Below are 101,378 nucleotides of genomic sequence, written 5' to 3'. Positions count from 1 at the left end.
CCCCCCCCCCCCCCCCCCCCCCCCCCCCCCCCCCCCCCGACCGGGTGATCAGGGGTCAGCGACGGTTGTAGCGGTACATGGTCAGCGTGCCGAAGACGATTACGAACCCGGCGCTCCATACGAGCAACCACATCACGCTCGACGGGTCCGACGAGCCGGACATCGACGCGCGGACCGCGGCCACGAGCTGCGTCACCGGGTTGACGTTCACGAACGCCTGGAGCCAGCCGGGCATGGTGCTCGGCTCGACGAAGACGTTGCTCAGGAACGTCAGCGGGAACAGCACCATCATGCTGACGCCCATGACCGACTTCTCGCTGCGCAGGATCAGCCCGAAGAACGTCCACACCCAGGAGAACGCGAACGAGAAGACCACCAGCAGCCCGATCCCTGCGGCGACGCCGGCCACCCCACCGTCGGGGCGGAAGCCGAGCGCCAGCCCGACGCCGAGGATGACCAGGGCGGCGAGGATGTAGCGCAGCACGTCGCCGAAGATCATGCCGACCAGGGCGGCCGGCCGCCAGACGGGCAGCGTCCGGAACCGGTCGAAGATGCCCTTCTCGATGTCGGTGTTGAGGCCGATGCCGGTGTACATGGTGATCATCACGACGCTGGTCACCATGATGCCGGGCAGGAAGAACTGCAGGTAGTCACGTGGGCTGTCGGCGAGCGCGCCGCCGAACAGGTAGGTGAACATCAGCACCATGATGATCGGGAAGGCGGTCACGTCGAAGAGCTGCTCCGGCACGTGCTTGATCTTCAGCATGGCCCGCCAGCCGAAGGTGAGTGACGCCCCCAGCGCGCTCGGTCGGGGCGGTCGCGCACCGGGCGCGAGCACGGTCGACAGCGCCTCGGCGGACGGGACGTAGACGGACGGCGCCCGTTCGGTCGTCGTGGTGGTGGTGTCGCTCATCGGGCTGCCTCCAGCTGGTCGTCGCGCTCGTCCGCCGGCACGGCGGGGTGGTCGGTCAGGGCCAGGAAGACCTCGTCCAGGCTGGGCTGGCCGAGGGAGAAGTCGTCGACGACGATGCCGGCGCGGGCCAGGTCGCCGAGCGCGCGGGCGGCCTGCGCGCTGGCGTCGAGGTTGCTGCCGGCCTCGCCGACGCGGGCGAGCAACGCGACCGGGTCGGGTTCGAGCTGCACCGGTACGCCGAGTGCCGCCTGGAGCACCTTCTCCGCCTCGGGCCGCTGCCCGGGGTCGCGCAGTCGCAGGTGGACGGTGCCGGAGCCGACCGACGACTTCAGCTCACCCGGGGTGCCCTCCGCGATCACCCGGCCGTGGTCGACGACCGCGATCCGTCCGGCGAGCTGGTCGGCCTCGTCCAGGTACTGCGTGGTCAGCAGCACGGTCGTGCCGTGTGACACGACCGCACGGATGATCTCCCACACCTGGTTGCGGCTGCGTGGGTCGAGTCCGGTGGTCGGCTCGTCGAGGAACAGCAGATCCGGGGTGTTGAGGATGCTGGCCGCGATGTCGATGCGCCGCCGCATCCCACCCGAGTACTTCTTCACCTGACGGTCGCTCGCCTCGGTGAGGCCGAACGCGGCGAGCAGGGCCGCCGCGCGCTCCCGGGCGGCCGGCTTGCGCAGGCCGAGCAGGCGGGCGAGGAGCACCAGGTTCTCCGTGCCGGTCAGGTCCTCGTCGACGGAGGCGTACTGGCCGGTGAGACTGACCCGGCCGCGGACGGCGTCGGCCTCGGTGACCACGTCGTGGCCGAAGATACGGGCCCGGCCGCCGTCGGGTCGCAGCAGCGTCGCGAGCACGCGCACGGCGGTGGTCTTGCCGGCCCCGTTGGGGCCGAGCAGGCCGTAGACGGTGCCGGCGGGCACCTGCAGGTCGATGCCGGCCAGGGCCTTGGTGTCCCCGAACGAGCGGGTGAGCCCTTCGGCCTCGATGGCCAGGCCGGTGGTGCGTCTACTCATCGTTCTTACCTTTCGTCGGACGTTCTCAGGAGGCGTAGGGCCGGGCGGCGCGGGCGTCGCGCAGCGCCAGACCCCACCAGCGGAGCTGGTCGAGCAGGGCGCGGGTGTCGCGGCGCAGCTCGTCGGTGCAGTGCGGTGTCGGCTCACCGGCCAGCAGGTCGATGCCGACGACGTCGCGCACCGTCATCGCGTGCAGTGCGGTGAAGACGGTGCGCAACTGGTCGACCGCGTGCATGCCGGTGGAACGGCAGCCGTACGACACGAAGCCGACCGGTTTGGCCTGCCACTCGTCATACGCGTAGTCGATCGCCTGTTTCAAGGGTGCCGGGAAGCTGTGGTTGTACTCGGGGGTGACCACGACGAACGCGTCCGCCCGCCCGACCTCGCGGACGAACGCCCGGATGGACGCGGTCGGCGCGGCTGGGTAGCTGGCCGGGAAGTCGTACTCGGTGAGGTCAACGACCGTCACCGTGAGGTCGTCGTGCCGTTCGGCCTGGTCGACGAACCAGCGGGCGACCCCGTCGCCGGCCCGCCCCTCCCGGGTGCTGCCGATGATCACGGCGATCCTGAGCGGCGTCATCGTTCCCCCTCCCGGCTCGTGGTCTCAACCGTGAGGCGCGAGAGCGCGGCCGGCGGCCCGCTAGATCCGGTCTAGCGGCCCGCGATGTCGGTGGGGTCGGCTTGAATGGGGTCGACGAACAGAGGGCGGGATGACGCAGGTACGCATCGAGCCGTGGCACGAGGGCGACCTCGACCTGCTGCGGCAGCTCAACTCACCGGAGACGCGCAAGCACACCGGCGGCCCGGAGACCGACGAGCAGGTGCTCGCCCGGCATGACCGCTACGTGCACTTCGCCGAGGGCGGCCAGGGGTGCATGTTCACCCTGGTGCTGCCCGACGGCGCGCGGGCGGGCAGCGTCGGCTACTGGACCCGCGAGTGGCGCGACCAACCGGTGTACGAGATGGGCTGGGCGGTGCTGCCCGCGTACCGGGGGCAGGGCCTGGCCACGGCGGCGGTGCGTGCGGTCGTCGACGTGGCGCGCGCCCGGCGGACCCACCGCTACGCGCACGCCTACCCGTCGGTCGACAATCCCGCCTCGAACGCGGTCTGCCGCAAGGCCGGCTTCACGCTGCTGGGCGAGACGGGCTTCGAGTACCCGCCGGGGCACCTGATGCGCGCCAACGACTGGCAGCTCGACCTGACCGCCCCACCGGCCGAGGGCTGACGCCGGCGGGGCGATCATCGAGAGGGTGCTCGGTCACCAGGTGGTGTCGAGGCGGTGCCGCTGCTCGTCGGTCAGCTCGAGGTCCACCGCCGCCAGGCTCTCCTCGAGCTGGGCCACCGAGGAGGCGCCCACCAGCGGGATCGTCGGCAGGTCGCCGCCGAGCAACCAGGCGAGCACGACCTGGTTGACCGTTGCCCCGGTCTGTCCGGCCACCTCCCGCAGCGCGGCCAGCCGGCGTGGCGCGCTCGGCAGGTCGTACTCCGCGCCGAGCGGCTTGTCCGCCCGGGTGAACGCCCCCTTGAGCAGCGGGGAGTACGCCACCAGGGTCAGCTGGGGCTCGACGCGCAGGTAGCTGAGCAGGTCGGGGCCGACCGAGCCCGGGTCGCCGTCCGGGTCCAGTGCGTTGGCCATGTCGGACCGCCGGGCCAGGTAGGTGTGGTGGTACTGGAGCACCTCGTACCCCGGCAGGCCGGCGGCGGCGGCCAGCGCCCGGGCCCGCTCGACCCGCCAGGCCCGGTGGTTGCTCGCCCCCAGCAACCCCACCGTGCCCTCGGCGACCAGCTCGGCGAAGCCCTCCACGGTCTCCGCCAGCGACACCGCCCGGTCCTCGATGTGCGCGTAGAGCAGGTCCAGCCGCTCCACGCCGAGCCGGTCCCGGCTGCGCTGCGCCGACTCGGGGATCACCTTCGCCGACAGGCCCTCGGCGTTGTCGAGGTAGCTGGTCCCCGGGGCCAGCGGGCGGGCACCCAGCTTGGTGGCGATGACGATCTCGGCGCCGACGCCCCGGCTGCGCCGCCAGCGCCCGAGCAGCTCCTCGCTCTGCCCACCCTGGCCGCCATCCACCCAGAAGGCGTAGTTGTCCGACGTGTCGATGAAGGTGCCGCCGGCCTCGACGTACCGGTCGAGGATCGCGTACGAGGTGGCCTCGTCGGTGGCGCTGCCGAAGAGCATCGCGCCGAGGCTGAGCACGCTGACCTCGCGCCGGGTCGCCGGGTCGGCGCCGATCGTGCGGTACCGCATGAGGATCTCCTCTCGTGCGCCCTACCGGTGGGCGCCCGCACACCACCCTGCCGGCTGGAGCGCACTCGAGGTCAAGCGTTCACCAGGGCAGCACCCCGTATCCGCCGCCGGCGTCCATCTGGAAGCCCCACAGCAGCCCGCTCGGCCCGTCCGCCGGGAGCGTCGCCAAGTGCACGCTCACCTCGGCGCCCTGCTCAGGGGTCCGGAAGCCGCTGTTGCCGTTGAAGTCGGTGGCGCAGTAACCCGGGTTCGCGGCGTTCACCTTGATCGGGGTGTCCCGCAGCTCCTTGGCGTACATGGCGGTGAGCATGTTCAGCGCCGCCTTCGACGACGGGTACGGCACCGAGGTCAGCGCGAACAGCGCACCCGCCGGGTCGGTCATCACCGTGATGGAGCCGACCTCGCTGGAGACGTTGACGATCCGCGCGGCCGGCGCTCGGCGCAGCAGCGGCAGCATCGCGTTGGTCACCGCCGCCACCCCGAACACGTTCGTCTCGAACACGCGGCGCAGCGTCGCCACGGTGGTGTCGCTGGGCAGTGCCCGCTGCCCGTCGCCGAGCACGATGCCGGCGTTGTTGACCAGCACGTCCAGCCGGCCGTGGTCCTGCTCGACCAGCTTCGCGGCGGCCGCCACCGATTCGGCGTCGGTGACATCCAGTGGCACGAACCGGGCGTCCGCCCCGCCGTCGCGCAGTTCCCGCTCCGCTGCCTGGCCTCGCTCGGCGTCCCGGGCGCCGACGAGCACGGTCATGCCCCGCGCGCCGAGCTGCCGGGCGGTGGCCAGGCCGATTCCCTTGTTGGCCCCGGTGATCAGGGCGATCATGTTCGTCATGCCCCGAGGCTGCCCACCCGGCCGAGCCGGCGGGAGAGACCGGCTGAGGCTGGGACCGGTGGTACCACCCTCACCGGCGGTGGCTGAGGCAAGCTTGAGGACATGACCCGCCCCTGCCTGCGACGCGACGAGCTGGCGGCGTTCCTGCGCAGCCGTCGCGCGCGACTGCGCCCCGCCGAGGTCGGCCTTCCCGACGGGGTACGGCGCCGCACCCCCGGGCTGCGCAGGCAGGAGGTGGCCCAACTGGCTGGCATGTCGGTCGACTACTACATCCGCATCGAGCAGGGTCGAGGGCCGCACCCGTCCCGGCAGGTGCTGTCCGCGCTGGCCCGGGCACTGCTGCTCAGCCGGGACGAGCGGGAGTACCTGTTCCGGGTGGCGGGGGAGAGCCCACCACCGGCCGCCGGGCCGAGCCGGGAGCTGACCCCGGGCCTGCGGCACCTCATCGACGCGATGACCGAGACCCCCGCGTACGTGGTCGACGCCAGCTACGACGTGCTGGCCTGGAACCGGCTGGCCACGTACTTCGTCGGGGACCTGGCGAGCGTGCCCGCCACGGACCGCAACATGATCCGCTGGATGTTCCGCCGGCCCGCCGACGACAGCCACTGGACCGACCCCGACCTGATGCGGTTCGTCCGCACCTCGGTCGCCGACCTGCGCGCCGCCTACGGCCGCTACCCCGGTGACCGGCAGGTTCAGCAGCTGGTCACCGAACTGCTCGGCACCTCGCCCCGGTTCGCCCAGCTCTGGGCCGAGCACGACGTGGCCGAACGTCGGCCGGTCGTCAAACGGGTGCCACACCCCGAGCTGGGGCCGTTGGAGTTCGAGTGCCGGGTGCTGTACGTGCCGGAGACCGACCAGAAGATGATCGTCTACGTACCGGAGCCGGGCTCGCCCACCCAGGCGGCGTTCCGCCGGCTCGCCGAGCGCGTCGCTTCCTGACCGGGCCGGCGGCCGACCAGCCCGTCCCCGTGGGCGGATCGCCGGTAGAGCACGCTGTGCCGCTCCCGGCTGCGTGCCACGAGGCCGGAGCGCAGCAGCACGCCCAGGTGGTAGGAGACCGTGGCCGGGGCCAACTGGTGCCGCTCGCTGAGCTGCGCGGTGGAGCGGGGCACGTCCAGGTCCGCCAGGATCGCCGCCCGGCTCGCGCCGAGCAGGTCGTCCAGCCGGCCCGCCCGGCGCTGCTCCGCCCGCCCCACTCCGAGCGGATAGACCAGCACCGCGTTGCCCTCGTCGCAGAGCTGGGTGGACACCTGCGGCCAGGCCAGCGCGGACGGCGCGAGCACCAGCTCCGCACCGGTCAGGGCAGTGGTGATCCGGTACGAGCTGTCGATGGTCAGCGACCCGCCGGTCCAGCCGACCTTCGGGTGCAGGTTGTTCAGCATGCTGCCCACACCGACGGTGGCCATGGCGGTGGCCCGGACGGCCAGCTCGGCCTCCAGCGTGGCCCGCACCGCCGGCCACTGCTCGGCGAGCGCGGCCCGCCAGAAGTGCAGCAACCCGTCGGTGACCCGCCGGGCCAGGGTGCCGTCCTCAACCGCCGCGCGGACCCGCGCCGGCATCCCGCCCGCCCGGAACCGCTCGTTCACCTGCGTCGCCACCTCGTCGTCCGGTGTCGCCGCCATGGCCGCCAACTGCTGGTCGAAGACCGTGTCGAGCGGGCCCAGCGGCGGTTTCGGCGTGAGCAGGTCCGGCGTGTAGCCGACCCGGCCGGGCGGGGTCACCAGCTCCGCGACCAGGGCCACGTCGGGGTGCCGCAGCGCGGCGCGGGCGGCCGGGCCGGGATCGCCGTGCACCGGATGCCCGAACCGCGAGAGCGCGGCCCGCAGCCAGGACGTCACCTCCCAGGCCGGCGAGATCGCCAACCGGAGCCGGGCGAGGCTCGGGCCGTCCAGATGCGCGACCATCACAGCGCGGATCGTACAAGCGGTGGCGTCGACGCGCGCTCCGCATTCGAGCTGGTTCGAATCACTACCCGGTGGCGCGGCGGGTCGGGTTGGCTGCGACGGCAGAGCCACTCGAACCGAGGAGAACCCGATGCGCCCACCTGCCTCCGCCCGTCCCGCCGGCCGGCTCGGCCGCACGATCGCCCTGATCGGGCTCACCGCCGGCCTGCTGGCCGCGGCTCCCGCAGCGGTGTCGGCCGCCACCCCCGGCGCGGATGACACACCAACCGGTGACGCGGCGGCCCGGGGCTGCGAGCGCGCCTTCGACCGTGCCGTCCGGGCGTACGTGGACACCACGGCCCGGCGTGACCTGGACGGTTTCGCCGCGCTGCTGCATCCCGACGTCACCAGCGTCTTCGCCTCCGACGGGGAGGTGCTGGACGGCAAGCGGGCCACCGTCGACTGGCTGCGGGAATTCTTCGCCGACGACTCCTGGACGCAGTCGTTCAGCGTGGCCAAGCAGACCGTGGTGGGGTGCCAGACCGGCTTCGTGTTGTTCGACTCCGTCTACGCGGTGCCGGCCACCGGCACCAGGGTGCCGCTGCTGATCGGGGTGAGCTACACCTACCAGCACGGCCGGTGGCTGGTGCTGCAGAACCAGGACTCCGTGGGCCGGATCTGACCACGGAGGCTGGCGTGGGGCCGCCAGCCGGGGGAGGGGCGGGCGCGGCAGCCGCGGCGTCCGCCCCGCGGCGGCGTTCAGGCGATCTTCTCCATGGCGGCAACCGCGAGCGGCGCGATCTTCGCGATCAGTGCCGTGCCGGCCGCCAGGTCACCGTCGCTCGCCGAGGCGTCGACCTCCATGACGAAGTTGCCACGCACCAGGACCAGCGTGCACTGGTGGCGGGTCGTCTTGCCCTTCAACCGCTCGCAGAAGGTGATCACGTCGGGGCCGTTGGGCACCGGCGGGGGCGAGGGCCGCAGGACCGTCGACGTACGCCCGTCGTCGGGCACCTCGTACTCCTTGCACGTGGCGAGGACGGAGCGCAGTTCGTCGGCGAGCTTGCGGCCGGGCACCTTCAGGTAGCCGACGACGTACTGCCGGATCCACACGCTCTCGCCGTCCCAGGTCCGCTCCCGGTGCGCGGTGCGTTTGATGTCCGACGGCAGGCTCGCTTTGCACAGGGAGATCAGCTTCCACGCGTCGGTGTTCTCGTCGGTGTACTGGGCGGTCTCCGGGTGGAACTCCGCGTTCAGGTCCAGCATGGCTTTGCCCACCAGGCTGCGTACCTCGGCCGTGGAGGTCGGCGCGGGACGCGGCTCCGGTGGGGCCGACGTGGCCGGCGCGGACCAGCGGGGGGTCTCGGCGGCCTGGCTCGGCGCGCAGGCCGCGGGCACGAGCAGGAGCAACGACAGCAGAGCCGGGGTGGTACGGCGGAGCGACATCGCCGGGGGCGGTCCTTTCACACGGAAAGGGGGCCCGGTCAGGCCCCCTTTCTGTGTGCGCCGTCGCCGCCCGTCGCGTTACTCCGGCAGGTAGGCGAACGTGTCCGGGTTCGGGCCCTGCCGGCCGGCCTCGCCCTTGTCCAGCGCGGTGATCCGCTCCATCGCGGTGTCGTCCAACTCGAAGTCGAAGATCCGGGTGTTCTCCTCGATCCGCTCCGGGGTCGTGGACTTCGGGAAGATGATGTCGCCGCGTTGCACGTGCCAGCGGAGCACCACCTGCGCCGGGGTCCGGCCGAGCTGCTCGGCGATGTCCACCACCGTCGGGTCGCCCAGCACCTTGCCCTGCGCGATCGGCGACCACGCCTCGGTGAGGATGTTGTGCTGGCGGCCGTAGGCGCGGACCTCCTCGTTCCCGAAGTACGGGTGCGCCTCGATCTGGTTCACCGCCGGCACCACGTCCGCCTCGGCGGCCAGCCGCTGCAGGTGCGACACCTGGAAGTTCGACACGCCGATCGAGCGGGCCCGGCCGTCGCGCTGGAACTCCTCCAGCACCTTCCAGGTGGAGACGAAGTCGCCGTCGTAGAGGGTCGGCAGCGGCCAGTGGATGAGGAACAGGTCGATGTAGTCCATCTTCAGCGCCGCCAGCGTCGAGTCGAACGCCTTGCGGGCGTCGTCGGGGCGGTGGAAGGCGTTGTTCAGCTTGCTGGTCACGTAGACCGTGTCCCGGTCCAGGCCGGACACGCGTACGGCCTCGCCCACCTCGGCCTCGTTGCCGTACATCTCGGCGGTGTCGATGTGCCGGTAGCCCACCTCCAGCGCCTTGGTCACCGCCGCGACGGTGTCCTTCGGCTCGATCTGGAACACCCCGAAGCCGAGCTGCGGAATGGTCGTGCCGTCGTTCAGGCTGATGTCGGGAATCGTGTTGGCCACTGCGGCTCCTTCGCGTCTTCGTCCGAGGCACCCAGGCGTGCGATCACGTCCACGCGTGCCACCTGTTATCCCTACCCGAGCGGGAGGTGGATTCACCGCCGTTCTCAGGGTGACGAGCGCAACGTGGACCCGCTCACCCGGTCGTGTCGAAGAGCACCGGCCAGGGTCGCGCCGCCGGCACCGACGGTGGCCCGCCCGGCGTGGGCGGTGCGGGCTCGGCGGCGGCCAGCACCTCGGCGGCGAGCTGCCCGAACATCGGTGCCGCCGGGTGCGCCGAGCGGTCCGGCCAGGCCGCCGAGGTGCGCTTGGTCAGGGGCGCGTCGGCGATGGGCCGCCACGCGATCCGGGGCTCCCGACGGGCCACCGTCGCTGGCTCCACGGCCACCGCGCCACCGGCCAGCACCAGCCCGAAGAGGAACTCCGGGTTGCGCGCCGGGCGGACCCGGGCCGGCCGGTAGCCGTGCCGCCGGCACACCGCCAGCAGGTGGTCGTGCCAGCCCGGTGCGGTGGCCCGGGGCGCGGCCACCAGGTCCAGGCCGGCCAGCGCGGCGAGCGTCACCTCCCGGCCGCGCGCCAGCGGCGAGGTTCGCGGCAGCAGCACCCCCAGGGGTACGTCGACCGGGGCGCCGAAGCGCAGTCCGTCCGCCGTCACCGGGTGGTGTACCAGCCCCACGTCCAGGTTCCGTTCGGTGAGCATCCGCACCTGCTCGCCGGTGGTCAGCTCGTGCAGCTCCACGTCCAGCCCGGGTGCCCGGCTGGCGAGCTCGTCCAGCAGCGCCCGCAGGGTCACCGCGGGTGTCTCCGGTGGCACACCGGCCCGCAGGACGCCCAGCTCGCCCGCGCGGACCTGCCCCATGAGGTTGCGCAGCCGACCCTCACCGGCGAGCAGTTCCTCCGCCTCGCCGAGCAGCAGCTCACCGGCGGTGGTGAGCCGCACCTGGCGGCGGGACCGGTCGAACAGCTCGACGGTCAGCTCCCGTTCCAGCCGTTGGATCGACTGGCTCAGCGGCGGCTGGGCCATGCCGAGCTGCTCGGCCGCCCGCCCGAAGTGCAGCTCGTGGGCGACCACCACGAAGTGCCGCAGGTGCCGGAGCAGGTCCACGGCCGGACCCTACGCCAGCGGCGGCATCGCGCTGCTGGATACCGTGCCGGGGTGGACGTGGGGGAACGCATCGAGGCCATCTTCGCCGGAGCGGGTGTGACGGCCAGCCTGCACGCCGTCGACCTGGACGCCGTGGACCTGACCGACGGTCCGGTCGACGGGTTGATCGACGGCCGGTGGGAGGTCGGGTTGCGCGCCGACGAGCAGGTGGTGATCGCCTCGATCTTCAAGATCCTGCTGGTGCTGGAGTTCGCCCGGCAGGTCGTCGCCGGTCAGCTGGACCCGACCGAGCGGATCCTGGTCACCGCCAACGACCGGCTCGGCGGGTGGGGGCTGGCCGGCTGCACCGACGACGCCGAGGTGTCGCTGCGCGACCTGGCGTACTTCGCCATGTCGGTGAGCGACAACACCGCCGCCGACCTGCTGCTGCGCCGGGTCGGCCCGGACCTGCTGCCGATGCTCGCCGCCGAGTTGGGGCTGACCCGCACCCGGGTTCTCGGCGGCCCCCGGGACCTGGTCGAGGCGATGCTCGCCGATGTGGGCGCGCGGACCGAGGCGGAGTTCGCCCGGGTCTTCCCCACCCTGCCGGAGGACCGGGTCTGGGCCATGCGGGTGTTCGACCCGTCGCGCACCACGTCCAGCACCGCCCGGGAGATCACCCGGCTGCTCGCCCTCATCTGGCGCGACGAGGCGGGGCCGGCGGCGGCCTGCGCGATGGTCCGCACCTGGATGGCCGGGCAGATCTTCTGGACCCGGCTGGCCGCCGGGTTCCCGCCCGGTGTGCGGGTGTCCGGCAAGACCGGCACCCTGCCCGGGCTGCACCTGGAGGCCGGGGTCGCCGAGTATCCCGACGGCGGCCGGTACGCCATAGCCATCTTCGCCCGCGCGGACCGGCTCGCCCCGCGCCGGATCGACGTGGACATGGCGATGGGGTACGCGGCCCGGACGGCCGTCGAGGCGCTGCGCGGCGACTGATTTTCCGAGCGCCGGAGCTTCGGGCACCACCGCTGAGCTGGCCCGATATGCGCGGGCGTATCGGAGCCGACGGTGATGGATCTTGGACCTGGGCCGGGTGACGCTGATTGGCTCGTGTCGACCAATCGCCCGACCACGGGGAGCAGAACCGTCATGCCCAGTCTCGACCGCCGTCGCTTCCTCCGCGACGCCGCAGCCACCACCGCCCTCGTCTCCGCCGGCGGTCTCGCCGCCACCTCCGCCGCCCCGGCCCAGGCCGCGCCGCCGGCCGCCGCCCCCGCACCGACCAGCGGCCGCCGGGGCGCGGTCAGCTTCCGCTGGTGGGGCACGGCCGGCTGGCGCATCGACATCGGAAGCCGGACCGTGCTGGTCGACCCGTACCTCAGCCGGATCGACACCGGCCTGTTCACCGGCGCGTTCAACCAGGCGACCGCGCTGACCGTGCGGACCGACGTGATCGACCCGCGCGTCGACCGGGCCACGACGGTGCTGGTCACGCACACCCACTGGGACCACTTCATGGACGTGCCGTACATCGCCGGGCGAACCGGCGCGCGGGTGTTCGGCACGCTGACCGCGTACCACCTGGGGTTGGCCTACGGGATGCCATCGACGCAGCTCAGCCCGGTGAAGGGCGGGGAGGTGCTGGACTTCGGCGATCACACCGTCGAGGTGGTCGGCTCGCTGCACAGCCGCAACCCCTCGTACTCGGTGGCGTTCCCCGGGGTGCGGGTGAGCCAGCCGGCGCTGCCGGCGACCATCGCCGACCTGCCCGAGGGGGACACGCTGAGTTACCTGCTGCGGGTCGACGGTGGGCCGTCGGTCTACTTCACGGGGGCCAGCGACGTCGCCGAGCGGAACCTCACCGGTCTGGCACCGGACGTCGCCATGGTGGCCATGCAGAGCGCCACCACCACCGGCGACTACCTGCCCCGGCTGCTGGCCGGTCTGGACTACCCGAAGGTCGTGGTGCCGGTGCACTGGGACAACTTCGAGACCAGGTTGCAGAACCCGCCGGTCGTCGCACCGGCCGACCGCCCCCGACTGGACGACATGATCGCGGCGGTGCGCCGGATCTCGCCGCGCAGCCGGGTGCTGCTGCCGGAGTACGAGACCGCGTACCACTTCTGACCGGCCCGGCTGGGTGGTCGCGGCCGGTCCGTCGCGGCCACCTGCCGGCTCAGCCGGCCGCCAGCTCCGCGAGGGCGCGCACCGACTTCCAGTTGCGGGTGGTGGCCACCACGCCGAGCTTCTTCTCCAGGTACGCGTTGGTGAACTTCGACCGCCCGTAGCCGCCGTCCGGGAAGTGCAGGTAGACCTCCCGGCCGGTCACCGTGAACGCCACGTTCTCACCGCCCGGCACGGTCAGCGCGCCCACCGCCGACTGCTTCGGGGCCGTGGCGAGGAAGGCCACCAGCAGCCTCGTCGGGTCGTCCTCCCGTTCGGCGTACGGGTTGCCGCCGGCCACCGCCGCCAACTCGCGGGTGCTGCGGACCAGCACCGGCACGGTCAGCCCCAGCTCGTCGGCGAGCGCCCGCTCGATCCCACCGGCGAGTTTCCCGGCGTCGCGGACGCTGCTGCCGAACACCACGTTGCCGCTCTGCAGGTACGTCTGCACGTCGTCGTGCCCGAGGTCGGTGACCAGCCGGCGCAGGTCGGCCATCGCGAGCCGGGTGGAGCCGACGTTGACCCCGCGCAACAGGGCGACGTAGCGGGTCATGTGCTCCTCCTCAGCGCGCCGGGCCGACCCGCTCAGCCTAGGCCGCCCGGCCCGACCAGGCCCGTCTCGTAGGCGACGATGACGAGCTGCGCCCGGTCGCGTACCGCCAGCTTGGTCAGCAGCCGTCCGACGTGCGTCTTCACCGTGGCCAGGCTGAGGTTGAGGTGCGCGGCCAGCTCCGCGTTGGACAGGCCACGGGCGATCAGCGCGAGCACCTCCCGCTCGCGCTCGGTCACCCCGTCCAGCCGTCGCGGCAGCGGCCGGGCCGGCTCGGGCCGTCGGGCGAACTCGTCGATCAGCCGGCGGGTCACCGTCGGCGCGAGCAAACCCTCGCCGGCGGCGACCACCCGGATGCCGGCCAGCAGGTCCGCCGGTGGGGTGTCCTTGAGCAGGAAGCCGCTGGCCCCGGCGCGCAGCGCACCGTAGACGTACTCGTCCAGGTCGAACGTGGTCAGGATGAGCACCCGGGTGCCCGCCGTCGCCGGATCCGCGCAGATCCGCCGGGTCGCCTCGATGCCGTCCATCTCCGGCATCCGGACGTCCATCAGCACCACGTCCGGGCGGTGCTGGCCGGCCAGCGCGACGGCCTGGACGCCGGTGCCCGCCTCGCCGACGGTCGTGCAGTCCGGGGTGAGGTCGACCAGCAGCCGGAAACTGCCGCGCAGCAGTGCCTGGTCGTCGGCGATCAGCACCCGGATCACGCGGCCACCCGGTACGGCAGCCGCGCCCGCACCGCGAAACCTCCGCCGGCCTGCGGCCCGGCACGGAGGTCCCCGCCGTGCAACGCCACCCGCTCCCGCATGCCGGTCAGACCGTGCCCGTCCCCTCCCGGCAGGACCGGGCGCCGGCCGTCGTCGGTCACCTCCACCCGCACCTCGCCGGGCGTCACGGTCACCGTCGCCCGACAGGACGCCGGGGCTGCGTGCTTCACGACGTTGGTCACCGCCTCCTGCACGATCCGGTACACCGCGAGGCCCACCGACTCCGGCACCGCGCCGTCCGTCTCCTCGCGTCGGACGTCGAGCCGGACGTCGACGCCACCGATCGCCGCCTGCTCGGCGAGGCCGGGCAACTCGTCCAGCCCGGGTGCCGGCGCGTACGGGGTGCCCTCGCGCAGCACGCCGAGCACCCGGCGGATGTCGGTCAGCGCGTTGCGGCCGGTCTCCTCGATCACCCGCAACGCGGCTCCCGCCTCACGCGGGTCGGCCTCGGCGACGTGGTTGGCGACGGCCGCCTTCACCACGATGAGGCTCATCGTGTGTGCCACCACGTCGTGCAGCTCCCGGGCCACCCGCAGCCGTTCCTCGGTGGCGGCCTGACGGACCAGGTGCTCGCCCTGCCGGGCGGCGAGCGCGCGTCGCTCCCGGATCAACCAGCCGGTCAGCCAGGCCGGCGTGATCATGACGGCGGCGTAGACGACCCCACCGGTCCGCGACCAGAGGTCGCCCGCTGTCAGCACCAGGGCGACGCTCACCAGAGCGAGACAACCGGCCGCGCAGAGCATCGACCGGCGGGTGGCCGTCGACACGGCCACGGTGTAGAAGGACAGGCCGATGGCGAGCGCCGGCGCGGCAGCGGCGTAGTTGGGAATCACGCCGGTGACCAGTGCCCCGGTGGTGCTGCCGCTGATCACGACGGCGACGGCGATCGGCCACCGCCGCCGAACGGCCAACGGCAGCCCGAGGGCCATCCCGACGAGCACGGACACCCAGAGCGGCTCGCGTACGCCGCCGTGCAGCGGCGACTCCAGCGCCGCGTACGGGCAGAGCAGCCCGCCGACCGCCACGGCCAGCACGGCGTCCACGATGTACAGATCCACCGGCCGCAGCCGCCGGGTCAGCAGGAGAGCGGTCACCTGTCAGACGGTATCGGCCGGCCGGGCTGGCCGCGTCCACCTGCGGGTGGTCATTCCCGAGGACGAGGTGCCGGCGCTTGCGGGCCTCCGACTCCACCCGTGGGATGGCCGGAAAATGTCCGCGTCGGCACGACGCGCGGCACCCGCCCGAGCCGGCACCGTGGCGGTCATGACCACTGACACGGTGACCCTCACGGGGCTGCGCGCGGTGTACGGCACCGGAACCCGGCGGGTGACGGCGCTCGACCGCGTGACGACCAGCTTCGCCAGCGGCACGTTCACGGCGGTGATGGGCCCCTCGGGCTCGGGGAAGTCCACTCTGCTGCACTGCGCGGCGGGGCTGGACAGGCCGGCCGAGGGGACCGTCACGATCGACGGCACCAGCCTGAACGATCTGGGCGAGGACGCGCTGACCCGGCTGCGGCGCGACCGCATCGGCTTCGTGTTCCAGGCGTTCAACCTGGTGTCCACGCTGACCGCGGCGCAGAACGTCGAGTTACCGTTGCGCCTGGCCGGACGCCGCCCGCCGGCCCGGGACGTCGAAGCCGCGCTCGACGCGGTGGGACTGGCCGACCGGGCCCGGCACCGGCCGAGCGAACTGTCCGGCGGCGAGCAGCAGCGCGTCGCCGTGGCACGGGCGTTGATCACCCGTCCGGCGGTCGTCTTCGCCGACGAACCGACCGGGGCGTTGGACAGCGCCGCGTCCCGGCAGGTCCTGCGGCTGCTGCGAGGGCTCGTCGACGACCACGGGCAGACGGTCGTCATGGTGACCCACGATCCCGCCGCCGCCGCGTACGCCGACCGGGTCCTCCTGCTCGCCGACGGCCGCCTCGCCGACGAACTGACCGGCGGCATCACCGCCGCGGTCGTCGCCGCACGGATCGCCGAGCGGGACACCGATCCGACGGGTACGTCGCGTCCGGCGGCCCACACGGCCGTGGAGCCGTCGTGCTGAGCGTCCGGCGGTCCGCTGGCGCGTTCGTGGCCGTCGCCATCGGGGTCGCGCTGGTCACGGCGGCCACCCTGCTGCTCGCCTCCGGACGACCACAGGTGCCGGACCGGCTGGCGCGGGCGGCGGTCGTCGTGCAGAGCCCCGAGGCGGGTAGGGCCGACTCGTTCGCGCCGACCCGCCCCTGGTCCGCCGCGAGGGCGACGGAACTCGCCGGACGGCTGGCCGGCCTGCCCGGCGTCGCGGCGGCGATCCCCGACCGGACCTTCTACGCCCAGCCGCTCGTCGACGGCCGGCCCCCGGCCACCGACGGCCAGCGGGAGGACGCCCACCAGGGGCATGGCTGGTCCAGTGCCCGGCTGGGTGGACTGCGTCTGACGGCCGGCGAGCCGCCCCGCCGGCCCGGCGAGGTCGTCGTCGACCGTGCGCTCGGGCTGCGGCCCGGCACGCCGGTCACCCTGCTGACCGCGGCCGGTCCGGAGCCGTACACGGTCACCGGTCTCCTCGACGCGCCGGGCGTCCACGTCGCGGACGACGTCGCCGCCACCCTCGCACCCGGCGTCCGGGCCATCGGGCTGATGCTGGCGGCGGGCGCCGACCCGGAACGGGTCGGGGCCGAGGCACGCGGAGTCGTCGGCGGTGACGGACGAGTGCTCACCGGCGACCGGCGCGGCGCGCTGGAGCCGCGTGGTGATGCCCGGACCCGCTGGATCGGGATGCAGGTCCTGACCGCAACGGCGGCCCTCGCCGGCTTCGTCACGGTCTTCGTGGCCGCCTCCACCTTCGCGTTCACCGTCGCGCAGCGCCGCCGCGAGCTGGGCCTGCTGCGTGCCGTCGGCGCCACACCCCGCCAGATCCGTCGAATGGTGCACAGCGAGGCGCTCACCGTCGGCGGTGCCGCCGGGCTCGCCGGCCTCCTGGTCGGAGCGGCGCTCACCCCCGCGCTGGGCCGGGTGCTGGTCGACGTCGGCCTGGAGCCGGCGACCTTCCGGGTCCGGTACGTCCTGTGGCCGCTCGCGGCCTCGCTCGCCGTCGGGCCGGTCGTGGCGCTGCTCGCCGGGTGGTCGGCGGCGCGCCGGGCAGCGCGGATCCCCCCGTTGGAGGCGTTGCGCGAGGCGGCGGTGGAGCAGCGACCCATCGGGCGGCTGCGTGTCGCCGCCGGGGCGCTTCTCCTGGCGACCGGGGCCGCCCTCAGCCTCGGTACCGCCACCTCCGACGACGCCCGCGACGGTGCCACCTACGCCCTGTACGCGGTGATGGCCCTGGTCACCGGATCCACCGTGCTCGCACCGGCGATCGTCGGGCCGGTGGTGCGGCTGCTGCGTTCCCCGGTGCGGCGGCGCGGCGGCGCGATCGGGCTGCTGGTCCGGGCCGGGGCGCTGACCGCGACCCGACGGACCGCGTCGACCGCCGCGCCGGTGCTGCTCACGGTCGCCTTCGCGGTGCTGGTGTCCGGGATGGTGCTCACCACGACCGCGGCGTACACGGCGGGCCGGGCGGACAATGTGAACGCCGGCTGGATCATCGCGCCCGACCGGGCACCCGGCCTGTCGGACCGTGCCGTCGCCGCCACCGGCGGCGCCGCGCTCCTGCCGACCACGGTGTTCGTCACCGAACCCGAACCGTCAACGGGGATCCGGCCGCTGAACGCGCTCGGCGTGGACCCGGCCGGCTTCGCCGAGGCGAACCGGGTGCTCGACGTCGTCGCCGGCTCGCTCGACGACCTGCGCGGCGACGACACGGTGGCGCTCACCGCCTCGGCGGCGCCGGCGCCCGGTCTGCCGCCGGAGCCGTACCCGGTGGTCTTCGCGGACGGGGAGCGGGTGCCGCTGCGCGTCGTCGCCGTGGTCACCGACAACTCGATCCCCGGGGACCTCCTCCTGACCCGGGCCGTCGTGCGGGCACACGACCCTTCCGCGCTGACCTCCACGGTGTACGTCCGGGACCGGGTCGAACCTCCGCTCGGGGCGCGGATCATCGACGTCCCCGCCTGGGCCGCGGAGGCGGACCGCGCCGAGGACCGCCTCGTCTGGCTGTGCACCCTGCTGCTGATCGGTGTGTCGGCCGGCTACGGCGCCATCGCGGTGGCCAACACGCTGCTGTTGGCAGCCGCCGGCCGGGCAGCCGACCTGCGGCTGATCCGGCTGGCCGGGGCCACCCGCCGACAGGTCCTCTGGCTGGTCACGGCGGAGTCCGCCCTGGTGGTGCTGATCGGCGCGGTGCTCGGCGGCGCCGTCGCGTTCGCCGGCCTGCTGAGCATCCGCGCCGGCCTGGCCGAACAGGTCGGCGCCACGGTCGACCTGGTGGTGCCGTGGCCGGTGATCGGCGCGGTGGTGGGGCTCTGCCTGCTGCTCGCGGTGCTGGCGAGCGTGCTGCCGACGTGGCGGCTGCTGCGCCACCGCCCGGCCCGATCGGCGATCGGCATCGTCGCCGGGTGACCCGCATGTACGGCCCGACCGCCTCCCGAGGGCCGACGAGGGGGCGATCGGGCCGCTACCGTCCACGCATGCGATCCGCGCGCCCGGTCGGGCTGCTCATCTCCGCCACCGCCGTGCTGCTCTGGGCGATCGGCATGACCGTGCTGCAACCGCTGACCGAGCCGATCGGCCCGTGGTCGGAGCGGCTGCCCGGCAACAACACCTACTGGGCGCGGGATCTGCGGTTCGCGGCGATCGTCGCGGTGGTCCTCGGGCTGGTGCTGGCCGGCCGTGGGCACCTGAGGTGGAGCGGCCCGGCGGTGCTGCTCGGCGGTCTCTGGGTCGCCGCCGACGTGGCGATCGACCGGGCCGACCCGAGCGGTGCCGAGGCGACCGTGCTGCTCGCCGCTGGCGGCTGCGCGGTGCTCAGCGCGGTGGCGGCGGTCCTGCTCTCCCGGGATCGGCGCGTACGGCCAGCCGCGGCGGACCGGTGGGCGCTGACCGGCGCGGCCTGCGTGGCGGGGGTGCTGGCGATGGTGGCCGCTGGCATCGAGTCACCAACCGACCGGGAGCCGGAGCTGAATCCGGCCGCCTCCGCCACCGGCGCGCTGCTGGTCGTTCTGACCGTCGGGGCGGCCCTGGCGGCGGCCCCGGCCCGCAGCCGGACCCGCTGGCTGCTGGCGGCGGGGCTCGGCGTGGCGGCGGTGTCCGGCGTCGGACTGGTCCGGGCCATCCCGCCCGGCCCGCGATCCCTGCCGCAGCTCGCCCTCGGGGCGGTGCTGCTCACCGGGGTCACCCTGCTGGCGTGGGACTGGCCGGGTGGTCGGCCCGCCTGGCGACACCACGCCCTGGCCGCCCTCGCCGCGCTGGTCGGCCCGGCGGCGATGCTGCTGGTCGTGGGCATCACCATGATGGTGCTGGTGCCGATCGGCGCGACGTTCACGGCGCTGGCCGGCAACAGCCCGATCAACGCGGCCGACTCCGACCTGCTGGTCTCCCTGGGCGGGGTGCTCGCCGGGCTCGGGATGGCGCTGCTGCTGGCCTGGCCGCCCGCGCTCGGCTACCGCCCCGATCCGCCGTCCCCGTCCGGGCCGGACGGGCCGGACGGGCCGGACGGGGTCGCCGGTGGGCGGCCGGCCAGCGCCGAGCGCCGGTAACCGTAGAAGGCGTAGATCAGCGCGCCGATCAGGAACCAGACGGCGAAGCGCAGCCAGGTCTCCGGTGCCAGGTAGGTGATCAGCCACAGCGAGAAGAGCGCGCCGACCGCCGGCACCACCGGCATCCCCGGCAGCCGGAACGTCCGCGCCGCGTCCGGGCGGCGGTAGCGCAGCACGATCACCGCGACGCAGACCACCACGAAGGCGAGCAGGATGCCGATGTTGGTCAGCTCCGCCGCCTCCCGGATCGGCAGGAAGCCGGCGATCAGCGCGGAGGCCACCCCGACGATCCAGGTGACCCGGGTGGGCACCCGGCGGACCGGGTGGAGCTTGCCGAACCAGGCCGGCAGCAGCCCGTCGCGGCTCATCGAGAACCAGACCCGCGTCACGCCCAGCATGAAGGTGAACATGACGGTCAGGATCCCGATGATGGCACCGACCGCGATCACGCTGGCCAGCCCGGACAGGCCCACCGACTCGAACGCCGAGGAGAAGCCGCTCTCCGCGTCGATGTTGCGGTAGTTCTGCATCCCGGTCAGCACCAGGGTGGCCAGCACGTACAGCACCATCGAGATGACCAGCGACCAGATGATCGCCTTCGGCATGTGCCGGCGGGCGTCCCGGGACTCCTCCGCGGCGGTGCTCATCGCGTCGTAGCCGAAGACGGCGAAGAAGACGGTGGCCGCGCCGGTGAATGCCCCGCTCAGCCCGAACGGGAAGAACGGCGAGTAGTTGGCCGTCCGGATGTGGAAGAAGCCGACCACGATCACCAGCAGCACGACCGCCACCTTCAGCCCGACCACGAAGGTCTCGAACCGGGCGGCGGTCTTGATGCCCTGATTGAGCAGGTACGCGATGAGCAGGCAGAGCACCACCGCGAAGAGGTCCACGACGTGCCCCTCACCGGTGCCCGGGGCGCCGAGCATCCAGGCCGGCAGTTCCGCGCCCAGCTCGCCGACGAGGAAGCCGAAGTAGCCGGAGATGCCGATCGCCACCACCGCGACGATCGCGGTGTACTCCAGCAGCAGGTCCCAGCCGATGAACCAGCCGACCGCCTCGCCGAGCACCGCGTACCCGTAGGTGTAGGCCGAGCCGGCCTTGGGGATCATGCCGGCGAACTCGGCGTAGGACAGCGCGGCGGCGGCACTTGCCAGGCCGGCGATCAGGAACGACACCAGCACGGCCGGGCCGGCGGTCTCGTTGGCCACCGCGCCCGCCAGCGCGAAGATCCCGGCGCCGATGATGCCGCCCACCCCGATGGCGGTGAGCTGCCACAGACCGAGGGAGCGGGACAGGCCCTCCTCGCTCTCGTCCGCGATCTCCTCGACCGGTTTGCGGCGGAACACCCCGCTGCCACCGGGACTGGCGCCCGTGGAGGTCATCGTCGTCCCCCCTCTCGACCGCGCCCCGCGCGCGGTGCGTACCGCCACTGTTACCCATGCAGCGACAGAGGTAAATACCTCCGCCGGCTCACTCCACCACCGGCAGCACGACCTCGTTGCGGCGCAGGAACCACGGCTTCCACGGGGGGTCGAACCGGGCGTACCGGATCGCGCCGGTGGGTTGCAGCCCGGCGGCCGTGACCGACCGGCCGAGCGCGGTGGCCCGCTGCCCGAACGCCTTCTCCGTCCACCGGCCGGAGAAACGCATCGCCGCCGCGAGCTGGGCCGGGATCTCCCGGATCCGCACCCGCGCGTCGACCGGCTCGGGGAGGGTGGCGGCGGTGGAGCCGGCGGGCATGACGAACTGCACCAGGTACGCGCCCGGCCGTTCACCCTCCTCCTGGACCACCGGCGCGGTCATCGGGATCTTCGTCGTGCCGGTGGCGTCCGGCGTCGCCGGTCCGGCCCCGATCGGGTGCCGCACCCGGTTGGCGCCCCCGACGTACGCGGCCAGCGGCCGGAACGCCTCCAGCGGTGCCCGGGTGAACGACGCCTGGACCTGCACCTCGGCCACCAGGTGGGCCGGGTACCGGCGCAACTCGAAGCCGGGGTGTCGGGACACCACCCGGTACGGCTGCCGCTCAGTCATCGCCCGCTCCCAGGGTCTCTGGGACAGACGCTACCGCCCGTCGGGCCCCCGCTCGGCCGAAGTCGGCTCCTGCTGCCCGGGCGTGACGGCGCGCCCGTTCAGCCGCCAGTACTGCCGCTTCTCCTCGTCGCGCAGCACCACCCCGAGCCGGCCCAACTCCCGGCGCAGTTCCCGGGCGTCGTCGCGGCGATCCTTCTGGACGGCCCGCTCCCGGGCGCGCAGCAGCGCGTCCGCACCGGCGGGCAGCCCGGGCAGGTCGGGCACCCAGAGCCGGTACGACGACCGGTGCGGGTCGCCGTCCGCCCAGCCCCAGCCGTGTGTCCGGAACGCCGCCGCCAGCCGGTCGGCCGGCAGGTCCGTCGGTTCCCGGGTCAGCTCGGCGTCGTCGGCGTCGAGCAGCACCAGGTGCCCGTCGTCGACGAAGACCACCCGCGTCTCGGCCCGGCTGACGTGCCGGTCCTTGCCGGCGCGGCGCAGGCGGACCTGCGCCGCGTCGACGGTGACGATCAGCCGTTCGGCGGTGCCGATACCGGCCACCACCAGCCCGGCCAGTGCGCCCACCCCCGCCGTGCCGGCGGTGGCCTGCGGCTGGGGCAGCCGGTCCAGCAGCTCGAACAGCCCCTGCAGGGGCGCCCAGGGCAGACCGGCGACCCAGCCCGCCGCCAGCGCGAGCAGACCGCCGGCGGCGGCGCCGAGCAGTGGGAAGCCGCCCCACATGACCGCCAGCTCCACGGGGCCGCCGCTGACCACGGTGAGCGGGCGGCTGCCGGCGACGTCCATGGTCAGGACACCTCGCGGCGGAGCGTCCGGACCAGGCCGGCGGCCAGGGGGAGGACCATCCAGACCAGCAGGGACACCGCCATCCGCCCCCACTGCTCGCCGGTGACGGCGTCGCTGCTGAACAGCGGTTCCATGGTCTTGCTGGTGTCCAGCCACTCGGACGGGCCGCGCAGGGGTCGGACCATCTCGCCGAGCACTCCCCACAGGGTGGGCAGCAGCAGATAACCGACGATCGCCAGCGGCGGGTTGAGCAGCAGCAGACCGAAGGCGGCGCCCATCAGCACGCTGGTGACCTGGAGGATCACCGCGTTCACGATCAACGACGCGTCCATCCCCCACGTGCCCGCGCCGCCGGTGGCGGACGCCACCAGCGTCCCGACGGCGGCGACGGCGAGGCTGGCCAGCACCGAGGCGAGCGCGGTCAGCATCACGGCGATCAGCTTCGCCGCGACCACCCGCTCCCGGCGGGGCACCAGCGCGTACGTGGTGAGGGCAGTCCGCTGCGACCACTCGCTGGTGATCGACAGGATGCCGAGCACCGGCAGCAGCACCCCGACCGGCAGCAGCGAGGGGACGAAGAAGTTGACGAACGTCTGCTCGACGTCCTTCGCGTAGATCAACTGAAGGGTGACGATCACGGCGGCGACCAGTCCGATGGTGATCAGCAGCCAGCGGCCGGCTCGGGTGTCGACGAGCTTGCGCAACTCCACGACGGTGAGGCGGAGCATCGACGGGCGGCGTACCGGGGCGTGTTGCCGGGGCGCGACGGCGCCGGCGGTGGGTGCGGTGGCGGTGGTCATCGGACGGCCTCCTTGGTGGATTCGCCGGCGGTCAGGGTGAGGAAGAGCTGTTCCAGGCCACCGCCACCGGCGGGGCGTAGCTCGGCCAACGCGACACCGGCGTCCGCGGCGGCCTGGCCGACCGCTTCGGCGTCGGCCTGCACCAGCAGGCCCTCGGAGCTGTCGGCGGCGCTCAGGCCGGCCGCCTCCAGGGCCCGGCGCAGCGCCGCGCCGTCCCGCGCCCGGACCACCGTGCCGTCGCCGGCCAGCAACTCGTTCTTGTTGCCCTGGGCCACGATCCGGCCGCCCCCGATCACCACCAGCCGGTCCGCGACCGCCTCCACCTCGCGCAGCAGGTGGGAGGAGAGCAGCACGGTGCCGCCCCGGTCGGCGAAGTCGCGCAGCAGGCCGCGCATCCAGAAGATCCCCTCCGGATCCAGGCCGTTGGCCGGCTCGTCGAGGATCAGCACGCGAGGGTCGCCGAGCAGCGCGTGCGCCAGCCCGAGCCGCTGGCGCATGCCCAACGAGTACGCCCGCACCCGTCGCTTCGCGGCCACCGCGTTCAACCCGACCAGGTCGAGCTTCGCGGCGACCTCGCGCCGGTCCAACCCCATGGTGTACGCGGACAGCGTCAACGCCTCGCGGCCGGTGCGCCCGGCGTGCTGGGCGGAGGCGTCCAGCAGCACCCCGACCTCCCGCCCCGGGTTGGGCAGCTCCCGGTAGGCGCGCCCGGAGACGGTGGCGCGACCGGCGGTCGGGGCGGTGAGCCCGCAGATCATGCGCATGGTGGTGGACTTGCCGGCGCCGTTGGGGCCGAGGAAGCCGGTGACGGTCCCCGGCTCGCACTGGAACGACACGTCGTCCACCGCCGGGTGCGGTCCGTACCGCTTGGTGAGGTTCTCCACGGTGATCATGTCGATGAGCGTGCCCGCGCCGCCCGGCCATCCGCTGCGGCCACCGGTCGGTGCCGCACCGACCTTGGTCGACTGGCGGGTCTCGACTTTGGTAGCTGGTCGCGGCGCCCGTCGGCTGCCTAGCATGGCGTCGTGACCAGCCTCGCCGTGCCCGAACACCCCTGGCTTCTGCCCGGGGCGCTGGCCGGCGCCATCAGCCCGGACGCGGTGGCCCGGCGGCCGCGCCGCACCACCCGGGACTGGGCGGTCGACACCCTGGCCTTCCTGCTCTCCCTGCTCTGGGTGCTGTTCGTCACCGCGGACGCCCTGTCGCCCGACCCGGCGATCACGACCCCGTTGCCGCACGACTGGATGACCGGGGTCGACGCGCTGCTCGGGCTGGCCTGCTGCGGGTTGCTCTGGCTACGGCGGCGGTGGCCGCTCGGGCTGGCGCTGGCCACCGCGCCGCTCACGCTGTTCTCGATGGCCTCGGCCATCCCGCTGGTGATCCTCTACTTCACCGTGGTGGTTCACCGGCGTACCGCCGTGGCGGTGGCGGTGACCGGCCTGGGTCTGGTCACGAACATGGTCTTCAGTTGGCTACGTCCGGACCCGAACATGCCGTACTGGGCCACGGCGGCCTGGGGCGTGGTGATCAGCTTCGCCGTGCTGGCCTGGGGGATGTTCGTGCGGGCCCGCCGGCAGTTGATCGTGTCGTTGCGGGATCGGGCCGAGCGGGCCGAGGCGGAGCAGCAACTGCGCGTCGCCCAGGCCCGGCACCTCGAACGCACCCGGATCGCCCGGGAGATGCACGACGTGCTGGCCCACCGGATCTCCCTGCTCAGCCTGCACGCCGGAGCGCTGGAGTTCCGCCCGGACGCACCGCCGGACGAGGTGGCCCGCGCCGCCGGGGTGATCCGGGGCAGCGCGCACGCCGCACTGCAGGACCTGCGGGAGGTGATCGGCGTGCTCCGGGCCGACGGCGACGGCGACGCCCCCGAGCCCCCGCAGCCCACCCTCGCCGACCTGCCGGCCCTGATCGACGAGTCGCGTACGGCCGGGGTGCGGGTGAACGTCAGCGACAGCGTCGCCACGCCGGGGGAGGTGCCTGCGGCGCTGGGGCGGGCCGCGTACCGGATCGTGCAGGAGGGGCTCACCAACGCCCGCAAACACGCGGCCGGCGCGGCGGTCACCGTGGACGTGTCGGGCGGGCCGGGCACCGGCCTGACCGTGGCGATCGGCAACCGGTGGCCGGTCGGCACCCCGGCCGGGGGCGGGTTGCCGGGTGCCGGCACGGGCCTGGTCGGCATCACCGAGCGGGTCACGCTGGCCGGCGGCCGGCTGGCGTACGGCCGGGACGACGCGGGCGACTTCCGGCTCGCCGCCTGGCTGCCGTGGCCGGCGTGACCGGTCCGGCTGGTCCGGCTGGTGCCGGTCCGGCCCCGGTCCGGGTGCTGATCGTGGACGACGACGCGCTGGTCCGGGCCGGGCTCTCGATGATCCTGGGCGGCCTGCCCGACCTGACCGTGGTGGGCGAGGCGGCCGACGGCGCCGAGGTGCCCACGGCGGTCGCCGCGTACTCCCCGGATGTGGTCCTGATGGACATCCGGATGCCCCGGGTGGACGGGCTGACCGCCACGGAGGCGCTGCGCGCCCAGCCGCACCCACCGGAGGTGCTGGTCCTGACCACCTTCGACGCCGACGAGCAGGTGCTGCGGGCGTTGCGCGCCGGGGCGGCCGGCTTCCTGCTCAAGGACACCCCGCCGGCGGAGATCGTGCACGCGGTGCGCCGGGTGGCGGCCGGCGAGGCGACCCTCTCCCCGACGGTGACCCGGACGCTGATCGCCCACGTGACCGCCGCCGCCCCGGGTCCGGCCGGCCCCGATCCCCGCCGCGAGCGGGCGCTGCGGCTGCTCGCCGGGCTCAGTGAGCGGGAGCGGCAGGTGGCGGTCTCGCTGGGCAGGGGATGCACGAACGCGGAGATCGCGGGGGAGCTGTTCATGAGCGTGGCCACGGTGAAGGCGTACGTCTCGCGGCTGCTGACCCGCCTCGACCTCAACAACCGGGTCCAGGTGGCCCTGCTGGTCCACGACGCCGGCCTGGTCTGAGCCCTTCCCGGTTAGGGGCCCGATTAGGGGCAGGGGATTGAACTTTCGTCCGGTGCGGGCCGTACCAATGCCCGAGGATGTCGATGCGGCGGGTCCGCCGTGTCGCTGCCGAGCTGCGGGAGGCCTACCGTGCGAGTTGGTGAGCAGTCGACGGATCCCATCGATCAGGTGCTGGGTGAGGTGCCCATGCCGGCACCGCTGACCCCTGAGGATGTCCGGCTCGCGGTCCGGGCGGTGGTGGTGCACACCGCCGAGGAGTGGCCCACCGGGCCGTTGTGCCGCAACGACGGGGCGTCGTACCCCTGCCGCCTGCACCGCTGGGGGCGGCGGGTCCTGGAGACACACGGGCTCAACGACCGACAGATCGAGGCGCTGATCCGGCACGGCAACCCGTTCGTGCACGTGCCCTTCCCGTTCACGGCCACGGGGCCGTCGTCCGCGCGCCCCGCCGCGACCCGAACGGGAACGGCGACCGCCGGGTATCCGACCCCGGCCGGGCGTACCGGCGGGCTCCCGGCGCGGCACCAGGCCGCACGGGTCGTCCCTCCCGGGGTACGCCCCACCGCTGCTGGCCGGCCGGTGACTCCCCCCGTCACCGCGCCGCGCTGGCCCCGGGCGAGCTGAGCGGAGCTACCCCCGCCCCCCGCCCGACCCGGGGCGACACGACGTCGGCCCGACGCGGTATTTCCCCACCCGCGCCGGGCCGACGTCGTGCTGTCCGTACCGGGTCAGTCGTTGCCGGCCCCGATCCCGCAGTCCGGCGCGGACCAGCTCGTCGTGTTCGAGCTGTTGTCGCTGTTGTTCTCCCGCCGCGAGTCGACGTGCACGTGGTCGTCGTGGTCGGGGTAGCCCGGGCCGTAGATTCCGCTGAAGCCGTTGTTGCGGGCGCCGCGGGCCACCTGGCAGAGCGACGACGTCCGTGAGGTGACGTCGGCCGCGTTGCCGTACAGGTGCTGGCTGTCCGACGCGCCGTTGACCTGGTTGTTGCAGGCCCGGCTGCGGAATCCGCTCGACACGTTGAGCGGCTTGTCGCCGAGGCTCCTGCGCAGCGCCTCCAACTTCCACATGGTGCGCAGCGCGTTCTGGCGGGTCTGGGCCGCCGACAGGGGGCCGCCGGTCCATCCGCCCCGACCACACCCGTCGTCCAGCTCGTTGTAGCTGAAGTGGGCGGGCGTGCAGTCGTTGTCCTGGAGCTGGTACAGCTTGGCGTAGGTCTGCGGGCCGGCGATCCCGTCGGCGCGCAGCCCGTACGCCTGCTGGAACCGCTTGACCGCGGCGGCGGTCTTGGGTCCGTAGCGGCCGTCGTTCTCCACGATGTCGCGGTACCCGGCCCAGCCGGCGACCCGGATCTGCAACTGGCGGACGTCGTCGCCCGAGCGCCCCTGGGTCAGGGTCCGGTTCCAGGTGTAGCAGGCGTCCGCGTGTGCCGCTGGCGCGGCGACCACCGCGGCGATTGCTGCCCCGGGCAACGCCAGGGCGAATGCGACGGCAGCTCGCTTCAAGGTGTTTACGCGCACAGAAGTCCTCCCGATAGGAGAGCGAATGGGGTGGGCTTCGGGACATCGACCGGGACGTCCCGTGATTTCCACCCTCGCACTGATCAGTGCGGTTGGCGGCAATAACGAGAATTGTCCTCATGATTCGCTGTACCTGGGTCTTGGCTGTGAATTCGGCTGATTTGCGAAACAGCCATTCACCCCCGATCAACCCGAGGACGGCCAACCGCACCGAACGTCGCAATCGACCACACCCAGGGTGATGTTCCCTGCCGAACCGGGGCCGGTAACGTCAGCCCCGGGCGGCGGACTGGCGGAGGTGCACGTGGCACGCGGTGGCGTCTTCTGTGTCGAGGGTCAGTGGCACCGCGACCTCAACGAGCGGGGTTCCGTGCTGCCCACGCTGGAGTTGCTGGAGCGCCTGGGCAAGATCCGCTTTATCCACAAGGACGCGGCGACCCGCGACGAGTTGTTCTACTTCCTGGACCGCTGGCTGCTCAAGCAGTACGCCGACCACCGGGTCGGCTTCTTCGCCATGCACGGCGAACCGAGCCGGCTCTGCCTCACCGACTGGCAGTCGGTGGAGTTGAACGAGGTGGCCGAGCTGATGGCCGGCCGGTGCGAGGGGCGCCGACTCTATTTCGGCAGCTGTTCGGTGCTGCGCGCCTCGGACGCGGTGCTGCGCGAGTTCCTGGAGGTCACCGGAGCCGCTCTGATCTGCGGTTTCACCCGGGAAGTCGACTGGGTCGAATCGGCGGCCTTCGAAACCGTCCTGCTCGACGTGCTGGCCAACGGCCAGCGACACAATGCCGCCGAGCTGCGGATGGGCTCGGCGCACTGGGCGCCGCTCGCCTCGTACCTCGGCTTCCGGGTGATCTACGCCAACGGCCGGGCCTGGCGCCCGACCGGCCGGCCCCGGGTGCCCGCCCAGGCGGTGCACCGCGCCGCCACCCGGCCCAGCTGACCCACCGCCACCCTGGTAGGAAAGAGTGATGGCGCGCAGCATCGCGAAGAACACCCGGGTCGACCGGGACTCCCTGCTCGACTTCCTCCGGCCGCGACACCGCGTCGTGCTGATGACCACCCGGGCCGACGGTCGCCCGCAGTCCTCCCCGGTCTCCGCCGGCATCGACGGCGAGGGTCGGCTGGTCGTCTCCACCTACCCCGAGCGGGCCAAGGTCACCAACATCCGCCGCGACCCCCGGGTGTCGGCCTGCGTGCTCTCCGACGACTGGAACGGGCCCTGGGTACAGCTCGACGGCACCGCCGAGGTGCTGGACCTGCCCGAGGCGCTGGAGCCGCTGGTGGAGTACTTCCGCAGCATCTCCGGCGAGCACCCCGACTGGGACGACTACCGTGCGGCCATGGTGCGCCAGGGCAAGTCGCTGATCCGGGTCACCATCGACGCGTGGGGTCCGATCGCCACCGGTGGCTTCCCGGCCCGGCTCGCCGACTGACCGCGACCGGCCGGCCCCCGGGTCAGTACGCGGCGGTGAAGCGCGCGTTCTGGTGCCGGGGCTGCTCGATCTCGTCGACGATCGCCACCGCAAGGTCCTCGTAGGTCAGCACCGAGCGGCCCTGCTCATCGGTGACCGGCTGGTCGGTGCCGGTGCGGTAGTGCCCGGTGCGCTCGCCGGGATGGAACTCCAGCGGCGGCGGCGAGACGTAGGTCCAGCTCACCCCGTCGGCCGAGGTGCGGTAGTAGTCCAGGGCGTCGGCCTGCCCCAGCGCGGAGTCCCGGTACTCCGCCGGGAAGTCCGGCTCGTCCAGGATGCGGGTGCCGCGCGGGGTGAGCAGGGTCGACCCGCCACCCAGATGGATGATCCGTGGGGCGGCCGGCATCCCCCGCAGCGTCGTCACCAGGGTCTCCGCCGCGTTCCGCCACAGCTCGCGTTCGCCGCCGCCGATCGCCACCACCAGCGCGTCCGCGTCCGGCGCCACGTCCCGCACGCTCCGCTCGCTGGTGGCGTCCCCGGTCACCACCCGGACCCCGGCCGGCAGGTAGGAGGTGGCCTCCGGGCGGCGGACCGCGGCGATCACCCGGTGCCCCCGGTCGACCGCCTCGGCGGCGACCCGCGACCCGGCGGTGCCGCCCGCGCCAAACACGACAATGGTGCTCACCAGCCCAGGCTAGGGACCGGGCGCGTCGCCCGTCGGTGGAACGGCGATCCCCGTCAGGCGACCAGGGCGGAGTAGACCAACTGGCGCAGCTGGGAGCGCAGCGGGTACGTGCTCGACGGCATCAGCTGGGTGAAGAGGAGCGCGGTGATCTCCTCGGCCGGGTCCACCCAGAACGCGGTGCTTGCCACGCCACCCCAGTAGTACTCGCCGACGCTGCTCGGCACCCGGCTCGGGATCGGGTCGTCGACCACCGCGAAGCCGAGGCCGAAGCCGATCCCGTCGAGGGTGGTCTCGGCGAAGCCGCCGGTGGACAGGGTGCCCAGGTCCTGGCCTTCGGGCAGGTGGTTGCGGGTCATGAAACGCACCGTGCGCGGCCCGAGCAGGCGCGCGCCGTCCAGCTCGCCGCCGCGCAGCAGCATCTGGGTGAAGCGGTGGTAGTCGGCCGCGCTGGAGATCAGGCCACCGCCGCCGGAGAGCAGCACCGGCTTGTTGTACGCGAGCGAGCCGAGCCTGTCGTAGCGGACCGCCTGGCCGCTGCGCGGGTCCGGTACGTAGAGCGCGGCCAGTCGCTCGGCCTCGTCACCCTCGACCCACCACCGCGTGTCGGTCATGCCCAGCGGGCCGAAGATCCGGTCGGCGAAGAACGCGTCGAGGCTCTGCCCGGAGACCACCTCGACCAGCCGGCCGAGCACGTCGGTGGCGACGGAGTAGCCCCAGGCGGTGCCGGGCTGGAACAGCAGCGGCAGTTCACCGAAGGCGGTGCAGGCCCCGGCCAGGTCGACATCGGCCGGCGGGTACAGGTCGTAGCCGGCGGCCCGGTAGAGCCCGTCGACCACCGAGGTCTGCATGAAGCCGTACGTCAGGCCGGCGGTGTGGGTGAGCAGGTGCCACACCCGGATGGGCTCGATCGCCGGCACCGTGTACGGCTTGAGCGTCGACCCCTTCGAGTAGACCCGCAGGTCGGCGAACTCGGGCAGCCAGCGGCTGATCTCGTCGGTCAGCTCGAACCGGCCCTCCTCCCACAGCATCATCGCCGCGACCGAGGTGACCGGCTTGGTCATCGAGTAGATCCGCCAGAGCGTGTCGGTCTCGACGGGGGCGCCCGCCTCCCGGTCCCGCAGCCCGTACGTCGAGGAGTGCGCCACCTCGCCGCGGCGGGTGACCACCACCTGCCAGCCTGCGAGCCGGCCGTCGTCGACGTACCTGCCGAAGTGTTCGTCGATCCGCGCCAGCCGCGCCGGGTCGAAGCCGATCTGGTCGGGGTCCTTGCTCCGCGCCACACTCACGTCGCCGAAACTACTAGTCGGTACGCCGGTATCGGAAGGGGTGTCCCGGGCCGGCCGGTCCGGCTGTCGGTGGCCGACACTAACCTGGCCGGATGCCGGAGCTGACCGAGGACGTGACCTTCCGCCACGAGGACTGGTACGGCGAGGAGCTGGTCGACCGGCACTTCGTGGGCTGCGAGTTCTTCCACGTGGACCTGACCGAGGCGGTGAGCCGCGGCGCGGTCTTCACCGGCTGCACGTTCGGCAACGTGCTGTTCAACGCATCCCGGCACGTCGACTCCGCCTTCACCCGCTGCGTCTTCAAGCGGTGCAACTTCTTCGAGGCCGAGTTCACCGGCTGCAAGATGGTGGGCAGCACCTTCAGCCAGTGCGACCTGCGTCCGCTGACGGTGGCCGGCGGTGACTGGTCGTTCGTGGCGCTGCCCGGCGCCGACCTGCGCGGTGTCCGGCTGACCGACGTGCGGATGCGCGAGGTCGACCTGACCGGGGCCAACCTCACCGACGCCACGGTGACGGGCGTCGACCTGTCCGGGGCGCAGCTGCACAGCTCCCGGCTGGGCGGCGCCGACCTGCGGGGCAGCGACCTGACCGCGCTCGACCCGACGGTCGTCGAGCGGGCCGACGCCATCGTCGACGCCGAGCAGGCCGTGGTCATCGCGCAGGCGCTGGGCTTCCGGATCGGTTGACGCGAGAGGCGTCGCGGTCGAGGTCAAACCCGTCCGACCGTGTCCGGTCGTCCCATATCGTCCGGTAGCGGACTGGACACGCCTACCCGTCCGGATCTAGCGTGTCGACCACGCTCGCGCATACGTGAGACGGCCCACAGTGGACGGTGCGATCCGCGGCGGTCGATGGCGGCCGGGCGGTGGAGTTGGAGGGGTCGGTGGCGGACGAAGACCGCACGCGGGCGGATTCGCGGTCGGGGGACAGGTCGTCCGACCTGCCGACGCACAGGGCAGCCGCCGACATCACGGGGCAGACGCGCAGCACACTTCGCCGGCTCGCCCGCGCCCGGCGGCGTCGGCGCTGGGTGGTCGAGGGCGTCGTCGTGCTCGCCTGCCTGGTGGCCCTGGTCTCGTACCTCGGCACGCGATCCGAGCCGGAGACCCCCGACGACCAGGCGACTCGCCCGGGTGGCGTTCCCGCCGGGGTCACCCGCCCCACCGCCTTCCCCAACGCGGAGGGCCGCGCCAGCGAGACCGGGCCGGCGTCACCCGGCCTGCGTCCCCGGCAGCGTCCGCCCTCGCCCGACCCGACGCCCTCGGTCAGCGCCTCGGTCCCCCCGCCGGCGGCGGGGCCGGCGCTGTCGGTGAGCCAGGCGGAGGTGCCCGCCGAGGTCAACCTCACCGCCGTCGGCACCCGCGACTGGATGCACTGGGGGCTGCGCGGCGGCAGCTCGACGGCCCGCAAGCGCGGCGGCTCCGGGGAGATCATCGACGGGGACGGCCCCGGCAGGCGGGTCGCCTGGGACGGCAACCAGGAGACCGTCAGATGGTCCGACGGGACGCCGGAACGGTCGGCGAGCGGCAGCCCGAACGGCGTCTACACCTGTGGCGCCGGCAACGGGTTCAGCCTCGCCGTCGCCGGCAGCGGCGAGCCGCGCACCGTCCAGCTCTACGCCGGGACCTGGATGGCCCGTGGCCGGCTGGAGGCGCGACTGTCCACCGGGGGTCCGACCAGCACGATGCGGCTGGAGGACCCGTACACCAGCCGGAGCGCGGTGTTCACGATCCGGTTCCGGCTGCCGAAGGGTGCCCGGCTGGTGCTGACCTGGACCGTCGAGAAGGTCTTCACGGAGCACTGCGGCAACGTCGGCCTGCAGGCTGTGGCGGTGCGCTGACCGCCCGCCGTCACCGTGCTGTTCGACCTGCCGGTGGCTCGTGGCGGCAGTAGCCTGGGCGCGAGTGCCATCGATCGGTGAGGAGCGCCCATGACGGCCGGTGAACAGGTGGTGGACAGCCCCCAGGGCTGGGTCGCCGAGCACATCCAGCGGTACGTCGAGACCGACGGCGCCGAGGGGCACGAGTGGCGGCCCGGCGTCTACACACTGCTGCTGACCACCCGGGGCCGGCAGAGCGGCAAGCTGCGGCGCACCGCGCTGATCTACGGTCGGGACGGTGACGACTACCTGGTCGTCGCGTCGCAGGGCGGTGCGCCGAAGCACCCCGCCTGGTTCCTCAACCTGCTGGCGGAGCCGCGGGTCGAGGTGCAGGTCGCCGGGGACACCTTCACGGCGCGGGCACGCACCGCGACCCCCGAGGAGAAGCCGCGGATGTGGTCCACGATGACCGCCATCTGGCCGGCGTACGACGACTACCAGACCAAGACCGACCGGGAGATTCCGGTGGTGGTGCTGGAGCGGCTCTGACCTGCGCCCACCTCGGTGCGGTCACCCCAGCGGGACAGTTTGTCCGTCGCACACGGTCGGGAGGGACGTAACTTTCTGCTGTCCCCGTCCGACCATCCAGTGTGGAGGCAGCGCAGATGAGCACCAGTACCGCCCACCGCGTCCGTCCCGTCGCCTCGTCCGGCGCCGGTGAAGCGTCCGGGGAGGTGCTCCGCGACATCCCCCTGCCGCCGTACGTGACGGGTGAGGATGCCCAGTTCGCGGTGCGGGCGGTGGTGGTGCACGCGCCCCGGCGGTGGTCCGGCGGGGTGGTCTGCCGCAACGACGCCAGCCCGCACCCGTGCCGGCTGCACCGCTGGGGCACCCGGGTGCTGGCTCTGCGCGGCCTGCGGGCCGCCGAGATCGCCGCGCTCATCGAGCGCGGTGACCCGACGGCGGTGGTCCCCCCACCCGACCGTCCGGCCTGACGAGCAGCCGGGGGCGCGCCGCGCCCCCGGCTGCCGGTCAGCAGGTGATCGGCTTGACCCAGGAGCACTCCACACCCTCGGGGGTCCGTGGCGTCTCCGGCACCGTCGGTGCTGCCACCCGCGCCGCGGTCGTGCTCTCGCGGTACCCGGCCAGCGCCACGGCGATCTGGTCCTCCAGCGGCTTGACCGACGCCGTCAGATAGTTGTTCAACAGGATGGAGAACGCCAGCAGGCGGCCGTCGGCACTGGTGACGTAGCCGGACAGGCCGGAGACCCCGGTCAGGCTGCCGGTCTTGGCGTGCACGTTGCCGGCGGCCGGAGTGCCGGCCATCCGGCTGCGCAGGGTGCCGCCGACGAAACGCTCGGGTTGCCCGGCGATCGGCAACGCCGCGTACCAGGTGGTGAACCAGGGTTCGGCCCGGACGGTGGCCAGCAGGTCGACGAACTCCGTGGCCGGCACCAGATTGCGCCGGGACAACCCGGACCCGTCGCGCTGGCGGAGCTTTCCGGTGTCCATCCCGGTGTCGGCGACGTACTCGCTGATCGCCGTGAGGCCCGCCGACCAGGTGCCGGAACCGGAGAGCACCCGGCCGATCTCCTTGGTCAACACCTCGGCGTGCCCGTTGTTGGAGAGCTTGAGGAACGGCGTCATCAGCTCACCCAGGCTCATCGAGTCGTGCCGGGCCACCGGGTGTGCCGTCTCGGGGGTGGGCTGGCCGAGCACGGTCCGGCCGAGCACCCGGACGCCGTGCCGGTGCAGCGCCGCCCGGAACACCTCGGCCGCGTAGCCGGTGGGCTCCCAGACGGTCACCCAGTCGCTGGCCGGCGCGTCGCCGACCGCGATCTGCCCGCTCACCACGATGGTGTTGCCGCCGTGTTCGCGCTCGATCGAGATCGAGGTCTCGCCCTCGGTGACCGTCTCGGCGCGGTTGTCGATCCGGACGTACCCCGTGCGCGGGGTGGTGGTGACCACGGGCGGGGCGCCGGCCTTGTCGGCGGGGGCGGCGTGCACGATCACGGTGCCCGCGTCGTAGTCGGTGTCCGGCGCGACCGTCAGCGCGGAGACCTGCGCGGCGTAGTAGTAGGGCTCGTCGTCCCAGGTCCAGTCGGGGCCGAGCCGGGTGCGGTCGTATCGGGTGTCGTCGGCGATCAGGTTGCCGGTCACCACCCGGACGCCGTCGGCGGCGACCTGCGCGGCGAGCGCGTCGTAGTCGGCCGCGAGCATCGTCGGGTCGCCTCCACCGCGCAGGTAGAGGTTGCCGGAGAGCAACCCGGCGCGACGCTTGCCGGTGGTGCGTACGTCGGTGGTGAGGCGGTGCCCCGGGCCGAGCAGCTCCAGTGCGGCGGTCGAGGTCAGCAGTTTGGTGTTGGACGCCGGGATCAGCCGGCGGTCGCCGTTGCGGTCGTAGAGGGTCTGTCCGGTGCTGGTGTCGACGACCACCACCGACGCCTGCGCGCCGGCCAGGCGCGGGTCGGCGAGGATCGTGTCGATGGTGGCGTTCAGTCGGGTCGTCGCGGGGGTGGGCGACTCGGCGGTGGCGCCGGGCGCGCCGGCGGTGGCCGCGGTGGCGACCAGCGCGAGCAGCGCGAGGGCCCGGGGAAAGAGACGACGATGCATGCGCTGATGCTGCCACGAAGATAATCGCCGGTGAAGAGCTTCAAGCGAAGGTTATTGCCACTCGTGTTCCGCCCCGGCAGGCTCGACGGACGTCCGCCGTCCGCCTGGTGGTGGACAATTCGGGCAGGTGGGTCCGAAAGAGTGACCTGTGACCGGCGCGACGGCCTGTCCGGGCAGAGCGGCGGCGTCGGTGATGTTGCACCCCACGTGGACACCCACTCCGCCGATGTCGTGGTCATCGGAGCCGGCCAGGCCGGGCTGAGCGCCGGCTACCACCTGCGTCGCACCGGCTTCGCCCCCGGCGGCGGCTTCGTCATCCTCGACGGCGACGACGGCCCCGGCGGAGCCTGGCAGCACCGCTGGCCGACACTGCTGCTCGACCGGGTCCACGGCTTCCACGACCTGCCCGGGCTGCCCTTCCCGCCGGCCGACCCGCGGCAGCCGGCCGCCCCGCAGGTCAGCGCCTACTTCGCCGCGTACGAGCAGGCGTTCGACCTGCCGGTCCGGCGCCCGGTGCGGGTGCGCTCGGTGCACTCCCTCCCGGACGGCCGGCTGGACGTGCGCACCGACGGCGACCGGTGGACCGCTCGGGCCCTCATCAACGCGACCGGCACGTGGACGCGGCCGTTCTGGCCGCACTACCCGGGCCGGTCGTCCTTCCGGGGTAAGCAGCTGCACACCGCCGACTACCGGGGGCCGGCGGAGTTCGCCGGCCGCCGGGTCGTGGTGGTCGGTGGCGGCACCTCGGCCGTGCAGCTGCTCGGCGAGGTCTCCACCGTCGCGGCGACCACCACCTGGGTGACCCGCCGGCCGCCCCACTTCCGTGACGAGGAGTTCGGCACCGAGCTGGGCCGGGCCGCCGTGGCCCGCGTGGACGCGGCGGTCCGCGCCGGGCGCCCGCCGGGCAGCGTCGTCGGCGTGACCGGTCTGCCGGTCACCCCGGAGGTACGCCGGCTGCGCGAGCGCGGCGTCCTCGACCGGCTACCCGTCTTCGACCGGATCACGCCCGACGGGGTGGTCTGGGCGGACGGGCGGTTCGTGCCGGCGGACGTGATCCTCTGGTGCACCGGTTTCCGGGCCGCGCTCGACCATCTCGCCCCGCTGGGGCTGCGCGGACCGGGTGGCGGTATCACGATGGACGGCACCCGGGTGGTCGCCGACGAGCGGATTCACCTGGTCGGGTACGGCCCTTCCGCGAGCACGATCGGAGCCAACCGGGCCGGCCGCGCGGCGGTCAACGAGATTCGCGCGTTGCTCGCTCCCGTCCCCGTTCTCGACTGATCCGGCTCTATTTGACGGATCGCCCGGCAGCGGGCACCGTAGGCAGTGACGGGGCCCGTCAGCTGCCCCGATGCGCGACGGCGACGACCGTTCGCCTCACCTGTCGCCTCCCACGTGTGCTCGTACGCGGACCGACTGTCCGGTCTGCGCGGTAAACCGACCGCGAGCCGAGAATCCACGAGGAGTTCCGCCAATGCTCACCATGACCGACAATGCCGTGCTCGTCATTCGTGACCTCGCCAACCAGCAGGACGTGGCCGAGGACGGTGGGGTGCGGATCGCCGCCGACGCCGAGGCCGGGTCGCTCACCGTGGAACTGGTGCCCGAGCCGGAGCAGGGCGACCGTGTGGTCGACAACCAGGGTGCCCGGATCTTCCTCGACGAGGACGCCGCGGAGCTGCTCGGCGACGCCTCGGTGGACGCGACCGTCGACGACGAGGGCATCATCCAGTTCGGCTTCACCGAGAAGCAGTAGGCCCGGCTCAACCGGCCCGGCGGGTCTCGCCGCCGCGCGGCTGCCGCAGCGACCGCCCTCGCTGCGGCCGGTCCGGCGTGGGTCGCCACCCTCCGGCGCTGTCGTTGCCCCGGTGCGCGCTGTCGTTGCCGGGGCGCAGCAGGGCGGTCAGCACGTGGGCCAGGTGGTGCGAGGTGCTCCACGCCGCCCAGTTGGCGGCCGATCCGGCGCCGGCGCCCCGCCGGGCCCGGCGCAGCAACTCGTGGTCACCCCAGGAGAAGGCCGCGCCGGCGCTCGGCCAGTGCGGCGCGGACACGAGCGTGCGGCACAGGTCGGCGAACCGGTCGTCGCCCCGCCCGCCCCGCCGCGACCAGCGGTAGACCCACCAGTCGCCGTCGGCGGTGTACCGCACGGTGGGCAGCCGGTCCCCGGGGTCACCCGAGCCGGGCACGGCCGGGCCGACGCCGTAGTCGCCGTAGTCGACCCCGACGTCGCCGAGCCGCTGCCAGAGCTGCCAGTCCCAGCGGTCCAGCCGGACCGGCTCGTCGGTGGGCAGCCGGGACAGCGTCGGCGGCATCCCGCCCGCCGCCACGGTCACCGACCGCCACGCGTGCCGGCGGGCCCAGTCGAGCAGCCGGCGTACCCGGGGCTCGGCCTGCCGGACATCGGCCGGGCAGCACACGTCCCCCGCGTCCACCAGCAGGTCGCACTCCTCGGGCGCCAGCCCGGTGAGCCGCCAGATCCGTTCGACGGCGGTGGTGCCCGCTGCCGGCCCGGTCCGGTCCTGGCCGGCGCGCAGCCGGATCAGCGCCCGTCGGGCGTACGCCCGCGCCGCCGCGCCGTGCGCGACCAGCCGCCGGTCGCTCTCCGCGAGCCCGACGACCGGCACCAGCGGTACGCCCCAGGCCGCGAGTTCCGTGTCGGGGGTGTCCGGAAGGCCGGTGACGTCGACGTACGGCAGAAGACCGGCCGGCAACCGGCGGAGAATGTCCATCGTGGAGCGGTCGACCGCACCGACCTCCAGGATCGGGGCGAGCAACGGAGCGGCCGCGGGGTCGAGGTGGCTCAACGCTTCCAACTCGCCGCGCCGGCTGGCGAGGATGGGGCGGTAGACCGGTTCCGCCGCCCGGCCCCCGTGCGCGGGCACCATGCGTCAAATCTAGCCAGGCATGCGCATGTGTCACAGGCCGTGCAGTCGTGAATCGGCTGGTCGGCTGTCGGCTCGACGACTACGCTCGCCCGATGCTCGCGCCGACCCACCGTTACCGATCCGACGACGAGGACAGCGCACGCTGGACCGGTTTCCCGTTCCGGGCCGGCGACATCGTGATCAGCACCCGGTCCAAGAGCGGCACCACCTGGATGCAGATGATCTGCGCCCTGCTGGTGCTGGGCACCCCGGAGCTTCCGGCGCCGCTGACCGAGCTGTCGCCCTGGCTGGACTGGCTGGTCGAGCCGAAGGACGAGGTGTACCACCGGTTGGCCGCACAGCCGCACCGCCGGTTCGTCAAGACGCACACCCCGCTCGACGGCGTACCGCTCGACCCTCGAGTGCACTACGTGGTGGTGGCCCGGCATCCGCTGGACATGGCGGTCTCCCTCTACCACCAGGCCGGCAACCTCGACCGGGTGCGGCTCGCGGAGCTGACCGGTCAACCCGCGCCGGCCGGGCCGCCGCGCACACGGACGCCGGTGCGGGAGTGGTTGCCGAGCTGGGTCGACCGGGCGGCGGACCCGCGTACCGAGCTGGACTCGCTGCCCGGGGTGCTGTGGCACCTGAGCGACGCCTGGGCCCGCCGGCACGAGCCGAACGTCGAGCTGGTGCACTACGACGACCTGCGGGCCGACCTGGGCGGCCAGATGCGCCGGCTCGCCGACCGCTGGGGCCTCACGATCCCCGCCGAGCGCTGGCCGGAGCTGGTCGAGGCGGCCACCTTCGGCCGGATGCGGGAGCGTGCCGACCAGCTCGCCCCGGACACGCTCGGCGTGCTGCGGGACCGCCGGGCCTTCTTCCGCAACGGTGGCTCCGGGCAGGGGCGGGACCTGCTGGACCCGGACGGGCAGGCGCGCTACCGGGCGCGAGCGGCGGCGCTCGCGCCCCCGGACCTGCTGGCCTGGCTGCACCGCGACGGCTGACCGCACGGCACCGCCGAGACACCGGTTGACGCGTGGACGAGCGCACGGCGCCGCTTCGACCGTGGTCGGAACGTCGCCGCGCTCTGGCCGTCTCCCACCACCGCAGCCGTTCGGCGGTACGACAGCGGGGACCTGGCTCGACCGGCCGTCTGCACCGGTCAGCGTTGACGATCCCCGTCCGGCAGGGATCCAAACCTGCCCCGCGTGGGGAATTCCACCATCTGCGAGTCCCGGCGTGGCGTGCCGTCGAACCGGGTATGAGGGCGGCATGGAGCATTTCACGATCGCGACCGTCGCCGAGAAGAGCCCGGACTTCCGCCGCGTCCTGTGGACCGGGGAGCACACCCAGCTGGTCATCATGACCATCCCGCCGGGTGGGGAGATCGGCGAGGAGGTGCACGAGGGCATCGACCAGATCCTGACCTTCGTCAGCGGCACCGGCGAAGCGCGGGTGGCCGGCGAGAAGCGGGAGGTCGTCGCGGGCGACCTCGTCGTGGTGCCGGCCGGCACGAAGCACAACTTCGTCAACTCCGGCCCCAACCCGCTGGTGCTCTACACCGTCTACGGCCCGCCGGAGCACGCCGACCAGGCCGTGCACCACACCAAGGAGGAGGCCGACGCCGCCGAGGAGGCCGGCGAGGACGAGCCGCCGACCGCCTGACGCGGCCTGCGGCCGTCTGATCCGGGCCGATCCGGGTACCCCCGGCGGGTGGAGCAGCAGCCGGCGATCTCCGACTACGGATTCCTCTCGGACTCCCGCTCCGGTGCGCTGGTGAGCAGGGACGGTTCGATCGACTGGTGGTGCCCGGCCCGGTTCGACGGCCCGTCCGTGTTCGGGCGGCTGCTCGACCCGAGCGCCGGGCACTTCCGGCTGGCGCCGGTCGGCGCCGGCCGGCACGGGCACCGGGTGGAGCGCGCGTACCGGCCGGACACGCTGGTGCTGCGCACCGTGCACCACACGCCGGACGGGAGCGTCGCGGTCACCGACGCGCTCGCCGCCGAGATCGGTGCCCGCGCCCACGAACTGGGCATGAACTCACCGGCCGTGCTGATCAGAGTGGTCGAGGGCCTGTCCGGGCGAGTCCGCATGGCACTGGACTTCGCGCCACGGCCGGAGTACGGCCTGCTCACGCCGTACCTGCACGAGCAGGCCGATGGCACGGTGCTGGCCGACGCCGGTCCGGCGGTGCTGGTGCTGCGCGCCGGTGGCCTGCCGTTGCGCGCCGGCCGGGACCGGGTGACCCACGAGTTCGAGGTCTCCGCCGGCCAGGTCGTCGGGATGGACGTGGCGTTCGGCGAGTCCTACGGGGCCCCGCCGGCCCGGCTGGACCCGGTTGCCGCGCTCGCCGAGACGACGCAGGCGTGGGAGGCGTACCGGGAGACACACGGGTACGAGGGCCGGTACCCCGAGCTGGTCCGGCACAGCGCGACGGTCCTGACCGGCCTCACGTACGCCCGCAGCGGCGCGGTCGCCGCGGCGTTGACCACGTCGCTGCCGGAGCGCCTGGGTGGCGACCGCAACTACGACTACCGGTACTCCTGGCTGCGGGACTTCTCGATGACCCTGCGCGCCCTCTGGGTGGCGGCCTGCCCCACCGAGGCGTCGCGGCTGTTCGCCTGGGTAGCGCGCTCGATCGGCCGGATCGGCGACGAGCCGGTGCCGGTGCTGTTCGGGCTGCAGGGGGAGCGCGACCTCAGCGAGCACAACTGCACGCACCTGCGCGGCTACGCCGGAAGCGGGCCGGTCCGGATCGGCAACGACGCCTGGCGGCAGCGGCAGCTCGACGTGCCGGGGGAGGTGATGTCGGCGGTCTGGCGGTTGCGCCACTACCTCGGCACGTCGTTCGACATGGAGTTGCGGGAGATGGTGCTCGGCCTGACCGAGCAGGTGGCGAGCACCTGGCACCTGCCCGACCGGGGCATGTGGGAGACCCGCGACCGGGAACGGCACTACCTCTCCTCGAAGGTGCTCTGCTGGCTGACGATGGACCGGGCGGTGCGGCTCGCCCCCCGGCTCGGCGAGCGGGCCGACCCGCACCGCTGGGCCGCGATCCGCGACGAGATCCGCGGTGAGGTGCTCCGGCAGGGGTGGAACGACCGGATCGGTGCGTTCACCGGCGCGTTCGGCTCGGCCGAGCTGGACGCCTCGGCACTCTTCCTGCCGGTGGCGCACTTCCTGCCGGCCACCGACCCCAGGATGCGCTCCACCATCGCCGTGGTGGAGCGGGAGCTCGGAACCGAGGACGGGCTGGTCCGGCGCTGGACGAGCGACCCCGCCGGGTTCCTGCTGTGCTCGTTCTGGCTGGTGGAGTGCCTGGTGATGCTCGGCGAGCAGCGGCGGGCCGAAGAGCTGTTCGAGCGGGTGGTCGGGCACGCCAACGACGTGGGTCTGTTCAGCGAGCAGATCGACCTGGTCACCGGTGCGCAGCTCGGCAACACCCCGCAGGCGCTGTCGCACATCGGCCTGATCAACGCGGCCTGGCGGCTGACGAAACCGGAGAGCTACTGACCCGGGCGTCGGCCGCGTGCCACCCCGCCACCGGTGAATCCTGCAACAGACCTGCAAGCGCCAGGCATTGACGCTGATGCGTACGCGGACCTAGCCTCGAAGTGACGGGAAAGCCCTTTCCCCAGGGTTTTGATCCCGCTTCACCCCGCTCCGGAGACCGGGCATCCGACGGGGCGCACCGATCCCAGGTCGTGGCAGCGCGCCGTGCCGGCACGTCCCCGTACGGACGGCCATGGGATCGCCACCACATGCGTCAAGGAGGACAACTGTGCAGAAGAGACGACTCCCCGGCCGACGACCACTGCTGCTCGCGGTGGGTGCCGGGGCGACCGTGGCGGCCCTCGCGGCCGGCATGACCTCGGCCTTCGCGGCCACCGTGTTCACCGACAACTTCAACGACGGCAACGCCTCCGGCTGGTCAAAGTCCGGCGGCACGTGGACGGTCGTCACCGACGGCTCGGGCGTGCTCAACCAGTCCAACGCCGGCAGTGAGCTGGCCCGGCAGTTCGCCGGCCAGACCGGCTGGGCCGACTACTCCGTGCAGGCCCGGGTCAAGCCGGTGAGCTTCGGCTCGTCCAGCGCCCTGGTCGGCCTGGCCGCGCGCTCCAGCAGCAGCACCAAGATGTACCGGTTGGCCCTGCTCGGCTCCGGCCGGGCCGAACTCCAGGCCGTCAACGGCAGCAGCATCACCGCGATCGGCTCCGCGTCGCTCGGCGTCAGCACCGGCACCTGGTACACCCTGCGCATCGAGACCAGCGGCAGCACCATCCGGGGCTTCGTCAACGGCACCCAGATCGCCGCCGGCAGCAACAGCCTGGCCGCCGCCGGCCGGATCGGCCTGGTCACCGCGTACGCCAGCGGCAGCTTCGACGACGTCGCGGTCGACTCGTCCGGCGGCGGCAACCCGACCACGCCGCCGCCGACCACCCCGCCGCCGACCACGCCACCACCCACCACCCCGCCGCCCGCGGGTTGGCCGACGCCCACCGGCAGCCAGAAGGTGGACGCGACGATCCCGGTCTCCGGCACGTTCGACGGCGGGCTCAAGCGCTACTACGGCATCGGCGACGGCGGGCAGAGCGAGAGCCAGGACCCGATGTTCGAGCTGGCCGCCGGAGCCACCCTGCGCAATGTGATCATCGGTGCGCCGGCCGGTGACGGCGTGCACTGCGAAGGCAACTGCACCCTGATCAACGTCTGGTGGGAGGACGTGGGCGAGGACGCCGCCACCTTCCGCGGCGGCACCACGTACACCGTCGACGGCGGCGGCGCCCGCTCCGCCAGCGACAAGGTCTTCCAGCACAACGGATCGGGCACCGTCTACATCAGGAACTTCCGGGTGGAGAACGCCGGCAAGCTCTACCGGGCCTGCGGCAACTGCTCCACGTCGTACCAGCGGCACGTGGTGATCGACAACGTGGTCGTCCGGGACACCGACGCGATCGCGGGCATCAACACCAACTGGGGCGACACCGCCCGGTTCAGCCGGATCACCATCGTCGACGACCCGGACCGGGAGACCTCGATCTGCGTCAAGTACCGCGGCGTACCGAAGGGCGACGAGCCGACCGAGATCGGCGAGGGCGCCGACGGCGTCAACTGCTTCTACACACCGTCCGACATCACCTACCAGTAGGCCGGCGCGACGGCGCCCCGCGGACCGCACGGCCCGCGGGGCGCCCGCCGTCTCAGGCCAGCACGGGTACGCCGGAAACGTCGACCGTCTCCGGATACTTCAACCCGGCGCCGGTGTTGAGCACCACCACCCGCTCACCGGCCCGGATCCACCCGCCGGCGCGCAGTTGCCGCGCGGCGGTCAGACAGGCGGCGCCCTCCGGGCAGAGCAGCAGCCCCTCCCGGGCGGCGAAGTCCCGCAGGTCGGCCAGGATGTCCGCGTCGTCGACGGCGACCGCGGTGCCGGCCGACGCCCGCAGCGCGGCCAGGATCAGCTCGTCACCCAGCGGCGACGGCACGGTGATGCCGAACGCCACCGTGCGCGCGTCCTCCCACGGCTGCGCCCGGTCCTCACCCGCGGCGAAGGCCCGCACGATCGGCGCGCAGCCCGTCGACTGCACCGCCACCAGCCGGGGCAACTTGTCGCCGATCCAACCCAGCTCGCGCATCTCGTGCAAAGCCTTGTGGATGCCGATCAGCCCGACCCCGCCGCCCGTCGGGTAGATGATCACGTCGGGCGCCTGCCAACCGAGCTGCTCGACGATCTCGTACCCCATGGTCTTCTTGCCCTCCAGCCGGTAGGGCTCGCGCAGCGTGCCGGCGTCGAAGACCGTCCCGCCGGACTCCGCGACCAGCTCGGCCACCCGCCGGCCGGCGTCGCTGATCAGCCCGTCGACCAGGCGCAGGTCGGCCCCGGCGGCCACGCACTCGCTCCGGCAGATGACCGGCGCTCCCAACGGCATGACGATGGTCGCCCCCATCCCGGCCCGCGCCGCGTACGTCGCCCACGCCGATCCGGCGTTGCCGTTGGTGGGCATCGCGATCCGCTCGACGCCCAGCTCACGGGCCCGGCTCACACCCACCGCCGCGCCGCGCGCCTTGAACGAGCCGGTCGGGATCAACCCCTCGTCCTTGACCATCAGGTCCGCGATGCCGATCTCCGCGCCGTACGCGGGGACGCGCAGCAGCGGCGTCCAGCCCTCGCCGAGCGTGGTGATGTGCCGCGGGTCGGCGACCGGCAGCAGCTCCCGGTAGCGCCACAGGTCGGCCGGGCGCAGCGGGAAGCGCTCCGGGGTGACCGCCTTCGCCACCGCCGGCAGGTCGTACTGGGCCAGCAGCGGCGAGCCGCACTCGCAGAGGTTCCGCACCTCGTCGGCGGCGTACTCCCGGCCGCAGCGGGGGCAGTCCAGGTGGGTCAGGTACACGTCGCTCCTCGCCGTCAGACCGCGTCGATGCTCACCCAGTGCCGGCTGCGCTGCCCCGGTTCGTAGACCGAGTCCAGCCGCTTGGCGACAATGCCCGGCAGGCCCTGCTCCCGACCGGTGCGCAGCGCCTCGTCGCCGGTGCCGGGGAACCACGGCGGAGTCTGCCAGTGCGTACCGGTCAACGCCAGCCCATCGAGCAGCTCGCGGCGTTGCGCGTACGGCACGTCGACGCTGCTCACGCCCTCCAGCCACAGCAGGTCGACGAGCAGGAACTGGGCGCCCGCCGGGACCCGGTTGCCGCTGGCCGGGCGCACCGGGCGGACCCGGCCGGCGCCGTCGATGCGGACCAGCACACCGTCGAACACCGCCTCGGTCGGCGCCAGCGCCTCGGCCAGCGCCCGCAACCACGGGTACCCGCCGGTGATCTCCTCGTCGGTCTCGGAGAGCAGCCGCAGCCGCCCGCCGGAGACGTACGCCATCGCCCGGACCCCGTCCCAGCGCAGCTCGTACCCCCACTTGGCGCGGTCGCGGGGGAGCCCTGCGGCGGGCGTGGCGTGCATCGGGCGGACCAGTTCGGGCATCGGCGTCCAGCCCGGCGGCGCCGGGTCGGTGCGCCGGATCATCCAGTCCTTGCCGCCGGTGGCGAAGAGGACGTACCGACCCTCGGTCCGTTCACCCGCGAGCGTCACGATCACCTCGTCGTCGCGCCACTTCTCGGTGCGGTAGGTGCCCTGGTCGTGGATGACCATCCGGCCACCGCCGTACTCGCCGGCGGGTATCTCGCCGGAGAAGTCGAGGTACTCCATCGGGTGGTCCTCGGTGTGCACGGCGAGGTGGTTGCGGCCGGGGTCGCGGGGCAGGCCGCGCGGCACCGCCCACGAGGCGAGGACTCCCTCGTGCTCCAGGCGCAGGTCCCAGTGCAGGCTGCGGGCGTGGTGCTGCTGGATGACGAAGCGCGAGGCACCGTCGGAGCCGGCAGGTGCCTGGCTGCGGTCCGGCACCGGTTCTGGCGTACGGGTCGCATCCCGTCGGCGCCGATACTCCTCCAGCCGGTCCGTCACATCCCGCATTCTCCGGCAAACCGGGCCGTCGCGCTGGACGCCCGAGTGTCCGGTTCGCTCGGCGGGACGGGTCCCGGCGGGGTAGAACGGTCCTCATGGACCTCACCGACCAGCCCACCGTCCTGCTCCCCGGAGACGTGCGGATGCCTCTGCTCGGCTTCGGCACGTGGCAGGCCACCGGCCAGGCGGGCTACGACGCCGTGCTGGCCGCGCTCGACACCGGCTACCGGCACCTCGACACGGCCACCCTCTACGGCAACGAGCGGGAGGTCGGCCGCGCATTGAAGGAGAGCGGGCTGCGCCGGGAGGACGTCTTCATCACCACCAAGGTCCCGCCGGACCGGGTGGGCCGCGAGCGCGAGACCCTGGAGGCCAGCCTGGAGGCGCTCGGCGTCGAGCAGGTGGACCTCTGGTTGATCCACTGGCCGCCGTCCGCCACGGACAGCATCCCGATGTGGCGGGAGTTGCTGGTCGCCCGCGACGAGAACCTCGCCCGGGCCGTCGGGGTGAGCAACTACAGCACCGCCCAGATGGACGAGCTCATCCAGTCGACCGAGGAGAACCCGGCGGTCAACCAGATCCGGTGGGGGCCGGCGCTGTACGACCGGCAGCGGCACGCCGAACACCGGGACCGGGGCGTGGTGCTGGAGGGGTACAGCCCGTTCAAGACCACCGATCTCAGTGACCCGGTGCTGACCCGGATCGCCGGCGCACACGGCGTGTCGCCGGCGCAGGTGGTGCTGCGCTGGCACATCGACCACGAGATCGTGGTGATCCCGAAGTCGGTGACCCCGGAGCGGATCACCGCCAACTTCGACGTCTTCCACTTCTCGTTGACGGCGGAGGAGATGCGCGACATCGACGCGCTCGGCGCCGCCTGACGGCGCTCCGGCTGCCAATTTCCTTCAGCGCGAGGCTCGCCGATGAAGGGTATCGACATCGACGCTCGTGACGGTATACCGTGCCCGTCATCACGTTCGTCGATGTGTCACGAACCCGTCGTCGCTGGAGGATCGCCATGGCCCGGTCACCATCCATCCGTCTGCGCCGCCGAGGGATGCTCGGCATCCCCGCCCTGGTGGCCGTCGCACTGACCACCGTCGTCCGGCCCACCCCGGCGAGCGCCGCGCCCAAGGCCGAGTGCCTGGCCGACCTGCTCGGGGAGTCCTGATGGCGACCATCCCCTGGCTCGTGGACGTGCTGCGCGCCGCCGGGGTCCAGGTCGTCGTCGAGGGCGACTGGCTCAACCGGATGCGGCCCGGTTCCTTCGACCCGATCGGGGTGCTCTGGCACCACACGGCCTCGACCTCCAGCGCCAGCAACCCGCACCCCGCGCTCGGCATCTGCATCAACGGCCGGTCCGACCTGCCCGGTCCGCTCTGCCAGGCGCTCGTCGACTACAACGGCGTCTTCCACGTCATCTCCGCCGGCCGGTGCAACCACGCCGGGGTCAGCGGTGGCAGCGGACCGATCCCGGCCGGAGACGGCAACACCCTGATGATCGGGTGGGAGATCGACTACAACGGCGTCAACCAGGAGATGACCGCCGCGCAGTACAACGCCTCGATCGCCGCCACCGCCGCCGTCCTCACCCGCCTCGGCAGGGACAGCAGCTACGCCCGGGGGCACCGGGAGACCAGCACCACCGGCAAGATCGACCCGTCCTTCATCGACCTGAACGTGATGCGCGCCGACGTGGCGGCGAAGATGGCCGGTGGCGGCACGGCCTGGTCCTCCACGGTGGACAACACCACTGCCGGGCGGTTCACGGCCAGCGCCAACTGGGGCGTGTCGACGTACTCCAGCCAGCGGCACGGCACCGACTACCGCTACGCGGAGCCGGTCGCGGCCAGTGACGTCGCCTGGTACCGGTTCAACGTCCCGGCCACCGCCAACTACCGCGTCGACGCCTGGTGGCCGGCGAACGCCGGCTACAACAGCGCCGCCCCTTACATCGTCTCCACCACCACGGGCAACCGGACGGTCATCGTCGACCAGCGCGTGACCGGTGGTCAGTGGCGGATCCTCGGTACGTTCACGCTGCCGGCGGGAGACGCCAACCGGGTCGGCGTGAGCCGCTGGAGCAACGGCGCCGGCCTGGTCATCGCCGACGCCGTACGCCTCACCCGGGTCTGACCGGCTCTTGGCTTGATCGACTCGCTTTCGGTGAAGTCGGGGTGTCCCAGGCGCGAGGATGCCCCGACTTCCCGGATCCCGAGTGGATCGACACGGTAGTCGTGTGTTCAGCCTCGGCCGGTAGCACTCTTTCCCGCTTATCCGGGGAGTGCGGGATGTGCGTCCGCTATCCGGATATGCGGCGGTCGGCCTGCGGTGACTACGGACCATCCTGGCAGGTGGGGATGGCTGGAACCGCCATTTCTGGATGTTCTGGGGCAGCTGATTTCGGCCAGGATCCGATCGGCGCCCGGCTGCTTTTCGCCACCGCCGTCGTCGTGTTTACCGGTGGGTCGGTCAGGACCACCCAGTGTCGAGTCGCCTCCACTGCGGTTGATGCATTTCTGCTGTCTGCGCCGCCATTTCCGGTGCCCGAATCCCTGACTCAGTGTGCCTGGCCGAGGGTTGGTGAGGCATTCCGGGCGCATCCGCTCTGAGCAGGGAAGACTCCACGGAGTGATCGTCGTCGACGAAATACCTCTATTGTCGCTTTCCTCCTCACTGTTTGTAACAGTACTTGTGCGTAGAGCAGGCTCCTCCCTACAGTCCCGATCGATATTTGAAGACACACGGGGGAGGGTTCGTGGCACGTCGGAAGACTGCCACCGTTCGTTCATGCCTTGCGGCAGGTGTTGCCGTGCTGACGGCGGTCGCATTGGCTGGCATATCGGGCGAACCGGCGGAGTACTTCGCCGCAGGGCCCGATGGCGTAACGGGTGGCGCAGAGAACAGGTCGGACGAGGCGGTGTCCCTACGGGCCGCCCGCGAAACCGGCAAACCGGTGCAGGTCAAGAGCCTCACCTCAGAGACCACCGAGGTGTTCGCCCTACCCGACGGGCAGTTCCGGGCGGAACTGTCGCTCGGGCCGACCCGGGTCCGCCGCGGTGACGGCTGGGTCCCGGTCGACCTGACCCTTCACCGGAACGCCGACGGCAGCCTCCGTCCGGCGGCACATCCCCACGACCTGTCGATCTCCGGCCCGCAACCGGACGGCACCCACGAGCTGGCAGCCGTGGGCAAGGGCGACGACCGGGTGGCCGTCAACTGGGCTGGCGCGTTGCCCGAGCCGCAACTGCGCGAGGACCGGGCGACCTACGTGAACGCCCTGCCCGACGTCGACCTCGTCGTACGGGCGAGCCGGAACGGCCTCGAAACCCTGTTCGTGGTCAAGAGCCCCGCCGCCCTGAGCCGGGTCGCGACGCTGACGCTGCCGCTGACCGGCCGCAATGTCGCGGACACCCAACGCGGCATGGGCGGTGACACCGTCATCAGGGACGCGACGGGCCGCGCCATCGCGACGACCCCGGCCCTGCTGATGTGGGACGCGCGGGTCGACGCCCAGGGCGCGCCCGTCAACAAGGTGCCGGTCACCTCCACCGTCGCGAAGGTCGCCAAGACCGCTGCGGGCAGTGGCATCGCATTGACCCTCACTCCGGACCAGAAGTGGCTCAAGGCGCCGGAGCGGCAGTACCCCATCACCATCGACCCGCAGATCAATCCGCTCTCCACCACCTACGACACGTTCGTGCAGGCCAACGAGAGCGTCGACCGCGGCAGCGAACCAGACCTACGGCTCGGAAAGCTCGGCCCGACCGGCCCGATCACCCGGACGTTCGCCCGCTGGGACACCACCGCGCTGGTCGGCAAGCAGATCAACACGGCGACCATCTCGCTGTGGAACTGGTGGTCGGTGCAGTGCGCCGGGCGGTCCTGGGAACTCTGGACGACAGGCTCGATCTCCGACGGCATCGTGTGGAGCAACCAACCCGCCTGGAACTACCAGGAGAAGGTGACCACGGCGTCGGCCGGCTTCGACTCGTCGTGTGACGACAACTGGGTCGGCGTCGCCGCCACCAGCTTCTTCCAGCGGGCGGCCAACGCGGGCGACACCCGCGCGGACATGGGTCTGCGAGCGACCGACGAGACCGACTCGACGTCGTTCAAGCAGTTCCGGTCCCGCAACTACTCCGGCACCACCGAAGTGCCGAAGGCAAGCGTCACCTACAACTCGTACCCGACGGTGACCGCGAGGGCGACAGTGCCGGCAACCAGCTGCGTGACCGGCTCCACTCGACCCACTGTCAACACGGTGACGCCGCAGCTCAAGGCCACCGTCTCCGACGCGGATGCGACAGCCATGACGGTCGCGTTCGAGTGGTGGGCGATGAACTCCGACACGCCGATCGGGTCGGCCGTCTACACCAACGTCGCCAACGGGGCCACCGCCGCGGCCACGGTACCGGCTGGCGCCTTCGTCGACGGTGGCATCTACCGCTGGCGCGTCAAGGCGTCCGACGGTGTGAGCGGCAGCGACACCTGGTCCTCGTTCTGCGAGATGCAGGTCTATACCACTGTTGCGCCAGTGGCCGGCTGCATCGGCGGCACGGAGAGCGACTTCAACGGCGACGGTGTCGCGGATGTCGCGATCGCCGACCCCGAGGCCCTGGTGAACGGCCAAACCCGTGCCGGGCAGTTGCACGTCAGCTACGGCGGCAGCTCCACGGCCGACACCCTGTACGAGGGTGTCGCCAAGGTACCCGGCGCGCCCGAGCCCGGTGACCGCTTCGGCACCTCGATCTCCTCGTACGACGCCAACAACGACGGATGCACCGACCTCGCGGTCGGTATCCCCAACCAGGATGTCTCCGGCCTGCAGGATGCCGGGGTCGTGCTCGTCCTGCTGGGCTCACGAGCGGGGCTGGCCAAGGGGCCGGACTCCCTGATCTACCACCAGGACGTCACCAACGTGCCGGACGCCGCCGAAGCCTTCGACTGGTTCGGCTACGCGGTCGCCGGCAGCCAGACGGCCAGTGGCCAGCCGTATCTGGTCATCGGTGCACCCGGTGAGTCGCTCGCCTCCCCGGTCACCGGCATCGTCCACTACATCCGGGGCACCGTGAACCTGGCGCTCAGCCAGGGTGCCGGCATCCCCGGAGCAGCCGAGATCGACGACCGCACCGGGTACGCGGTGGCGGCATCCAAGTACCACTGGGCCGTCGGCTCGCCGGGTGAGGCGATCGGCACCGAGGTGTTCGCCGGCGCGGTGAACGTCTTCAGTCACGTGCTGACCAGTGGGCTGCCGACGCTCGCCGCCGAGCTGAACCAGGACGCGGTGTCGGGTCCGGAGCGGGATAAGGCCGAAGCCAACGACAACTTCGGTAAGTCGATCGCCATCGCGCCGTATCGGCCGGTCGGGTCGGCCCAGGGCACCCAGGACTCGTTGGTGGTCGTGGGGGCGCCCGGTGAGGATGACCTCGGGGGCGTCCGACCGACCTTCCCGAGACCGACTGACGTCGGCACGGCGCACGTCTTCCATGTCACCGCGACCAACACCGTTACGCAGGTGAATTCGGTCTTGGACAACGGACGCCAGTTGAACTCGAGCAGCGGCGACTACCTCGGCGAGAAGGTCGCGGTGGTCAACACCAACCCCGCGGTCGAGGGCACCAATTCGACGATGTTCATCGCGGTGGGCATCCCGGGCAGGGACAGTTACGCCCCAACCGAGGACGGTGGCGTCAACACCAGTGACGTCGGTCAGGTATGGGTCCTTCCCGCGCTCGGCTCGGCGAACGCGCCGGTGAAGATCGAGCGAAACGGGACGAGCCTTCCGGGCAACCCCCGAATGAGTGAGATCGCCGGTACCTCGCTCGGTGTCACCTCGAAGCGGCTGCTGGTGGCCACCCCGTACGGCACCGATGCCGTCTACGGCTTCAGTTGGTCGAGCCTGGCCGGCGGCACGACGACGCCCACCGAGACCTGGCAGCCCGGCGTGAACGGCTTCCCGGCCAACGTGAGCACGTTCGGGGCGGCGGTCAACTGATGAAGAACTTGAATTGGCGCAGTTCAACGGGGGAGGACCTGACGGTGGCCCGTCGTACGAGAAAGCGGGGTCGGCTCTTCACGCTCGGCCTCATGGTGGGCCTCGCCGGCCTGTTGTCCGGCACTGCCTACGTGGACAGTCCGGAAGCAACGCCGGCGACCGCCCCGGTCGCCGCGGTCGAGGTGGATCCCGTCCGGGACACCGAGGACGAGGCAGTGCTCGCGGCCGAGTCTCTCAATCAGCCGGTCGAGGTACTCGCCTTCCGCACGGAATACCGTGACGTGTTCGCGCAGCCGGACGGCTCACTGATCGCCAACGAGCACAACCAGCCGGTGCGAGTCGTCAGGGGTGACGCCTGGGTGGCCACCGACGCCACGCTGACGCGGAACGCCGACGGGACCATCACCCCGAAGGCGGCACTCATCGACATGCGGATCTCCGTTGGTGGTACCGATCCGCTGCTGGTGGTCCGCAATGACAGCCAGGTGATGACCCTCACCTGGCCGTACACGCTGCCAGCCCCGGTGCTCAACGGGGACCAGGGCGTCTACCCAAACGTCTTCCCGGACGTTGACCTGGTGGTGAACATGGCGGTCGAGGGCTTCTCGCACGTCATCGTGCTGAAGACGCCCGAGGCGGCGAACACTCCTGAGCTGCAGGGCCTGAAGCTCGGTGTCACCGGCCAGAACCTGACCATCCAAGAGACGCCGGAGGGCGGCGTCGTCGCTCTCGACCCCGCGACCGGCAACCCGGTCCTGGAGGCCGACGCGCCGACGATGTGGGACAACGGCACGCCGACGGGCGACGGCGACGCCACCGCCTCTGCCCCCACCTCGGCGAAGACGGCGCCGGGATCCCCGGGCGCCGAGTCGACGTCCGACACGACTACCAGCGGTGAGACCGACCTGGAGACGGCACGCGGCCCGGAGGACAACTCGACGGTCGCTCCGATGGGTCTCGACTACTCCAACGGCTCGCTGACTCTCACTCCGGACGCGGCGATGCTGGCCGACCCGAACACCAACTGGCCTGTCTACCTGGACCCGGTGTGGCAGGCGACCACGAACAGCTCCTGGGCGATGGTCGACAGCGGCTACCCCAGCGAGGAGTACTGGAAGTTCGACGGCAAACGGCACGAGCGGATCGGTCTCTGCCCGGAGTCCTGCAACAGCTCGAAGGTGAAGCGGGTCATCTACACCCTGGCCACGCCGTACTCCGGTAAGACGATCCTCAGCGCCGAGTTCCGGGTGACCATGCAGCACGCCTGGAACTCGACGGCCCGGGACGCCCAGCTCTACCTGCTGCCAAAGGGAATCAGCTCCTCGACCAACTGGGGCAACCAACCGGGTGGGTCGAGCTGGAGCAGTGGTGCCAACTGGTTGGACACGAAGGCCCCGACCAGCACTCAATCGACGTGTACCACGACCAACCAGAACGCCAGCTGGAACGCCAAGGAGGCGGTGCAGCTCGCCGCCACCAACGGCTGGAGCAATGTCACCCTCGGACTCAAGGCCGAGGACGAGGGCAACTATCAGCACAGCAAGCGCTTCTGCGACAACGCGGTGCTCTCGGTGCGGTACAACCGGGCGCCGGTGATCGCCAACCAGTCGGAGCTCACCTCCGACCCTGGCGGCGCCTGCGTCTTCGGTTCCGGCGCGCCGTTCGTGTGGAAGATTCCCAAGCTCTCCGCGGTGCTCCGGGACCCCGATCACTCGTCGGCCCACACTGAGCAGGTCAAGGCCCAGTTCCGGGTCAGCTGGCGCGCGGCCGGCAGCAGCACCGACACGGTGAGGACCTGGGACAGCCTGCTCAAGGCCAGCGGATCCATCTTCACCTACACAGCGCCCTCGGACATTCCGCAGAACACCCTCATCTCCTGGGACGTCCGGGCGTCCGACAACACCAGTTGGGGCGCATGGAGCTCAGACGGCGCCCGGAACCCGTGCCAGTTCACCTACGACGCGTCGGTCCCCGCTCCACCGGACGTCGACTCGCCAGACTTCCTGCCGCTGGACGCCACCGATGGTGGGTCGCCTGACTGCCTGACCGATGCAGAGTGGCACGAGAAGCTCGGCATCCAAACCAGCTTCACCTTCGACTCGGCGGCCAGCGACGTGGTCGAGTACCGATGGGGTTTCAACACCAACCCGTCCCCCACGAACAGCCTGAGGCCGGCCACCGCCGGTGGGCCGGTGTCCCTCCAATGGACCCCGACCAAGGAAGGTCCATTCACGCTCAACGTCATGGCGGTCGACAAGGCCGGCCTGGGCAGTTCCATCGCCTCGTGTACGTTCCGGGTCGGCAAGCGCCCGCCGGTGGCCCAGTGGTCGCTGTCGGAGGTTGCCGGATGGAAGCTCGCGGAGGACGCGTTCAGTGGTCACAACGCGACGCCCGGCAGCGGTGCCACCTTCGGCGTCGCCGGTCCCGGTGGTCAGTACGACACCGCAGCGTCGCTCGACGGCACGAGCAACGGCTACTTCGCGACCGCGGACACCGCCATCCTCAACACCTCCCGCAGCTTCACGGTGAGCGCGTGGGTGCGAACGTCGGATCCCAGTCGTCGTCAGGTCGCCGTCAGCCAGGACGGCACTGGTGAGCCCGGTTTCAGCTTGGGCACCGAAGGCGGTTCCTGGGTGTTCAGAATTCCTGTGAACGACGTGATTGCGCTCGGTGAGTGGAAGGTCTCCTCGACCGGCTCTGCGCCCACCCCGGTGACCACCGCGTGGACCCACCTGACGGCGTCCTACGACGACGCCACCAAGAAGATCTCCCTTCTGGTGAACGGGACCAGCCTGTATACCGCAGACCGGCGATCACAGACGAACTCCCGGGGCGCGGTCCAGCTGGGCAGGCGGATGGTTAAGGGCGGCTACGCCGACAACTGGGTCGGCGGCCTGGCCGACGTCGCCCTGTTTGACCGTTCGATCCTCCCCTCGGAGGCCGTCGGGCTCAAGCAAACCGCACTCGACCGCACGGCATACTGGCAGCTCAATGCCGTCTCGGGCACGGACAGCCCGGAGTACACCAGAAAGGCGCCCATGACCCTCGGGTCGAAGGCGTCGATCTACCAGAGCAACTTCCCGCCCACGGCGGCGATGCTCGGTACTGGTCACCTGGCTCTGTCTGGGGAAACGACCAGCTACGCCAGCACAACGACCAACGCCAACATGGCGGGGAGCTTCACCATCACCGCCCGCGCCAAGCTGACCAGCAGCTGTAAGGGCCGTGCAATGACCCTCTTCTCCCAGAAGGGCGTCCACAACAGCTCGGTCATCGTCCGATGCAACGTGTCCGACGGTGTGTGGGAACTTGCGGTGCCGGGCACCGACGGGGTGAAACCCGCCGTCGGTGAGTACCCGACGGAATCGGCGCCGAAGATCATGACCAAGGGTGACCTCGTCGCCCTCGTCTACAACGGCTACACGCATGAGTTCCTGCTCTACGTGAACGCCCAGGTTGTCGGGTCCGCGCAGCTGACCACGCCCTTCAACGCGACGGGCGGGCTGCAGCTCGGCCGGGCCTTCATCGACGACGACTACCGGGAGCATCTCTCCGGGGCAATCGACGATGTCCGCGTCTACAACGGCGTGGCCGACAAGAACCTGCTCCAGCGGCTCAACCTCACCGTCAAGGAACAGCCGAACCTCTGATCGCGCCGGCAGTCGGGCCGCCCGTAGCGGGCGGCCCGACGGCCCCTGCCGATTTCCCCGACCACCCGTGGAGGGTTGATGTTCCCCCGCCAGTTGGTCGCGCCCGGCGTGCTGCAACGCCGGATCAAGCGACCGGTTTCCTGGGCGATGGCCAGCGTGATGAGTTTGACTTTCATCCAGGTTGCCACTGCCCCCGCCGCTACCGCCGAAGGGCGTACCCGCCCGAAGGCTGCCGATTCCGGCAAAGTCCTGCCGAAGCGGGATTCGCCGCCGGCCAAGCCGAAGAAGCCCGACGCCGCCGAGGCTGCGGCCACCACTGAGCCGGCCCAAGTCACCTGGCCGGCGGCGGGTGCCACCGAGATCATCGTGGCTCCACTGCCGTCGGCCGTACCTTCCGTCGCCGATCGGGCGGCCGCCGCCGGTCCGGCAACCACCGCGAAGGCCGGCGGGCTGACCGTCTCAGTTTTCGCGCCTGCCGCGCCGGTGGCCCCCGGCGGCAAGGCCGCGGCGCCGGGGGCTCCGGCCGTCCCGACCGGTCCCACCGCCACGCCGCCAGTACCTGGCAAGGTGCGGGTAGAGGTCCTTGACCGGAAAGCCGCCGAGAAGGCCCGGGTGGACGGGCCTGTCGTCCGGGTCGCGCGCACGGATGGGCAGCTCACCCCCGGTGACGTCCAGCTTGCCGTCGGATACGAAGGGCTCGCAGGTGCCTTCGGCGGTGACTTCGGCAGCCGACTGCGGTTGTCCCGGCTCCCGGAGTGCGCCCTCAGCACCCCCGACCGCAAGGACTGCGCCGCCCAGCCGCTGCCGACCGTGAACAATGGCGAGGCGCGCACCGTCTCGGCAAAGGTGAGCGCGACCGCGAGTACCGGCACCCTGCTTGCACTGACCGCCGGTGACTCCTCCTCGCAGGGTGACTACTCGGCGAGCAAGCTGTCCCCGTCGTCCAAGTGGTCGGTCGCCCCGTCCACCGGCGGCTTCTCCTGGTCGTACCCCCTGCAGACGCCGCCGGTTCCCGGCGGCGGAGGGCCGGGGATCACCTTGGGCTACTCGTCGCAGTCGGTCGATGGCCGAACCTCGACCACCAACAATCAGGGTTCGTGGATTGGTGAAGGCTTCAGCTACGAGCCGGGCCACATCGAACGGCGCTACAAGCCGTGCGCTGACGACGGCCACAAGGAGGTCGCCGACCAGTGTTGGGCGTACGAGAACGCCACCATCCTGCTGAACGGCAAGTCGACCGAACTGATCAAGACCGCCGGTGGCTGGAAGTTCAGCTCCGACGACGGTTCCAAGGTCGAGAAGCTGTCGGGTGCCAACAACGGTGACAACGACGGCGAGTACTGGCGGGTCACCACCACCGGTGGCACCGAGTACTACTTCGGGCTGAACCGCCTACCGGGCTGGACCACCGGCAAGGAGGAGACGGCGTCGACGTGGACCGTTCCGATCTTCGGCGACGATGCTAACGAGCCCTGCAACAAGGCGGCCTTCGCCGACTCGTACTGCGACCAGGCGTGGCGTTGGAGCCTCGACTATGCCAAGGACCGCCACGGCAACGTCTCGTCCTACTACTACGGTCGCGAGAGCAACTGGTACGCCCGCGGCAACCGCACCGACCTCAACGGGATCGAGTACCACCGCGCTGGATGGCTGAAGCGGATCGACTACGGCCAGAAGGACGGTCAGGTCTACAGCACCAACGCTCCCGCACGAGTTCGCTTCGACACCGCCGAGCGCTGCCTGGCGAGCGGCACGATCGACTGTGACCCGCAGGACCTCAACGCGACCACCGCTCCGTACTGGCCGGACGTGCCCTGGGACCGCAACTGCGTCAAGGACACCAAGTGCAAGACCGACCAGATCACCCCGACCTTCTGGACGCGTAAGCGCCTGGTCGGGATCACCACGGAGATCCGAGGCGCGAGCGGCTGGACGGGGGTCGACAACTGGAAGCTCGACCACCTGCTCACCGACAACGGTGACGGCAGCCGCACCCTCTGGCTCAACAAGATCACGCACGCCGGCCTGGTGAACGGCACCGCCGCCATGCCGTCGGTGGAACTCGCCGGCCTCCAGCTGCCAAACCGGATCGACAGGACGGGCGATTTCATCGCACCTCTGATCCGATTCCGACTTGCCAAGGTCTACACCGATTCTGGCGCCGAGATCGACGTCAACTACGCGACGCCGGACTGCGCCGAGGGCAACCTGCCAACCGAGGGCAAGAGCACCCGCCGCTGCTACCCGGTCAAATGGAACCCGCTGGGCAGCGGCGACTCAATCACGGACTGGTTCCACAAGTACGTGGTCAGCGCGGTCATCGAGACCGACCGGACGGCACGCTCCCCGGACTCGGTCACCAAGTACGACTACCTCGACGGGGCCGCGTGGCGGCACGCCGCCGAGGACGGCATCAGCGACCCGAAGGAGCTGACCTGGAGCGACTGGCGCGGCTACGGTCGGGTTCAGGTGACCCAGGGAGATGGTCAGACGCAGACCACCAAGGCGGAGTACCGCTACCTGCGGGGCATGCACGGGGACGACGATCCGGACAGCACCAACCCGCGGTCGGTCACGATCACCGACTCCACGGGCGGCACCTATACCGACCACGACGAGCTCTCCGGTTTCCAGTACGAGAGCAAGACGTTCGACGGCGCCACGGAGATCAGTAAGACGATCAAGACTCCTTGGCGGTACAACACCGGCAGCGAGTCGCACAGCTGGGGCAACAGCGGATCGTACTTCGTCAACACCGCCTCCACCCGGGACTACACCGCTCTCGCGGCCGGCGGATGGCGGCAGACGAAGACCAGCACCAGCTACGACACGACGTACGGCCGGGCTTACCAGACCGAAAACGAGGGCGATGTCGACGTCACCGGTGACGAGGCGTGCAGCCGTACCAGCTATGTCACCGACGCCACCACCTACGGCACCAACCTGCCCTTCTACCTGAAGGACCTGGTCTCCCGGGTTGAGTCGGTCTCGGTCAAGTGCGCGACCACCCCGAACCGGGCCACCCAGGTCATCACGGATGACCGCACATACTACGACGGGCAGGCTTTCGGCAAGTCGAAGAGTTCCGGCAACCCGACGCGGACCGAGCGACTGGCCACGCACGACGGCACCACTGCCACCTACGCCCGGGTCGCCGAGGGCACGTTCGACAGCTACGGTCGGCCACTGACCGCAACCGACGCGGTCGGTGCTGTGACCACGACCAGCTACGTCGAGACCAACGGCCTGACCACCCAGGTCAAGGAGAAGAGCCCTCTCCTGCACGAGACGGTCACCAACTACGCCCCAGCCTGGGGCAGCCCGATCCAGCAGGTCGACCCCAACGGGCTGAAGAGCGTCCTGGAGTACGACCCGTTGGGCCGGCTCTCCAAGGTGTGGATGCCGGACAGCACGGGTGTCAGCGGACTACCGCCGAACACCAAGTACACGTACCTGGTCCGCGCCGACAAGCCAACGGCGGTCAAGACCGAGAAGCGGCAGAACGACGGCAGCTACAGCGTGGAGTACCAGCTCTACGACAGTCTGCTGCGTCCCCGGCAGATCCAGACCGAGGGCCCGGACGGCACCCGCATGGTTGCGGACACGTTCTACACCCCGACCGGCAAGGTGGAGCGGACATACGCCACCTATCAGGCCGCGGGTGCGCCCACTGACACGATCTATCCGGCCGTTCCCGCCGACACCAACGCCCAGACGGCCTATGTCTATGACGGGGCCGACCGAGTGACCGCCCAGATCTTCCTGGACGGCACCACCGAGAAGTGGCGGACCACCACCACCTACGGGGGTGACCGGGTGTCGGTCGACCCGCCCCAGGGCGAGACGCCGCGCACCACGATCACCAACGCGCTGGGGCAGGCCACCCAGCTGCTCCAGTACAAGGGCACCGGGCCCAGCGGCGCCTACGACAAGACCGAGTACACGTACACCTCTTCAGGTCAGCTGGCGACGGTGAAGGACCCGCTGGGCAACCTGTGGGAGAACAAGTACGACCAGCGTGGTCGCAAGACCGAATCGATCGATCCGGACGCCGGTCACTCGTACTTCAAGTACGACGACCTGGACCGGCCGACCGTCAGCACCAACGGGGTCGGCGCTTCGGTGAGCTACCGGTACGACGCGATCGGTCGGAAGACCGCGGTGTACAAGGGCGCGGATCCGAATACCGGGCAGTTGCTGAGTGAGTGGACCTACGACCTGGAGATGCTCGGCCAGCTCTCCGCCACCACCCGGCACGCCGTCGACGGCGGTCAGTACGTCACCTACTACGGCGCCTACGACGAGTTCTACCGCCCGCACGAGACCTACTACCAGGTGCCGGAGCAGGCGGGCGCCGAGCTCGCCGGTCTCTACAGCTTCGGCACCGAGTACAACTTCGACGGCACGGTACAGACGGTCGGTATGTCGGACGGTGGCGGGCTACCGTTCGAGTCGATCGCATACACCTACGACGCGCTGGAGCGGCTGAAAGCCAGCATCGGCGACGCGTCATACGTCACCGACGTCTCCTATGCGGCGACCGGCGAGGTGCTCCAGTCGGAGGTGCAGCTCGGCACGAAGAAGGCTTGGTCGACGTACGGGTATGAGCGGGCCTCGAAGCGGCTGAGCCACGTCCAGCTCGAACGCGCCGGCGCGCCGGTCATCGACATCGACGCCCGGTACAGCTACGACGACGCCGGCAACATCACTCGCATCGCGGACACCCCGACCGGGACCCGCGACGTGCAGTGCTTCACCTACGACTACCTCCGGCGGATGGACCGGGCCTGGACGTCGGCCAGCACCGCCACCGACCCGTGCGCTGGCGGTCCGTCCGCCACAGGCGTCGGCGGTATCGCGCCGTACCACCACGCCTACACCTACGACGAGGTCGGCAACCGCAAGTCCGAGATCCAGTACGCGACGAATGGCACCCCGCTGCTGGAACGCAGCTTTGAGCAACCTCTCCCGGGCCAGGCAAAGCCGCACACCGTGAGCAAGATGACGGAGAAGACCCCGTCCGGGGACCGGCTCTACACCTACGGGTACGACAACGCCGGCAACACCACGAAGCGCACCAAGGTGGGCGAGGACCAGACCCTGGTCTGGGACGCCGAGGGCAACCTCGAATCAGCGACGGCCAACGGCAAGAAGACCAGCTTCCTGTACGACGTCGACGGCTCCCGGATGCTCCGCAAGGAGCCGGGAACGACGACGCTCTACCTGCCGGGCATGGAGATCCGGCTCAACACCAACACCCACGCCACCGACGGCACCCGTTACTACTCCGTGCCCGGCGGCGGCACGATCGTCCGGAAGCTGGACGGGGTGCGCTACATCGCGCCGGACCACCACGGCACCGGCCAGGCTGTCGTGGACGAGACGGGCGGCATCGTCCACCGCCGGAGCACTCCGTTCGGTGAGTCGCGGGGTGCCCCGCCTTCGCCGGGTCAGTGGCCCACGGAGAAGGGCTTCGTCAACGGCAATCAGGACAGCAGCACCGGTCTGGTGAACATCGGTGCCCGCGAGTACGACACGGTGATCGGTCGGTTCATCTCGATCGACCCGATCATCGACGTCAACGACCCACAGCAGATGCACGGGTACGCGTACGCGAACAACAACCCAATTTCGTTCTCGGATCCGGATGGACTGAAGGCCTGTTCGGACGACGCCTGCGGGCCTGGGGCGGACTACGAGGACATGTACGGCAACTACCACGACGTCCCGGGTCACAACGACGGTTGCCACGGTTGCTCCGGGTCGTACGACCCGCACGCCCCACAGGAGAACCACCCACGCGCCAAGGACGGTGGCGGGGGCGGCGACGGCGGGGCGGCTGCCGCCGCGGAGCGCGCCCGTCAGCAGCGCATCGCCAAGGCCAAGGCCGTCCTCCTCGAGGCCGGCAAGGCACTCGCCAAGATCGCCATGGACGAGCTGGGTATAACGGACGCGCTCGACTGCTTCATGAAGGGCGACATCGGGGGTTGCGTCAACACCGCAATCACCGTTGCCAGCTCGTTCGTGGGCGGCATGCTGGGCAAGCTGGCCATGAAATACGGCAGTCCGTTCAAGTGGAAAAAGGGCTACGAACTCGGCGTCCGGGTCAAGGACCTGCTCGGCAAGCTGATCACCGGTGTCAAGGACTTCCTCAAGGCAGGAAAGAAGGCCTGCCACAGCTTCGCCCCAGGCACGCTCGTGCTCCTCGCCGATGGATCCACCAAGCCGATTGAGCAGGTCGAGCTGGGTGACCGTGTCGTCGCGACAGACCCGGAGACCGGTGGGTCAGTTCCAGAGGAAGTCGTGGCGACCCATGTCAATGTCGACGTCGACCTGACGGATCTGACTCTCACGATTGCCGGTCGTGACGTGATGGTCCAGACGACTCAGCATCACCCAGTGTGGAGCGCGGACCGGCTCGAATGGGTGTACGCCGGCGATCTCCGCGTGGGTGAACATCTCTATGCGCTCGATGGCGCCGCCGTAGCGGTCAGGAGCGTCAAGTCGTACATCCGTAGCAGGGTCATGCACGACCTGACTGTCGACTCTCTGCACACGTACTACGTGGTCAGTGGGGGATCTCCGGTTCTTGTTCATAATCGCGATATTTCCATGGACGAGGCGCTAGACCGCGCTGCGGTCCATGTCGGCGACAACCCGATGTCGCGCGAGTCGGGCAGCAGAGCTGTGCAGTTCGAAAATGGATATATCGACGAAAACGGCAACAAGGTGCGCAAGATCGCACGATTCGATGTAAATCCTAATGTTCCACACGTCCAGCAGGAGGGTCCCCACCTCAACCTGGAGACGCAGATCAACGGGCGAACGGTCAATAGTGGGCCGCTAAGGGATCCCCATACCGCGATTGACCCGTCTACGATCAGGCCTGGCGACTATTGCTGATGTTACGGATGTGAAGGGTTGATATGAAGGTTCGTTATGCCGAGAGCGCCAACGAGTTGGAACTTTCTGGTACGGGCACAGAATTGCGGACTCTCGCAACTTCTCTCCGCTCGATTCGAGGAAGCGTTTCCCTGAATGTTGACGGGGATCCATGGCCCTACGACAAGGCGCTGTCGTCAATCGAATATGAACGTACCTCAGGGCATATCGTAATCTCCTTCGTGTCGGATCGGTCGGCTTTGCACATAAGGGGTGGCGCAGAAGAGTTGGAGACCTTTGCGTCCATGCTGGAAGAGTTCGGGGAGGAAGGTGACATTGGCGCTCATATCCACATCGAACCTCGGCCTGATCATGAATTCTTTGCTCCGGATACCCAGCCTCTGATAATCGCACTGGTGAATTGACTCGCCTTGTCGCTGCAACTCACGCGACCTGGCGGGCGAAAGTTCGCCGAGCATGGACTCGCTCTATCGCCCTACGTGAGCGAGTGAGGTTGTCGAACAGCGCAGGGGGTGTGACTCGTCGAGTCACACCCCCTTTGCCGCTGTCAGTGGCAATACTGGTCAGGTCCTTGAGCAGGTGGCGCCGTTGAGCGAGAAGCTGGTCGGTGACGAGTACGACCCGCTCAGCGTCCCCTGATACCCGAAGCTGGCCGTGCCGCCGGGCGGGACGGACCCGTTGTGGCCGGTGTTCCGCGCGGTCACCGCGGACCCGCTCTGCGTCACCGTGGCGTTCCAGGCGTTGGTGACCTGCTGCCCGCTGGGCAGGTTGTAGGTCAGCGTCCAGCCGTTCAGCGCGCTCGACCCCGTGTTGGTGATCTGCACGTCGGCCGTGAAGCCGTTGTTCCACGAGTTCGCCGTGTACTTCACCGCGCATCCCGCACCACCCGGCGGCGGGGTCGTCGGCGGCGGCGTGGTGGGCGGAGTGCCACCACCGTTGACGGCGGCGGAGAACGACGTCACCGCCAGGCCGGCGCCGCCCTGCCAGGGCTCGAAGCCGGCCTGGATGCTGGTCAGGTACCAGCTGTTGGTGATCGCGCCCCGGTTGCGGACGTCGTTGATGAAGTCCAGCACGCTGAGGTTCAGGCTGGTGATCGGCGACGGCGCGACGTAGGAGATGACGTTGTTGGAGCCGTTGCTGCCCCGCCAGACCTCCCAGGTGCGGCCGGCCAGATTCGTCGTGCCGACCACCGAGCCGATGGGTTGGATCGAGCCCTGCCGGTTGAGCCAGATCATGATCTCCATCTGGTTCACCCCGTCCCGCTTGGGCGAGGGGTCCAGCCAGATGTCGTACGACGCGTTGTAGATGGCGCCGCTGACGTACCGGTAGTTGATGCTGCTGGTGGCGCTGCTGATCTGGCTCACCTGGATCGGCAGGTTCGTGCCGGGGGAGCAGTTGGTGTAGTGACAACCGAAGAACGCCGAGGGGTACGCGGTGGGCGCGCCGTTGGTGGGGTTGCTGCCGTTCTGGGTGGTGATCTCGAAGCCGGTGTCGGTGACGTTGATGCACTGCTGGGCGGTGGTGCCCCAGCGGTTGTTCTGCACCACGTAGCGGCCCTGGATGACGGTCGAGCCGTACTGCTCGCAGATCTGCGTGTCGGCGGAGGCGTTGCCGCCGAGTGCCACGGCGACGATCGAGCCGCCGAGCAGCAGGCCGGTGGCGACCAATGCCCGAAGTGGACGTTTCATGACGCTCCTTGACTGCGGCGCGTGCCGGGCGCCGGACTGGGTCGGGGCAGGTGCGGGAGCGCTCCCACGCTCAATGACACATTTACATGTCTGAAACTCGTGCGCAACCGTGCGCGTCAAACTGGTGAAATGTGAGGATTGCCACGCCCGCGCCGGACGGCTGCCGGGCGACGTCCAGCTACGCGACGCGTACCGCCGACGAGCGGCTCCGGGCGGGCCGATCGGACTCTGGCGTGCACCGATAGCGCCGAGTAGCGTGTTGCCTCCAACGCGTGCCGCATCCCCTCCGGAGGCGTACACCACCATGGGTGGCTCCCCCCTGCGCATCCTCGTCGTCGGCGCGGGCATTGCCGGCCTGGCCGTAGCCCGGGCGCTACGCCTGGCGGGTTTCCGGCCCGACGTCACGGACAAGCTGCCACCGGGGGAGTCCACCGAGACCGGGCTCTACCTGCCGGGCAACGCCGCCCGCGCGCTGCGCCGGCTGGACCTGCACGACCCGGTCCGCCCGCTCGGCCAGGTCATCCGTCGGCAACGCTTCTTCGATGCCGCGGGCGCGCCGCTCTGCGAGGTCGACCTCGACACCCTCTGGGCCGGCGTCGGCGAATGCCGGGCGCTGCCCCGGGCGGACCTGCACCGGGTGCTGCTCAGCGGCGCCGGCGGCGCCGTCCGGCACGGCGCCGAGGTCCGCACCCTGGACCTGCTCCCGGGCGGGGTCGGGGTCACCTTCACCGACGGCACCAGCACCGAGTACGACCTGGTCATCGGCGCCGACGGGCCGCGCTCCTCGGTCCGCGCGCTGGCGTCCCTCGGCGGTCCGCCCCGCCCCGTCGGGCAGGTGGTCTACCGGGCCGTGCTGCGCGACGGCCCGCCCGTCACCGAGTGGACCGCCCTGCTCGGCCAGCGCTCCGGGTTCCTGATGGTGCCGATCGGCGCCGGTCGGCTGCACTGCTACGCCGACGAGGCCGGCACCGATGCCCCCGCCGACCCGCTGGCCCGGTTGCGCGAACTCTTCGCCGACTACCGAGGCCCGGTGCCCGAGGTGCTCGCGGCACTCGACGGGGTGCACGTCGGCATCACCGACGAGGTGGAGCTGGGCCGCTGGTACCGGGGGCGGGTGCTGCTGGTCGGCGACGCCGCGCACGCCACCGCGCCGACGTTGTCCCAGGGCGCGGCCATGGCGCTGGAGGACGCGGTGGTGCTGGCCGAGTCGCTACGGGCCGCCGGCAGCGTGGAGGCGGCCCTGGTCGCGTACGAGAGTCGCCGGCGTCCGCGTACCCGCTGGGTGCGGGACCGGACCCGGGACCGCAACCGGACCAGGGACGTGCCGCCGGCGCTGCGCGACCCGCTGCTGCGCGGACGTGGCGGCCGGATCTTCGGAGAGCACTACCGGTTGCTGGTGGGCCCGCTGTAGATCGTGTCCCGCCACCCCACGCGGCGCTCCGACCTGCCGGGGACTATTCTTCCTGCGGATGACGGCCCGCCGATAACCAGCGTGTGCCGAGCGGGACAACCGAGAACCGGAGGCCACTCGTGACCACCGTCGCACCCAAGCCGGTCGTGACCCGGCCCTGGCCGGTCCGGGAGCCGGTCAAGGGGTCGGCCATCGCGCGGCTGCTGCGTACCACGGACGCGAAGCAAATCGGGATCATGTACATGGTCACCGCGTTCGTGTTCTTCATGATCGGTGGCCTGATGGCCCTGGTCATGCGGGCTGAGCTGGCCCGCCCCGGGCTGCAGTTCCTGTCGCCCGAGCAGTACAACCAGCTCTTCACGATGCACGGCACGATCATGCTGCTGTTCTTCGCGACGCCGATCGTGTTCGCGTTCGCGAACTACATCGTGCCGATCCAGATCGGCGCGCCCGACGTTTCCTTCCCGCGGCTGAACAGCTTCGCCTACTGGCTGTACCTGTTCGGCGGCACGATGGCGACCGCCGGCTTCATCACCCCCGGTGGCGCCGCCGACTTCGGCTGGTTCGCGTACGCGCCGTTGAGCAGCGTCGAGCACTCGCCCGGCGTCGGCGCCAACATGTGGATCATGGGTCTGGCCATCTCCGGTCTGGGCACCATCCTCGGCGCCGTGAACATGATCACCACCGTGCTGACGCTCCGCGCGCCCGGCATGACCATGTTCCGGATGCCGATCTTCACCTGGAACATCCTGGTCACCAGCCTGCTGGTGATCCTGGTCTTCCCGCTGCTGGCCGCCGCGCTCTTCGCGCTGGCCGCGGACCGCATCCTCGGCGCCCACGTGTACGACCCGGCGACCGGCGGGCCGATGCTCTGGCAGCACCTGTTCTGGTTCTTCGGGCACCCTGAGGTCTACATCGTCGCGCTGCCGTTCTTCGGCATCATCAGCGAGGTCATCCCGGTCTTCTCCCGCAAGCCGATCTTCGGCTACAAGGGTCTGGTCGCCGCGACCGTCGCGATCGCCGCGCTCTCGATGAGCGTCTGGGCGCACCACATGTTCGCCACCGGCCAGGTGCTGCTGCCGTTCTTCAGCTTCCTGAGCTACCTGATCGCCGTGCCGACCGGTATGAAGTTCTTCAACTGGATCGGCACCATGTGGCGGGGCCAGATCAGCTTCGAGACGCCCATGCTCTGGGCGGTCGGCTTCCTGGTCACCTTCCTCTTCGGTGGTCTCACCGGTGTGCTGCTGGCCAGCCCGCCGATCGACTTCCACGTGTCGGACTCGTACTTCGTGGTGGCGCACTTCCACTACGTGCTCTTCGGCACCATCGTGTTCGCGGTCTTCGCCGGCATCTACTTCTGGTTCCCGAAGATGTTCGGTCGGATGCTCGACGAGCGCCTGGGCAAGGTGCACTTCTGGCTCACCATGATCGGCTTCCACACCACCTTCCTGGTGCAGCACTGGCTCGGCAACGAGGGCATGCCCCGCCGGTACGCCGACTACCTGCCCAGCGACGGCTTCACCACGCTGAACATGATCTCCACGGTCGGCGCGTTCATCACCGGTATCTCCACGCTGCCGTTCATCTACAACTGCTGGAAGTCGTACAAGACCGGCCCGGTGGTCGAGGTGAACGACCCCTGGGGTCACGGCAACTCGCTGGAGTGGGCGACCAGCAGCCCGCCCCCGCTGCGCAACTTCGACCGGATGCCCCGGATCCGCTCCGAGCGGCCGGCGTTCGACGCGAAGTTCCCGGAGCTGGCCGCCGGCGGCCAGAGCCTGGCCGGCCCGCCGGAGGGTGGCGCCAAGCCGCTCACCAGCCAGTCGGACGGCGGGGCCAGCTACCGCGAGGACACCGCCAGCGACATCGACCGGCACTGACGCTCACCGCAGCAGCCGTACGACGGGCGCCGCCCCCGGGACCACCCGGGAGCGGCGCCCGTCGCCATGTCCGGTACCGCGCTCGTCCCGCCCCTGGTTCGTCGGGCATCTCTTCCTGATGAGCGTGATACCTGTGAGTCATAAATATGCCTCAGAGGTATCACGCTCATTTGCGCATGCGGCTCCGACGGTCGCCGCCATGGCCGTGGGGGCCACCAAGAGACGGTCGCCGCCACGGCGGCGCGGGCCACCAGGAACAGCGACGGTCAGCAAGGCCAGTCGCGACGGCCGCCGTCTTTGGCGGGCGAAGTCGCCTGCCGGCCGGGCACGGTCCGGTCGGTGACGGCGGCGGTGAGCCGGCCGTCAGCGGGTGGCGGAGGTGAAGTCGGCCTCGACGGGCGGTACCAGAGCGGCCGCGTCGGCGTTCCGGCGGCGGCGTAGCTCGATCGGGAGTACCACCAGGGTGACGAGCGCGCCCAGGGCGCCGGTCACGACGAAGCCCCAGAGCGGCGCGCTGGCGTCGATCACCGCGCCGGCGAGTGGCGCGCCGATGGCGATGCCGACGGTGACCGCCGAGCCGTGCAGGCCCATCGCCTCACCGCGCACCTCGGGCGGGGCCAGCCGGCTGACCGCGTCCGAGGAGGCCGCGATGGTCGGCGCGCAGAGGGCGCCCGCCGGGATCAGCGCCAGGGAGAGCAGCCACCAGTGCGAGCCGCCCAGCCCGACCGGGATGGTGCAGAGGCCGAGCGCAGCGGCCAGCGCCAGCGGGGAGAGCGACCGGTGCACGGCGCCGTAGGCGAACCCGCCGACCAGCGAGGCGACCGCCCACATGGCCAGCACGGCGCCGGTCCAACCGACCTCGCCGCTGGCCCGCAGCACGGCCACCACGGCCACGTCGGTGCCACCGAGCACCAGCGTGGCGGCGGCGCTGACGGCCAGCACGGCGAGCAGTCGGGGAGTCAACCACTCCCGGCGGGGCACCCGACGCCGTGGGCCGGTCGGCTCGGCGGCACTGCGGGTCGGCGGGTTGAGCAGCCACAGACCGATGCCGGCGGCGACGATGCCGGCGCCGACCAGGTACAGGGTCGTCCGGGCGGAGATCGCCGTGACCAGCGCCACCGCCAGCGCCGGGCCGATCATGAAGGACAGCTCCACCGACATCGAGTCCAGCGCGTACGCCGGGCGGCGCCGGTCCTCCGGGACCAGCGCGGCGATCGACTGGCGGACCACCGAGAAGATGGGCAGGGCGAGCGAGCCGGCCACGAAGGCGGCCGGCAGCAGCAGCTGGTACGACAGCGAGGGCGCCGTGGTCCAGAAGAGCCCCTCGGCGATCGCGGTGAGCACCAGGACCGGGCGCAGGCCACGCCGGTCCACCAGCCGGCCGAGCAGCGGGCCGCCGATCGCCGCGCCGACCGTGACGGCCGCTCCGACCAGACCGGCCGCCCCGTAGCCCCGGTCGAGGTCGAGCACCACGTAGAAGGTCAGCGTCACGCCGGTCGCGGTGAGCGGGATGCGGGCGAGGACGGCGAGCAGCAGCAGCGACCGCAGGCCGGGTATGGCGAGCGCATCCCGGTAAGGCTTCATGTTCACGTGGGTCCGTACCTCCGGCGACATCCTCGACCGGAGGCGGGCGGATGACCAGCCAATTACCGCTTCATGCGGCCCTGATCACAGGTTGACCGTGCAGGGTCACCCCTTCGCCCTCCATCGCCCGCAGCGCCACGTCGGTGGTCGCCGGGGCCACGGCGGCGGTCAGTTCGAGCAGCACGGTGGTGGCGAAGCCCTCCCGGGCGGCGTCCAGAGCGGTCGCCCGGACGCAGTGGTCCGTGGCGATGCCGACCACGTCGACCCGGTCCACGTCGTGTCGGCGCAGCCAGTCGGCCAGGCACTCGCCGTCGTCGGCATGCCCCTCGAAGCCGGAGTACGCCGCCGCGTGCTCGCCCTTGTGGAAGATCGCCTCGACCCGCCCGGTCTCCAGGTCGGGGTGGAACTCCGAGCCGCTGGTGCCGACCACGCAGTGCCGGGGCCAGGACTCCACGAAGTCCGGCGGATCGCCGAAGTGCGCGCCGGGGTCGATGTGGTAGTCCTTCGTCGCGACCACGTGTGCCCAGCGGTCGGGCTCGGCGGCGAGCAGCCGCGAGATGCCGGCGGCCACGCCGGCGCCGCCCCCGACGGCCAGCGAGCCGCCCTCGCAGAAGTCGTTCTGCACGTCGACGATGATCAGCGCGTTGGCCATCGGGATCTTCCTCTCCTCGCGATCGGGTCTGTGGTGACGGTCCTGGGCGAGGCTCAGTCGGCGGGTACGACGGTGACCGGCACGGCCGGGTCGCCGGCGGAGAGCTTCAGCCCCTCCCACGGGATCGAGATCAGGCATTCGCGCAGGTGCTCCCGCGACTCGTCCAGGGAGGGCAGCGCCACCGTCTCGCCCTCGACCACGTACGAGCGCTGGAGCATCCGATCGTTGGGCTGCCGGTCCGGCACACCCTGGGGCACGATGACCTCCTCGGTGGCGGTGCCCGTCGGCTTGTGTCGGCGGACGGCCACCTTCCGGCCACCGATGGTCGCCTTGTGCTCGGAGCGCTTCACCACCGGCCGTCCCTCGACCTCGACGAGCTTGTAGACCAGCCCGGCGGTCGGCGCGCCGGAGCCGGTGACCACGGCCGTGCCCGCGCCGTACATGTCCACCGGCTCGGCGGCCAGCGAGGCGATGGAGTACTCGTCCAGGTCGCCGGAGACGATGATCTTCGTTTCGGTGGCGCCCAGCGAATCCAGCAGCTCCCGGGACTGCTGAGCGATCACCGCCAGGTCGCCGGAGTCGATCCGTACCGCCCGCAGCTCCGGCCCGGCCACCGCGATCGCGTTGCGGATGCCCTGGCTGATGTCGTACGTGTCGACCAGCAGCGTCGTGTCCTTGCCCAGCGTGGCGACCTGCGAGGCGAAGGCCGCCCGCTCGTCGTCGTGCAGCAGCGTGAACGCGTGCGCCGCCGTACCGGCGGTGGGGATGCCGTAGCGCGCGCCGGCGGCGAGGTTGGAGGTGAACCGGAACCCGGCCAGGTACGCGGCCCGCGCCGCGGCCACCGCGGCCTCCTCGTGCGCCCGGCGTGAGCCCATCTCGATCAGAGCCCGACCGCGCGCCGCGGTCACCATCCGGGCGGCGGCGGCCGCCACCGCGCTGTCGTGGTTGAGCACGGAGAGCACCAGGGTCTCCAGCACGACGCATTCGGCGAAGCCGCCGGAGACGGTGAGGATCGGCGAACCGGGGAAGAACAGCTCACCCTCGGCGTACCCGTCGATGTCGCCTGTGAAGCGGTAGTCGGCGAGCCAGGCGGCCGCCGCCTCGTCGACCACCCCGGTCCTCCGCAGGAAGTCGATCTCCTTCGGGTCGAAGCGGAAGTCGCGGACCAGGTCGATCAGCCGGCCGGTGCCGGCGACGACGCCGTAGCGGCGGCCGGTGGGTAGCCGGCGGCTGAACACCTCGAAGACGCAGCGGCGGTCGGCGGTGCCGTCCTTCAGGGCCGCGCTGACCATCGTCAGCTCGTAGTGGTCGGTCAGCAGCGCGGGGCGGAGGGTGCTCACCGCCCCAGCCTAAGGTTCAGCCCGCGTCGCCGCCCTCGTGGCCCGGGATCGACCGCAGCGCGGCCCACAGTTCGGCCCGGCCGGTCACGCCGAGCTTGGTGTAGATCCGCTGGAGGTGGTTTTCCACCGTGCGGGCGGAGAGGTAGAGACGCTCCGCGATGGCCTTGCTGGTCGCGCCGTGGGCGGCGAGGCGAGCCACCTGCCACTCACGTTCGGTCAGCACCGGCGCCCCGGCGTGCAGCGCGGGCGTGCGGATCAGGTCGCAGCGGCCGAGCAGCCCGGCCAGGCGCTCCCGGGCCTCACCGGCCGCCGGCGAGTGCTGCTGCCGCAGCCGGTGCAGGGCCTGGGCGGTGGCCTCGGCGGCGTACACGTGCAGCTCCAGCGCGGAGTAGTCGTCGGCGACGGCGAGCAGGTCCGGGGCGGAGTCGGTGACCGCGGCCCGGGCGTGCCGGGCGAGCAGGGGTGGGAGCACCCCGTCGACCTGCTCGGAGAGCTCCGCGAGGCGCTGGGCGACGGTGCGCCGGCCGCCGTCGGAGCAGGTGGGGCCGACCGGGGCGCCCGCCTGGTCCAGCCGGACCAGGTCGTGCAGGACGTGCACCTCGTGCCCGGCGAAGCCGTCCGCGCGCAGCCGGTCCACCAGATCGCTGAGCTGCTTGGCCGCGCCGGGCAGGTCGCCCGACGCCGCGAGGACCGCGCCTCGGGCCTGCTCCAGCCAGGGGTAGAGCACCGCCATGCCCGGCGCGTGGGTCCGGTCGGCCTCGGCCATCGCCTCCGCGGCCTGCGCCGCGTCGCCGCGCAGCGCCGCCGCCTGGGCGCGTTCGGCCTGAGCCAGACCGGCATAAACCCGACTGGTGGCCAGCACCGCGCAGGCGCCCAGTGAGGTACGCATCGCCGCGTCGCTCTGCCCGCGCAGGCGGGCCGCGTACGCCTGGAGGATGGCCAGGTAGCCGGTGCCGAGCCGGAAGTCACCGGCACCGGCGAGGTCGGCGAACTCGTCGGCGACGATCGCGTCGATCCCGACCAGGTCGCCGGTGAGCATGAGCCGGGTGCCCCGGGCCAGCTCCAGGGCCAGTTGCAGGTACGGCATGTCGGTGCGCCAACTGGCCGCCGCGGAGTGCACCTGGGCGATCGCCGTACCGCTGCGGGCGAGCTGGCCCTGCGCGGCCTGGACGTACGCGATGGTGCTGCGGGCCAGCTCGCGGGCGGCGACGCTGGCCGCAGGCCGGTCCAGCACCCGCTGGCTGAGCCGGACGGCGGTGGCCGTGTCCAGCCGGTGCAGTCGCATGATCGCCTCGAAGGCGTGCACCCGGGCCCGGTCGGCGGAGTCGCTGAGCTGCTCGACGCGGCTCGCGATCTCCTCCACCGTGGACTCCCGGCTCAGCCCCCAGTAGCTGACCATCCCCCGCACGGTCAGCCACCGGCAGAGCCGCCGCTCGTCGCCCGGGTCGGGGGTCACCGCGTCGAGGACGTCGATCGCCTCGTCCGGCCGGTCGGCGAACATCAAAATGGTGGCCAGCAGTTCGGCGGCGTCCGAGCCGCCGTCGGCGTTCAGCGCGGCGCGGGCCAGCCTCGTCGCCAGCGGCACGTCGTAGCGGGTGAACGCCTGCACGGCCGCGTCGACCAGCAGGGCGGGGTCCTGCGCGGTGCCCGAGTCGAGCCGCCACACCGCGACCCGCAGGAGGTCGTCGCGGCGGCGCTTGCCGACCTGCTCCAGCAGCTCCGCGAGGTGCGCCTGGAGCCGGCGGGTGCGGCTGACCGGGCAGCGGCGTCGCATCACCTCGCCGTAGAGCGGGTGGGCCAGCCGGACGTTGGTCCGGCGGTCGCTCTGCACGACGCTGATCAGCCCGCGTTCCTCGGCCATCTCCACGTCGGCCGACTCGGCGGCCAGGTTGAGCAGGTGCAGACCCAGCGGTTCGCCGAAGGCGACCAGCTCGACGACCGCGCGGACGCCGTCGGTGAGCTGCCCGACCCGGGTGTCGATCAGATCGGTCAGGTTGGGTGCCAACTCCAGGCGCCCGGTCCACTTCCAGATGCCGTAGGTGCGCTTCAGCTCCGCGCTGCCGTTGGCGGCGTGCACCAGCTCCCGCAGCAGAAGTGGGTTGCCGGCCGACAGCCGGCCGAGCCGGTCGGCGGAGCCGGCGTCGACCGGGCCACCCAGGATCGCCGCCAGCAGACCGGCGGTCTCGGCCTGCGGCATCGGGGTCAGCTCGACGTGCTCGACCAGATCGTCGGTCCAGAGTGCCCGGATCGGCAGCGGGATCTGCTCGCCGTCGCGCAGGGTGCCGATCACCGTGGCGTTCTCCGCCCGGGCGACAAGGTGCACCAGCGCCGCCGACGGCGGGTCGAGCAGGTGCGCGTCGTCGATGGCGAGCACGATCCGCCGACCGGCGGCCTGCTGTTGCAGGACGCCCAGTGCCCAGCGCAGAATGCCTGCGGGGGACAGCCCCTGCGGTTGCTCGGCGGGAAGGACCTGCACCAGCCCGCCGAACGGCAGCGCGGCGGTGGTGGCGCTGGCCGCGATGGACCAGATCGCGTAGCGGTCGGTGGGCAGGGTGCTCACGCCCTCGCGCAGCAGCCGGCTCTTGCCGATGCCCGCGCTGCCGCTGAAGAAGAGCCCCCGGCCGGCCTCGCCGGTCACCGCCGCCAGCAGGCGGTTGAGCTCCTCGGTTCGGCCGACGAACTTCCATCGACTCATCCGGGCAGCATATCCATCGAAACCTGTCCGCGCGCGTACCGTCACGCACCGAAGTTGAGTAATCTCGCGATTACTGGTGAGTATCCGAAGTGTTCGGCCCGGTCACCGGTCCGCACGTACTGTTCCGACATCCGGGTTCTGTCACCGGATTTTCTCCACGCGACCGGCGCGCCGGTCGCCCGCCACGGGAGGCCACCTGATGAAGCAGGGCCCTCTCCCCTCGGTCGACTCGCCGGACGACATGGCCGGCCCGACCGACCTGCCGCGCTGCGGCCCGCTGCCCACCCGGGTCGGCGTGACCGGTCCCGGTTCGGAGGAGCCGCTCGGCGTGGTCGCCGTCGGCCCGGCCGGCGCCGAGCGTCGTGCGGTGCTCGCCACCCTGCTCGGGCTCGACCCGGTCATGCTCACCGTGCCGGCGGGCAGTTGGCTGGTGGTACGGCACGCGAAGGTGCCCAGCCGGGCGGCGTACGTGCCGGGCTACCGCCAGCCGCACTCCTACGGCGCCGACCGGCATGCCGCCGGTCCGGCGCTGGCCCGCCCGCCCCGGCGGGTCGAGCTGAGCGTGCCCGAGCCGCTGCTGCGGCACTTCACCCTGATCGACACACCCGACAGCGGCACCCTCGGCGTGGCCGGCGGCCGGGTGCTGCTCGACGCGGTCGGCCGGGCCGGCGCGCTGCTCTTCGTGATCGCGGCCGACCAGGCGTTCACCGCCGCTGAGCTGAACCTGCTCGCCGAGGTCGCCTCGGCCCCGGTGCGGGTCGTCTTCGCGGTCACCCCGGGCGCGGCGACGACGGAGGACGCGGGGGCGTCCGTCCCGCCGGCCGGCGGTGTGACCGGCGAGGTCGACCCGGTCGCGGTGACCGTGGCGGCGCACCGGGCGGCGTTGCTGGCCGCCGTGCCGGCGCTGGCCGGTGCGCGGTGGTTCCCGATCTCCGACGCCGACTCCGCGGCCGACCTGCGCCGGGCGCTGGTGGGTTGGGCGGCCGACGAGGGGTTGCACCGGGCCAGCGTGGATCCGCCGGTGTTCCCGGGCCAGCACGACCGGGTGGCCGTGGTCGCCGACCCGGGGGACTGGTCCGAGCAGCTCGACCGGCAGACCCGCTCCTGCGCCCAGCGGATCCGCCAGCACCTCGCCCTGGAGTTGGCGAACGCCCACCTGCGGGTGGTTCAGGAGATCGTCTTCGGGGTCGGCTGCGCCGGCCTGCCGGAGCTGCTGGACCGGGAGATGGCGGCGTTGTCGCTGCTCGCGACCGCCCAGTGCGATCACGCGGTGCGGGGCATCATCGCCGATGCCGCGACCCGGGTGCTCGGGGCGCCGCCAGCGGAGGGCGTACGCCGCCGGATCGCCACCGCCGTTCAGTACGGCCTGGCCGATCACCGGTCCGGCCGGGACCTGGACCGGGTGTTGCTGATCACCAGTACGGCCGGGGTGGCCGGGCTGACCGGCCCGGACGCGATCGACGCGCTCGCCGGCTACCCGACCGCGGCCCGCGACGAGGTGCTCCCGCCGGTCGCGGTGGCGCTCTCCGGCGGGTGCTGGCAGACCTGGCGTACCCCTGGCAACGACGACCACAACGCGGCGCGGGCGTGGTCCCAGCGTGCGCTGCGGGAGGTCGAGCTGGGGTTGTCCCGGGAGATCTCCCGACGGTTCGAGGTGATCCGCCTCTCGCTGGGCGCGGTGCTCTCCGATGCAGTCGACCACGGCATCCTGCTCGCCTGACCGCGTGGCCGCCCACCGACCCGGGTCCGCACCGCACCGTGCCTCGGACGACGCCCAGGGCGGGTCCGGCGCGGCCGGGCTGGGTGATCCTCGCCGGGCCGGCGTTCCGGTTCCTCGGTTCCGGGAAACCGGTGGCACGATGGGGGGCATGGCGGCTCCGCAGGTTGCACCGGTCGAGACGCCGGCCACTGACGAGGTGCCGGCGTCCGACCGGCAGTGGGTGACGATCGTGTGGGACGACCCGGTCAACCTGATGACCTACGTGACCTGGGTCTTCCAGAAGCTTTTCGGCTACAGCCGGGAGAGGGCCGAGCAGCTCATGCTGGACGTGCACCACAAGGGCCGGGCGGTGGTCTCCACCGGCGCCCGGGAACGCATGGAGCACGACGCGTCGCAGCTGCACGCGTACGGGCTGTGGGCGACGGTGGACCGCTCGTGAGCATGTTCCGCCGCCAGGCCGGCCGCTACGTCGCCACCTTCGCCGTCGACGAGGTCCGGGTGCTGCGCAAGGTCGCCACCGAGGTGGTCGGTCTGCTCACCGATGGCTTCGACCACACCGACCCGGTCGTCGGCCGGCTCTTCCCGGAGGTCTACCCGGAGGACGCGGCCGGCTCGGCCGAGTTCCGCCGCTACACCGAGGGCGACCTGAAGACCGCGAAGATCGACCAGGCCGGTGCGATCCTGGCGGCGCTGCCCGACGAGGCCGGCGGCGAGGTACGGCTGGACGCCGAGGCGGCGGAGGCGTGGCTGCGGGCGTTGAACGACGCCCGGCTGGCGATGGGCGTCCGGCTGGAGATCAAGGACGGCACGGACCTGGGCGAGGAGTTGGACGACGCGGTGGCCGAGGATCCGGCGTCCAGCCGGGTGTTCCAGTTGTCGGTCTACGCATATCTCGGATATCTGCAGGAGTCGCTGCTCAACGCCTTGATCGACTAGTGGTGACCCGCGCCACTTCGGCCCGCGCCCCGGCAGGCGTTAGGCTGGAGCACGTGCTGAGCATCGACCGGTCGATCATCGACGCGATCGTCGCCCACGCGCGCCGGGACCACCCCGACGAGGCGTGCGGCGTGGTCGCCGGTCCCGTCGGCAGCGACACCCCGACCCGGCACATTCCGATGGACAATGCCGCGCGGTCGATGACCTTCTACGAGTTCGACTCGATGGAGCACCTGCGGGTGTGGCGCGAGATGGACGACCGGGACGAGGAGCCCGTCGTCATCTACCACTCGCACACCGCCACCGAGGCGTACCCGTCGCGGACGGATGTCTCCTTCGCCGGTGAGCCGGGCGCGCACTACCTGCTCGTCTCGACGCGCGAGCCCGACTCGGAGGAGATCCGGTCGTTCCGGATCGTCGACGGCGTGGTCGCCGAGGAGCCGGTCCAGGTCGTGGAGGCCGGGGTGGATCCGCACGCCGTCCAGTCCTACATGTTCGGGCAGAGCCCGGCGACGGTCGACTACGAGTGTTCCGGCCGCTGACCCGTCAGCGTCCGCACCCGGTTCGTCCCGTCACCGTAGGCACACCCGAACGAGGAGCACGACATCATGGCCATTGAGGTTCGCATCCCCACCATCCTGCGCAGCTACACCGGCGGCGCCAAGGTCGTCGAGGGCACCGGCGACACCCTGAGCGACCTGCTCGCCGACCTGGACTCCCGGCACGGCGGGCTGCGCGGCCGCCTGGTCACCGAGACCGGCACGCTGCACCGCTTCGTCAACGTCTACGTCAACGACGAGGACGTCCGCTTCCTCGGCGCGCTGGACGCCAAGCTCTCCGACGGCGACAGCGTCACCATCCTGCCGGCCGTGGCCGGCGGCGCGTTCGGCTTCGCCGCGGCAGCGGCGATCAGCCAGCACGCTGTCGCCGTCCGCTGAGGGCGGTCGTCATGGCGCGGTACGACAGCCTGCTCGACGCGTGCGGGGGTACGCCGCTGGTCGGCCTGCCCCGGCTCTCCCCGACGGTGCCGGACGGCGCTCCACCGGTGCGGCTCTGGGCCAAGCTGGAGGATCGGAACCCGACCGGCAGCATCAAGGACCGGGCGGCGCTGTTCATGGTCCGCGCCGCCGAGGAGGCCGGGCGGCTCCGGACGGGTGACACCATCCTGGAGCCGACCAGCGGCAACACCGGCATCTCGCTGGCGATGGTGGCCAAGCTGCGCGGCTACCGCCTGGTCTGTGTGATGCCGGAGAACGTCTCCACCGAGCGGGTCCAACTGCTCCGTATGTACGGCGCTGAGATCATCTTCTCGCCGGCGGCGGGTGGCTCCAACCAGGCCGTCGCCACCGCGAAGCAGATCGCCGCCGAGCATCCGGACTGGGTGATGCTGTACCAGTACGGCAACGAGGCGAATGCCCGGGCGCACTACGAGACGACCGGGCCGGAGTTGCTGCACGACCTGCCCACCATCACGCATTTCGTGGCCGGGCTGGGCACCACCGGCACCCTGATGGGCACCGGGCGGTACCTGCGGGAGAAGGTAGACGGCATCCAGGTCGTCGCGGCCGAGCCGCGCTACGGCGAGGTGGTCTACGGCCTGCGCAACATCGACGAGGGGTACGTGCCGGAGCTGTACGACGCCTCGGTGCTCTCCCGGCGGTTCTCGGTCGGCACCCGGGACGCGGTGCTGCGTACCCGGCAGCTCGTGGACGTGGAGGGCATCTTCGCCGGCTTCTCCACCGGTGCCATCCTGCACGCCGCGCTCGCGGTGGCGCACGAGGCGGTCCGCGACGGCCGCCGTGCCGACGTGGCCTTCGTGGTCTGCGACGGCGGCTGGAAGTACCTGTCCACCGGCGCGTACGGCGGCACGCTCGCCGACGCCGAGGAGGCCCTGGACGGCCAGCTCTGGGCCTGACCGCCGTGGTCCCTGTCGTACGGGCCGTCGACGCACGCGTCGATGGCCCGTACGCTGCCCGGAGTGTCGTGAACGGGTGTCACGTTCGTGACAACTTCCAGCGGATGATTCTTGCCGCCGGGTACCCCGGCGTAGGCTGCGCAGCGTGGCGTACGCGTCGGTAGAGATCATGGCCGGGACGTTGGCCGGCTCGCATGCTACTGACAGTGACAGCGAGACAACCCGATGCGACTGACGGTCCTGGGTTGTGCCGGCAGCTTCCCCGGTCCCGAGTCGCCGTGCTCGGCCTACCTGGTCGAGGCCGACGGCTTCCGGCTCCTGGTCGACTTCGGCTCGGGTTCGCTGTCCAGCCTCCAGCGGTACGCGGGGCTGCACGCCCCGGACGCGATCCTGCTGACCCACCTGCACTGCGACCACATCCTCGACGCCGTGTCGTACGTGGTGGTCCGCCGGTACGCCCCGGACGGGCCCTACCCGGCGCTGCCGGTGTACGCGCCCGCTGGGGCACCGGACCGGCTCAGCGCCGCGTACGGCGACGACGGCACCGTGGAGGACGTCTACCAGTTCTACGCCCTCCAACCGGGCACCTTCCCGATCGGGCCGTTCACGGTCACCGTCGACCGGGTCAACCACCCCGTCGAGACGTACGGGGTGCGGCTGGAGCACGACGGCCGGTCGCTCTGCTACTCGTCGGACACCGCGCCCTGCGACGCGCTGCTGCGGCTGGCCCAGAACGCCGACGTCTTCCTCTGCGAGGCCAGCTACCTCGACGGCGCGGACAACCCGCCGGATCTGCACCTCACCGGCCGGGAGGCGGGTGAGACGGCGACCAAGGCGGTGGTGGGCCGCCTGCTGCTCACCCACCTGGTGGCCGCCTGGGGCAGTGAGGCGCACACGCTGGAGTCGGCCGCCGCCGCGTACACCGGGCCGCTCGAGGTGGTCCGGGCCGGCGCCAGCTACGACGTCTGACCCGCCGCGTCCCGGTCCCGCGGGGCGGCCAGCGGTCTTGTGCCGTACTGTTCGCCGGCCGGTCAGCGGACGGTCGTCTGGCGCACCGGTGACACCCGCACGGTGTGGACATGCGGATCGCCATCGTCACCGAGTCGTTCCCGCCAGACGTGAACGGCGTCGCGCACTCCGTGGTGCGGACGGCGGAACACCTCGTCGCCCGGGGCCACGAGCCGGTCGTCATCGCTCCCGCCCCGCACGGGGCGAGCCGGCAGGACACCGACGGGTTGCCGTACCCGGTGGTGCGCATCCCCAGCGTGCCGTTGCCCCGCTATCAGGGCTTCCGGCTGGGCGTGCCCACCACGACCCGGCTGGCGGGGGCGCTGCTGTCGGCGGCACCGGACGTGGTGCACCTGGCCAGCCCGTTCGTTCTCGGCGGCCGTGCGGCCACGCTGGCCAGCCGGTACGGGCTGCCCACGGTGGCGGTCTACCAGACCGACGTCGCGGCCTACGCCCGGGCCTACCGGGTCAGCTGGGGTGAGGCGGCGGCCTGGCGGCGACTGCGGGAGATCCACAACTCGGCACAGCGCACCCTCGCCCCGTCCACCCGCGCCGCAGCCGACCTGATCGCGAACGGGGTGCAGCGGATCTGGCTGTGGCGTCGCGGCGTGGACGCCGTCCGGTTCGACCCGGCCAAGCGGTGCGCGGCGCTGCGGCACCGGCTGGCCCCCGGCGGTGAGCTGCTCGTCGGTTATGTCGGCCGGCTGGCCCCGGAGAAGCGGGTGGAGCTGCTGGCGGCGACCTCCCGGCTGCCCGGTGTGCGGGTGGTGGTGGCCGGCGACGGACCGGCCCGCCGCCACCTGGAGCGGGCGCTGCCCGGCGTGACCTTCCTGGGGGTGCAGCACGGCGAGGACCTGGCCCGGCTCTACGCCAGCCTGGACCTGTTCGTGCACACCGGACCGCACGAGACCTTCGGCCAGACCCTCCAGGAGGCGCTGGCCTCCGGAGTGCCGGTGGTGGCGCCGGCCAGCGGTGGACCGGTCGACCTGGTCGACACGGGGGTGACCGGGCTGCTGGTGCCGCCGAACGACGGGGACGCGCTGGCCGCCGCCGTGGCCGAGCTCGGCGGCGACGCCGAGCGGCGGCGGGCGTACGGGCTGGCCGCCCGGGCCGCGGTCAGCCGGCGGAGCTGGACGGCGGTCGGCGACGAGCTGATCGGCCACTACCACGCCGTACGGGCCGTGGCCTCCTCCGTCGGCCTGCCAGCCGCGTCGTGAGCGGGACGGCCGGCGGGCTGCGGATCGTGCGGCTCGCCAACTTCGTGACCGCGCGTTCCGGTGGACTGAGCACCGCCCTGCGGCACCTCGGCGAGGGCTACCGGGCGGCCGGGCACGACCCGGTGCTGGTGATACCGGGCCGACGGGCCGCCGACGAGAGGCACCCGTGGGGTCGGCTGGTCACCCTGCCCGGGCCGGAGCTGCCCGGCAGCGGCGGCTACCGGGTGCTCGCGGGCCGGCGCCGGCTGGCAGGGGTGCTCGCCGGATTGGCGCCGGACCGGTTGGAGGTCTCCGACCGGTCGTCGCTGCGCTGGACGGGACGCTGGGCGAAGGCGAACGGGGTGCCGTCGGTGATGGTCTCGCACGAGTCGCTGACCGGGCTGCTCGGTCAGTGGGGCGTGCCGGACGCGCTGCGCCGGCCGACCGCCGATCGGCTCAACCGGGCGAGCAGCCGGGCGTACGACCGGGTCGTGTGCACCACCCGGTGGGCGGCCGAGGAGTTCCACCGCATCGGCGCGGACAACGTGGACCTGGTGCCGCTCGGGGTCGACCTGGACACCTTCCACCCGGACCGGGCGGACCCGCGGCTGCGCGAGCGTTACGCCGATGCGAGGGAACTGTTGCTGGTGCACTGCGCCCGACTCTCCCCGGAGAAGCGCCCGGAGCTGGCCGTACGGGCACTCGCCGAGCTGCGCCGGGCCGGCGTGCCGGCGGTCCTGGTGATGGCCGGGGACGGCCCGCTGCGCGCCGCGCTGACCCGCCGCGCCGCCGGTCTGCCGGTCACGTTCACGGGGTTCCTGCCCGACCGCGCCACGGTGGCCGCGCTGCTCGCCAGCGCCGACGTGGTGCTGGCACCCGGCCCGGTGGAGACCTTCGGTTTGGCCGGGCTGGAGGCGCTCGCCTGTGGCACGCCGGTGGTGGTGAACGCGGCCAGCGCCCTGCCCGAGGTGGTCGGCGCCGCGGGGCTGGCGGCGTACGGCTCGGCGGCGTCGATGGCGGCTGCGGTGACCCGGCTGGTGGCCCGCCCGGAGGTGGAGCGGCGGCGGGCCGCCCGGGCACGGGCCGAGGAGTTCAGCTGGCCGGCCGCCGTCACCGGATTCCTCCGGGTGCACGACGCGGAACCCGGTCGGGGCACCGCGGGGCGGGGAGATCACGGCACCGCATAGGGTGCAGGCATGGCGCGACCTGACGGGCGAGAGCCCGATCAACTTCGACCGGTGACCCTGACCCGAGGCTGGAGCACGCACCCGGAGGGTTCGGTGCTCGTCGAGTTCGGCGGCACCCGGGTGCTCTGCACGGCCAGCGTCACCGAGGGGGTGCCCCGCTGGCGCAAGGGCTCCGGGCTCGGCTGGGTGACCGCCGAGTACGCGATGCTGCCCCGGGCGACCAACACCCGCTCCGACCGGGAGAGCGTCAAGGGCCGGGTCGGTGGGCGGACCCACGAGATCTCCCGGCTGATCGGCCGCAGCCTGCGCGCCAGCATCGACCTGAAGGCGCTCGGCGAAAATTCGGTGGTCCTCGACTGCGACGTGCTCCAGGCCGACGGCGGCACCCGCACCGCCGCGATCACCGGCGCGTACGTGGCGCTGCACGACGCGGTGGGCTGGCTGCACGCCCGCAAGGCGCTGGCCGGGAAGCCGGAGAAGGTGATGCACCGGTCGGTGGCCGCGGTCAGCGTGGGGATCATCGCCGGCGAGGCGCGGCTCGACCTCTGCTACGAGGAGGACGTGGCCGCCGAGGTGGACATGAACGTGGTCTGCACCGGCGCGGGCGACTTCGTCGAGGTGCAGGGCACCGGCGAGGCGGGCGTGTTCGCCCGGGAGCAGCTCGACGCCCTGCTCGACCTGGCCGTCGCCGGTTGTGCGGACCTGGCCGATGCTCAGCGGAAGGCGCTCTCATGAACAAGGTCCTGCTCGCGACCCGCAACCGTAAGAAGCTGGTGGAACTCCAGCGGATCCTGGACGGCGCGCTGGGCGCGCACAAGATCGCCCTGCTCGGGCTCGACGACGTCGAGCAGTACGAGGAGCTGCCGGAGACCGGCCTGACGTTCGGCGAGAACGCGCTGATCAAGGCGCGGGAGGGTTTCCGCCGTACCGGGCTGCCGACCATCGCCGACGATTCCGGGCTGGCGGTGGACGCGCTCAACGGGATGCCGGGTGTGTTCAGCGCCCGCTGGTCCGGCCGGCATGGCGACGACCGGGCCAACCTCCAGCTCGTGTTGGACCAGATCGCCGACGTGCCCGACGAGCAGCGGGCCGCGTCGTTCGTCTGCACGGTGGCGCTGGTGCTGCCCGGCGGCAAGGAGCACCTGGTCGACGGCCGGCAGTCGGGGCAGGTGCTGCGCGCGCCGCGCGGCGACGGCGGGTTCGGCTACGACCCGATCTTCCTGGGCGACGGGCAGGACCGGACCAACGCCGAGTTGACCCCGGCGGAGAAGGACGCGATCAGCCACCGCGGCAAGGCGCTGCGCGAGCTGGCCAAGCTGGTCGCCAAGGTGCTGCCGCCCGCCGCCTGACCCGCGGCGGACGACAGCGACCCCGCGGAGGTCAGCCCAGCGGGCCGATCTCCCGTTCGATGGCGGTGCGCAGCTCCGGGCCGGCCAGCACCGCGCGGGCCGCCTCCATCACCGGGGCGAGGAACACGTCCGGGCCCGGCTCACCGGCCGCCGCGCCGAGCGCGGCGACCGCGGCGCGGCCGGCCGGCGACGGCTCCAGCGGGGCGCGCAGCTGAAGACCGCGTACGCCGGCCAGCAGTTCCACCGCGAGCAGGCTGGTCAGGTTGTCCAGCACCGTGCGCAGCTTCTTGGCCGCCGCCCAGCCCATCGAGACGTGGTCCTCCTGCATGCCGCTGGTGGGCAGCGAGTCCACCGACGCCGGGGTGGCGAGCCGCCGGTTCTCCGCGACGATGCCCGCCGCCGTGTACTGGGCGATCATCAGACCGGAGTTGACGCCGGCGTCGGGGGAGAGGAACGCCGGCAGCTCCCGGGAGCGGGTGACGTCGAGCAGCCGGTCCACCCGCCGTTCGGCGATCGCGCCCACCTCGGAGGCGGCGATGGCGAGGAAGTCCGCGGCGAAGCCCAGCGGCGCGCCGTGGAAGTTGCCGGTCGACTCGACCCGGCCGTCCGGCAGCACGACCGGGTTGTCCACGACGGACACCAGCTCCCGGCCCGCGACCGTGCGGACGAAGTCCAGGGTGTCCCGGGCGGCGCCGGCCACCTGCGGGGCGCAGCGCATCGAGTACGCGTCCTGCACGGCGTGCGCCAGGTCGTCGCGGTGCGAGTCCATCACCCGGGAGTCCTGGAGCAGCCGGTGGATGTTCGCCGCCGACGTCGCCTGGCCGGGGTGCGGCCGGATCGCGTGCAGCTCGGGCAGGAACGGCCGCTCCGAGCCGAGCATCGCCTCGATGGCCAGCGCGGCGGTCACGTCGGCCATGGCGAACAGGTGCGCCGCGTCGTGGATGGCCAGCAGCAGCATGCCGAGCATGCCGTCGGTGCCGTTGATCAGCGCCAGCCCCTCCTTGGCGGCCAGCTCGATCGGCTTGAGCCCGGCGGCGGCCAGCGCGTCCGCCGCGTCCTGCCGGTCACCGGCGGGGCCGAGCACCCAGCCCTCGCCGAGCAGGACCAGCGCGCAGTGCGCGAGCGGCGCCAGGTCGCCGGAGGCGCCCAGCGAGCCGTGCTCCGGCACCCACGGGGTGATGTCGTGGTTGAGCAGGTCGACCAGCGCCTCGGCGACCAGCGGGCGGACCCCGGAGCGGCCCAGGGCGAGCGACCGGACCCGCAGCAGCATCATCGCCCGGACCACCTCGCGCGGCATCGGGGCGCCCACGCCGGCGGCGTGCGAGCGGATCAGCGCGTGTTGCAGCTCGGCCCGGCGCTCCGGGGCGACGAAGGTGTTGGCCAGCGCCCCGAACCCGGTCGAGACGCCGTACACGGGCCGCCCGGCGGCCTCGATGCCGTCCACGATCGCGCGGCTGGTCGCCATCGCCTCTCGGGTGGTCGGGTCGAGGACCACCGTGGCGGTGCCGCGGGCGACCGCGAGCACGTCGTCGGCGGAGATTCCGGTGGGCTGGATGGTCACGTTCGTCATTGCGGAACTCCGTTGAGCAGAACCTTGCGGATCAGTGGGACACCGGGCCGGTAGGCCAGGTGCAGGTACGAGGGGGCGTCCAGGACGACCAGGTTGGCCCGGGCGCCGGGGGTGAGCACGCCGATGTCGTCGCGGCGCAGCGCCCGCGCGCCGCCCAGCGTCGCGGCCCGGACCGCCTCCGCCGGGGTCATCCGCATCTCGCGGACGGCGAGGGCCACACAGAACGGCATCGACGAGGTGTACGACGAGCCGGGGTTGCAGTCGGTCGCGAGCGCGACGGTGACGCCTGCGTCGAGCAGCCGGCGGGCGTCCGGGTAGGGCGAGCGGGTGGAGAACTCGGCGCCGGGCAGCAGGGTCGCCACAGTGCGGCTCCCCGACCCGTCGCTGCTGATGGTGCCGGCCAGGGCGTCCACGTCGGCGTCGCTGAGGTGGGTGCAGTGGTCGACGCTGGCGGCGTCGAGCTCCACGCCGAGCTGGACGCCGGGGCCGGGGCCGAGCTGGTTGGCGTGCACCCGCACGCCCAGCCCGGCGGCCTGCCCGCAGGCGAGGATGGCGCGGGCGTGGTCGACGTCGAAGGCGCCCCGCTCGCAGAACACGTCGATCCACTTCGCGTGCGGTGCGGCGGCGGCCAGCATCGGCCCGCACACCAGTCCGACGTAGTCGTCGGGGCGGTCGGCGTACTCGGCGGGCACCACGTGCGCGCCGAGGAAGGTGGTCTCGGCGCTGGTCTCGGCGGCGATCCGCAGCGAGCGGGCCTCGTCGGCGACGGTCAGCCCGTACCCGCTCTTGATCTCCATGGTGGTGGTGCCCTGGAACAGCGCCTCCCCGCGCAGCCGGCGCACGGTGGCCCGCAGTTCGTCGTCGGTGGCGGCCCGGGTCGCGCCGACCGTGGTCCGGATGCCGCCGCCGGTGTACGGCTGGCCGGCCATGCGGGCGGCGAACTCGGCGGCCCGGTCGCCGGCGAAGACCAGGTGCGCGTGGCTGTCCACGAAGCCGGGCAGCACGGCGGCGCCGTCGGCGTCGACCCGCCGGTCGGCGGCGGGCGCGTACGCCGCCGGCCCGACCCAGGCCACCCGGCCCTCCTCGACGAGCACGGCCGCGTCGCGGCGGATGCCCAGCGGGCCTTCTCCGGCGCCGTTGGTGACCAGCTCCCCGATGTTGTCCACCAGCAGGCTGCTCATGAGGGCGTCACCGCCTCGATGGCGGCCGACAGCTCGGCCGGCACGTCCACGGTCAGGTGGCGGCCCTCGGCCACCACCACCCGGCCGTCCACCACGACCTGCTGGACGTCGGCGGCCCCGGCGGCGAAGAACGCGCCCACCGGCGGCACCCCGGCGGTGCGGGCGCTGTCCAGCCGTACCGTGACCAGGTCGGCGCGGGCGCCGGCGGCGATCCGCCCGGCGTCGGTCCAGCCCAGCGCGGCGTGCCCGGCGGCGCTGGCGGCGGTGAGCAGGTCGACCGGGGCGAAGTGGCCGCGCCGCCGCGTGCGCAGCCGCTCGTCCAGCTCCACCGCCCGGGCCTCCTCGAACAGGTCGATGACCGCGTGGCTGTCGCTGCCCAGGCTCAACGCGATCCCCGCGTCGGCCATCCGGCGGGCCGGGCCGATCCCGTCGGCGAGGTCCCGCTCGGTGGTCGGGCAGAGGCACACCCCGGTCCGGCTGTCCCCGAGCAGCGTCAGGTCACCGCTGGTCGGGTGGGTGACGTGCACGGCGGTGGTGTCCGGCCCGAGCACGCCGTGCTCGGCGAGCAGGGCGGTCGGGGTGCGGCCGTGCACGGCCCGGCACTCGTCGTTCTCGGCGGGCTGCTCGGAGAGGTGCACGTGCAGCGGCGCCCGCCGCTCCCGTGCCCAGGCCGCCACCGCGCCGAGCTGGTCGGCGGGGACGGCCCGTACCGAGTGCACGGCCGCGCCGACCCGCGCGTGCGGGTCGGTCGGCTGGAACGCCGTCACGCGCTCGGCCCACCGGGTCGCGTCGCCGTCGCCGAAACGGCGCTGCGGCCCGGCCAGGGCGCGGCCGTCCACGCCGGCGCTCAGGTAGCAGGCGTCGAGCAGGGTGAGCCGGATCCCGGCGTGCGCCGCCGCCTCGACCAGCGCGGCGCCCATCGCGTTCGGGTCGTCGTAGGCCCCGCCGTCGGGGCGGTGGTGCAGGTAGTGGAACTCGCCGACGCAGGTGATCCCGGCCAGCGCCATCTCGGCGTAGACCGCTCGGGCCAGCGCGAGGTAGGTGTCCGGGTCCAGGCGGGCCGCGACGGCGTACATGCGGTCCCGCCAGCTCCAGAAGTCACCCCGGCCGCCGTGGGTACGCCCGCGCAGCGCCCGGTGGAAGGCGTGCGAGTGCACGTTGGACAACCCGGGCAGGGTCAGACCCGGCAGTGGCACGGCGTCCGCGTACACCTCGACCCCGGCGGGCGGTCGACTCCCGGCGGTCAACGGCGTCACGCCGGTGATCCGCTCCCCGTCGGTCTCGATCAGCACGTCGGGCGTGGGCTCGGCGTAGGTGGGCAGCCAGGCGTACTCCGCCAGCCAGCGGGTGGTGGTCATGCCCCTCGCCTCCTTTGGAGCTGAATCGTCTGCGACATCAGCGGCGACATCGGCGGCGTCAGCGGCGACATCAGCGTCAGCGGCGACATCGGCGTCAGCGGCGGCGTCGGCGGCGTCGGTAGGGGCGTCCGGTCTGATTCGTTTGCGACATCAGCTCCAAAGGGCGCCAACGTGAGGTGTCGACCTCCACCGCGCCGGAGCCCTCGCACACGCGGACGCCGCGGATCCGGACCACCCGGCGACGGGCACCTCACCTCGTTCACCGGCATGTCAGCTCCTCGAGCACCCGGGCCAGCGCCCGAACCCCGGCGGCGCAGTCGTCGTCGGTGGCCGCCTCGGCGGGGGAGTGCGACACCCCGGTCGGGTTGCGCACGAACAGCATCGCCGTGGGCAGGAACGCGGCGAGCACTCCGGCGTCGTGTCCCGCGCCGGTGGGCAGCACCGGCGCGTCGAGCAGCGTGGCCAGCCGGCGGGCCAGCCCGCCGTCGAAGGCGACCAGCGGCGTCGCCGACTCCTCGGTGACGGTCACCGCCGTACCGTCGCGGCGTGCCCGCTCGGCGAGCTTGCCGCGCACCGCGTCGACCAGCCCCGCGAGGGTCTCCGGGTCGGCGGCCCGGGCGTCCAACCAGCCGGTGACCTTCGACGGGATGGCGTTGGTGGCGTTCGGCTCGACGGCGACCCGACCCACGGTGGCGTGCGCGCCGCGCAGCCGGGCCTCCTTGTTGGCCGCCAGCACGGTGAACGCGTAGGTGAGCATCGGGTCACGGCGGTCGGCCATCCGGGTGGTACCCGCGTGGTTGCCCTCCCCGACGACGTCGAACCGCCACCGCCCGTGCGGCCAGATCGCGCTGGCCACCGCGACCGGCGCGTCCGTCTCGACCAGCGCCCGGCCCTGCTCGACGTGCAGCTCGACGAAGGCGCCGAACCGGCCCAGCAGCTCCGGGCGGGCGCCCGCCGGCTGGTCGCCGAGCGCCTCGGCGAAACTCACCCCGGCCGCGTCGCGCAGCCGAGCCGCGCGGTCAGCGGCGATTGCACCGCTGAGCAGCCTCGACCCCAGGCACGGTACGCCGAAGCGCGACCCCTCCTCCTCGACGAACGCGGCCAGCACCAGTGGCCGGGTCGGAGTGACACCGGCGGCGCGCAGCTCGTCCACGGCGAGAAACGCGCTGACGATGCCGAGCGGCCCGTCGTACGCCCCGCCGTGCGGCACCGAGTCGAAGTGGCTGCCGGTCAGCACCGCGTCGGAGGCCTCCGGGTCACCCCAGTGCGCGAAGAGGTTGCCGTTGCCGTCGTCGGTGACCGGCATCGCCCGGCGTTCGGCCTGTCGCCGGAACCAGGTCCGCAGCTCCAGCTCCGGCTCGGTCAACGCGTAGCGCAGGTACCCGCCGCTGCCGGCGTCCCGGCCGACCGGTGCGATCTCGTCCCACAGCGCCCGGAACCGGGAGGGAAGGTCGTCGGTCACGCGCCATCACCCTCCGCCATCGGCACCCGGACCCCGGTGCGGGTCGCGACCTCGCGGGCCGAGTCGTAGCCGGCGTCGACGTGCCGGATCACGCCCATCGCCGGGTCGTTGGTGAGCACCCGCTCGATCTTCTGTCCCGCGAGGGCGGTCCCGTCGGCCACACAGACCTGCCCGGCGTGGATGGAGCGGCCGATGCCCACGCCACCGCCGTGGTGGATGGACACCCAGGACGCGCCACTGGCCGTGTTGACCAGCGCGTTGAGCAGCGGCCAGTCGGCGATCGCGTCGGAGCCGTCGGCCATCCCCTCGGTCTCCCGGTACGGGCTGGCCACGCTGCCGGTGTCCAGGTGGTCCCGGCCGATCACCACCGGGGCGGAGAGTTCGCCGGAGGCGACCATGTCGTTGAACCGCACACCCGCCTTGTCCCGCTCGCCCTGGCCGAGCCAGCAGATCCGGGCCGGTAGGCCCTGGAAGGCGACCCGCTCGCCGGCCAGCTTGATCCAGCGGGCCAGGGTCTCGTTCTCCGGGAACAGCTCCAGGATCGCCCGGTCGGTGGCGGCGATGTCGGCCGGGTCACCGGAGAGCGCCGCCCACCGGAACGGACCCTTGCCCTCGCAGAACAACGGCCGGATGTACGCCGGCACGAAGCCGGGGAAGTCGAAGGCGCGCTGGTAGCCGCCGAGCTGCGCCTCGCCCCGGATCGAGTTGCCGTAGTCGAAGACCTCGGCACCGGCGTCGAGGAAGCCGACCATCGCCTCGACGTGCCTCGCCATCGACGCCCGGGCGCGGTCGGTGAACTCGGCCGGCTTCGCCGCTGCGTACTCCCGGGCGTCGGCCAGTTCCACCCCCACCGGCAGGTACGCCAGCGGGTCGTGCGCGCTGGTCTGGTCGGTCACGATGTCGATCTCGACGCCCCGGTTCAGCAGCTCGGGGAAGACCTCCGCCGCGTTGCCGACCACGCCGACGGAGAGCGCCCGTCGGTCCTTCTTCGCGGCCAGCACCCGCCGTACCGCGTCGTCCAGCGAGTCGGCCACCTCGTCCAGGTAGCGGTCGTGCACCCGCCGGTCGAGGCGGGTCCGGTCGACGTCGACGATCAGGCAGACGCCGCCGTTCATGGTGACCGCGAGCGGCTGGGCGCCGCCCATCCCACCGCACCCGGCGGTCAGCGTCAGAGTGCCGGCGAGGGTGTCATTGCTCTGCCCCTGCCCGTCGCCGCGGGCGCCGGCGAGCTTGGCGGCCACCGCGGCGAACGTCTCGTAGGTGCCCTGGAGGATGCCCTGGGTGCCGATGTAGATCCACGAGCCGGCGGTCATCTGCCCGTACATGGTCAGGCCGAGCTGCTCCAGCCGGCGGAACTCCGGCCAGGTCGCCCAGTCGCCGACCAGGTTGGAGTTGGCCAGCAGCACCCGGGGCGCCCACTCGTGGGTCCGCATCACCCCGACCGGGCGACCCGACTGCACCAGCATCGTCTCGTCCTCACGCAGGTCGGTCAGCGTGCGGACCAACGCGTGGTACGACGGCCAGTCCCGCGCGGCCTTGCCGGTGCCGCCGTAGACCACCAGGTCGTCGGGGCGTTCGGCCACCTCCGGGTCGAGGTTGTTCATCAACATCCGCAGGGCGGCCTCCTGCGGCCACCCCCGGGTGGTGAGCTTGTTGCCCCGTGCGGCACGGATGGGCTGGGTCATCTCTGGTCTCCTCCGGTCATCCGAGGAACAACTGACGGCGGGCCGCGGAGGCTTCGAACGCCTCCAGGCGGCGCTGGGTGTCGGCCGGCGCGGCGTCGCAGATCGCCTGCAACAGCACCATGGCCAGGGTCATCGGGGCGGTGTGCAGGTCGAAGACGAGCTGGGCGCCGACCGCGGCGGGCAGCACCACGTCGGCGTGCTCGGCGGCCGGGCTGACCGGCGAGTCGGTGATCGCCACCACGGTCAGACCGGCGGCGCGTGCCTCGCGCAACGCGTCCAGGGTCTCGCGGGGGTAGCGGGGCAGGACGAAGGCGAGCAGCGCGCCCGCCCCCGCCTCGGCGGCCTGCTCCAGGCGGTCGGTGAGCAGGCTGCCGCCGTCGTCGAGCACCCGCACGTCCGGGTGGACCTTGGCGGCGAAGTAGGCGAAGTAGGCGGCCAGGGGCGCGGCGGCCCGCAGGCCCAGCACCGGCAGTGGGCGGCTGGCGGCGAGCAGCCGACCAATCTCGGCGATCCGGTCCCGGTCGGTGAGCTGACCGGCCAGCCGGTCCAGGTTGCCCATCTCGGCGCGTACGGCCTGCTGGAGTTCGTTGCCGGCGTCCGCCGGTCCGCCGGGTGCGGCGGTGGTCAGGTCACGCAGGCGGCGGCGCAGGGCCGGGTAGCCGTCGTGGCCGAGCGCGACGGCGAACCGGGTGACCGACGGCTGGCTGACCCCGGCCAGCTCGGCGACCTCGGCCGCGGAGAGGTAGGCCACGGTCGGGGCGTGCTGCACCAGGCAGTGCGCGATCCGGCGCTGGGTCGGGGTGAGGCGCACCCCGTCGAACAGGTCGAGCACCTGCTCGACCGACGCCCCGACAGCTCCTTCATTCACGCCGCGACTCTATGCATCAAATCTTTCAGACGGCAAGGGGTCGCATCACCTGCTCGTTCCACCGACCTGTCGGTCGGCCGACCGGCGGGACGCTGAGTTGGCGTCGGCTCTGTAGGATCCGCACGGCGGTTGAGCGGAGGAGTGGCATGCAGCCGGAGAGCCCATACAGGTACACCCACATGTTGGGCGCGTGCCAGGTTGGCAAGGCCTGGGCGGCAGTGGACGGGCAGGGGCAGTTCGCCACCGTGGCCGTGTTGGACGGGGTGGCCGCGTCCGACCAGCGGTGGCGCGAGGCCTTCGGCAGCGCGGCCAACGCGTTGGCGCAGGCCAGCGGCGGTCACCAGTACGCCGCCGCCGACCTGTCGGCCGCCCACCCCTGGGTCGCCTACCGGGCCGAGCAGGGGAACGCGCCGCAGCGGCTCTTCCAGAGCCTCGGCATGGACTACCAGCCGGTGCCCGACCTGCCGGTCTCGGCGCCACCCTCGTCGGCGCCGCCGGTGTCCGGCGTGCCGCAGCAGGTCAGCGGGCCGCCGAAGTCGGTCTCCGGGGTGCCCGAGCTGGTGGACCACATGCCGCAGCTGCCCTGGGCGATGCACACCAACCCGGTCTCCGGGCAGCCGGTGTCCGCGTCTCCGCAGCCCGTCTCGGATGGGGCGGCGCCGCCCGCACCGCCGTCGCCGCGGCCGGTGTCCGCCGCCCCACAGTCCCCGGCGTACGCCGCCAGTGCCGCAACGGCCCCGCCGTTCGATCCGTTTTCCTCCGGGGGCCGGCGGATCGCCCCGGTGGCGCGACCGCCGCGCAGCCGCACGGGCTTGTGGGTCGGTGCCGTCATCCTGGCCGCGGTGTTGGCCGGCGGTGCCGGACTCCTCGGTGGCGGCGCGCTCAGCGGTGACGCGAAGCCCGGGAACGCGCCGACGGCCAGCCCGTCTCCGCCGCTGTTCGAGAAGACCCAGTACGCCTTGAACAAGGCGAAGTTCGATCCCGATCTGGTGCCGCTCGCCGAGACTTGGCTCGCCCGGATGGGCGACTGCGCGTCCGACCGGGAGGCGGGCGGTCCGAAGCTGCCGAAGGACGAGAAGCGGCACGTCTTCTGCCGGTACGGCAACGTGTCCGTCCACTTCGCACTCTTCGAGTCACCGACGACAAAGGACGCAGCGCGCGCCTATCGTGAACAGTTGGCCTTCCTCGCCGGCACGCTCACGCCGGGAATCCGGCAGGGGGCGCGAACCACTGGTGGAGCCAGCGGGGCCACCGGCAGCTACGTCGAGTACGCCGGTGACCCCGGCGACGGGCCGGTCATGTGCGGCATCTGGTGGGACCGTGACAACCACCTCGGCGCGGTCTACTTCGAGACGCCGTGCGAGGCCGGAATCGGTGGCAACTGGGATGCTTTGCGGGACCTGTGGCATCGCAACAGCTGAACGGTGATGGCCTCCGCGCGGCACCGCGCGGAGGCCACGTTCCGGCGGCCGGACAGGGCTACCAGAACTCGTAGATGAGGAACGTGGCGGCCGGGTAGCTGACCGTGTCGCGCAGTTTCAGGCACGACTCGTTGATTTCCGTGCCGGTGACGAGGTACTTGACGCGATGCTGCCGCAGGAAGGGGCCGCAGGGCTCGGTGTTGACCCGGAAGTGGTCGGCCGCCGTCAGGGTGAAGGTGGTCGGTGACATGAGGGCGGGATTCCGGTCGAACGTGAACCAGACCTGCGCGTAGCGGTTGAAGACGAATTCCTGCTGGCCCTGCCCGTCGGCCGTCCGCCACAGGTCCGGCTGGGGGTACGTGTAGACGCCGGACAGTGACGGGGCACCGTTCATGTAGGCGAAGTTCTGGACGATGCCCACCTCGGCCGCCCAGGCGGCGCCCGGATCATCGGCGGTGATGGCTCGGATGGCCTGGGACAGCGGCGTTTGCGTCAACGTCTCCGTGCCGCGGTAGAGCGGATGGATGGACGCCGTCATGGCGGCCGAGAAGGCCAGCAGGACCGATGCGGCCCAGGTGAAACGCTGTCGCAGCGCCAGGTAGGCGACCAACGGAACTGGGATGACAGACAGGAGGAAGCCGTCCAAGCCCAGGAAGCCGGGGAAGGCCCGCACCACGTGCAGGCTGAGCAGCGTTTGGACGAGCAGCAGGGCGAGCGTGTATCCGAGGATGAGCCGGTGGCCCGGCAGTACCGACCGCTGGTCGTGCAGCCGTCGGACGAACAGCACCAGGCCGAAGAAATTGAGCAGGCCAATGCCGATGAGCAGCCGCGTGTGGGGCACCCGTTCCAGGAACAGGAGCTTGCCGACGACGTCCAGATGGGGCACGAACAGCCAGGCCAACGCTCCCAGGAATGCGAGGTTGACGAGTAGGAGCGGCCAGTCGACGGTGCGCCTGGTTCGGTGCATCCGGTACAGCAGGTAGACGCAGGGCGCCGTGAGGTACGGGAATATCAGCAGGAAGTTGGAGTTTTCGCTCTGATTGGTCAGGCCCTTCTCCGGCAGGCTGTACTGCGCCGCTGATCTGCTCGACTCCAGGCCGAGGCTGGTGTGGCCAGAGAACAGGTGCGCGAGGTCGAAACCGCCGCTCTGGGTGAGGCGTTGACCCGGGTACGCGGTGTTCAGGACGGCGTTGATGGTGTCCAGACGGGTTGCCACGAAGACGCCGACCAAGGTGCCCGCGACCACGAGCGATGCGGCGACGATGCCCATTTGCCGCAGGAGCGGGCGATGTCGAGGCACGCCGTACCGCTCGACCAGATGACCCAGGCAGAACACCCCAAGGGCCAGGGCGCAGGGAATCTGGAAAGGCGGATAGATGACGAGCGCGAAACAGGTGAGCAGGTAGGCCAGGAGGACTGCCCAGGCGACGGTGGCGAGCAGCCGTGTCGAACGCAGCAGGAGAATGAACACCGTGGCCAGGAACAGCGCGTAGTACAGCGTGCCGAGAGTGATGTACTGGTACCACCACTGCACGAACGGGCTGAAGAACAGCGCCAGCGAGAGCCCGGCGGCCAGCCCGTATCGGCCCGGCATCAAGGCCAGCACGAAGAAGTAACCGCTCAGGATCAGCAGGACCGCCATCAGCCACCACTTGAAGGCGAAGGCGTAGTCGAGCGGGAGCACCAGGAACGCGAGGTTGTGCGGTTTGAAGACCGCCGACCATTCCTTGTACGGCACATCCACGATCAGGGAGACGTCCGCGCCCTGCCCGATGTTCGGGTTGATCCGGGGGTAGCCGGCGGCATCCTGCGCGATGGTCAGTTGCGTGTTGACGATCCACTCGTCCGACCGGATCGGCTGCGGCTCGTTGAGTAGCAGGTTCGCATCTGGCTGCGCGCCGTACAGCATCGACTGGTAGATGCCCATCGACGAGCCGCTCACCTGTAGGACGGTCAGCAGCGTCAACAGGACGGTGAGCAGGGCCGGGAAGAACCAGATCCCGCGGACGACGGTCCGGCCGAGCCGCACGATCCGGTCGCGGGCGTCCGTCGGGGCTGCGGAGGTGGCCTGACCGTCAGCAGTGGTCACTGCCACAGGAGCCCCTCTCGTCATGGCCGTCTGTGGCCTGGCCGCCGCTACGGGCAGGTGTCGCGATCTCGCTCAGCCCGAAGCCGGACCCAGCGCCGAAGTAGGGGTTCGGCGGCTATGTCGCCGCCTGCCGGCTCGGCGCAGCCACGGGCTCGCCCGTGCTGGCGGCCGAGGACGGCACCGGCGAGCCGACCACGCGGGCCGCTTGCCGGTGCCGACGTGGTGCCGGCGGCAGCCCGACCAGGAACTCCGGGAACATGCCGAAGAAGGTCCTGGCGCTTCGCAGTTCCAGCGTGTGCGCCCGTGACCACCTGAACGAGTTCGTCGCGCGACCCCAGTGGTGGGTCCACCGGACGTCGCCGAGCAGCGCGACAGGGACGCCGTTGCGCCACGCGCGCAAACCGAGTTCGTGGTCCTCGTAGTAGAGGAAGAACCGCTCGTTCCAGCCGCCCAGCTCGATGAAGTCCGCGGTCCGTGCGGCGACCGCGGCACCCATCACCCAGGCCACCCAGACCGCCGCGCCCGGATCGGCCGTCAACCGGTACGAGCCGTGCAGCCGGGACAATGGCCAGAGTTTCCGGTTGCCCAGCTTGGCGGTGGCGTAGGGGAAGCCGCGGCCGTTGGGTTGGGGGATGCCGTCCGACGAGAGCAACTGCGGCGCCGCCAGGCCACCGTGCGCGTCGAGGTGGCGCTGCAGCACGTCGAACCCGTCGGTGGGGCTGATCTCGAGGTCCGGGTTGGCGAACAGGACGTATTCACCCGCGGCCTGGCGTAGCCCGACGTTGTTCGCTCTGGAGAAGCCGACATTCTCCGACAGCCGGATGACCTGCGCGCCCAACTCCTCCGCGACCGCGACCGAATCGTCGGAGGAACAATTGTCCACGACGATCCACTCGTACGGCTTGGCCTCGCCACGCCAGCACTTGCGCAGCGTCTCCGCCGAGTTGTAGGTGACCGTCACGACACTCCAGCGACGTCCTGTCATTACGTTCTCCGAACTGTCAGGTAGCTGAATAAGGTGGCAAAGCCGAACCGCTTGCCCTGCCATTGGCGGCGGGCGCTCGGCCCTCCACGCAGGCCCTCGCCGACGCCACGGAGGAACGGCCGCAGCAGGCCCTGACGCACACGGCGGACAGCCAGCCCGAGGTGCGCCAGGGCCAGCACCGGAATCGCGACGAGCATCAGTGGCCAGGTGAAGGTGCGGGCCGCGACCAGGAGCCGGTTGCGGGCCAGCAGGAAGGCGCGGAACGCCTGAAGTTTTTGATCACCCTCGACGCTGTGGCCGCCTGCGTGCGGCAGCACCAGTTCCGACCGGCGTGTGTGTACGCCAGACGCGTAGAGGCGGAAGGCCAGGTCGGCGTCCTCACCCCAGGCGAACAGATGCTCGTAGAATCCGCCGAACCGACGGAACAGGTCGGTCGGGAAGACGGCGGCGCCACCCGACGGACCCAGCGGTCCGCGTGCCGCCGTGGCCGGCCGATCGATGAACAGCGAGATCGGGTTCAGGTCGATGCCGACGTACTCGCCGCCGTGCATCGCCAGACCGACCGCGATGGGCGTTCCGGGAGTCTCGGCCATGGCGGCACAGATCTTCGCCAGCGCGTCCTCGGGCAGCCACACATCCGGATTCAGCAGGAGGACGTGGCTCGTCGTCGTGTTCGCCACCGCCCGGTTGCAACCAGTCGCGAAACCGGGATTCGACGGGTCGGGCAGGTACTCGTAGCGGTCATCGTCTAGGCAGTCGGCGATGACCTTCTGACAGCCGTCCTCCGGCGAGTTGTCGGCGAAGAGGAATCGCACCGGAAGACCGTCGGCACTCCGTACCCAGGTCGGCAGCGTTTCGGCGAGCATGCTGCCGGACCGGTAGAGCACCGTGACGATCGTTAGCGTTTCCATGTTGGCATCACCAGCTTGGGCCAGGCCGGCATCGCCAGCTTGGAAGGATTGCTGACCAGGTAGAACACGACGATTCCGGGCACCAGCGACAGCCAGAACGGTTGAATGACCGGGTAGAACTCGTAGACCCCAAAGGTGGCGTAGTAGATGAGGAAGGCGCGCCCGAGATGGTGTGCTGGGCTGTGGGTGTCGCTCAGTCGACGTTCGGCGAAGCCGACGATGAGCCCGGTCAGGGCCAGGACCAATCCCGCGCCGACTGGCCCGAAGTCCATCAGCGGCACCGCCACGAAAGTCGCGGTGTTCATATAGAACGGCTGACTGAGCCCTCCGGTGATCTCGTAAAGGTCGACCGGCCCGAGGAGCCGCTCTCCGACAGAACCGGTGAAGGTCAACGAGTAACGACCCCAAGCCGGGTCGTACTCTTCCCGGTGCTCCCAGAGCCGACCGAACGTCTCTACTGACGAACTGAGCGAAAGGTCGAGGGACCCCACGCTCGTATAGATCGGATTGCCACCGTACTGAGCCCGAAACTGGTCCTCGAACGTGCCGGTGCCGGCCAGGGTGCGCTGCCCGCCGAGGTAGACCGCACCGCCCACCACGCCGAGGCCGACCAGGACCACGACCAGCGCCGCGATCTGCCGCTGTTTGGCACTCATGCCGCTCGATTCGCGCCGCGTGGAGAGTGCGGCGACAAGCGCCGGGACGATCCCGACCAGCACCGAGTTCTTGCTGGCTCCGAGCGCAGCCCCGAACGTGAAGACCAGGACCAGGAGCAGGTACCGCCAGCGGGTCTCGGCCTTGCCGTTCAGCACCCGAAGGAGAGAGATCGCCATGCCGAGCGTCCACGCCTCCGCGAGCAGACCCACGATGATGTTCGATCTGAGGCCCAGCTCCGCCCGGGCGACGTCCGGGTTGTCGGCGAAGAGCGGAGGCAACTCACCCCGGAACTTCAGTGCGGCTCCGATGATCGCGATGAGCAGCACGACCAGCAGGAACGCCGTCAGGCGTCGGTCCGACGGCCACCGCAACGTGGGTCGGGTCGACCAGGTCGCGCCGCCGAAGGAGGAGCCGGAGAGCCGGTCATGGCTCGCTGGCTGAATCCACCACAGTGGCGGAGCCTTCGGCGGCTCCGCCGCGGCGTTCGGGCGGCGGGCCAGCCGTCGACCGACATACCAGGCGGCGAGGAAGCAGGCAACGAAGACTCCGAGCACCGGGATAGCGTTGCGGCCCGCCGGGGAGTCGTACGGCCCCGGAACGGTGATCACCGCGAGGAATACGAGCGACCACGCGGCGGAACAGACCGCGAGCCACATGGCGGCCCGCACCGCGATGAGCGCGACGGCGGCGAACGCCGCCACCACCCCTGCTGCCGGGTTGACCAGGAAGATCGGTACGACGACGGCGACCGCGGCGACCCAGAGCCCGATGGTCAGGTACTTCTGGAAGATCATTCTGCGTTCCTCGTCAAGAGTGACCGGTAGAGGCTCTGCCACCGCTCCACGCACCGATCGAAGGCGTACTCCTTCGCGTACCAGTCCGCAATGGTGCGTCGCTGCTCCGAGGTCGTCACTCCGACGGCCTGGCGGATGGCGGAGGCGATCGACGCAGGTGTGAGGTCGCTCTGGAATGCCAGCGTTCCGGCTGCGTGCTGGGTGACCTCGGCCAAGCCTCCCGCACCCGAGTGGACTACCGGTACGCCCAGGGACATCGCCTCGAGGGCGCTCAGGCCGAAGGCCTCGACCCGGGACGGCACGACGAGGCAATCGATCTGGCGTAGGAAATCGGCGGCGTTGACCCGGCCGACGAGTTCCAGGTTCGGTCGGGGTTCCAGGGCCAGCGCCCCGCTACCGGCGATCTTGAAATCGGTGTCCGCCATGAGCGACGCGACGTCGGGTATCAGGTCGACGCCCTTCTCGGGCTCCACCCGGCCCAGATATCCCACCACGATCCGACGGGACGGGTCCGGCATCCGCGGCGGTGCCGAAATGGGCCAGGCCGCCGGGAGGGGATTGGGGATCAGATGGACGTTCTCGACATGGCCACGGTTGCGCAGTTCGTCGGCCTCGAACTGCGATACGGCCACGCTCGCGTGCGGACGCAGGCGACGCATGACGAGGTCGAGCGTGATGTTGGACTGGATGCTGGCCTTCCGCTTCAACGATGGCGCCGTGTCGCGGAACTGCCACAGGCTGGTGTGCATGGTGACCACCAGGGGTGTGCCAGGGCGTTCGGTGGCCAGGGCGGCCCGAGAGTGCATCGCCGCGGACAGCAGGTGAGCACACACCACGTCCGGCTTGACCTCGCTGACGAGACGCCGAAGCGAACGGGCGTACCCCAGGTCGACCCGACTTGTCGCGCTGAGATTGACCCACGGGACTCCGGACTCCCGGAGGGAGGCACCCACCTCGTCGTCGGAGGTGGCGGCGATGACGTCGACGTTGGTCCGCGCATGCGCGGGGATGATTTCCGTCAAGATCCGCTCCGCGCCACCGAACTGGCGCCGGCCGGACCCGCCCGTGGTGCAGACGAACAACACCTTCATCGGGCACGTAGTCCTTCGACAGCGCCCCGTGCGATCGCCCGCCGCACCGGATTCGGTCCGACGGCCGCCCGCAGCAGCACCCCCACCACAAATGCGGCGCTGGCGATCTGGCCCCGCCTGCCTGCCATCTGCCGGGTGGCCCGAAGGAGCTCACGCGTCCGACGCTGGGAGATCTCTTCCTCGGTCCAGCGCCGCTTGGCCGTGACGTCGTCCTCGTGCATGATCACCGCGTCGGGCAGGTACGCCAGGCGCAGACCCCGCTGCTGCACGGCCCAGCAGAGGCGCATGTCCTCGCCGTAGAAGAAGGATGTCTCGTCGACGCCACCGATCGCATCGAGGGTGCTTCGCCGCAGCGCCACGAACGGCCCGGTCAGCCAGTCCGCCTTCGCCGGCTCGGCGATGATCCGCAGGTTCGGCAGGACCACGCTCAGACCGGTGGCGTGGGCAAGCCCGACAGGCACGCTCAGGAAGCGACCGCCCTCCGTCTGGGCAACGCCCGACGGAGTGACGACACCCGGGAAAGCTGCCCCCACTGCAGGATCGTCGAGTGCCTGCAGCAGGCGCTCAACGGTGCCCTCGTGCACGATGATGTCGTTGTTCGACAGGATGACGTTCGTCCGGGTGGTGTGTCGGACACCCAGGTTCATCCCCCTGGCGTAACCCAGGTTGGAGCCGGACTGGACGTAGCGGACGCCTTGCTGAGCGCAGAACTCGCTCAGCGCCTGCCGGATGTCCTCCGAGCTTCCGTTGTCGACGACGACGATTTCCGCCTCGCGGGGCAACGACAGTACGCAGGCACGCGTGCGGTCGTAGTCCTCCCAGGCGAGGACCACAATCGAGACATCCAACTCATACCGTCCCAGGACTTCGCGGCTGCGACTTTCGCAAGCTCGCACGAGAGATGAAGGCGTGTACGCCGTAGGCAAGCGATGAGGCGAGCGCCGCTCCGATCACGCCAGCCCAGGGAATGACCCCGAAGTAGGCGGTTATCGCGACGGCCAGTGTGATGACCGCCGCGACCGTCGTCGCCTTCTCACCGCGCATCTTCAACAGCAGGGAGCTCCAGGTCTTGCCGGCTGCGGCGGCCAGCGTCCCCGGCAGGAGACAGAGACCCAGGATCCAGGCGTGCCGGTACTCCGGCTGCAGGAAGCCCAACACGGCCAGTGCGGCCACGGCGGCCAGGGCCACCGGAAGCGCCGCCCTGACAACAGGTGCGGCCCGGTGTGACGTTGCGTCGACGTTGCGCTCGGCGAGGATCCGCTGAGCGCGAACCACGGCACCGGCCTGCGCGAACTCCAACGCCGCGACCGCGAGTGTGTAGACGCCGAGCGGTCCTGCCCCGACGAACCTGGCCACCAGAATCTGGTTGAACCGCAATGTCATCATCTGCGCGAAGATCCCGGTGTGCAGATTTCCGACCGCGAGCAGGTCGGAGCGGTAGTCAAGAGCCCGGGCCGTGGGCGCTGGCGCGGGCCCGACGCGCCGGACCATCCCCAGCACCAGGACGCACACGGCGAGAGCGCTGACCCACTGGACGGCGAGCCAGACCACGCTCCACAGACCGCCGTCGAGGTGCCCGGCGGCGTAGAGAGCGAGGTAACCACCGACCAGGATCGCCCCACTCACCGCACGCATGGCGTAGACGACCATGAAGCCCTTCTGCCGCAACGCGATCGACGAGACCGTGTTGAAGATGGTCAGACCCGCCGCGGACCCCACAGCGATCACGTAGCTACCGAGGCCGGCAACCGCGATGAGCAACGCGGCGGCGACAGCGGAGAGGACGACCGAGGCCCCCAGAAGGGCGAGGACCCACGGACGGCCCCGGGAGAAGACCCAGCCGGCCGGGCGGGACAGCAGGAACGTGTCCAGCGACAGACCACCGATGGCGGCGCCCAACGTCGCGCTCACCATGTTCGCGGAGAGTTCGCCACGCTCCTCCGGGGGCAGCGCCACCGACAGGACCGCCGCCAGGCCGGTCAGACCGAGGGCGCCAATGAAGAGACGCTCGGGTGCGAGGAGCTGCCGGATCAGGTCCAGGGCGCGACGTCCCGGAGGCGGCTTCGGGCCGGGTTCGGACGGCGGCCGAGCAGCATTGACCAGCGACACGCCGTTCACTCGCCCCCCGTAGTTGCGATACGTGCGGTACGACGAGTCGTACGTCGCTGGCACTTTCTACCGGAACGCTGATGCGCCTGCAATCGCCCGGGTGGTTCAACCCGAAGGCCTCTCGGTCGGCCTCAACTGGGAGACCGTGCGGTCGGTCCCTCTCGCGTACACTTCCGGACCCGTGAGGATCCTCGTCACCGGCGGAGCCGGATTCATCGGGTCGGAGTACGTTCGTCTGCTGCTGGGCAAGCCCCTGGGCAGCGCCGAGGGCGTGCCACCGCTCGAACCGGCGGCAGTGACCGTGCTCGATCTGCTGACCTACTCGGGTAACCGGGCGAACCTGGCCCCGGTCCAGAACGACCCCCGACTACGGTTCGTACAGGGCGACATCTGCGACC

87 protein-coding genes are annotated in these 101,378 nt (G+C 71.7%); 45 read left to right on the top strand and 42 right to left on the bottom strand.

Annotated elements, in window-relative coordinates; all coding sequences use genetic code 11:
* Window positions 1–55 precede the first annotated feature (55 nt).
* From ACTWLT_RS25120 to ACTWLT_RS25110, 3 genes are read right to left on the bottom strand one after another with little or no spacing between them, the layout of a single operon-like run.
* On the bottom strand, window positions 56–913 hold the full coding sequence (locus ACTWLT_RS25120) for an ABC transporter permease (protein ID WP_445320469.1): 858 nt from the start codon (window positions 911–913) through the stop codon (window positions 56–58).
* On the bottom strand, window positions 910–1,923 hold the full coding sequence (locus ACTWLT_RS25115; protein ID WP_445320468.1) for an ATP-binding cassette domain-containing protein: 1,014 nt from the start codon (window positions 1,921–1,923) through the stop codon (window positions 910–912). Before ACTWLT_RS25115 ends, ACTWLT_RS25120 begins: the two co-directional genes overlap by 4 nt.
* A gap of 25 nt (window positions 1,924–1,948) precedes the next feature.
* Window positions 1,949–2,503: an NADPH-dependent FMN reductase gene (locus ACTWLT_RS25110; RefSeq protein WP_252418611.1), complete on the bottom strand. Its 555-nt coding sequence runs from the start codon at window positions 2,501–2,503 to the stop codon at window positions 1,949–1,951.
* 130 nt (window positions 2,504–2,633) lie between these two features.
* Here ACTWLT_RS25110 and ACTWLT_RS25105 point away from each other — a divergent pair, with 130 nt between their 5' ends.
* A complete protein-coding gene (locus tag ACTWLT_RS25105) occupies window positions 2,634–3,149 on the top strand; it encodes a GNAT family N-acetyltransferase (protein ID WP_445320467.1) in 516 nt (171 codons plus the stop codon).
* Window positions 3,150–3,182: 33 nt separating this feature from the next.
* Here the strand turns inward: ACTWLT_RS25105 and ACTWLT_RS25100 are convergent, their stop codons facing one another.
* Entirely contained in the window at window positions 3,183–4,169 is a 987-nt protein-coding gene (locus ACTWLT_RS25100) for an aldo/keto reductase (protein WP_445320466.1), read from the bottom strand.
* Between the two features lie 79 nt (window positions 4,170–4,248).
* Window positions 4,249–5,001 carry an SDR family oxidoreductase gene (locus ACTWLT_RS25095; protein ID WP_445320465.1) on the bottom strand — a complete coding sequence of 251 codons (753 nt, stop codon included), beginning with the start codon at window positions 4,999–5,001 and terminating at the stop codon, window positions 4,249–4,251.
* Window positions 5,002–5,103: 102 nt separating this feature from the next.
* Here ACTWLT_RS25095 and ACTWLT_RS25090 point away from each other — a divergent pair, with 102 nt between their 5' ends.
* Complete coding sequence (locus ACTWLT_RS25090) at window positions 5,104–5,946, top strand: helix-turn-helix transcriptional regulator (RefSeq protein WP_252418607.1); 843 nt, start codon at window positions 5,104–5,106, stop codon at window positions 5,944–5,946.
* Here ACTWLT_RS25090 and ACTWLT_RS25085 read toward each other — a convergent pair.
* Entirely contained in the window at window positions 5,877–6,911 is a 1,035-nt protein-coding gene (locus tag ACTWLT_RS25085) for an ArsR/SmtB family transcription factor (RefSeq protein WP_445320474.1), read from the bottom strand. The genes ACTWLT_RS25090 and ACTWLT_RS25085 overlap by 70 nt on opposite strands.
* Window positions 6,912–7,041: 130 nt before the next feature.
* Between ACTWLT_RS25085 and ACTWLT_RS25080 the strand changes: the two genes are divergently transcribed.
* Window positions 7,042–7,572, top strand: coding sequence for a nuclear transport factor 2 family protein (locus tag ACTWLT_RS25080; protein ID WP_445320464.1), 531 nt, complete (start codon window positions 7,042–7,044; stop codon window positions 7,570–7,572).
* A gap of 77 nt (window positions 7,573–7,649) precedes the next feature.
* Here the strand turns inward: ACTWLT_RS25080 and ACTWLT_RS25075 are convergent, their stop codons facing one another.
* The 3 genes from ACTWLT_RS25075 to ACTWLT_RS25065 all read right to left on the bottom strand — a co-directional run bounded on the left by ACTWLT_RS25075 (window position 7,650) and on the right by ACTWLT_RS25065 (window position 10,368).
* Entirely contained in the window at window positions 7,650–8,336 is a 687-nt protein-coding gene (locus ACTWLT_RS25075) for a hypothetical protein (RefSeq protein WP_252418605.1), read from the bottom strand.
* 78 nt (window positions 8,337–8,414) lie between these two features.
* The gene (locus tag ACTWLT_RS25070; protein WP_445320463.1) at window positions 8,415–9,266 is read right to left on the bottom strand and encodes an aldo/keto reductase; all 852 of its coding nucleotides are present in this window, start codon (window positions 9,264–9,266) and stop codon (window positions 8,415–8,417) included.
* Window positions 9,267–9,399: 133 nt separating this feature from the next.
* Window positions 9,400–10,368 carry a LysR family transcriptional regulator gene (locus tag ACTWLT_RS25065; protein ID WP_445320462.1) on the bottom strand — a complete coding sequence of 323 codons (969 nt, stop codon included), beginning with the start codon at window positions 10,366–10,368 and terminating at the stop codon, window positions 9,400–9,402.
* A 51-nt stretch (window positions 10,369–10,419) separates the two neighbouring features.
* Between ACTWLT_RS25065 and ACTWLT_RS25060 the strand changes: the two genes are divergently transcribed.
* The gene (locus tag ACTWLT_RS25060) at window positions 10,420–11,343 is read left to right on the top strand and encodes a serine hydrolase (RefSeq protein WP_445320461.1); all 924 of its coding nucleotides are present in this window, start codon (window positions 10,420–10,422) and stop codon (window positions 11,341–11,343) included.
* Between the two features lie 153 nt (window positions 11,344–11,496).
* Entirely contained in the window at window positions 11,497–12,474 is a 978-nt protein-coding gene (locus tag ACTWLT_RS25055) for an MBL fold metallo-hydrolase (protein WP_445320460.1), read from the top strand.
* A 49-nt stretch (window positions 12,475–12,523) separates the two neighbouring features.
* Here ACTWLT_RS25055 and ACTWLT_RS25050 read toward each other — a convergent pair whose 3' ends face one another.
* The 3 genes from ACTWLT_RS25050 to ACTWLT_RS25040 are packed head-to-tail and all read right to left on the bottom strand — an operon-like array spanning window position 12,524 to window position 14,918.
* On the bottom strand, window positions 12,524–13,063 hold the full coding sequence (locus tag ACTWLT_RS25050; protein WP_252418600.1) for a DUF1697 domain-containing protein: 540 nt from the start codon (window positions 13,061–13,063) through the stop codon (window positions 12,524–12,526).
* A 32-nt stretch (window positions 13,064–13,095) separates the two neighbouring features.
* Window positions 13,096–13,764 (bottom strand): response regulator, encoded by a 669-nt coding sequence (locus tag ACTWLT_RS25045; protein WP_252418599.1) that lies wholly within the window; start codon window positions 13,762–13,764, stop codon window positions 13,096–13,098.
* Window positions 13,761–14,918: a sensor histidine kinase gene (locus ACTWLT_RS25040; RefSeq protein ID WP_252418598.1), complete on the bottom strand. Its 1,158-nt coding sequence runs from the start codon at window positions 14,916–14,918 to the stop codon at window positions 13,761–13,763. Before ACTWLT_RS25040 ends, ACTWLT_RS25045 begins: the two co-directional genes overlap by 4 nt.
* Window positions 14,919–15,087: 169 nt before the next feature.
* On the opposite strand from ACTWLT_RS25040, the gene ACTWLT_RS25035 reads away from it, so the two are divergent.
* The 3 genes from ACTWLT_RS25035 to ACTWLT_RS25025 all read left to right on the top strand — a co-directional run bounded on the left by ACTWLT_RS25035 (window position 15,088) and on the right by ACTWLT_RS25025 (window position 19,441).
* Window positions 15,088–15,873 (top strand): ABC transporter ATP-binding protein, encoded by a 786-nt coding sequence (locus ACTWLT_RS25035; RefSeq protein ID WP_445320459.1) that lies wholly within the window; start codon window positions 15,088–15,090, stop codon window positions 15,871–15,873.
* The gene (locus ACTWLT_RS25030; RefSeq protein ID WP_445320458.1) at window positions 15,867–18,305 is read left to right on the top strand and encodes an FtsX-like permease family protein; all 2,439 of its coding nucleotides are present in this window, start codon (window positions 15,867–15,869) and stop codon (window positions 18,303–18,305) included. The genes ACTWLT_RS25035 and ACTWLT_RS25030 overlap by 7 nt, the downstream gene beginning before the upstream one ends.
* Window positions 18,306–18,373: 68 nt before the next feature.
* A complete protein-coding gene (locus ACTWLT_RS25025) occupies window positions 18,374–19,441 on the top strand; it encodes a hypothetical protein (RefSeq protein ID WP_445320457.1) in 1,068 nt (355 codons plus the stop codon).
* On the opposite strand, the gene ACTWLT_RS25020 is transcribed toward ACTWLT_RS25025, so the two are convergent.
* The 5 genes from ACTWLT_RS25020 to ACTWLT_RS25000 all read right to left on the bottom strand — a co-directional run bounded on the left by ACTWLT_RS25020 (window position 19,345) and on the right by ACTWLT_RS25000 (window position 23,945).
* Window positions 19,345–20,823 carry an amino acid permease gene (locus ACTWLT_RS25020; RefSeq protein ID WP_445320456.1) on the bottom strand — a complete coding sequence of 493 codons (1,479 nt, stop codon included), beginning with the start codon at window positions 20,821–20,823 and terminating at the stop codon, window positions 19,345–19,347. The two genes, ACTWLT_RS25025 and ACTWLT_RS25020, sit on opposite strands and share 97 nt — an antisense overlap.
* Window positions 20,824–20,911: 88 nt before the next feature.
* Window positions 20,912–21,472, bottom strand: coding sequence for an SOUL family heme-binding protein (locus ACTWLT_RS25015; RefSeq protein WP_445320455.1), 561 nt, complete (start codon window positions 21,470–21,472; stop codon window positions 20,912–20,914).
* Between the two features lie 30 nt (window positions 21,473–21,502).
* Complete coding sequence (locus tag ACTWLT_RS25010; protein WP_445320454.1) at window positions 21,503–22,252, bottom strand: YqeB family protein; 750 nt, start codon at window positions 22,250–22,252, stop codon at window positions 21,503–21,505.
* A gap of 2 nt (window positions 22,253–22,254) precedes the next feature.
* On the bottom strand, window positions 22,255–23,052 hold the full coding sequence (locus ACTWLT_RS25005) for an ABC-2 transporter permease (protein ID WP_374558905.1): 798 nt from the start codon (window positions 23,050–23,052) through the stop codon (window positions 22,255–22,257).
* The gene (locus ACTWLT_RS25000; protein WP_445320453.1) at window positions 23,049–23,945 is read right to left on the bottom strand and encodes an ABC transporter ATP-binding protein; all 897 of its coding nucleotides are present in this window, start codon (window positions 23,943–23,945) and stop codon (window positions 23,049–23,051) included. Before ACTWLT_RS25000 ends, ACTWLT_RS25005 begins: the two co-directional genes overlap by 4 nt.
* A 132-nt stretch (window positions 23,946–24,077) precedes the next feature.
* On the opposite strand from ACTWLT_RS25000, the gene ACTWLT_RS24995 reads away from it, so the two are divergent.
* From ACTWLT_RS24995 to ACTWLT_RS24985, 3 genes are all read left to right on the top strand, one after another.
* Window positions 24,078–25,331 (top strand): sensor histidine kinase, encoded by a 1,254-nt coding sequence (locus ACTWLT_RS24995; protein WP_445320452.1) that lies wholly within the window; start codon window positions 24,078–24,080, stop codon window positions 25,329–25,331.
* On the top strand, window positions 25,310–26,032 hold the full coding sequence (locus tag ACTWLT_RS24990; protein ID WP_445320473.1) for a response regulator transcription factor: 723 nt from the start codon (window positions 25,310–25,312) through the stop codon (window positions 26,030–26,032). Before ACTWLT_RS24995 ends, ACTWLT_RS24990 begins: the two co-directional genes overlap by 22 nt.
* A 129-nt stretch (window positions 26,033–26,161) precedes the next feature.
* On the top strand, window positions 26,162–26,656 hold the full coding sequence (locus ACTWLT_RS24985; protein ID WP_252418589.1) for a hypothetical protein: 495 nt from the start codon (window positions 26,162–26,164) through the stop codon (window positions 26,654–26,656).
* 104 nt (window positions 26,657–26,760) lie between these two features.
* Here ACTWLT_RS24985 and ACTWLT_RS24980 read toward each other — a convergent pair whose 3' ends face one another.
* Complete coding sequence (locus ACTWLT_RS24980) at window positions 26,761–27,549, bottom strand: D-Ala-D-Ala carboxypeptidase family metallohydrolase (protein ID WP_252418588.1); 789 nt, start codon at window positions 27,547–27,549, stop codon at window positions 26,761–26,763.
* Window positions 27,550–27,853: 304 nt separating this feature from the next.
* On the opposite strand from ACTWLT_RS24980, the gene ACTWLT_RS24975 reads away from it, so the two are divergent.
* Together ACTWLT_RS24975 and ACTWLT_RS24970 are read left to right on the top strand one after the other, a co-directional pair.
* A complete protein-coding gene (locus ACTWLT_RS24975) occupies window positions 27,854–28,492 on the top strand; it encodes a DUF6642 family protein (RefSeq protein WP_252418587.1) in 639 nt (212 codons plus the stop codon).
* Between the two features lie 28 nt (window positions 28,493–28,520).
* Window positions 28,521–28,985: a PPOX class F420-dependent oxidoreductase gene (locus ACTWLT_RS24970; RefSeq protein ID WP_252418586.1), complete on the top strand. Its 465-nt coding sequence runs from the start codon at window positions 28,521–28,523 to the stop codon at window positions 28,983–28,985.
* Window positions 28,986–29,007: 22 nt separating this feature from the next.
* Here the strand turns inward: ACTWLT_RS24970 and ACTWLT_RS24965 are convergent, their stop codons facing one another.
* Both ACTWLT_RS24965 and ACTWLT_RS24960 read right to left on the bottom strand, forming a co-directional pair.
* Window positions 29,008–29,649, bottom strand: coding sequence for an NAD(P)-dependent oxidoreductase (locus tag ACTWLT_RS24965; RefSeq protein ID WP_252418585.1), 642 nt, complete (start codon window positions 29,647–29,649; stop codon window positions 29,008–29,010).
* A gap of 53 nt (window positions 29,650–29,702) precedes the next feature.
* Entirely contained in the window at window positions 29,703–30,935 is a 1,233-nt protein-coding gene (locus tag ACTWLT_RS24960) for a serine hydrolase domain-containing protein (RefSeq protein ID WP_445320451.1), read from the bottom strand.
* 92 nt (window positions 30,936–31,027) lie between these two features.
* Here ACTWLT_RS24960 and ACTWLT_RS24955 point away from each other — a divergent pair, with 92 nt between their 5' ends.
* The 4 genes from ACTWLT_RS24955 (at window position 31,028) to ACTWLT_RS24940 (ending at window position 33,749) form a co-directional block, all read left to right on the top strand.
* On the top strand, window positions 31,028–31,621 hold the full coding sequence (locus ACTWLT_RS24955; protein WP_252418583.1) for a pentapeptide repeat-containing protein: 594 nt from the start codon (window positions 31,028–31,030) through the stop codon (window positions 31,619–31,621).
* A gap of 197 nt (window positions 31,622–31,818) precedes the next feature.
* Window positions 31,819–32,775, top strand: coding sequence for a hypothetical protein (locus tag ACTWLT_RS24950; RefSeq protein ID WP_445320450.1), 957 nt, complete (start codon window positions 31,819–31,821; stop codon window positions 32,773–32,775).
* A gap of 90 nt (window positions 32,776–32,865) precedes the next feature.
* On the top strand, window positions 32,866–33,303 hold the full coding sequence (locus tag ACTWLT_RS24945) for a nitroreductase family deazaflavin-dependent oxidoreductase (protein WP_445320449.1): 438 nt from the start codon (window positions 32,866–32,868) through the stop codon (window positions 33,301–33,303).
* Between the two features lie 116 nt (window positions 33,304–33,419).
* The gene (locus ACTWLT_RS24940; protein WP_252418580.1) at window positions 33,420–33,749 is read left to right on the top strand and encodes a hypothetical protein; all 330 of its coding nucleotides are present in this window, start codon (window positions 33,420–33,422) and stop codon (window positions 33,747–33,749) included.
* Between the two features lie 37 nt (window positions 33,750–33,786).
* Here the strand turns inward: ACTWLT_RS24940 and dacB are convergent, their stop codons facing one another.
* Entirely contained in the window at window positions 33,787–35,367 is a 1,581-nt protein-coding gene (gene dacB / locus ACTWLT_RS24935) for a D-alanyl-D-alanine carboxypeptidase/D-alanyl-D-alanine endopeptidase (protein ID WP_252418579.1), read from the bottom strand.
* 141 nt (window positions 35,368–35,508) lie between these two features.
* Between dacB and ACTWLT_RS24930 the strand changes: the two genes are divergently transcribed.
* Window positions 35,509–36,648, top strand: a complete 1,140-nt coding sequence (locus tag ACTWLT_RS24930; RefSeq protein WP_445320448.1) for an NAD(P)-binding domain-containing protein — start codon at window positions 35,509–35,511, stop codon at window positions 36,646–36,648.
* 193 nt (window positions 36,649–36,841) lie between these two features.
* The gene (locus ACTWLT_RS24925) at window positions 36,842–37,123 is read left to right on the top strand and encodes an adhesin (protein WP_252418577.1); all 282 of its coding nucleotides are present in this window, start codon (window positions 36,842–36,844) and stop codon (window positions 37,121–37,123) included.
* Between the two features lie 7 nt (window positions 37,124–37,130).
* Here ACTWLT_RS24925 and ACTWLT_RS24920 read toward each other — a convergent pair whose 3' ends face one another.
* Complete coding sequence (locus ACTWLT_RS24920; RefSeq protein WP_445320447.1) at window positions 37,131–38,252, bottom strand: beta family protein; 1,122 nt, start codon at window positions 38,250–38,252, stop codon at window positions 37,131–37,133.
* Between the two features lie 92 nt (window positions 38,253–38,344).
* Here ACTWLT_RS24920 and ACTWLT_RS24915 point away from each other — a divergent pair, with 92 nt between their 5' ends.
* The 4 genes from ACTWLT_RS24915 (at window position 38,345) to ACTWLT_RS24900 (ending at window position 43,383) form a co-directional block, all read left to right on the top strand.
* On the top strand, window positions 38,345–39,238 hold the full coding sequence (locus tag ACTWLT_RS24915) for a sulfotransferase domain-containing protein (RefSeq protein WP_445320446.1): 894 nt from the start codon (window positions 38,345–38,347) through the stop codon (window positions 39,236–39,238).
* A gap of 268 nt (window positions 39,239–39,506) precedes the next feature.
* The gene (locus ACTWLT_RS24910) at window positions 39,507–39,899 is read left to right on the top strand and encodes a cupin domain-containing protein (RefSeq protein WP_252418574.1); all 393 of its coding nucleotides are present in this window, start codon (window positions 39,507–39,509) and stop codon (window positions 39,897–39,899) included.
* Between the two features lie 48 nt (window positions 39,900–39,947).
* Window positions 39,948–41,747, top strand: coding sequence for a glycoside hydrolase family 15 protein (locus tag ACTWLT_RS24905; RefSeq protein WP_445320445.1), 1,800 nt, complete (start codon window positions 39,948–39,950; stop codon window positions 41,745–41,747).
* A gap of 268 nt (window positions 41,748–42,015) precedes the next feature.
* A complete protein-coding gene (locus tag ACTWLT_RS24900) occupies window positions 42,016–43,383 on the top strand; it encodes a pectate lyase (RefSeq protein WP_445320444.1) in 1,368 nt (455 codons plus the stop codon).
* Window positions 43,384–43,435: 52 nt separating this feature from the next.
* On the opposite strand, the gene ACTWLT_RS24895 is transcribed toward ACTWLT_RS24900, so the two are convergent.
* Window positions 43,436–44,626, bottom strand: a complete 1,191-nt coding sequence (locus ACTWLT_RS24895) for a threonine synthase (RefSeq protein WP_445320443.1) — start codon at window positions 44,624–44,626, stop codon at window positions 43,436–43,438.
* A gap of 14 nt (window positions 44,627–44,640) precedes the next feature.
* Window positions 44,641–45,687 (bottom strand): DNA polymerase ligase N-terminal domain-containing protein, encoded by a 1,047-nt coding sequence (locus ACTWLT_RS24890; RefSeq protein ID WP_445320442.1) that lies wholly within the window; start codon window positions 45,685–45,687, stop codon window positions 44,641–44,643.
* Between the two features lie 95 nt (window positions 45,688–45,782).
* On the opposite strand from ACTWLT_RS24890, the gene ACTWLT_RS24885 reads away from it, so the two are divergent.
* The 7 genes from ACTWLT_RS24885 (at window position 45,783) to ACTWLT_RS24855 (ending at window position 62,642) form a co-directional block, all read left to right on the top strand.
* The gene (locus ACTWLT_RS24885; protein WP_445320441.1) at window positions 45,783–46,568 is read left to right on the top strand and encodes an aldo/keto reductase; all 786 of its coding nucleotides are present in this window, start codon (window positions 45,783–45,785) and stop codon (window positions 46,566–46,568) included.
* Between the two features lie 137 nt (window positions 46,569–46,705).
* On the top strand, window positions 46,706–46,858 hold the full coding sequence (locus ACTWLT_RS24880; protein WP_252418568.1) for a hypothetical protein: 153 nt from the start codon (window positions 46,706–46,708) through the stop codon (window positions 46,856–46,858).
* On the top strand, window positions 46,858–47,823 hold the full coding sequence (locus ACTWLT_RS24875; RefSeq protein ID WP_445320440.1) for a golvesin C-terminal-like domain-containing protein: 966 nt from the start codon (window positions 46,858–46,860) through the stop codon (window positions 47,821–47,823). Before ACTWLT_RS24880 ends, ACTWLT_RS24875 begins: the two co-directional genes overlap by 1 nt.
* Window positions 47,824–48,502: 679 nt before the next feature.
* Window positions 48,503–51,685, top strand: a complete 3,183-nt coding sequence (locus ACTWLT_RS24870; RefSeq protein WP_445320472.1) for a hypothetical protein — start codon at window positions 48,503–48,505, stop codon at window positions 51,683–51,685.
* 92 nt (window positions 51,686–51,777) lie between these two features.
* Entirely contained in the window at window positions 51,778–55,335 is a 3,558-nt protein-coding gene (locus ACTWLT_RS24865; protein ID WP_445320471.1) for a LamG-like jellyroll fold domain-containing protein, read from the top strand.
* 78 nt (window positions 55,336–55,413) lie between these two features.
* Window positions 55,414–62,238, top strand: a complete 6,825-nt coding sequence (locus ACTWLT_RS24860) for an RHS repeat-associated core domain-containing protein (protein ID WP_445320439.1) — start codon at window positions 55,414–55,416, stop codon at window positions 62,236–62,238.
* Between the two features lie 23 nt (window positions 62,239–62,261).
* On the top strand, window positions 62,262–62,642 hold the full coding sequence (locus ACTWLT_RS24855) for an Imm32 family immunity protein (protein ID WP_445320438.1): 381 nt from the start codon (window positions 62,262–62,264) through the stop codon (window positions 62,640–62,642).
* 159 nt (window positions 62,643–62,801) lie between these two features.
* Here the strand turns inward: ACTWLT_RS24855 and ACTWLT_RS24850 are convergent, their stop codons facing one another.
* Window positions 62,802–63,926 carry a glycoside hydrolase family 12 protein gene (locus tag ACTWLT_RS24850; protein ID WP_445320437.1) on the bottom strand — a complete coding sequence of 375 codons (1,125 nt, stop codon included), beginning with the start codon at window positions 63,924–63,926 and terminating at the stop codon, window positions 62,802–62,804.
* 304 nt (window positions 63,927–64,230) lie between these two features.
* Here ACTWLT_RS24850 and ACTWLT_RS24845 point away from each other — a divergent pair, with 304 nt between their 5' ends.
* Together ACTWLT_RS24845 and ctaD are read left to right on the top strand one after the other, a co-directional pair.
* Window positions 64,231–65,337: an FAD-dependent monooxygenase gene (locus ACTWLT_RS24845; protein ID WP_445320436.1), complete on the top strand. Its 1,107-nt coding sequence runs from the start codon at window positions 64,231–64,233 to the stop codon at window positions 65,335–65,337.
* 119 nt (window positions 65,338–65,456) lie between these two features.
* Window positions 65,457–67,217 (top strand): aa3-type cytochrome oxidase subunit I, encoded by a 1,761-nt coding sequence (ctaD, locus tag ACTWLT_RS24840; protein WP_252418560.1) that lies wholly within the window; start codon window positions 65,457–65,459, stop codon window positions 67,215–67,217.
* Between the two features lie 363 nt (window positions 67,218–67,580).
* On the opposite strand, the gene ACTWLT_RS24835 is transcribed toward ctaD, so the two are convergent.
* From ACTWLT_RS24835 to ACTWLT_RS24820, 4 genes are read right to left on the bottom strand one after another with little or no spacing between them, the layout of a single operon-like run.
* Window positions 67,581–68,831, bottom strand: coding sequence for an MFS transporter (locus tag ACTWLT_RS24835; RefSeq protein ID WP_445320435.1), 1,251 nt, complete (start codon window positions 68,829–68,831; stop codon window positions 67,581–67,583).
* Between the two features lie 40 nt (window positions 68,832–68,871).
* A complete protein-coding gene (locus ACTWLT_RS24830; RefSeq protein WP_445320434.1) occupies window positions 68,872–69,453 on the bottom strand; it encodes an isochorismatase family protein in 582 nt (193 codons plus the stop codon).
* Between the two features lie 53 nt (window positions 69,454–69,506).
* The gene (locus tag ACTWLT_RS24825; protein WP_445320433.1) at window positions 69,507–70,793 is read right to left on the bottom strand and encodes a nicotinate phosphoribosyltransferase; all 1,287 of its coding nucleotides are present in this window, start codon (window positions 70,791–70,793) and stop codon (window positions 69,507–69,509) included.
* Window positions 70,794–70,809: 16 nt separating this feature from the next.
* Window positions 70,810–73,488 (bottom strand): LuxR C-terminal-related transcriptional regulator, encoded by a 2,679-nt coding sequence (locus ACTWLT_RS24820; RefSeq protein WP_445320432.1) that lies wholly within the window; start codon window positions 73,486–73,488, stop codon window positions 70,810–70,812.
* 199 nt (window positions 73,489–73,687) lie between these two features.
* On the opposite strand from ACTWLT_RS24820, the gene ACTWLT_RS24815 reads away from it, so the two are divergent.
* The 11 genes from ACTWLT_RS24815 to rdgB all read left to right on the top strand — a co-directional run bounded on the left by ACTWLT_RS24815 (window position 73,688) and on the right by rdgB (window position 82,799).
* Window positions 73,688–75,208, top strand: a complete 1,521-nt coding sequence (locus ACTWLT_RS24815; RefSeq protein WP_445320431.1) for a P-loop NTPase family protein — start codon at window positions 73,688–73,690, stop codon at window positions 75,206–75,208.
* 148 nt (window positions 75,209–75,356) lie between these two features.
* Entirely contained in the window at window positions 75,357–75,647 is a 291-nt protein-coding gene (gene clpS / locus ACTWLT_RS24810) for an ATP-dependent Clp protease adapter ClpS (protein WP_179782374.1), read from the top strand.
* 2 nt (window positions 75,648–75,649) lie between these two features.
* Entirely contained in the window at window positions 75,650–76,144 is a 495-nt protein-coding gene (locus ACTWLT_RS24805; RefSeq protein ID WP_445320470.1) for a DUF2017 domain-containing protein, read from the top strand.
* A gap of 53 nt (window positions 76,145–76,197) precedes the next feature.
* Window positions 76,198–76,686, top strand: coding sequence for a M67 family metallopeptidase (locus tag ACTWLT_RS24800; RefSeq protein ID WP_179782375.1), 489 nt, complete (start codon window positions 76,198–76,200; stop codon window positions 76,684–76,686).
* A 66-nt stretch (window positions 76,687–76,752) separates the two neighbouring features.
* The gene (locus tag ACTWLT_RS24795) at window positions 76,753–77,082 is read left to right on the top strand and encodes a MoaD family protein (RefSeq protein WP_445320430.1); all 330 of its coding nucleotides are present in this window, start codon (window positions 76,753–76,755) and stop codon (window positions 77,080–77,082) included.
* An 11-nt stretch (window positions 77,083–77,093) separates the two neighbouring features.
* Complete coding sequence (locus tag ACTWLT_RS24790) at window positions 77,094–78,059, top strand: PLP-dependent cysteine synthase family protein (protein ID WP_252418552.1); 966 nt, start codon at window positions 77,094–77,096, stop codon at window positions 78,057–78,059.
* A gap of 225 nt (window positions 78,060–78,284) precedes the next feature.
* Complete coding sequence (locus ACTWLT_RS24785; protein WP_252418551.1) at window positions 78,285–79,028, top strand: MBL fold metallo-hydrolase; 744 nt, start codon at window positions 78,285–78,287, stop codon at window positions 79,026–79,028.
* 110 nt (window positions 79,029–79,138) lie between these two features.
* Complete coding sequence (locus ACTWLT_RS24780) at window positions 79,139–80,284, top strand: glycosyltransferase family 4 protein (RefSeq protein WP_445320429.1); 1,146 nt, start codon at window positions 79,139–79,141, stop codon at window positions 80,282–80,284.
* Window positions 80,281–81,450, top strand: a complete 1,170-nt coding sequence (locus ACTWLT_RS24775) for a glycosyltransferase (RefSeq protein ID WP_445320428.1) — start codon at window positions 80,281–80,283, stop codon at window positions 81,448–81,450. The genes ACTWLT_RS24780 and ACTWLT_RS24775 overlap by 4 nt, the downstream gene beginning before the upstream one ends.
* 9 nt (window positions 81,451–81,459) lie before the next feature.
* The gene (gene rph, locus ACTWLT_RS24770; protein ID WP_445320427.1) at window positions 81,460–82,185 is read left to right on the top strand and encodes a ribonuclease PH; all 726 of its coding nucleotides are present in this window, start codon (window positions 81,460–81,462) and stop codon (window positions 82,183–82,185) included.
* Window positions 82,182–82,799 carry an RdgB/HAM1 family non-canonical purine NTP pyrophosphatase gene (rdgB, locus tag ACTWLT_RS24765; RefSeq protein WP_445320426.1) on the top strand — a complete coding sequence of 206 codons (618 nt, stop codon included), beginning with the start codon at window positions 82,182–82,184 and terminating at the stop codon, window positions 82,797–82,799. The genes rph and rdgB overlap by 4 nt, the downstream gene beginning before the upstream one ends.
* A 31-nt stretch (window positions 82,800–82,830) precedes the next feature.
* Here rdgB and hutH read toward each other — a convergent pair whose 3' ends face one another.
* From hutH to ACTWLT_RS24735, 6 genes are all read right to left on the bottom strand, one after another.
* Entirely contained in the window at window positions 82,831–84,369 is a 1,539-nt protein-coding gene (hutH, locus tag ACTWLT_RS24760) for a histidine ammonia-lyase (RefSeq protein WP_445320425.1), read from the bottom strand.
* Window positions 84,366–85,550, bottom strand: a complete 1,185-nt coding sequence (gene hutI / locus ACTWLT_RS24755) for an imidazolonepropionase (RefSeq protein ID WP_445320424.1) — start codon at window positions 85,548–85,550, stop codon at window positions 84,366–84,368. The genes hutH and hutI overlap by 4 nt, the downstream gene beginning before the upstream one ends.
* On the bottom strand, window positions 85,547–86,908 hold the full coding sequence (locus ACTWLT_RS24750) for a formimidoylglutamate deiminase (protein WP_445320423.1): 1,362 nt from the start codon (window positions 86,906–86,908) through the stop codon (window positions 85,547–85,549). Before ACTWLT_RS24750 ends, hutI begins: the two co-directional genes overlap by 4 nt.
* 259 nt (window positions 86,909–87,167) lie before the next feature.
* Complete coding sequence (locus ACTWLT_RS24745; RefSeq protein ID WP_445320422.1) at window positions 87,168–88,370, bottom strand: allantoate amidohydrolase; 1,203 nt, start codon at window positions 88,368–88,370, stop codon at window positions 87,168–87,170.
* A complete protein-coding gene (hutU, locus tag ACTWLT_RS24740) occupies window positions 88,367–90,055 on the bottom strand; it encodes a urocanate hydratase (protein WP_445320421.1) in 1,689 nt (562 codons plus the stop codon). Before hutU ends, ACTWLT_RS24745 begins: the two co-directional genes overlap by 4 nt.
* Window positions 90,056–90,071: 16 nt before the next feature.
* Window positions 90,072–90,923: a MurR/RpiR family transcriptional regulator gene (locus ACTWLT_RS24735; protein ID WP_445320420.1), complete on the bottom strand. Its 852-nt coding sequence runs from the start codon at window positions 90,921–90,923 to the stop codon at window positions 90,072–90,074.
* Between the two features lie 179 nt (window positions 90,924–91,102).
* Here ACTWLT_RS24735 and ACTWLT_RS24730 point away from each other — a divergent pair, with 179 nt between their 5' ends.
* Window positions 91,103–92,344 carry a hypothetical protein gene (locus ACTWLT_RS24730; protein ID WP_445320419.1) on the top strand — a complete coding sequence of 414 codons (1,242 nt, stop codon included), beginning with the start codon at window positions 91,103–91,105 and terminating at the stop codon, window positions 92,342–92,344.
* Between the two features lie 58 nt (window positions 92,345–92,402).
* On the opposite strand, the gene ACTWLT_RS24725 is transcribed toward ACTWLT_RS24730, so the two are convergent.
* The 7 genes from ACTWLT_RS24725 to ACTWLT_RS24695 all read right to left on the bottom strand — a co-directional run bounded on the left by ACTWLT_RS24725 (window position 92,403) and on the right by ACTWLT_RS24695 (window position 100,989).
* The gene (locus tag ACTWLT_RS24725) at window positions 92,403–94,457 is read right to left on the bottom strand and encodes a DUF7657 domain-containing protein (protein WP_445320418.1); all 2,055 of its coding nucleotides are present in this window, start codon (window positions 94,455–94,457) and stop codon (window positions 92,403–92,405) included.
* Between the two features lie 91 nt (window positions 94,458–94,548).
* Window positions 94,549–95,418, bottom strand: coding sequence for a glycosyltransferase family 2 protein (locus ACTWLT_RS24720; protein WP_445320417.1), 870 nt, complete (start codon window positions 95,416–95,418; stop codon window positions 94,549–94,551).
* Window positions 95,418–96,305: a glycosyltransferase family 2 protein gene (locus tag ACTWLT_RS24715; protein WP_445320416.1), complete on the bottom strand. Its 888-nt coding sequence runs from the start codon at window positions 96,303–96,305 to the stop codon at window positions 95,418–95,420. The genes ACTWLT_RS24720 and ACTWLT_RS24715 overlap by 1 nt, the downstream gene beginning before the upstream one ends.
* Window positions 96,306–96,316: 11 nt before the next feature.
* Entirely contained in the window at window positions 96,317–97,780 is a 1,464-nt protein-coding gene (locus tag ACTWLT_RS24710; RefSeq protein ID WP_445320415.1) for a hypothetical protein, read from the bottom strand.
* Entirely contained in the window at window positions 97,777–98,871 is a 1,095-nt protein-coding gene (locus tag ACTWLT_RS24705; protein WP_445320414.1) for a glycosyltransferase family 4 protein, read from the bottom strand. Before ACTWLT_RS24705 ends, ACTWLT_RS24710 begins: the two co-directional genes overlap by 4 nt.
* The gene (locus tag ACTWLT_RS24700; RefSeq protein ID WP_445320413.1) at window positions 98,868–99,719 is read right to left on the bottom strand and encodes a glycosyltransferase; all 852 of its coding nucleotides are present in this window, start codon (window positions 99,717–99,719) and stop codon (window positions 98,868–98,870) included. The genes ACTWLT_RS24705 and ACTWLT_RS24700 overlap by 4 nt, the downstream gene beginning before the upstream one ends.
* Before the next feature lies 1 nt (window position 99,720).
* Window positions 99,721–100,989, bottom strand: a complete 1,269-nt coding sequence (locus ACTWLT_RS24695; RefSeq protein WP_445320412.1) for a polysaccharide biosynthesis protein — start codon at window positions 100,987–100,989, stop codon at window positions 99,721–99,723.
* Window positions 100,990–101,161: 172 nt separating this feature from the next.
* On the opposite strand from ACTWLT_RS24695, the gene ACTWLT_RS24690 reads away from it, so the two are divergent.
* A partial coding sequence (locus tag ACTWLT_RS24690) for an NAD-dependent epimerase/dehydratase family protein (RefSeq protein WP_445320411.1) occupies window positions 101,162–101,378 on the top strand: 217 nt, incomplete at its 3' end.

This window comes from Micromonospora yongxingensis (assembly GCF_052601155.1).
The sequence above is the reverse complement of the archived record's forward strand: the minus strand, read 5'-3'. Positions and strand labels throughout refer to the sequence as shown.

Bases quoted from the DNA above. Each gene is read 5' to 3' on its own strand.
- ACTWLT_RS24795 (WP_445320430.1), top strand. From the start codon at position 76,753: ATGGCCATTGAGGTTCGCATCCCCACCATCCTGCGCAGCTACACCGGC.
- ACTWLT_RS25100 (WP_445320466.1), bottom strand. From the start codon at position 4,169: ATGCGGTACCGCACGATCGGCGCCGACCCGGCGACCCGGCGCGAGGTC.
- ACTWLT_RS24945 (WP_445320449.1), top strand. From the start codon at position 32,866: ATGACGGCCGGTGAACAGGTGGTGGACAGCCCCCAGGGCTGGGTCGCC.
- ACTWLT_RS24790 (WP_252418552.1), top strand. From the start codon at position 77,094: ATGGCGCGGTACGACAGCCTGCTCGACGCGTGCGGGGGTACGCCGCTG.
- ACTWLT_RS24910 (WP_252418574.1), top strand. From the start codon at position 39,507: ATGGAGCATTTCACGATCGCGACCGTCGCCGAGAAGAGCCCGGACTTC.
- ACTWLT_RS24805 (WP_445320470.1), top strand. From the start codon at position 75,650: ATGTTCCGCCGCCAGGCCGGCCGCTACGTCGCCACCTTCGCCGTCGAC.
- ACTWLT_RS24830 (WP_445320434.1), bottom strand. From the start codon at position 69,453: ATGGCCAACGCGCTGATCATCGTCGACGTGCAGAACGACTTCTGCGAG.
- ACTWLT_RS24925 (WP_252418577.1), top strand. From the start codon at position 36,842: ATGCTCACCATGACCGACAATGCCGTGCTCGTCATTCGTGACCTCGCC.
- ACTWLT_RS25035 (WP_445320459.1), top strand. From the start codon at position 15,088: ATGACCACTGACACGGTGACCCTCACGGGGCTGCGCGCGGTGTACGGC.
- hutU (WP_445320421.1), bottom strand. From the start codon at position 90,055: ATGACCCAGCCCATCCGTGCCGCACGGGGCAACAAGCTCACCACCCGG.
- ACTWLT_RS24705 (WP_445320414.1), bottom strand. From the start codon at position 98,871: ATGAAGGTGTTGTTCGTCTGCACCACGGGCGGGTCCGGCCGGCGCCAG.
- ACTWLT_RS24730 (WP_445320419.1), top strand. From the start codon at position 91,103: ATGTTGGGCGCGTGCCAGGTTGGCAAGGCCTGGGCGGCAGTGGACGGG.
- ACTWLT_RS25090 (WP_252418607.1), top strand. From the start codon at position 5,104: ATGACCCGCCCCTGCCTGCGACGCGACGAGCTGGCGGCGTTCCTGCGC.
- ACTWLT_RS25075 (WP_252418605.1), bottom strand. From the start codon at position 8,336: ATGTCGCTCCGCCGTACCACCCCGGCTCTGCTGTCGTTGCTCCTGCTC.
- ACTWLT_RS24710 (WP_445320415.1), bottom strand. From the start codon at position 97,780: ATGATCTTCCAGAAGTACCTGACCATCGGGCTCTGGGTCGCCGCGGTC.
- ACTWLT_RS25085 (WP_445320474.1), bottom strand. From the start codon at position 6,911: ATGGTCGCGCATCTGGACGGCCCGAGCCTCGCCCGGCTCCGGTTGGCG.
- ACTWLT_RS24780 (WP_445320429.1), top strand. From the start codon at position 79,139: ATGCGGATCGCCATCGTCACCGAGTCGTTCCCGCCAGACGTGAACGGC.
- ACTWLT_RS24940 (WP_252418580.1), top strand. From the start codon at position 33,420: ATGAGCACCAGTACCGCCCACCGCGTCCGTCCCGTCGCCTCGTCCGGC.
- ACTWLT_RS24855 (WP_445320438.1), top strand. From the start codon at position 62,262: ATGAAGGTTCGTTATGCCGAGAGCGCCAACGAGTTGGAACTTTCTGGT.
- ACTWLT_RS24860 (WP_445320439.1), top strand. From the start codon at position 55,414: ATGTTCCCCCGCCAGTTGGTCGCGCCCGGCGTGCTGCAACGCCGGATC.
- ACTWLT_RS25120 (WP_445320469.1), bottom strand. From the start codon at position 913: ATGAGCGACACCACCACCACGACGACCGAACGGGCGCCGTCCGTCTAC.
- ACTWLT_RS25010 (WP_445320454.1), bottom strand. From the start codon at position 22,252: ATGGACGTCGCCGGCAGCCGCCCGCTCACCGTGGTCAGCGGCGGCCCC.
- ACTWLT_RS24865 (WP_445320471.1), top strand. From the start codon at position 51,778: ATGGTGGGCCTCGCCGGCCTGTTGTCCGGCACTGCCTACGTGGACAGT.
- ACTWLT_RS24820 (WP_445320432.1), bottom strand. From the start codon at position 73,488: ATGAGTCGATGGAAGTTCGTCGGCCGAACCGAGGAGCTCAACCGCCTG.
- ACTWLT_RS25025 (WP_445320457.1), top strand. From the start codon at position 18,374: ATGCGATCCGCGCGCCCGGTCGGGCTGCTCATCTCCGCCACCGCCGTG.
- ACTWLT_RS24785 (WP_252418551.1), top strand. From the start codon at position 78,285: ATGCGACTGACGGTCCTGGGTTGTGCCGGCAGCTTCCCCGGTCCCGAG.
- ACTWLT_RS25005 (WP_374558905.1), bottom strand. From the start codon at position 23,052: ATGACCACCGCCACCGCACCCACCGCCGGCGCCGTCGCGCCCCGGCAA.
- ACTWLT_RS24815 (WP_445320431.1), top strand. From the start codon at position 73,688: ATGAAGCAGGGCCCTCTCCCCTCGGTCGACTCGCCGGACGACATGGCC.
- ACTWLT_RS24970 (WP_252418586.1), top strand. From the start codon at position 28,521: ATGGCGCGCAGCATCGCGAAGAACACCCGGGTCGACCGGGACTCCCTG.
- ACTWLT_RS25050 (WP_252418600.1), bottom strand. From the start codon at position 13,063: ATGACCCGCTACGTCGCCCTGTTGCGCGGGGTCAACGTCGGCTCCACC.
- ACTWLT_RS25055 (WP_445320460.1), top strand. From the start codon at position 11,497: ATGCCCAGTCTCGACCGCCGTCGCTTCCTCCGCGACGCCGCAGCCACC.
- ACTWLT_RS24880 (WP_252418568.1), top strand. From the start codon at position 46,706: ATGGCCCGGTCACCATCCATCCGTCTGCGCCGCCGAGGGATGCTCGGC.
- dacB (WP_252418579.1), bottom strand. From the start codon at position 35,367: ATGCATCGTCGTCTCTTTCCCCGGGCCCTCGCGCTGCTCGCGCTGGTC.
- rph (WP_445320427.1), top strand. From the start codon at position 81,460: ATGGCGCGACCTGACGGGCGAGAGCCCGATCAACTTCGACCGGTGACC.
- hutI (WP_445320424.1), bottom strand. From the start codon at position 85,550: ATGAGCAGCCTGCTGGTGGACAACATCGGGGAGCTGGTCACCAACGGC.
- ACTWLT_RS25105 (WP_445320467.1), top strand. From the start codon at position 2,634: ATGACGCAGGTACGCATCGAGCCGTGGCACGAGGGCGACCTCGACCTG.
- rdgB (WP_445320426.1), top strand. From the start codon at position 82,182: ATGAACAAGGTCCTGCTCGCGACCCGCAACCGTAAGAAGCTGGTGGAA.
- ACTWLT_RS25020 (WP_445320456.1), bottom strand. From the start codon at position 20,823: ATGACCTCCACGGGCGCCAGTCCCGGTGGCAGCGGGGTGTTCCGCCGC.
- ACTWLT_RS24850 (WP_445320437.1), bottom strand. From the start codon at position 63,926: ATGAAACGTCCACTTCGGGCATTGGTCGCCACCGGCCTGCTGCTCGGC.
- hutH (WP_445320425.1), bottom strand. From the start codon at position 84,369: ATGACGAACGTGACCATCCAGCCCACCGGAATCTCCGCCGACGACGTG.
- ACTWLT_RS24720 (WP_445320417.1), bottom strand. From the start codon at position 95,418: ATGACAGGACGTCGCTGGAGTGTCGTGACGGTCACCTACAACTCGGCG.
- ACTWLT_RS25015 (WP_445320455.1), bottom strand. From the start codon at position 21,472: ATGACTGAGCGGCAGCCGTACCGGGTGGTGTCCCGACACCCCGGCTTC.
- ACTWLT_RS24875 (WP_445320440.1), top strand. From the start codon at position 46,858: ATGGCGACCATCCCCTGGCTCGTGGACGTGCTGCGCGCCGCCGGGGTC.
- ACTWLT_RS25080 (WP_445320464.1), top strand. From the start codon at position 7,042: ATGCGCCCACCTGCCTCCGCCCGTCCCGCCGGCCGGCTCGGCCGCACG.
- ACTWLT_RS25110 (WP_252418611.1), bottom strand. From the start codon at position 2,503: ATGACGCCGCTCAGGATCGCCGTGATCATCGGCAGCACCCGGGAGGGG.
- ACTWLT_RS24845 (WP_445320436.1), top strand. From the start codon at position 64,231: ATGGGTGGCTCCCCCCTGCGCATCCTCGTCGTCGGCGCGGGCATTGCC.
- ACTWLT_RS24955 (WP_252418583.1), top strand. From the start codon at position 31,028: ATGCCGGAGCTGACCGAGGACGTGACCTTCCGCCACGAGGACTGGTAC.
- ACTWLT_RS24725 (WP_445320418.1), bottom strand. From the start codon at position 94,457: ATGACGAGAGGGGCTCCTGTGGCAGTGACCACTGCTGACGGTCAGGCC.
- ACTWLT_RS24920 (WP_445320447.1), bottom strand. From the start codon at position 38,252: ATGGTGCCCGCGCACGGGGGCCGGGCGGCGGAACCGGTCTACCGCCCC.
- ACTWLT_RS25000 (WP_445320453.1), bottom strand. From the start codon at position 23,945: ATGATCACCGTGGAGAACCTCACCAAGCGGTACGGACCGCACCCGGCG.
- ACTWLT_RS24750 (WP_445320423.1), bottom strand. From the start codon at position 86,908: ATGACCACCACCCGCTGGCTGGCGGAGTACGCCTGGCTGCCCACCTAC.
- ACTWLT_RS25115 (WP_445320468.1), bottom strand. From the start codon at position 1,923: ATGAGTAGACGCACCACCGGCCTGGCCATCGAGGCCGAAGGGCTCACC.
- ACTWLT_RS24915 (WP_445320446.1), top strand. From the start codon at position 38,345: ATGCTCGCGCCGACCCACCGTTACCGATCCGACGACGAGGACAGCGCA.
- ACTWLT_RS24885 (WP_445320441.1), top strand. From the start codon at position 45,783: ATGGACCTCACCGACCAGCCCACCGTCCTGCTCCCCGGAGACGTGCGG.
- clpS (WP_179782374.1), top strand. From the start codon at position 75,357: ATGGCGGCTCCGCAGGTTGCACCGGTCGAGACGCCGGCCACTGACGAG.
- ACTWLT_RS24835 (WP_445320435.1), bottom strand. From the start codon at position 68,831: ATGTCGCCGGAGGTACGGACCCACGTGAACATGAAGCCTTACCGGGAT.
- ACTWLT_RS25095 (WP_445320465.1), bottom strand. From the start codon at position 5,001: ATGACGAACATGATCGCCCTGATCACCGGGGCCAACAAGGGAATCGGC.